98 protein-coding genes, 3 tRNA genes and 12 pseudogenes (1 of these 113 cut by a window edge) are annotated in these 112,151 nt (G+C 67.4%); 59 read left to right on the top strand and 54 right to left on the bottom strand.

Translation table 11 applies throughout. The features are described from left to right. Positions 1-1,049, bottom strand: the 5' portion of a protein-coding gene (locus MBELCI_RS00780; protein WP_021692218.1) for a polysaccharide biosynthesis/export family protein. Its footprint begins 85 nt before the window's first position; only the first 1,049 of its 1,134 coding nucleotides appear in the window; the start codon lies at positions 1,047-1,049; the stop codon falls past the left edge of the window. A 183-nt stretch (positions 1,050-1,232) separates the two neighbouring features. After that, positions 1,233-2,519 (bottom strand): capsule polysaccharide biogenesis protein, encoded by a 1,287-nt coding sequence (locus tag MBELCI_RS00775; RefSeq protein ID WP_045319535.1) that lies wholly within the window; start codon positions 2,517-2,519, stop codon positions 1,233-1,235. Positions 2,520-2,666: 147 nt separating this feature from the next. Here MBELCI_RS00775 and MBELCI_RS00770 point away from each other — a divergent pair, with 147 nt between their 5' ends. Further along, positions 2,667-3,272, top strand: coding sequence for a riboflavin synthase (locus tag MBELCI_RS00770; protein ID WP_021692215.1), 606 nt, complete (start codon positions 2,667-2,669; stop codon positions 3,270-3,272). A 78-nt stretch (positions 3,273-3,350) separates the two neighbouring features. Here the strand turns inward: MBELCI_RS00770 and MBELCI_RS00765 are convergent, their stop codons facing one another. Beyond that, positions 3,351-4,052, bottom strand: a complete 702-nt coding sequence (locus tag MBELCI_RS00765; protein ID WP_045319516.1) for a glutathione S-transferase family protein — start codon at positions 4,050-4,052, stop codon at positions 3,351-3,353. Positions 4,053-4,230: 178 nt separating this feature from the next. Between MBELCI_RS00765 and rpiA the strand changes: the two genes are divergently transcribed. The 6 genes and pseudogenes from rpiA to MBELCI_RS00735 all read left to right on the top strand — a co-directional run bounded on the left by rpiA (position 4,231) and on the right by MBELCI_RS00735 (position 10,787). After that, positions 4,231-5,016 (top strand): ribose-5-phosphate isomerase RpiA, encoded by a 786-nt coding sequence (rpiA, locus tag MBELCI_RS00760; RefSeq protein ID WP_021692213.1) that lies wholly within the window; start codon positions 4,231-4,233, stop codon positions 5,014-5,016. 13 nt (positions 5,017-5,029) lie between these two features. Continuing rightward, positions 5,030-6,471, top strand: a pseudogene (locus MBELCI_RS00755) (FAD-dependent oxidoreductase). Between the two features lie 80 nt (positions 6,472-6,551). Next, positions 6,552-7,747 (top strand): annotated as a pseudogene (gene hflK, locus MBELCI_RS00750) (FtsH protease activity modulator HflK). A gap of 1 nt (position 7,748) precedes the next feature. Beyond that, positions 7,749-8,903 (top strand): protease modulator HflC, encoded by a 1,155-nt coding sequence (hflC, locus tag MBELCI_RS00745; protein WP_021692210.1) that lies wholly within the window; start codon positions 7,749-7,751, stop codon positions 8,901-8,903. Next, entirely contained in the window at positions 8,900-9,094 is a 195-nt protein-coding gene (locus tag MBELCI_RS00740; protein ID WP_021692209.1) for a DUF2065 family protein, read from the top strand. The genes hflC and MBELCI_RS00740 overlap by 4 nt, the downstream gene beginning before the upstream one ends. A 187-nt stretch (positions 9,095-9,281) precedes the next feature. Next, entirely contained in the window at positions 9,282-10,787 is a 1,506-nt protein-coding gene (locus tag MBELCI_RS00735) for a Do family serine endopeptidase (protein WP_081698453.1), read from the top strand. A 63-nt stretch (positions 10,788-10,850) separates the two neighbouring features. On the opposite strand, the gene MBELCI_RS00730 is transcribed toward MBELCI_RS00735, so the two are convergent. Next, positions 10,851-11,336: a peptidoglycan-binding domain-containing protein gene (locus tag MBELCI_RS00730; RefSeq protein ID WP_021692206.1), complete on the bottom strand. Its 486-nt coding sequence runs from the start codon at positions 11,334-11,336 to the stop codon at positions 10,851-10,853. A gap of 187 nt (positions 11,337-11,523) precedes the next feature. Here MBELCI_RS00730 and MBELCI_RS00725 point away from each other — a divergent pair, with 187 nt between their 5' ends. Both MBELCI_RS00725 and MBELCI_RS00720 read left to right on the top strand, forming a co-directional pair. Further along, a complete protein-coding gene (locus MBELCI_RS00725) occupies positions 11,524-11,847 on the top strand; it encodes a 2Fe-2S iron-sulfur cluster-binding protein (RefSeq protein ID WP_021692205.1) in 324 nt (107 codons plus the stop codon). Then, on the top strand, positions 11,847-12,536 hold the full coding sequence (locus MBELCI_RS00720) for an FG-GAP repeat domain-containing protein (RefSeq protein ID WP_021692204.1): 690 nt from the start codon (positions 11,847-11,849) through the stop codon (positions 12,534-12,536). The genes MBELCI_RS00725 and MBELCI_RS00720 overlap by 1 nt, the downstream gene beginning before the upstream one ends. On the opposite strand, the gene MBELCI_RS00715 is transcribed toward MBELCI_RS00720, so the two are convergent. Further along, the gene (locus MBELCI_RS00715) at positions 12,533-13,243 is read right to left on the bottom strand and encodes an adenosylcobinamide-GDP ribazoletransferase (protein WP_021692203.1); all 711 of its coding nucleotides are present in this window, start codon (positions 13,241-13,243) and stop codon (positions 12,533-12,535) included. The genes MBELCI_RS00720 and MBELCI_RS00715 overlap by 4 nt on opposite strands. A 69-nt stretch (positions 13,244-13,312) precedes the next feature. Between MBELCI_RS00715 and cobT the strand changes: the two genes are divergently transcribed. Continuing rightward, entirely contained in the window at positions 13,313-14,326 is a 1,014-nt protein-coding gene (gene cobT, locus MBELCI_RS00710; RefSeq protein WP_021692202.1) for a nicotinate-nucleotide--dimethylbenzimidazole phosphoribosyltransferase, read from the top strand. A gap of 4 nt (positions 14,327-14,330) precedes the next feature. On the opposite strand, the pseudogene MBELCI_RS00705 reads toward cobT, so the two are convergent. From MBELCI_RS00705 to MBELCI_RS00695, 3 genes and pseudogenes are all read right to left on the bottom strand, one after another. Further along, a pseudogene (locus tag MBELCI_RS00705) lies at positions 14,331-16,270 on the bottom strand (monovalent cation:proton antiporter-2 (CPA2) family protein). Between the two features lie 75 nt (positions 16,271-16,345). Next, complete coding sequence (locus MBELCI_RS00700; RefSeq protein WP_021692200.1) at positions 16,346-16,963, bottom strand: hypothetical protein; 618 nt, start codon at positions 16,961-16,963, stop codon at positions 16,346-16,348. A 107-nt stretch (positions 16,964-17,070) separates the two neighbouring features. Then, complete coding sequence (locus MBELCI_RS00695; RefSeq protein ID WP_021692199.1) at positions 17,071-19,239, bottom strand: hypothetical protein; 2,169 nt, start codon at positions 19,237-19,239, stop codon at positions 17,071-17,073. Positions 19,240-19,409: 170 nt separating this feature from the next. Between MBELCI_RS00695 and MBELCI_RS00690 the strand changes: the two genes are divergently transcribed. Next, positions 19,410-20,114, top strand: coding sequence for an SIMPL domain-containing protein (locus tag MBELCI_RS00690; protein ID WP_021692198.1), 705 nt, complete (start codon positions 19,410-19,412; stop codon positions 20,112-20,114). Between the two features lie 5 nt (positions 20,115-20,119). Here the strand turns inward: MBELCI_RS00690 and MBELCI_RS00685 are convergent, their stop codons facing one another. From MBELCI_RS00685 to MBELCI_RS20890, 3 genes are all read right to left on the bottom strand, one after another. Continuing rightward, a complete protein-coding gene (locus MBELCI_RS00685; RefSeq protein ID WP_045319515.1) occupies positions 20,120-20,650 on the bottom strand; it encodes a DUF421 domain-containing protein in 531 nt (176 codons plus the stop codon). A gap of 25 nt (positions 20,651-20,675) precedes the next feature. Further along, entirely contained in the window at positions 20,676-21,653 is a 978-nt protein-coding gene (locus tag MBELCI_RS00680) for a GT-B fold glycosyltransferase domain-containing protein (RefSeq protein WP_021692196.1), read from the bottom strand. Positions 21,654-21,738: 85 nt separating this feature from the next. Then, a tRNA-Tyr gene (locus MBELCI_RS20890) sits at positions 21,739-21,821 on the bottom strand. Between the two features lie 165 nt (positions 21,822-21,986). Here MBELCI_RS20890 and rlmB point away from each other — a divergent pair. Then, the gene (rlmB, locus tag MBELCI_RS00675; RefSeq protein ID WP_021692195.1) at positions 21,987-22,787 is read left to right on the top strand and encodes a 23S rRNA (guanosine(2251)-2'-O)-methyltransferase RlmB; all 801 of its coding nucleotides are present in this window, start codon (positions 21,987-21,989) and stop codon (positions 22,785-22,787) included. 172 nt (positions 22,788-22,959) lie between these two features. Here the strand turns inward: rlmB and MBELCI_RS00670 are convergent, their stop codons facing one another. Beyond that, positions 22,960-23,550 (bottom strand): TetR/AcrR family transcriptional regulator, encoded by a 591-nt coding sequence (locus MBELCI_RS00670; protein WP_021692194.1) that lies wholly within the window; start codon positions 23,548-23,550, stop codon positions 22,960-22,962. Positions 23,551-23,744: 194 nt separating this feature from the next. Between MBELCI_RS00670 and MBELCI_RS00665 the strand changes: the two genes are divergently transcribed. Next, positions 23,745-24,308, top strand: a complete 564-nt coding sequence (locus tag MBELCI_RS00665; RefSeq protein WP_021692193.1) for a carboxymuconolactone decarboxylase family protein — start codon at positions 23,745-23,747, stop codon at positions 24,306-24,308. A gap of 55 nt (positions 24,309-24,363) precedes the next feature. Here MBELCI_RS00665 and MBELCI_RS00660 read toward each other — a convergent pair whose 3' ends face one another. Continuing rightward, positions 24,364-24,675 carry a phosphoribosyl-ATP diphosphatase gene (locus MBELCI_RS00660; protein WP_021692192.1) on the bottom strand — a complete coding sequence of 104 codons (312 nt, stop codon included), beginning with the start codon at positions 24,673-24,675 and terminating at the stop codon, positions 24,364-24,366. Then, positions 24,672-25,433: an imidazole glycerol phosphate synthase subunit HisF gene (gene hisF, locus MBELCI_RS00655; RefSeq protein ID WP_021692191.1), complete on the bottom strand. Its 762-nt coding sequence runs from the start codon at positions 25,431-25,433 to the stop codon at positions 24,672-24,674. The genes MBELCI_RS00660 and hisF overlap by 4 nt, the downstream gene beginning before the upstream one ends. 112 nt (positions 25,434-25,545) lie before the next feature. Here hisF and MBELCI_RS00650 point away from each other — a divergent pair, with 112 nt between their 5' ends. Continuing rightward, the gene (locus MBELCI_RS00650; protein WP_021692190.1) at positions 25,546-25,992 is read left to right on the top strand and encodes a DUF302 domain-containing protein; all 447 of its coding nucleotides are present in this window, start codon (positions 25,546-25,548) and stop codon (positions 25,990-25,992) included. A gap of 99 nt (positions 25,993-26,091) precedes the next feature. Here MBELCI_RS00650 and hisA read toward each other — a convergent pair. Beyond that, positions 26,092-26,813, bottom strand: a pseudogene (gene hisA / locus MBELCI_RS00645) (1-(5-phosphoribosyl)-5-[(5-phosphoribosylamino)methylideneamino]imidazole-4-carboxamide isomerase). A 131-nt stretch (positions 26,814-26,944) separates the two neighbouring features. On the opposite strand from hisA, the gene MBELCI_RS00640 reads away from it, so the two are divergent. Next, complete coding sequence (locus MBELCI_RS00640; protein WP_045319513.1) at positions 26,945-27,334, top strand: DUF2147 domain-containing protein; 390 nt, start codon at positions 26,945-26,947, stop codon at positions 27,332-27,334. Between the two features lie 59 nt (positions 27,335-27,393). Further along, positions 27,394-28,241 (top strand): annotated as a pseudogene (locus tag MBELCI_RS00635) (alpha/beta fold hydrolase). 48 nt (positions 28,242-28,289) lie between these two features. Here the strand turns inward: MBELCI_RS00635 and hisH are convergent. The 8 genes from hisH to MBELCI_RS00600 form a co-directional block, all read right to left on the bottom strand. Next, positions 28,290-28,931, bottom strand: a complete 642-nt coding sequence (gene hisH / locus MBELCI_RS00630) for an imidazole glycerol phosphate synthase subunit HisH (RefSeq protein ID WP_021692185.1) — start codon at positions 28,929-28,931, stop codon at positions 28,290-28,292. Continuing rightward, positions 28,928-29,515 (bottom strand): imidazoleglycerol-phosphate dehydratase HisB, encoded by a 588-nt coding sequence (gene hisB / locus MBELCI_RS00625; RefSeq protein ID WP_021692184.1) that lies wholly within the window; start codon positions 29,513-29,515, stop codon positions 28,928-28,930. The genes hisH and hisB overlap by 4 nt, the downstream gene beginning before the upstream one ends. Before the next feature lie 88 nt (positions 29,516-29,603). Beyond that, positions 29,604-29,678, bottom strand: a tRNA-Gly gene (locus MBELCI_RS00620). Between the two features lie 159 nt (positions 29,679-29,837). Further along, positions 29,838-29,912: transfer RNA gene (locus tag MBELCI_RS00615), tRNA-Gly, on the bottom strand. 111 nt (positions 29,913-30,023) lie between these two features. Beyond that, complete coding sequence (locus MBELCI_RS22215; protein WP_268744171.1) at positions 30,024-30,422, bottom strand: TerC family protein; 399 nt, start codon at positions 30,420-30,422, stop codon at positions 30,024-30,026. Continuing rightward, positions 30,419-30,811 carry a TerC family protein gene (locus tag MBELCI_RS22210; RefSeq protein WP_268744170.1) on the bottom strand — a complete coding sequence of 131 codons (393 nt, stop codon included), beginning with the start codon at positions 30,809-30,811 and terminating at the stop codon, positions 30,419-30,421. Before MBELCI_RS22210 ends, MBELCI_RS22215 begins: the two co-directional genes overlap by 4 nt. A gap of 89 nt (positions 30,812-30,900) precedes the next feature. Then, positions 30,901-34,344, bottom strand: coding sequence for a pyruvate carboxylase (locus MBELCI_RS00605; protein ID WP_045319512.1), 3,444 nt, complete (start codon positions 34,342-34,344; stop codon positions 30,901-30,903). Between the two features lie 112 nt (positions 34,345-34,456). After that, entirely contained in the window at positions 34,457-36,277 is a 1,821-nt protein-coding gene (locus MBELCI_RS00600; protein WP_021692181.1) for a sensor domain-containing diguanylate cyclase, read from the bottom strand. Positions 36,278-36,467: 190 nt separating this feature from the next. On the opposite strand from MBELCI_RS00600, the gene MBELCI_RS00595 reads away from it, so the two are divergent. The 3 genes from MBELCI_RS00595 (at position 36,468) to MBELCI_RS00585 (ending at position 40,591) form a co-directional block, all read left to right on the top strand. Then, complete coding sequence (locus tag MBELCI_RS00595) at positions 36,468-38,867, top strand: ATP-dependent helicase (RefSeq protein WP_021692180.1); 2,400 nt, start codon at positions 36,468-36,470, stop codon at positions 38,865-38,867. 38 nt (positions 38,868-38,905) lie between these two features. Continuing rightward, positions 38,906-39,523 carry a LysE/ArgO family amino acid transporter gene (locus MBELCI_RS00590; protein ID WP_021692179.1) on the top strand — a complete coding sequence of 206 codons (618 nt, stop codon included), beginning with the start codon at positions 38,906-38,908 and terminating at the stop codon, positions 39,521-39,523. Between the two features lie 105 nt (positions 39,524-39,628). Next, positions 39,629-40,591: a DMT family transporter gene (locus MBELCI_RS00585; protein ID WP_021692178.1), complete on the top strand. Its 963-nt coding sequence runs from the start codon at positions 39,629-39,631 to the stop codon at positions 40,589-40,591. Here the strand turns inward: MBELCI_RS00585 and choV are convergent. From choV to choX, 3 genes are read right to left on the bottom strand one after another with little or no spacing between them, the layout of a single operon-like run. Continuing rightward, entirely contained in the window at positions 40,542-41,588 is a 1,047-nt protein-coding gene (choV, locus tag MBELCI_RS00580) for a choline ABC transporter ATP-binding protein (protein ID WP_045319533.1), read from the bottom strand. The genes MBELCI_RS00585 and choV overlap by 50 nt on opposite strands. 2 nt (positions 41,589-41,590) lie before the next feature. Next, complete coding sequence (choW, locus tag MBELCI_RS00575) at positions 41,591-42,421, bottom strand: choline ABC transporter permease subunit (RefSeq protein WP_021692176.1); 831 nt, start codon at positions 42,419-42,421, stop codon at positions 41,591-41,593. Between the two features lie 22 nt (positions 42,422-42,443). Next, positions 42,444-43,523: a choline ABC transporter substrate-binding protein gene (choX, locus tag MBELCI_RS00570; protein WP_021692175.1), complete on the bottom strand. Its 1,080-nt coding sequence runs from the start codon at positions 43,521-43,523 to the stop codon at positions 42,444-42,446. Positions 43,524-43,635: 112 nt separating this feature from the next. On the opposite strand from choX, the gene betI reads away from it, so the two are divergent. The 5 genes and pseudogenes from betI to MBELCI_RS00545 all read left to right on the top strand — a co-directional run bounded on the left by betI (position 43,636) and on the right by MBELCI_RS00545 (position 49,712). Next, positions 43,636-44,211, top strand: a complete 576-nt coding sequence (gene betI / locus MBELCI_RS00565; protein WP_021692174.1) for a choline-binding transcriptional repressor BetI — start codon at positions 43,636-43,638, stop codon at positions 44,209-44,211. Then, entirely contained in the window at positions 44,208-45,725 is a 1,518-nt protein-coding gene (gene betC, locus MBELCI_RS00560) for a choline-sulfatase (protein ID WP_021692173.1), read from the top strand. The genes betI and betC overlap by 4 nt, the downstream gene beginning before the upstream one ends. Before the next feature lie 34 nt (positions 45,726-45,759). Further along, positions 45,760-47,222: pseudogene (gene betB, locus MBELCI_RS00555) on the top strand (betaine-aldehyde dehydrogenase). A gap of 79 nt (positions 47,223-47,301) precedes the next feature. After that, a pseudogene (betA, locus tag MBELCI_RS00550) lies at positions 47,302-48,956 on the top strand (choline dehydrogenase). Between the two features lie 81 nt (positions 48,957-49,037). After that, a complete protein-coding gene (locus MBELCI_RS00545) occupies positions 49,038-49,712 on the top strand; it encodes a thermonuclease family protein (RefSeq protein ID WP_021692170.1) in 675 nt (224 codons plus the stop codon). A gap of 4 nt (positions 49,713-49,716) precedes the next feature. On the opposite strand, the gene MBELCI_RS19090 is transcribed toward MBELCI_RS00545, so the two are convergent. After that, positions 49,717-50,136: an ion channel gene (locus tag MBELCI_RS19090; RefSeq protein ID WP_021692169.1), complete on the bottom strand. Its 420-nt coding sequence runs from the start codon at positions 50,134-50,136 to the stop codon at positions 49,717-49,719. Positions 50,137-50,273: 137 nt separating this feature from the next. Here MBELCI_RS19090 and MBELCI_RS00535 point away from each other — a divergent pair, with 137 nt between their 5' ends. The 4 genes and pseudogenes from MBELCI_RS00535 to MBELCI_RS00520 all read left to right on the top strand — a co-directional run bounded on the left by MBELCI_RS00535 (position 50,274) and on the right by MBELCI_RS00520 (position 54,843). Then, entirely contained in the window at positions 50,274-51,806 is a 1,533-nt protein-coding gene (locus MBELCI_RS00535; RefSeq protein ID WP_021692168.1) for an acyl-CoA carboxylase subunit beta, read from the top strand. A 137-nt stretch (positions 51,807-51,943) separates the two neighbouring features. After that, positions 51,944-52,333 carry a hypothetical protein gene (locus MBELCI_RS00530; RefSeq protein ID WP_021692167.1) on the top strand — a complete coding sequence of 130 codons (390 nt, stop codon included), beginning with the start codon at positions 51,944-51,946 and terminating at the stop codon, positions 52,331-52,333. Between the two features lie 181 nt (positions 52,334-52,514). Next, on the top strand, positions 52,515-52,733 hold the full coding sequence (locus MBELCI_RS00525) for a hypothetical protein (protein WP_021692166.1): 219 nt from the start codon (positions 52,515-52,517) through the stop codon (positions 52,731-52,733). Between the two features lie 110 nt (positions 52,734-52,843). Then, positions 52,844-54,843, top strand: a pseudogene (locus MBELCI_RS00520) (acetyl-CoA carboxylase biotin carboxylase subunit). Here the strand turns inward: MBELCI_RS00520 and MBELCI_RS00515 are convergent. Then, positions 54,840-55,343 (bottom strand): DUF4174 domain-containing protein, encoded by a 504-nt coding sequence (locus MBELCI_RS00515; RefSeq protein ID WP_021692164.1) that lies wholly within the window; start codon positions 55,341-55,343, stop codon positions 54,840-54,842. The pseudogene MBELCI_RS00520 and the gene MBELCI_RS00515 sit on opposite strands and share 4 nt — an antisense overlap. 116 nt (positions 55,344-55,459) lie before the next feature. On the opposite strand from MBELCI_RS00515, the pseudogene scpA reads away from it, so the two are divergent. From scpA to MBELCI_RS00485, 6 genes and pseudogenes are all read left to right on the top strand, one after another. Beyond that, positions 55,460-57,591, top strand: a pseudogene (gene scpA, locus MBELCI_RS00510) (methylmalonyl-CoA mutase). A 125-nt stretch (positions 57,592-57,716) separates the two neighbouring features. After that, the gene (locus MBELCI_RS00505; RefSeq protein WP_369385332.1) at positions 57,717-58,139 is read left to right on the top strand and encodes a GNAT family N-acetyltransferase; all 423 of its coding nucleotides are present in this window, start codon (positions 57,717-57,719) and stop codon (positions 58,137-58,139) included. Between the two features lie 31 nt (positions 58,140-58,170). Next, complete coding sequence (locus MBELCI_RS00500) at positions 58,171-58,902, top strand: molecular chaperone DjiA (protein ID WP_021692160.1); 732 nt, start codon at positions 58,171-58,173, stop codon at positions 58,900-58,902. Then, positions 58,902-59,921 (top strand): endonuclease/exonuclease/phosphatase family protein, encoded by a 1,020-nt coding sequence (locus tag MBELCI_RS00495; RefSeq protein WP_021692159.1) that lies wholly within the window; start codon positions 58,902-58,904, stop codon positions 59,919-59,921. The genes MBELCI_RS00500 and MBELCI_RS00495 overlap by 1 nt, the downstream gene beginning before the upstream one ends. Positions 59,922-59,930: 9 nt before the next feature. Continuing rightward, a complete protein-coding gene (locus MBELCI_RS00490; RefSeq protein WP_021692158.1) occupies positions 59,931-60,305 on the top strand; it encodes a hypothetical protein in 375 nt (124 codons plus the stop codon). 56 nt (positions 60,306-60,361) lie between these two features. Further along, entirely contained in the window at positions 60,362-61,012 is a 651-nt protein-coding gene (locus MBELCI_RS00485; protein WP_021692157.1) for an HAD-IA family hydrolase, read from the top strand. Here MBELCI_RS00485 and MBELCI_RS00480 read toward each other — a convergent pair. From MBELCI_RS00480 to MBELCI_RS00465, 4 genes are all read right to left on the bottom strand, one after another. Beyond that, positions 61,009-62,583 (bottom strand): Ppx/GppA family phosphatase, encoded by a 1,575-nt coding sequence (locus MBELCI_RS00480; protein WP_021692156.1) that lies wholly within the window; start codon positions 62,581-62,583, stop codon positions 61,009-61,011. The genes MBELCI_RS00485 and MBELCI_RS00480 overlap by 4 nt on opposite strands. A 121-nt stretch (positions 62,584-62,704) precedes the next feature. Beyond that, complete coding sequence (locus MBELCI_RS00475; protein ID WP_045319510.1) at positions 62,705-64,873, bottom strand: RNA degradosome polyphosphate kinase; 2,169 nt, start codon at positions 64,871-64,873, stop codon at positions 62,705-62,707. 99 nt (positions 64,874-64,972) lie between these two features. Next, positions 64,973-65,632 carry a P-loop NTPase family protein gene (locus tag MBELCI_RS00470; protein WP_021692154.1) on the bottom strand — a complete coding sequence of 220 codons (660 nt, stop codon included), beginning with the start codon at positions 65,630-65,632 and terminating at the stop codon, positions 64,973-64,975. Then, positions 65,617-66,750, bottom strand: coding sequence for an AI-2E family transporter (locus MBELCI_RS00465; protein WP_021692153.1), 1,134 nt, complete (start codon positions 66,748-66,750; stop codon positions 65,617-65,619). The genes MBELCI_RS00470 and MBELCI_RS00465 overlap by 16 nt, the downstream gene beginning before the upstream one ends. 212 nt (positions 66,751-66,962) lie before the next feature. On the opposite strand from MBELCI_RS00465, the pseudogene proS reads away from it, so the two are divergent. Beyond that, positions 66,963-68,299, top strand: a pseudogene (gene proS / locus MBELCI_RS00460) (proline--tRNA ligase). Between the two features lie 3 nt (positions 68,300-68,302). Here the strand turns inward: proS and MBELCI_RS20910 are convergent. Continuing rightward, positions 68,303-68,920, bottom strand: coding sequence for an NAD(P)-dependent alcohol dehydrogenase (locus tag MBELCI_RS20910; RefSeq protein WP_021692151.1), 618 nt, complete (start codon positions 68,918-68,920; stop codon positions 68,303-68,305). Continuing rightward, positions 68,899-69,279, bottom strand: coding sequence for an alcohol dehydrogenase catalytic domain-containing protein (locus tag MBELCI_RS20905; protein ID WP_021692150.1), 381 nt, complete (start codon positions 69,277-69,279; stop codon positions 68,899-68,901). Before MBELCI_RS20905 ends, MBELCI_RS20910 begins: the two co-directional genes overlap by 22 nt. Before the next feature lie 182 nt (positions 69,280-69,461). Between MBELCI_RS20905 and MBELCI_RS00450 the strand changes: the two genes are divergently transcribed. The 3 genes from MBELCI_RS00450 to MBELCI_RS20645 are packed head-to-tail and all read left to right on the top strand — an operon-like array spanning position 69,462 to position 72,162. Next, a complete protein-coding gene (locus tag MBELCI_RS00450) occupies positions 69,462-70,748 on the top strand; it encodes a lipoprotein-releasing ABC transporter permease subunit (protein ID WP_021692148.1) in 1,287 nt (428 codons plus the stop codon). Continuing rightward, positions 70,741-71,418, top strand: a complete 678-nt coding sequence (locus MBELCI_RS00445; protein ID WP_021692147.1) for an ABC transporter ATP-binding protein — start codon at positions 70,741-70,743, stop codon at positions 71,416-71,418. Before MBELCI_RS00450 ends, MBELCI_RS00445 begins: the two co-directional genes overlap by 8 nt. Before the next feature lie 15 nt (positions 71,419-71,433). Next, a complete protein-coding gene (locus MBELCI_RS20645; RefSeq protein WP_131505492.1) occupies positions 71,434-72,162 on the top strand; it encodes an AbiU2 domain-containing protein in 729 nt (242 codons plus the stop codon). Here MBELCI_RS20645 and parE read toward each other — a convergent pair. Further along, positions 72,159-74,112: pseudogene (parE, locus tag MBELCI_RS00440) on the bottom strand (DNA topoisomerase IV subunit B). The gene MBELCI_RS20645 and the pseudogene parE sit on opposite strands and share 4 nt — an antisense overlap. A 140-nt stretch (positions 74,113-74,252) precedes the next feature. After that, positions 74,253-75,539, bottom strand: a complete 1,287-nt coding sequence (locus MBELCI_RS00435) for an alpha/beta hydrolase family protein (protein WP_021692144.1) — start codon at positions 75,537-75,539, stop codon at positions 74,253-74,255. Positions 75,540-75,604: 65 nt separating this feature from the next. Between MBELCI_RS00435 and MBELCI_RS00430 the strand changes: the two genes are divergently transcribed. From MBELCI_RS00430 to MBELCI_RS00420, 3 genes are all read left to right on the top strand, one after another. Further along, positions 75,605-76,495 carry an NAD-dependent epimerase/dehydratase family protein gene (locus tag MBELCI_RS00430; protein WP_021692143.1) on the top strand — a complete coding sequence of 297 codons (891 nt, stop codon included), beginning with the start codon at positions 75,605-75,607 and terminating at the stop codon, positions 76,493-76,495. Between the two features lie 69 nt (positions 76,496-76,564). Then, positions 76,565-77,956, top strand: a complete 1,392-nt coding sequence (locus tag MBELCI_RS00425; protein WP_021692142.1) for an MATE family efflux transporter — start codon at positions 76,565-76,567, stop codon at positions 77,954-77,956. Between the two features lie 33 nt (positions 77,957-77,989). Next, positions 77,990-78,598, top strand: coding sequence for a DedA family protein (locus MBELCI_RS00420; protein WP_021692141.1), 609 nt, complete (start codon positions 77,990-77,992; stop codon positions 78,596-78,598). A gap of 3 nt (positions 78,599-78,601) precedes the next feature. On the opposite strand, the gene MBELCI_RS00415 is transcribed toward MBELCI_RS00420, so the two are convergent. Both MBELCI_RS00415 and MBELCI_RS00410 read right to left on the bottom strand, forming a co-directional pair. Continuing rightward, positions 78,602-79,012, bottom strand: coding sequence for a hypothetical protein (locus MBELCI_RS00415; protein ID WP_200861237.1), 411 nt, complete (start codon positions 79,010-79,012; stop codon positions 78,602-78,604). Positions 79,013-79,025: 13 nt separating this feature from the next. Further along, positions 79,026-80,228, bottom strand: coding sequence for a pyridoxal phosphate-dependent aminotransferase (locus MBELCI_RS00410; RefSeq protein ID WP_045319509.1), 1,203 nt, complete (start codon positions 80,226-80,228; stop codon positions 79,026-79,028). A 126-nt stretch (positions 80,229-80,354) separates the two neighbouring features. On the opposite strand from MBELCI_RS00410, the gene MBELCI_RS00405 reads away from it, so the two are divergent. From MBELCI_RS00405 to MBELCI_RS00395, 3 genes are all read left to right on the top strand, one after another. After that, positions 80,355-80,741 (top strand): helix-turn-helix domain-containing protein, encoded by a 387-nt coding sequence (locus tag MBELCI_RS00405; protein WP_021692138.1) that lies wholly within the window; start codon positions 80,355-80,357, stop codon positions 80,739-80,741. After that, on the top strand, positions 80,738-81,043 hold the full coding sequence (locus MBELCI_RS00400) for a succinate dehydrogenase assembly factor 2 (RefSeq protein ID WP_021692137.1): 306 nt from the start codon (positions 80,738-80,740) through the stop codon (positions 81,041-81,043). The genes MBELCI_RS00405 and MBELCI_RS00400 overlap by 4 nt, the downstream gene beginning before the upstream one ends. A gap of 81 nt (positions 81,044-81,124) precedes the next feature. Further along, a complete protein-coding gene (locus MBELCI_RS00395) occupies positions 81,125-81,634 on the top strand; it encodes a MarR family winged helix-turn-helix transcriptional regulator (protein WP_045319527.1) in 510 nt (169 codons plus the stop codon). Between the two features lie 48 nt (positions 81,635-81,682). Here the strand turns inward: MBELCI_RS00395 and MBELCI_RS00390 are convergent, their stop codons facing one another. The 3 genes from MBELCI_RS00390 to MBELCI_RS00380 all read right to left on the bottom strand — a co-directional run bounded on the left by MBELCI_RS00390 (position 81,683) and on the right by MBELCI_RS00380 (position 84,626). Beyond that, positions 81,683-82,111, bottom strand: a complete 429-nt coding sequence (locus MBELCI_RS00390; RefSeq protein WP_021692135.1) for a VOC family protein — start codon at positions 82,109-82,111, stop codon at positions 81,683-81,685. Positions 82,112-82,182: 71 nt separating this feature from the next. Then, positions 82,183-83,532: a hypothetical protein gene (locus tag MBELCI_RS00385; protein ID WP_021692134.1), complete on the bottom strand. Its 1,350-nt coding sequence runs from the start codon at positions 83,530-83,532 to the stop codon at positions 82,183-82,185. Between the two features lie 8 nt (positions 83,533-83,540). After that, entirely contained in the window at positions 83,541-84,626 is a 1,086-nt protein-coding gene (locus tag MBELCI_RS00380; protein WP_021692133.1) for a hypothetical protein, read from the bottom strand. Between the two features lie 157 nt (positions 84,627-84,783). On the opposite strand from MBELCI_RS00380, the gene thyX reads away from it, so the two are divergent. Together thyX and MBELCI_RS20640 are read left to right on the top strand one after the other, a co-directional pair. Beyond that, on the top strand, positions 84,784-85,707 hold the full coding sequence (gene thyX, locus MBELCI_RS00375; RefSeq protein WP_021692132.1) for an FAD-dependent thymidylate synthase: 924 nt from the start codon (positions 84,784-84,786) through the stop codon (positions 85,705-85,707). Continuing rightward, a complete protein-coding gene (locus MBELCI_RS20640) occupies positions 85,704-86,282 on the top strand; it encodes a hypothetical protein (protein ID WP_131505491.1) in 579 nt (192 codons plus the stop codon). Before thyX ends, MBELCI_RS20640 begins: the two co-directional genes overlap by 4 nt. Positions 86,283-86,298: 16 nt before the next feature. On the opposite strand, the gene MBELCI_RS00370 is transcribed toward MBELCI_RS20640, so the two are convergent. Further along, positions 86,299-86,505 (bottom strand): cold-shock protein, encoded by a 207-nt coding sequence (locus tag MBELCI_RS00370; protein WP_021692131.1) that lies wholly within the window; start codon positions 86,503-86,505, stop codon positions 86,299-86,301. Positions 86,506-86,603: 98 nt separating this feature from the next. Between MBELCI_RS00370 and MBELCI_RS00365 the strand changes: the two genes are divergently transcribed. Further along, the gene (locus MBELCI_RS00365; protein WP_045319507.1) at positions 86,604-86,900 is read left to right on the top strand and encodes an arsenate reductase family protein; all 297 of its coding nucleotides are present in this window, start codon (positions 86,604-86,606) and stop codon (positions 86,898-86,900) included. A 4-nt stretch (positions 86,901-86,904) separates the two neighbouring features. Here the strand turns inward: MBELCI_RS00365 and thrS are convergent, their stop codons facing one another. Next, positions 86,905-88,860, bottom strand: a complete 1,956-nt coding sequence (thrS, locus tag MBELCI_RS00360; protein ID WP_021692129.1) for a threonine--tRNA ligase — start codon at positions 88,858-88,860, stop codon at positions 86,905-86,907. Positions 88,861-89,018: 158 nt separating this feature from the next. Here thrS and MBELCI_RS00355 point away from each other — a divergent pair. Then, a pseudogene (locus MBELCI_RS00355) lies at positions 89,019-89,755 on the top strand (alpha/beta hydrolase). Here the strand turns inward: MBELCI_RS00355 and MBELCI_RS20900 are convergent. Together MBELCI_RS20900 and MBELCI_RS00350 are read right to left on the bottom strand one after the other, a co-directional pair. Then, on the bottom strand, positions 89,752-89,922 hold the full coding sequence (locus tag MBELCI_RS20900; RefSeq protein ID WP_021692127.1) for a hypothetical protein: 171 nt from the start codon (positions 89,920-89,922) through the stop codon (positions 89,752-89,754). The pseudogene MBELCI_RS00355 and the gene MBELCI_RS20900 overlap by 4 nt on opposite strands. Before the next feature lie 26 nt (positions 89,923-89,948). Next, positions 89,949-91,061 carry a pyridoxal phosphate-dependent aminotransferase gene (locus MBELCI_RS00350; RefSeq protein WP_021692126.1) on the bottom strand — a complete coding sequence of 371 codons (1,113 nt, stop codon included), beginning with the start codon at positions 91,059-91,061 and terminating at the stop codon, positions 89,949-89,951. 99 nt (positions 91,062-91,160) lie between these two features. On the opposite strand from MBELCI_RS00350, the gene MBELCI_RS20895 reads away from it, so the two are divergent. Then, positions 91,161-91,322, top strand: a complete 162-nt coding sequence (locus MBELCI_RS20895) for a hypothetical protein (protein WP_021692125.1) — start codon at positions 91,161-91,163, stop codon at positions 91,320-91,322. 64 nt (positions 91,323-91,386) lie between these two features. Here MBELCI_RS20895 and MBELCI_RS00345 read toward each other — a convergent pair whose 3' ends face one another. Together MBELCI_RS00345 and MBELCI_RS00340 are read right to left on the bottom strand one after the other, a co-directional pair. Beyond that, a complete protein-coding gene (locus MBELCI_RS00345; RefSeq protein ID WP_021692124.1) occupies positions 91,387-94,482 on the bottom strand; it encodes a valine--tRNA ligase in 3,096 nt (1,031 codons plus the stop codon). 63 nt (positions 94,483-94,545) lie between these two features. Continuing rightward, the gene (locus MBELCI_RS00340) at positions 94,546-94,980 is read right to left on the bottom strand and encodes an Lrp/AsnC family transcriptional regulator (protein WP_021692123.1); all 435 of its coding nucleotides are present in this window, start codon (positions 94,978-94,980) and stop codon (positions 94,546-94,548) included. Positions 94,981-95,088: 108 nt separating this feature from the next. Between MBELCI_RS00340 and MBELCI_RS00335 the strand changes: the two genes are divergently transcribed. Further along, positions 95,089-96,264 carry a type III PLP-dependent enzyme domain-containing protein gene (locus MBELCI_RS00335; protein ID WP_045319506.1) on the top strand — a complete coding sequence of 392 codons (1,176 nt, stop codon included), beginning with the start codon at positions 95,089-95,091 and terminating at the stop codon, positions 96,262-96,264. Between the two features lie 75 nt (positions 96,265-96,339). Beyond that, positions 96,340-97,437, top strand: coding sequence for a T6SS phospholipase effector Tle1-like catalytic domain-containing protein (locus MBELCI_RS00330; RefSeq protein ID WP_021692121.1), 1,098 nt, complete (start codon positions 96,340-96,342; stop codon positions 97,435-97,437). 1 nt (position 97,438) lies between these two features. Here MBELCI_RS00330 and MBELCI_RS00325 read toward each other — a convergent pair whose 3' ends face one another. Continuing rightward, positions 97,439-98,407: an alpha/beta fold hydrolase gene (locus tag MBELCI_RS00325; RefSeq protein ID WP_045319505.1), complete on the bottom strand. Its 969-nt coding sequence runs from the start codon at positions 98,405-98,407 to the stop codon at positions 97,439-97,441. Further along, positions 98,400-98,693 (bottom strand): SCP2 sterol-binding domain-containing protein, encoded by a 294-nt coding sequence (locus tag MBELCI_RS00320; protein WP_021692119.1) that lies wholly within the window; start codon positions 98,691-98,693, stop codon positions 98,400-98,402. The genes MBELCI_RS00325 and MBELCI_RS00320 overlap by 8 nt, the downstream gene beginning before the upstream one ends. Positions 98,694-98,797: 104 nt before the next feature. Here MBELCI_RS00320 and MBELCI_RS00315 point away from each other — a divergent pair, with 104 nt between their 5' ends. The 5 genes from MBELCI_RS00315 (at position 98,798) to MBELCI_RS00295 (ending at position 104,062) form a co-directional block, all read left to right on the top strand. Continuing rightward, positions 98,798-99,361, top strand: coding sequence for a tetratricopeptide repeat protein (locus tag MBELCI_RS00315; protein WP_021692118.1), 564 nt, complete (start codon positions 98,798-98,800; stop codon positions 99,359-99,361). A 37-nt stretch (positions 99,362-99,398) separates the two neighbouring features. Further along, positions 99,399-102,536 (top strand): helicase-related protein, encoded by a 3,138-nt coding sequence (locus MBELCI_RS00310; protein ID WP_021692117.1) that lies wholly within the window; start codon positions 99,399-99,401, stop codon positions 102,534-102,536. 55 nt (positions 102,537-102,591) lie between these two features. After that, positions 102,592-102,903: an RNA-binding S4 domain-containing protein gene (locus MBELCI_RS00305; RefSeq protein WP_021692116.1), complete on the top strand. Its 312-nt coding sequence runs from the start codon at positions 102,592-102,594 to the stop codon at positions 102,901-102,903. A 75-nt stretch (positions 102,904-102,978) separates the two neighbouring features. Beyond that, positions 102,979-103,314 carry a ferredoxin FdxA gene (gene fdxA, locus MBELCI_RS00300; RefSeq protein ID WP_021692115.1) on the top strand — a complete coding sequence of 112 codons (336 nt, stop codon included), beginning with the start codon at positions 102,979-102,981 and terminating at the stop codon, positions 103,312-103,314. Between the two features lie 235 nt (positions 103,315-103,549). After that, positions 103,550-104,062, top strand: a complete 513-nt coding sequence (locus MBELCI_RS00295) for a CarD family transcriptional regulator (protein WP_021692114.1) — start codon at positions 103,550-103,552, stop codon at positions 104,060-104,062. A 189-nt stretch (positions 104,063-104,251) separates the two neighbouring features. Here MBELCI_RS00295 and purD read toward each other — a convergent pair whose 3' ends face one another. Next, the gene (gene purD, locus MBELCI_RS00290; protein ID WP_045319504.1) at positions 104,252-105,526 is read right to left on the bottom strand and encodes a phosphoribosylamine--glycine ligase; all 1,275 of its coding nucleotides are present in this window, start codon (positions 105,524-105,526) and stop codon (positions 104,252-104,254) included. A 112-nt stretch (positions 105,527-105,638) separates the two neighbouring features. Here purD and xseA point away from each other — a divergent pair, with 112 nt between their 5' ends. Further along, on the top strand, positions 105,639-107,186 hold the full coding sequence (gene xseA / locus MBELCI_RS00285; protein ID WP_045319503.1) for an exodeoxyribonuclease VII large subunit: 1,548 nt from the start codon (positions 105,639-105,641) through the stop codon (positions 107,184-107,186). 8 nt (positions 107,187-107,194) lie between these two features. On the opposite strand, the gene MBELCI_RS00280 is transcribed toward xseA, so the two are convergent. Both MBELCI_RS00280 and MBELCI_RS00275 read right to left on the bottom strand, forming a co-directional pair. Beyond that, positions 107,195-107,617 (bottom strand): hypothetical protein, encoded by a 423-nt coding sequence (locus tag MBELCI_RS00280; protein WP_021692112.1) that lies wholly within the window; start codon positions 107,615-107,617, stop codon positions 107,195-107,197. Between the two features lie 11 nt (positions 107,618-107,628). Further along, a complete protein-coding gene (locus tag MBELCI_RS00275) occupies positions 107,629-108,729 on the bottom strand; it encodes an alkane 1-monooxygenase (RefSeq protein ID WP_021692111.1) in 1,101 nt (366 codons plus the stop codon). A 60-nt stretch (positions 108,730-108,789) separates the two neighbouring features. Here MBELCI_RS00275 and ftsY point away from each other — a divergent pair, with 60 nt between their 5' ends. Further along, positions 108,790-110,067, top strand: coding sequence for a signal recognition particle-docking protein FtsY (gene ftsY / locus MBELCI_RS00270; protein WP_021692110.1), 1,278 nt, complete (start codon positions 108,790-108,792; stop codon positions 110,065-110,067). On the opposite strand, the gene MBELCI_RS00265 is transcribed toward ftsY, so the two are convergent. Beyond that, positions 110,064-110,549: an MgtC/SapB family protein gene (locus MBELCI_RS00265; RefSeq protein WP_021692109.1), complete on the bottom strand. Its 486-nt coding sequence runs from the start codon at positions 110,547-110,549 to the stop codon at positions 110,064-110,066. The genes ftsY and MBELCI_RS00265 overlap by 4 nt on opposite strands. 156 nt (positions 110,550-110,705) lie before the next feature. Here MBELCI_RS00265 and MBELCI_RS00260 point away from each other — a divergent pair, with 156 nt between their 5' ends. Continuing rightward, complete coding sequence (locus tag MBELCI_RS00260) at positions 110,706-111,305, top strand: inner membrane-spanning protein YciB (RefSeq protein WP_021692108.1); 600 nt, start codon at positions 110,706-110,708, stop codon at positions 111,303-111,305. Between the two features lie 69 nt (positions 111,306-111,374). Here the strand turns inward: MBELCI_RS00260 and MBELCI_RS00255 are convergent, their stop codons facing one another. Beyond that, positions 111,375-112,076: a glutathione S-transferase N-terminal domain-containing protein gene (locus tag MBELCI_RS00255; protein ID WP_021692107.1), complete on the bottom strand. Its 702-nt coding sequence runs from the start codon at positions 112,074-112,076 to the stop codon at positions 111,375-111,377. Positions 112,077-112,151: the final 75 nt, after the last annotated feature.

Below are 112,151 nucleotides of genomic sequence, written 5' to 3'. Positions count from 1 at the left end.
GCCTCGGTGACATAGACCGTGTCGTCGTCGCGGATCGCGAAGTCGCGGGCCATGAACATGCCGTTGGGACGGGTAAGATCGAGTACGTAGACCAGACGCTGCGTACCGACCAGATCGGGAATGCCGGTGATCTGCCCGGCGATCACGGCCGGTTCGTTGCGGAACACGAAGACGCCGGTGGGATCGGCCAGCTGCGGGTTCAGGCCGCCCACGCGCGCGATCGCCTCGATGGCCGAGATGTTGCGGCTCTCGAAGGGCACGAGATCCTGCGTGCCGGTGGCCCCCAGCGCGGTGAAGTCGCGGGTGTCGGCCTCGACGAGGATGCGGTCGCCCGCGCGCAGCGCCACATCGGCGCGCGGCTGCTCGAACAGGTCCTGGAACCAGATCTCGCCCGAGGTGCCGCCACGCGTCAGCGTGACCTGCGCCAGTTCGGGACGCACGGTGACCCCGCCCGCCGCCGCCAGCATCGACGAGAGCGTGCGGGTGGGCCGCTCGATCGGATAGACGCCCTGCGCGCCGACATCGCCCACCACGGAGACGGTCGAGCCGTCACCCGCGAGGCGGCGCACCTGCACCTGTGGATCGGGGGTCTGTGCCTCGAGTTTCTCACTGATGATCCGGCGGATCGTCTCGGGCGAATTGCCCGCCGCCCGGATGCGGCCCGCATAGGGAACGAAAACGAAGCCCGACCCGTCGACCTGCACCTCTTCGAGCACGGTGGCGTTCTGACCCGTCGGCACCAGCAGGCCGTCGTCGACATTCTCCCAGATCGTCAGCCCCAGCACGTCGCCTGGCTGGATCGTGTCCGAGCCAAGCAGGCCCGCATTCTCGAAGGTGGTGGCAAAGCCCAGCGCCGGTGTGACGCCCGCGATGCGGTTCACCCGGTCATCCACCTCCACGACGAAAGCGTCGCCTTGCCGGAGCACCGAGCCTGCAAAGATCTCACGCTTGTTGGGGCCGGAGCGTGGGGTGAGCCCGCAGCCGGCGACGAGGGCGATCACGGCCATGAGGGCCGCACCGCGTGCGAGGCGGTGGGAGAGGTGTGTCACTGCGCGGTCTCCTCGACCTGTTCCTGTCTGCCTGCGGCCCGTGGGATCGGGCCGGCCTTTGTTGGTCTTGGACAGAGTCTGCCCGTTGCGGGCAAGGCTAGCGCGCGGGGGGGCGGCTGACCAGTTGCTGCGCGCCGGAGCGGAGACGGCGGAAGGCGCGGTGTGGCTTGCGGGCCGCGCCGGTCAGGGCAGGGCGCGCAGCGGTTGCCGCGGTGCGACCCGGCCCGCGCGCAGCGCGTCGTAAGGGTCCTCGGCGGCGAGCATCATGTCGGCCACCTGCCGGAGCAGCCGCCTGCGGCCCGCCGAGGAGTAGAACCCGCCCGAGACCTGGCTCGTCTCGAGCAGGAAGCGGCGATAGTCGCGGTAGGCGCGCCGGTCCGGGCGCACCGGCGCCGCGAAGAATTCGGGCAGCGGCTGTGTCGAGGTGAAGTCGGGTTTGGAATAGACCGCGCGGCCGAAGGCCTTGAGAGGGATGCCGCGCCACAGCACCTGCTGCGCGGCGGTGGAGTTGACCGTGACGGCGGTGCGCGCCGCGTCCAGAAGCCGCGCCAGCTTGCCGCCGCGCAGGTAATGGACCCGGCCCTCGACGCCATGCGCGCGGGCCAGATCGCGGATGATCCGCTTGAGCGGGGCCTGCCCGTTCTCCAGCGGATGCGCCTTGAACACGAGGTGATGATGACGCGGCGCGCCCTTGGCAAAGCCGTCGATCACCAGCTCGAGAAACTCGGACATCCGGGCGAAGGGCGAATGGGCCCGAAAGCTGGCATCGTGTTCGAGCTGCAGGAGCGCGAGGTGGTAGGGATAGCCGCCCTGCCGGATCCGCGCCGTCGCCACGATCCGGTCGAGCGCGAGGAAGGGCATCAGCAAAAGCCGCGTGGTGTAGAGCCGTGCCTCGGTCGTGAGCGGCAGCGCCCGATGCGCCCGAAAACCGCTATAGGCGCGGTTTCGAAACAGCACGAACCAGTGATAGAGCGCGCCGTAGAACACGTGCTGGCGCATGTCGCCCCAATGCGCGGGGGCCTCGGCGATCTCGGGATCGGATCGCTCCAGCGCCACGCGCATCTCGTCGATGCCGATCTCCATGAGCCGCGAATGGCCGTTGGTGCCGCCGCGCTCATAGGTGACCCACCACGGACGCAGATAGCCCTCTTCGAAGACATGCACGCAAAGCCCGCGTGCGCGCGCCGCCATGACCGCCGCGGCGTGCACCGGACGGGTGTCGCCATAGAGCACGATATCGGTGATGCCGTGTTCCTCGATCAGCCCCTCGAAGGTGCCGGCCCAGCCGTCGAGAGAGCCGCGATAGGGGATATAGCTCGACCGGTCATGCCAGAAGGCCGCATCGCCCGCGTTGAAGCCGACGCGCCAAGTGCGTGCCCCGGCGGCGCGGAGCATCTTTGCGAGCCGGTGAAAGAAGGGCCCGTGCGGGCCCTGCAGGAACAGGAAGCGACGTTGTGCGGGATCGGTCATGATGCGGGCCATTCTGACGGACGATCCCTTTCTTTTCGCAAAGACGTCGGACCCTTTTATGGCGGCCCGGTGGCATGGGGAAGGGCATGCTATTGTGTGGCGCGCCTCGCGTCTCTAGGTCTTGGCGGACTAGACAGGAGCGCGCCCATGTTCACAGGCATCATCACCGACGTCGGAGAGGTTCTCGCGGTGGAGCAGGAGGGCGACCTGCGCGCCCGCATCGCCACCGCCTTCGATCCCGACGGCATCGACATCGGCGCCTCGATCGCTTGCGACGGCGTCTGCCTCACCGTCGTGGCGCTGGGCCGCGAGCCCCGCAACTGGTTCGACGTGCAGATCTCGGCCGAGACGGTCGGTCTCACCAATATCGGTCGCAATGGCTGGCGCCCCGGCAAGCGTCTCAACCTCGAGCGCGCCCTCAAAGTTGGCGACGAGCTGGGCGGGCATATCGTTTCAGGGCATGTCGACGGCGTGGCCGAAGTGGTCTCGACCCGAGACGAGGGCGACAGCCTGCGGGTGCGCCTGCGCGCGCCGGACGCGCTGGCAAAGTTCATCGCGCCCAAGGGGTCGGTGGCGCTCAACGGCACCTCGCTCACCGTGAACGAGGTCGAGGGCGCGGAGTTCGGCGTGAACCTGATCCCGCACACCCGCGAGGTGACGAATTGGGGCGAGATCGCCCAAGGGCAGTTCATCAACCTCGAGATCGACACCATGGCGCGCTATGTCGCCCGGCTGCGCGACTGGGACGCCTGATCTCGAACCCGCCCACGATGTCGGTTCGGATCGCGTGCCCTGCGGGAGGCCGTATTTCCGCGCTTCGCAGGGGGCGCGTTACCTTGCGGAGCCTTCCGGAGGCTGCGGCGGGCGCGGGGCGGTGAAGGGGTGCGATCCCAGCCCCTCGGCCCGGATCGCCGCCTCGACCGAGGCTCGCGTTTCGAACCGATCCAGCGCTCCGCGCAGTTCGGGCCAGCGACCGAGGTCGAACCAGCCGGTGCCGCTTTCGGGGTAGAGAGCGCACCAGCGCAGCATCGGCGCGAGGTAGCAGTCGAGCGCGGAGGGCTGCGCGGCCCCGAGCCAGCCACCAAGGCCGGGGGCCGCCGCCTCCAACCGGTCGAGCATGGCAATCGTCCGCTGCGCCGTGCGTTCGTGCAGCGCGAAGACCATTTCGGGCGCGATATGCTCGCCGCCATAGAACAGCATCCGCAAGGCGGGATGCAGCGTGTTCGACAGCCAGAACAGCCAGGCCAACGTCATGCCACGCTCGGGCGCGCCGGGCGCGGGCATCAGCGCCGCGCGGTCGCGGTGCCGGTCCGAGAGCCACAGCAGGATCGCCGCCGTCTCGAAGATCGGCCCCTCGGGGGTTTCGAGCACCGGGATCATGCCATGCGGATTGAGCGCGAGATAGGCCGGGGCCTGCTGCGCCCTGACGCGCCGGTCCACCAGGACGGCGTCATAGCTGAGCCCAAGCTCCTCGAGCGCGAGCCGGACGCAGAGCGAGGCGTTGTCGGGGGCACAATGCAGCCGCAGGGTCATCGGGTCCTTCCTCGAAAAGCGGATCGCCGTTTTGGATGCCACCACCCCGGCGCGGGTCATGCAAGAGGGAACGCAGGGGCGCAGGGGTCGATTGCCCCTCGCGGCCCGTCGGCATCTTTCCTATAACCGGGCCCATAGCCGGGCCCACGAACGGGCAGGACCCGCGAGGAGGCGCAGCATGGCCAGAGCATTGTCACCTGTCGAAAAGGCGAAGTTCGTCGCCGCCAAGCAGGCGAGCCGCCTTGTCGAAAGCGGCATGCGCGTGGGTCTCGGCACCGGATCGACCGCCGAGTGGCTGGTGCGCTGTCTGGGCGAGATGGTCCGCGACGAGGGGCTGCGCATCCGCGCCGTGCCGACTTCGCACCGCACCGCTGAGCTGGCGCGCGAGCTCGGGATCGAGGTCGTCACGCTGGAGGAGGCGGGCTGGCTCGACCTGACCATCGACGGCGCCGACGAGGTCGACAATGATCTGAACCTGATCAAGGGCGGCGGTGCCGCGCTCTTGCACGAGAAGATCGTGGCGACCGCGTCCGACCGCATGGTCGTCATCGCCGATGCGACCAAGCGGGTCGAGACGCTGGGGGCCTTTCCCCTGCCGGTCGAGATCATTCCCTTTGGCTGGCAGGCGACCAAGGTGCTGGTCGAGGAGACGCTTGTGGGGCTCGACGTGCTGGGCCGCGAGGCGGCGCTTCGCATGAAGGACGGCGAGGCCGTGCGCACCGACGAGGGCAACCACATCCTCGATCTGCACCTCAACCGGATCGGCAACGCGCGCCAGCTCGGCCTCGCACTGAACCAGATCGCGGGCGTGGTCGAGAACGGTCTTTTCGTCGATATCTGCGACGCGCTGATCATCGGCCATGGCGACGGTCGGGTTGAAAACCTCGATCTGCATGGAGAGGTGGAGGAAACCCAGTTCGACTTCCTCGCCTCCGACAACATCTTCACAGACATTTCCGACTAGGACCGACCAACTTATGGCATTCGACTATGATCTCTTCGTGATCGGTGGCGGCTCTGGTGGAGTGCGCGCCGCGCGCACCGCCACCGCCACCGGAGCTTCCGTGGCGCTGGCCGAGGAGAGCCGCATGGGCGGCACCTGCGTGATCCGCGGCTGCGTGCCGAAGAAGCTCATGGTCTATGCTTCGGGCTATGGCGAGGTGCTCGACGAGGCGCGCGCCTATGGCTGGGAGATCGGCGAGGGCCGCTTCGACTGGCGCCCCTTCCGCCAGAAGCTGCATGCCGAGCTCGATCGGCTCGAGGGCGTCTATCGCCGCCTGCTCGACGGCTCGGGTGTGGAGATGTTCGACGCCCGCGCCCGGATCGCCGATCCGCATACGGTCGAGCTGTCCGACGGCACCCGCAAGACCGCCAAGCACATCCTCGTGGCGACGGGCGGGCGGCCGGTGCGGCCCGACATGACGAACGCGCATCTGGCATGGTCTCGGACGACATCTTCGATCTGGAGACGCTGCCGGAGTCGATCCTGATCGTCGGCGGCGGCTACATCGCTTGCGAGTTCGCCTGCATCCTGCACGGGCTCGGTGTGAAGGTGACGCAATTCTACCGCGGCGCGCAGATCCTGCGCGGCTTTGACGACGAGGCGCGCGGCTTGATCGCGGATTCGATGCGCGAGCGCGGCATCGACCTGCATCTGGGCACCAACGTGGTCGAGATGTGCCCCGAGAGCGAGGCGGGCGATCCCGCGCGCCACGGCGGCACCGGCTCGGATGCGGCGGGTATCGACGGTGCGCCCGAGGCGGCGCGAGGCACCAAGGGCCCGGTCTGGGTCAAGGCCACCAATGGCGACGAGCGGGTCTATGACGCGGTGCTTTTCGCCACCGGCCGCAGGCCCAACACCGACGGCCTCGGGCTGGAGGAGGCAGGCGTAACCCTCGCGCGGGGTGGCGCCATCGAGGTCGACGAATACAGCCAGACCGGCTGCCCCTCGATCTATGCGATCGGAGACGTGACCGACCGGGTGAACCTGACGCCGGTGGCGATCCGCGAAGGCATGCAGTTCGTTGAGACGGTGTTCAAGGGCAACCCGACGCCGGTGGATCACGCGCTGATCCCGTCGGCGGTGTTCACCCAGCCCGAGCTCGGCACCATCGGCCTGACCGAGGAGGCGGCGCGCGAGATCGAGCCGGTCGAGGTCTATTGCGCCTCGTTCAAGCCGATGCAGTCCTCCTTTGCCGGATCGGCGGACCGGGTGCTGATGAAGCTCGTGGTGTCGATCGAGACGCGCAAGGTTCTGGGCTGTCACATCGTCGCACCCGAGGCGGGCGAGCTGATCCAGCTTGCGGGGATCGCGGTCAAGATGGGCGCGACCAAAGAGGATTTCGATCGCACGGTGGCCGTGCATCCGACCATGGCCGAGGAACTCGTCACCATGCGCGAGCCGGTGCGTCGTTCTTGAATACGAGGGCGTAGCCCACACATGCAAAGCGTGTCGGGTGAAACCGGCGCGGGGGAAACCAACAAGGGAACAGTGGCTTCATGGCTGGAAACAACGGCGGCCCCTGGGGCGGCGGCGGCGGTGGGCGCGGCCCCACCGGCGGCGGGGATGACGACAGACGGCCCGGCGGCCCGCAGCGGCCACGCCGGCCCGGCGAGAGCCCGCAGATCGACGAGCTGATGAACAAGGGCCGCGAGCAGCTTCGCGTGCTGATGGGCGGCGGTGGCAATCGCGGCACCGGCTCCGGCGGCCCCGGTGGCCCGGGGTTCAAGATGTCGCGCGGCACCATCGGTCTCGTGGCGGTGGGCGCGCTGGTACTGTGGGGCGTGATGTCGTTCTATACAGTGCGACCCGAAGAGCAGTCGGTCGAGCTGTTCTTGGGCTCCTATTCCTCCACCGGCAGCCCCGGTCTGAACTTCGCGCCCTGGCCGCTGGTCACGCATGAGGTGGTCAACGTTACCTCCGAGCGGACCGAGAACATCGGCATCGGGCGCGACAATGACGGGCTCATGCTGACCACCGACGCAACATCGTCGATATCGGCTTTCAGGTGGTCTGGAACGTGTCGGACCCGGCCAAGTTCCTGTTCAACATCCGCGACCCGCAGCTCACCGTGCAAGCGGTGTCCGAATCCGTGATGCGCGAGATCATCGCCGCGTCGAACCTCGCGCCGATCCTCAACCGCGACCGGGGCCTCATCGCCGATACGGCGATGGAATCGATTCAGGCCACGCTCGACGCCTATGAGAGCGGCATCAGCGTCGTCCGGGTCAACCTCGACCGCGCCGACCCGCCCTCCGAGGTGATCGACGCGTTCCGCGACGTGCAGGCCGCCGAGCAGGAGCGCGACCGTCTGCAGCGTCAAGCCGACGCCTATGCCAACCGGGTGCTCGCCGAGGCCCGCGGTCAGGCCGCGCAGACCGTCGAGCAGGCCGAGGGCTACCGCGCCCAGACCATCAACGACGCGCTGGGTCAGGCGAGCCGCTTCTCGGCGGTGCAGGACGAATACGCGCAGGCGCCCGTGGTCACGCGTCGCCGCCTCTATCTCGAATCGATGGAGCGTGTGCTGGGCGACGTCGACAAGATGGTGCTCGATCCCTCCATCGCCAATGGCGGCCAGAACGGGGGCACGGGCATCGTGCCTTTCCTGCCGCTGAACGAGCTGGGCCGCCAGTCGGGCGGGCAGAACCAGCAGGGCGCGGCCGCCGCGCCCGCCACCGAAGGGCAGGGGAACTGAGATGAAGAAGACCGCATTCGTGCTTCCCGCCCTCGTCATCGCCGTGGCGGTGATCCTGTCCTCGATCTACGTCGTGGACGAACGTGAAAAGGCTTTGGTGCTGCAGTTCGGCCAGATCCGCCAAGTCAAGGAAGAGCCCGGTCTCGGGCTCAAGATCCCGCTGATTCAGGAGGTCGTGACCTATGACGACCGGATCCTGTCGCTCGACACCGATACAATCGAGGTGACGCCGTCCGATGACCGTCGTCTCGTGGTCGACGCCTTCGCACGCTACCGCATCTCGGACGTGGTGCAGTTCCGTCAGGCCGTCGGCGTGGGCGGCGTGCGCGCCGCTGAGGACCGGCTGTCGTCGATCCTCAACGCGCAGATCCGCGAAGTGCTCGGTGCCGATCAGGTGACCTCGGACACGATCCTGTCCTCGGACCGCCGGACCCTGATGAACCGGATCCGCGAGCAGGCGCAACGCTCGGCGCAGGGCCTCGGCATCGACGTGGTGGACGTCCGGCTCAAGCAGACCAACCTGCCGAGCCAGAACCTCGACGCGACTTTTGCCCGGATGCGGGCCGAGCGCGAGCGTGAGGCCGCCGACGAGATCGCCCGCGGTAACGAGGCGGCGCAGCGTGTGCGCGCGTTGGCCGACCGGACCGTGATCGAAACCATGTCGGAGGCCGAGCGCGAGGCGCAGGTGACCCGAGGCGAAGCCGACGCCGAGGCCAACTCGATCTTCGCGGGCGCCTACAGCGCCGACGCCGAGTTCTTCGATTTCTACCGTTCGCTGCAGGCCTATGAGCGCGCGCTCAAGGGGTCGAACTCGACCATGGTGCTGACCCCCGACAGCGCCTTCTTCGACTACCTCTACGACGACGACCTGCCGGAAGGCGTGACCCCGGCTCCGGCCCGCGAACGCGGTCCGCTCGATGGTGGTCTCGAAGAGGAACCCGCCTCCGGCGAGGCCGATGCCGGGGTGATCCGCCTCGACAGCCTGCAGGTCACCCAAGGCGAGGACGGTGCGGTCGTATTCTCGACCGAGGAAGGCGAGATCGACGCGCAGGCCGAGGCCGACGCCGCCGCGGCCGGTCAGGCCGAGGCGCTGACGCCGCGGGTGATCCTGCCCGGGGACGAAGCGGGCGCCGAAACCGGGGTCGCGACGCAGTGACGCCGATCCTGCTGGGCCTTGGCCTGGTGCTCGTTGTGGAGGGGCTGGCCTGGGCGCTGGCCCCTTCACTTCTTTTGAAGATGCTCGAAACCCTGCGGGGAATGACACCCGAACAGCGGCGTGTGGCAGGGCTCGTCACGCTTGCTCTGGGCATCGCGCTGCTGTGGATGGCGCGGCTGACCACACTCTAGGGCCATCACCGATACCGCCCGATTTCGTGTTACAGCCTGTCACACCGCTTTGACGGCCTGCGACGAGGGCTTGAGTTGCGGCTTGGGCTTCTTAGGTTGATGGTCTGCGCCGACCGGAGCCGCCTTTCGCCTCGCGCTCCGACGCCCAGGACGAAACAGGAGTGTGCCCGTGAACGCCAAGACCCCCATGAAGTCCCTCGTCACCCCCGTCCGCGCCGTTTCGGTGTTGGCTCTGGGCGCTGCGTTGGGATTCAGTCAGGTGGCCCCCCTTGCTGCCCAAGATACCGCCGTGACCCCGGATGCGGAGGCGCAGAGCACCGCAGACGCGCCGGAGGCCGCCCGCCCGCTCACCTTTGCCGATCTTGCCGAGCAGGTGAGCCCGGCGGTGGTCAACATCACCACCTCGACCATGGTTTCGGCCCCCGCCGGACCGCAGGGCATCGTGCCCGAGGGCTCGCCCTTCGAAGAATTCTTCCGCGATTTTCAGGATCGTGGCGACAGCGCGCCGCGCCGCTCCTCGGCGCTGGGCTCGGGCTTCGTGATTTCGGCCGATGGCTATGTCGTGACCAACAACCACGTGATCGAGGGTGCCGACGAGATCAACATCGAGTTCTTCTCGGGCAAGACCCTCGAAGCCGAGGTGGTGGGCACCGACGCCTCGACCGATATCGCGCTGCTGAAGGTCGAAGGCGACGAACTGCCCTATGTCGAGTTCGGTGACAGCACCGGCGAAGGCGCGCGCGTCGGCGATTGGGTGATGGCGATGGGCAACCCGCTGGGTCAGGGCTTCTCGGTTTCTGCGGGTATCGTTTCGGCCCGTGGCCGGGCGCTCTCGGGTACCTATGACGATTACATTCAGACCGACGCGGCGATCAACCGAGGCAACTCGGGCGGCCCGCTGTTCAACATGTCCGGTGAGGTGATCGGCGTGAACACCGCGATCCTGTCGCCCAATGGCGGCTCGATCGGCATCGGCTTTGCCATGTCCTCGGACGTGGTGACCGAGGTGGTCGACCAGCTTCAGGAATACGGCGAGACCCGCCGCGGCTGGCTCGGCGTGCGCATTCAGGACGTGACGCCCGACATGGTCGGCGCGATCGACGGGCTCGAGACGGCGGCGGGTGCGCTCGTCACCGACGTGCCCGAGGGTCCGGCGATGGAGGCCGGCATGGAAGCGGGTGACGTGATCACCAGCTTTGACGGCAACGAGGTGCCCGACACGCGCGACCTCGTGCGCATGGTCGGACGCGCCCCGGTGGGCGAGGCGGTGCCGGTGACGGTGCTGCGCGGCGGCGAGACCGTCGATCTCACCGTGACCCTTGGCCGCCGCGAAGAGGCCGACGCCGCCGTACCCGCCTCGGCCCAAGGCTCGGGCGACGCGGAGGAGACCGAAATGTTCGGCCTGACCCTGTCGGAGCTGACGCCGGAACTGCGCCAGCAGCTCGAACTGCCCGAGAACGCCGAAGGTCTCGTCGTGACCGATGTGGACCCGGCCTCCGATGCCGCCGAAAAGGGTGTCGTCGCGGGCGACGTCATCACCGAGGCCGGGCAACAGCAAGTCGCCTCCGTGGCCGATTTCGACGCGCGCATCGAAGAGGCCCGCGAAGCGGGGCGCAAGTCGCTGCTGCTCTTGGTGCGGCGGGGCGGCGATCCGCGCTTCGTGGCGCTGGGGCTGGAAGACGCGGCCGAGTGAGGCCTGCCTTCGATTGTCAGGAATGGGGCGCCTTCGGGCGCCCTTTTTCATGGGGCCCGCGCCTTAGCGGCGGTTCATGACCTCAAGCTGATCGGGGCTCAGTGCCCTGATGCCCAGACGTTGCGCCGAGGCGAGCGACAGCACGGGGCTGTCGGGCCCGCCGCTGCTGCGCTGGAACGCCTGCACCGCGTCGCGCGTGACCCGGTCGAGCTCTCCGGTCACCGGGCCAGGATGGAACCCGCGCGTGACCAAGGCGCGCTGCAGCGTTTCGACGAAGGCGGGGGTGAACTCAGGCGGGCAGAGCGTCTCGAACAGCACCTCGCGCCGCTCGTGCAGGATTCTCTGGCGCGCGATGGTGCGGTAGCGCGCCGGACCGTCGCCCGGCTCGCGGATCTGCTCGCGCACCGTCTCGATCACCGCCGGAGTGATGTCGCGGCCATGACACCGCCCTTCGGTGCCGGTCTCGATCTCGGCCTCCATGAAGGCGGGCAGCTCCGGCACCGCGACGGTGCAGGCCGCGAGCGGCAGGGCGAGCAGGAGGCGGAACATCGGTCACCGGCGGTGGTTGTCGCCCGAGACTAGACCGGCCGCCGCGACATCGAAAGCGCTCCCGCGCGGCGGTGCGCCGGCGTGACCCGCAAGACGCAACACATCTGCCGGAGCGTCCTGCCTTGGCTCTGGCACGCCGCGAACGCCTCGCCTAGACAGGGCGGAGCCGCGAATGAAGGAGTCCGACATGGCGAAGATCACCTATATCGAACACAATGGCACCGAGCATGTCGTCGACGTGGCCAACGGGCTGACCGTCATGGAGGGTGCGCGCGACAATGGCATTCCCGGCATCGAGGCCGATTGCGGCGGTGCCTGCGCCTGCTCGACCTGCCACGTCTATGTGGACGAGGCTTGGGTCGAGAAACTCCCCGCCAAGGATCCGATGGAAGAGGACATGCTCGAATTCGCCTATGAGCCCGACGAGGCGCGCTCGCGGCTGACCTGCCAGATCAAGGTCTCCGACGCGCTCGACGGTCTCAAGGTCAAGATGCCCGAGCGGCAGATCTGATGCGCGCTGCCCTGATCCTCGGGCTTCTGGCCGGACCCGCCGCAGCCGAAGGGCTGGCCGAGGCTCGCTTTGCCGAGCCGACATCGCGCTATGTGCATGGCGTTTTCGGCGAGACCGAGGAATGGGGCGCGCTGGAGATGGTGACGACGGGCGGCGAGACCCGTCTCATCCGCCTGCCGGACACCCGTGTCTTCGAGGACACCGCGCCGCGCCTTGCCGATGTGACCGGTGACGGAAATCTCGAAGCGGTGGTGGTCGAGACGGATGCGGCGCGGGGCGCGCGGCTGTCGGTCTATGGCGGCGGGGGCCTCGTCGCTGCCACCCCCTTCATCGGCACCGCGCATCGCTGGCTGGCCCCGTTGCCGCCCGCCGATCTCGACGGTGACGGCGCGGTCGAGCTGTCCTATGTCGACCGGCCGCACCTCGCCCGCGTGCTGCGGGTCTGGCGCATGCGGGACGGTGCGCTGGAACAGGTCGCGGCTCTGGAGGGGCTGACCAACCACCGGTTCGGCGAGGCGGAGATCTCGGGCGGCCTGCGCGATTGCGGTGCCGGTGCCGAGCTGGTGCTCGCGGATGCGGCGTGGCGGCGGGTGATGGCGGTCCGACTTGCGGATGGGACTCTCTCGGCGCGCGAGATCGGGGCGATCGGGGCCGAAGGTTTCGCGCCCGCTTTGGGCTGCGAGAACTAGACCAGCGCCGCCAGAACCAGAAGTGCGGCCATCTCGGACAGCTGCTGCGCCGCGCCGAGGACATCGCCGGTCTGTCCGCCGATCTTGGCGCGGGCCACGGCGGTGGCGCATTGCGCGGCCAAAGCCATCGCCGGGACGAGCCACAGCAGGCTCCACCCCGCCAGCGGCAACACCAAGAGAGCGGCCATGCCGCAGGCGAGGCCGAAGGCCCGCCCCGAAGGCCGTCCCGAAAGCCGCGCCAGCCCGTCCTGGCGTGCATGCGGCAGCCGCATCATTGGCCAGACCATCGCCGCCCGGCTCGCCACCGCCGCGATGATCAGCCCCCAAGGCCCGACCACGACCAGCGTCGACCAGCGAATCAGCAGCGACGTTCCGACCGCCAGCACCCCGTAGCTGCCGATCCGGCTGTCGCGCATGATCTCGAGCCGTCCCGCCCGTTCGAACCCGCCCCAGAGCCCGTCCGCGCAATCGGCCAGACCGTCCTCATGCAGCCCGCCGGTGAGCAGGATCGACGCCGTCAGGGCCAGCGCCGCCGCCGGACCGGGCGGCAGGCCCAGTGAGAGCGCCCCCCAATAGCCAAGGCCCGCGAGCGCTCCGACCGCGAGACCGGCGAGGGGAAAGGCCCAGACCCCTTCGGGACGCACCGGAGCAGGGCGGACCGGCAAGCGCGTCAGAAGCCCGAAGGCCGCGCGGACTGGCTCAAGCATGGGGGCCTCTTTCCAAAAGCAGTCCCCTAGGGTTAGGCAGGCGGGAGCCGCGATGCAACGAGGACACGCATGACTGCCCCTTTCTCCGACCTTGCCGGACTGCGCGCCCGGCTTTGCGATCTGCCACAGCCCGATGCGGTCGCCACCGGTGACGCGCAGTCGCGCAACGCCCAGTTGACCAAGCCCGCCGGGGCTTTGGGACGGCTCGAGGATCTGGCGATCTGGTATGCGGGCTGGCGCGGCGACGCGCGCCCGCGGCTGATTCGGCCGCAGGTGACCGTGTTTGCGGGCAATCACGGTGTCGTGACGCGCGGCGTCTCGGCCTTTCCGGCGGCGGTCACGGCGCAGATGGTCGGCAATTTCGATGCGGGCGGTGCGGCAGTGAATCAGCTCGCCGAGGCATTCGGCGCGACGATGACGGTGCATCCGATCGAACTCGACCGGCCAACGGCGGATTTCGTCGAAACGCCGGCGATGAGCGAGGCCGATCTCGTCGCGGCCATGGCGCTCGGCTGGGCGGCGGTGAATCCGGAGGCCGATCTGCTGGTGGCGGGCGAGATGGGCATTGGCAACACCTGCTCGGCCTCGGCCATCGCAATGGCGCTCGAAGGCGGCGCGGCGCTGGACTGGACCGGTCGCGGCACCGGGGTCGATAATCCCGGTCTGGCGCGCAAAGTCGACGCCGTGACCCGAGGCGTGGCCCGCATCGAAGGCGAGGCCGATCCGATCGAGGTGCTGCGTCAGCTTGGGGGGCGCGAAATCGCGGCGATGGCGGGCGCGATTCTTGCGGCGCGGCATCACCGCATTCCAGTGATCCTCGACGGCTTCATCTGCTGCGCCGCCGCTCTGGTGCTGCACCGTGCCGCCCCCGGCGTTCTCGATCACGCGGTGGCCGGTCACCAGAGCGCCGAGAGCGCCCATGCGCGGCTTCTGGAGGCGATGGGCAAGGCGCCATTGCTGTCGCTGGGACTGCGGCTCGGCGAAGGCTCCGGCGCGGTTCTGGCGATCGGCGTGCTGAAGGGGGCGCTGGCCTGCCATTCGGGGATGGCGAGCTTTGCTGAGGCGGGCGTCAGCGACGGCTGAGGGATCAGGCCCGGTCCTTGCTGCGATAGCCCACGGTCTCGTCGGTCTCGTCGGTCTCGACCGGCTCGTCCTGCTGGTCATCCCGCGGATGCAGCCGCTCGAGGATCGAGGTTTCGAGATCCTTGTTCAGTGCCTTCGCGCGCTTCACGTATTCGGCGTTCTGCGACACCGGAACGCCGGGTTTCCATAGCTGTGCCAGTTCGCGCACCCCCGCGCGGTCCTGCTGATAATAGGTCATCTCCAGTTCGGAAGCCTCGAACCGCGACAGGCCGATATTCTCGAGCACGTAGCGCCCGGCGCGCAGGCTTGAATCGAACAGCTCGCGCACGATGTCGTTCGCCCCGGCCTGATAGAGCTGGTAGACGTGCTCGCGGTCATAGGCGCGCGCCACGATGTGCAGGTCCGGCCGCATCGCGCGGGCATGGCGCACCAGCTTGAGGGCTGAATCGCGATCATCGAGCGCCACCACCAGCACCTTGGCGGTCTCCAGCCCGGCGGCATGCAGGATGTCCGGACGGGTCGGGTCGCCGAAGAAACCCGAAAAGCCGAATCGGCGCATCGTGTCGACCATCTCCATGTCGTGGTCGAGCACCACCGTGTCGAAGCCCGCCCCCTGCACCAACCGGCTTACCACTTGGCCGAAGCGGCCGATGCCGGCGATGATGATCGGCGCTTCGCGGTCGATCTCGTCGGGATCGGGATCAGGTGCCTTGGCAGTCCTTGCCGAGAGCTGCTCGTAGAGGATGAAAAGCAGCGGCGTCACCAGCATCGACAGCGCGATCACCAGCCGGATCACCTCGGCCTCGGCTTGTGCCAGCACGCCCTGTTGCAGCGAGAAGGACGACAGCACGAAGCCGAACTCGCCCGCCTGCGCTAGCGCCAGCGTGAACAGCCAGCGGTCGCGCGTGTGCATCCGGGCCATCCGCGCCAGAAGGTAGAGCACCCCGCCCTTGATGACGATCACGCCCATTGTCAGCGCCACGATGCGCACCGGGTTGCCCAGCAACACCCCGAAATCGATGCCCGCGCCCACGGTGATGAAGAACAAGCCCAACAGCAGACCCTTGAAGGGCTCCAGATCGCTTTCGAGCTCGTGCCGGAATTCGGAGTTGGCCAGCACCACGCCCGCAAGGAAGGTGCCCAGCGCCGGCGACAGGCCCACGAGTTCCATCAGCACGGCGATGGAGACCACCATCAAGAGGCCGAGCGCCGTATAGAGTTCGCGCAGGCGGGCCTGATGGATATAGCGGAACACCGGGCGGGTGAGGTAGATCCCCGCCAGCACCACCACCGCCACGGCCCCCAGCGTCACCAGCGTCACCGCCCAACCGGGCAGGTTCTCGATCAGCGTGCGGGCCGCCTCGACTTCCTTGGCGCCCGGCGCGTCGGGGTTGACCGGCGTCTCATGCGCGGCTTCGCCGCCGCCATGGCTCGAAAGCGCGAGAAGCGGCAAAAGCGCCAGCATCGGGATCACTGCGATGTCCTGCGTCAGCAGCACCGAGAACACCGAGCGCCCGCCTTGGGTGCGCATCAGCCCCTTTTCCGACAGGGTCTGCAGCACAATCGCGGTCGAAGATAGGGCGAAGATCAGCCCGGTGGCCAGCGCCACCCTCGGATCGAGCCCGAGCAGCGTGCCCGCCCCGAATAGCGCCCCGGTGGTCAGCACCACCTGCACGCCGCCCAACCCGATCAGCCTTTGGCGCATGTTCCAAAGCGCGCGTGGTTCCAGCTCCAACCCGATCAGGAACAGCATCATCACCACGCCGAATTCGGCGAAGTGCTGAAGATCCTCGGTCTCGGCGCCCACGAGCCCGGTGGCGGGGCCGATGATGATCCCGGCGGCAAGATAGCCCAGCACCGAGCCGAGCCCGAGACGGGCGGCGAGCGGCACGGCGAGCACGGCGGCGCGAGGTAGATCGTGGCTTGAAGAAGAAATCCTTGCATCCTGTTGCTATCGCCTCTGAACGCCGCAAAGGCAACGTGGCGTTCCGCAGGAAGGGTGCCGCGAACGCAGGGTCCTCAGTCGGGGATCTGCAGGACCAGCGTGCGACCGCGCTTGACGTAGTTCAGCACATCGTCGCCGATTGCCGAGACCTGACCGCCATCAAGCGTATCGCCGATGCCAACGCGCAGGTAGCGTCCGTTGTCGAGCCGGACCAGGGCGCGGCGCGCTCCTGGCTTGCCATAGACACCGATGAGGTTGATGTCGCGCAGATTGATGGCGCCGTCCAGTGTCGCGGCGCTGGCGACGCTGCCGGGCACGGGACCATCCGGCGCGACCGTGGCACCGGAGACGGCCTGCGGTGCGCTGGCGGGGGCCCGGGCCGCGGGGGCTGCCGTTGCCACACGGGAGCGGGTTTGCGCGACGACGCGGTCGAAGTTGCGCGGTCGCGAATCCGGGCGGCGCGCGGTCGGCACGGCCGAGGCTGTGGCATTGGCAAGCGGATCAGGCGCGCCCGCCATCAGCGACGCCAGCGCATCGGCCACGGTGGCGCGCACGGGCGGCGCTTCGGGGGCCTCTCCCACGGCCTGCGCCAGCGCACTGGCCTGCGCGTCGGCGGCCTCGTCGACCTGAATCTGGGCGTCGGGCGCAAGACCCTCGGGCCGCGGCGGCGGCCGGGGTCCGGCATAGGCCACGAGGGGCTCTTGGATGTCTGCAGTCTCGGCTTGTGCCTCGGGGACGAGGCCGTCCCGCGGGCGAGGTTCGGGGCGCAAGGCGTCGAGCGCGATGCCGCCCGGCGAGACTACCGAAGTGGCCTCTTCCGCCGTGTCGGAGTCGCCGTCGTCTTGGGCATCCTGTTGCGGCGCGACGGTACCGGGACGGGTCGGGGGCACGACCGGGGGCGGCTCGGTCCGGACATCCAGCCTTCGGCCACTTCCGCCTCCTGCGGACGCGCAGGGATCTCGGGGATCACGATCGTGACGTCCTCGCCCGCCGGGCTTTCGAGGGCGGCGGGCGTTTCCTCGGGAACGTCTACCGGGATCGGTGTGCCGGGACGCGCGGGTGGCACGATGGGGGGCGGGCCGGCATAGATGACGAGGCCTTGCGGCGTCAGAGTGCCTTCGGCAGTCGCGGCGATAAAGCCCCGCGCATCGCGGTCGAAGACGCTACCGGCAGGCGGCGGATCCAACTGCGCGGAGAGACCGCCATCGGGTGCTGCCACGGCCAGCCTCGGCGCGGCGGCCAGCGCGGCCACTCGGGTGGGTTCGGTCTCGGCGGGGATGGGATCGCCCAGCGCCTCGGCGCGCGGCGTCAGCGGTAGGCGAGGGGCGCGCAACCACACGCCTGTCGCGGCATAGATGCGCTCGGCCTCGGCCGGGCTGGCGGTCGTGCCGGGCGTCACGGTTGGAGCCGGGTAGTCGTCGTAGTCGGGCAGCGGCGCCGCGACGGCGGCAAGTTCGGTCGGGCCGTCCTCAGAGGCGCCTGCCGCCTCGGCTTCGGGCCCGGCTTCGGTCACGGTGTCGATCTCGGCGCCGGTATCGCGCAGCAATCCAGCTTGCGGGTCCTGCTCATCGCCGCGCATCCACAGCCCCGCTAGAGCCGCGAGCAGCGCCAGCGCGACGAAGGCGGCGATCAGGGCAAGACGGTTTGACCGGCCGGGCGGAGTGGCACGACGCGCGCCGAACACGGTCATGCGCTCGCGTTCGCTGGCGCGGTCGAACCGGTTGGCGGCGCGTGGGCTACCGGGAGGGGAGGCAGGGCGAACGGGCTCCACCGGCTCAGCCGGGGCCGCGAGTGCCGCCCCGGCGGCAAGTGCCGTGGCCTCCGCATCTTCGGACGCGTCGGCCTCTGCGGGAGGCAGGGCCGGCATCGCGGCGGGCGGCGCGCCCGGCCGCGGCATCGCAGGGGGCATGATCCGGCGCGTGGCCAGAGCCGGGTCGGTCTCGGCATCCGACGCCGCGGGCTCGGCGCCCTGCGGCGGCAGCGACGGAGTGGCGGGCGGCGGCGCGGGGCGCGGGGGCGTGTCGGTCTCCGCGACAGGCTCGGGTGCGTCATCGGTGTCGGGGGCGGGCATCGGCAGGTCCGGCATCACCGGTGCGCCAGCCTGCGGCAACGGCGTGGGGCGACGGGGCGCAGGCGTGTCGAACAACTCCTCATCCGCGTCTTCGGGCATTGCGGGCGCCGTTTGGGTCTCGTCATCCGAATGGGCCGGAATCGGGGCGGCGACGTGCGTATCGGGATCGAGCGGTGCCGCCGGTTCGAGGTCGTCGACAGGGGCGGGTTGTGGCAGTGGCGCGCCTTGCTCCGGCATGACTTCCGCGTCTTCAACCAAGGTCTCGTCGGGCAGCATGTCTTCCGAGGGAACCTGTTCGGGCAGGGCTGCACCGACCGGCTCCGCCTCCCGGTCAGACATCAACTGGTCCTCGGGAGCGGGAGGGGCGGTCTCGACCTCCGGTCGTACCGCGCTTTCGCGCACCGGTGCGTCGTCTCGTGCGATCGGCGCGTCGAGGCCCGAAACCGCGCCGAACACCGGCTCGCCGGGAAACCCGTCGGTCGAGGGAACGGCGGCAAAGCCGACGGGATCGAACGCGTGTTCCCGAGCGAAGCTTTCGGCCTCGTCCAGCGTTTCGCGCGCGACAGCCGCAACATGGGTGCGCCCGTCGCGGATCACATAGTCGATCACCAGTTCGTGCGCCGGATAGGGGGTCGCCCCTTCGAGTGCAGTCGCCACCTCGTCCGCCCCGCGTTCACCCTCGAGCGCGAGGTAGCGAATCTGGTCGTTGGGGATGAGCAGCTTGGTGCGCATTCCCTCGGGCGCCAGATCGCGGGCGCGTTCGCGCAGCCGCGACAGGTCGCCCGCCAGATCGGCGCTGTCGAGCGGCACCTCTCCGACGCGGCTCCAGCCATCCGGGCCGCGGTGCAGAAGTCTAAGGCCCTCGAGCGAGAGCGACAGGGCGAAGTTGGGTATCATGCGGCAGGCCTTAGCATCACGGGCGGGGTCCGGGAACAGACGCGCCAGTCAGGCGGCATTTTGCAGGCAGCTTTCCGCGCGCGCAAGCCGCTGCCCCATGGTTGTGATCGCCTCTCCCTTGCGTCCTGCCTCGGCGAGGCGTTCGATGCGCGCCAACGCAGGAGGATCTGATGAAACACGCCCGCCTCACCGTCCTTGCCCTCGCCATCGGCCTCGCCGCTCCGGCGCTGGCCCAATCGCCGCAATCGACCATTGCCGTGCCCCGCAGCATCGTCGTCACCGGCGAAGGACATGTGCGCGCCGCACCCGAGATGGCCCGCATCCGCCTCGGGGTGAGCGAGACCGCCGAAACCGCCCGGGCGGCGCTCGACGCGATGAACGCGGCGATGGCGCATGTGCTCGAACGCCTGACGCAGACGGGCATCGCGCCGCAAAACGTCCAGACTGGCCAGCTCAGCCTTGACAGGGACTATTCCCGGATGCGCGACGGGCAGTCCGAGCCCGTCGGTTTCGTGGCAACCACGATGGTCGAGTTGCGCGTGACCGATCTCGATGAGCTGGGCGCCGTGCTCGACGCGGCGGTGGGCGAGGGGGCGAACCGGCTCGAAGGGATCGAGTTCGCCCTTGCCGATCAGGCGGCCGCCCATGACGAGGCCCGCCGTGCCGCCGTGGCCGACGCCATGTCTCGCGCAGCACTCTATGCCGAAGCCGCCGGGGTGGAACTGGGCGAGATCCTGACGCTGTCGGAAACCGGAGTGAATCTCGGGCCGCAGCCGTTGATGCAGATGCGCATGGCCGCCGATTCGGGCGTGCCGATCGCACAGGGCGAGGTCGAGGTCTCCGCCGGGGTCAGCCTCGTCTACGCGATCGAGTGAGCCGCTCACCCCCGGCCCGGCAGGTCGGCGCTGGCGAAGTTCGCCGTGTCGCCGCCCTCGGGCTTGGGGATCACGCTGAAGGAGCCGTCGCTTTCGAGCACCACGGCTGCGATCTCATCGGGGGCCGCGCTGCCGTTGTTGCGGATCACTGAAAGCAGTTCCTCCTCGGTGACCCGCTCGCGGCGCAGGGCGTCGTGCAGGAACTCGCCCTTGTGCATCACCAGCCGCGGCTCGGACCGGACAGTACGGGCAAAGCGCGGCCACATCACCGATCCCGTCGTCACGAGATATTGCAGCCCGATCAGCAGGGCAAAAGCAGTGAAGCCTTCGGCCAGCGCCACGCTCTTCGATAGCAGGATCGTCGCCAGAGTCGAGCCGATCGCCACAGTGACCACGAGGTCGAAGGCGTTGAGCTTGGCCAGCGTCCGCTTGCCCGAGATCCTAAGAAAGGTGACAAGCCCGATATAGGCCAGCGTTCCGACGATCAGGGTCCGCAGCAGGCCACTCCAGCCTTGAAACAGCATGTCTTGGGTCATCACGGGCTCCCTCGATGTCGTGGTGTCACCTCATCCAGAACCCGCGGGCGCGCAGGATGGTTCGGATTTCCTTTTCCTTGGCAGGAAGGGCGGCGCGGTCGAACAGCGCGCGGACCTTGGCGCCGCGACCTTGATAGACCATCCGCCGGATCGGCTCGTAGCGTTTCAGCAGCTTCTTGAGCCGGTTCGGCGCGGCGACCTGTTCCAGTGCCTCGACTACCCGGTCCCCCTCGCGTGCATAGAGCAGCGGGAAGGTGCGGTAATGGCAGGTGATCGCACCGTCGAGCCCATCGAAAGCGGGGCCCGGACGGCCGCCGCCAAGACTGTGGATGACCAGCGGCAACGCCACCTGATCGAGCCATGGGTCTAAGGGCTGCAGCGCCACTTCGGACGGCGGGTCGTCGCGGATCGCCACGGCGTATTCCATGAAACGCGTGCCGAAGGCCTGCGCGTCCGGACCGCAGAACCAACCCGCATTGAAATAGAGATAGCGCTTCCAGAACTCGTCGGGCCATGACAGGTCGAGCGAGCTTTCGAACTCGAGCCCGAAGCGGTCGTAGAGCGCACGCCAACACGCGGTATAGCCGGGCCAGTACAGCTCCGCGACCGGCCATGTCCCCTCGCGCCGCATCGAAGCAGCGGGGGGCGAAGTATCGATCGGCAGCGCGCCGATCTCGCTGAGTACCAGCGTATCGCTGTCGAGAAACAGGAACGGCGCGGCGGGCAGGGCGATGAGCGCCTCGATCTTGTTGCCCTGCGGATAGGCGGCGCCGAAGTGGCGGCTTTCGAAGGGCAGGATTTCCGCGCCCATCTCCTTGAGCATGGCGCGTCCTTCGGCGCTCATCCTCGGATCCTCTGGCCAGAGCGGTCCGGGCTGTGGCTCGGCCACGAAGAGGCGTCCGGCGAATCCCGGGGCGTGGGCGCGCAGCGAGGCTGCGAGCAGGAGCGCCTCGGCCTCGATCCGGCCCGACTGGCCGATGATGACGATGTTGAATGGCCGCATCCATGCCCCCCGGGCCGCCCGATCCGAACGACCCTAGGCAGGCTCCCGGAGGCGGTCAAACCACCAACGCGGAAAAGGGGGGGAGTGGTGGGCGACTGCGAATCGAACCAGGCGTGGGTCTCCCCGGCGGAGTTACAGTCCGCTGCCGCACCTTGCAGCTCGTCGCCCGCAGCCGGGCCTCGACCCGGTGCGAGAGCGGGAATAGGCGCTGGGCTTGAGGGCGTCAACCTCAAAATCCGGCTTCCGCGACGGCGCGGCACGCGCGGCGCTTCGGCTGGACTTCGCAGACGCGAACGCGCAAGCAGGCGGGGCCTGAGCCAAGCGGAGAGCGTCATGAAAAAGCCGAAATGGGTGATCGAGAAGGAACAGTCCAAGCGCGCCTCGGCCGCCGAGACGGTCTGGCTCTTCGGCCTGCACGCGGTCCGCGACGCCCTTTTGAACCCGCGCCGCGAACGGCTGCGCCTCGTGGTGACGCTGAACGCGCAATCCAAGCTCGAGGACGCCATCGCGGCAAGCGGCATGGAGCCCGAGATCTCGGACCCGCGCAAGTTCGCCGCCCCCATCGACCCCGACTCGGTGCATCAGGGGGCGGCGCTGGAAGTGAAGCCGCTCGACTGGGGCTCGCTCGACGACGTGGCGCTGGGCGGCGACCGCGGCGACAAGGCCGGTCCGGCGCGGCTGCTGCTGCTTGATCGGGTGACTGATCCGCACAATGTCGGCGCGATCCTGCGCTCTTCGGAGGTGTTCGGCGCCCTTGCGGTGATCGGGGTGCAGAGGCATTCCGCGCCGGAAACCGGGGCGCTGGCCAAGACCGCGTCCGGCGCGCTGGAACGGCAACCCTACCTGCGGGTGCGCAACCTCGCCGACACCATGGGCCGTCTCAAGGAGATGGGTTATCTCGTGCTGGGTCTGGCAGGCGAGGCCGAAACCTCGATCGAGGACGCGCTCGAAGGCAAGCGCGACCGGCCCGTGGCGCTGGTGCTCGGAGCGGAAGGGCCGGGGCTGCGGGAACGGACGCGCGAGACCTGCGACGCGTTGGTGCGGATCGATGCCGCCGGCGGCTTCGGCTCGCTCAATGTCTCGAACGCCGCGGCCGTGGCGCTTTATGCGGCGCGGGGACAGTTGCGCAGCTGAGACACGACAGTTGACGCGTGCTTCACAACTCTGGGAGTGCAGCTTCTTCGGGAACCAAATCGAGGTAAGATCGTTTCATAGATGCGCGTATCTGGAACATATGCGTTTCATTTCACTGTCCCTCGTTCCACACCTTGAAGCCCGGGCCATGCCCGGGCTTTTTTTTATTGGTTTATGCCTTGGGCGGGGAGGCAAGGCGCCCAGAACCGAGCGCTTCGATTTCCTGCGCCATCTGTTCCGCCAGCCCGATCAGTGCCGCATCCCCGAGGCCGCGATGCGCCTCGATCCGCAAGGCGGTCATGTTTGACTGGTAGCGCTGGGCCAGCAAAGCGGTATCGGCTTGGTCGGGCAGTTCTCCATCAGCCCGCGCCTGCCGGAACGCCGCCTCGATCTCGTCGCGGATCGCGTCGAGATATGAGCGCGCCCGGGCACCAAGTTCGGCTTCGCCAGCCGTGGCGTCGAGCATCGTGCGCACCAGCATGCAGGCGCTGCGACCGGGATCATGCGCCTCGCGTCGCGCCACGCCTCGCAGATGCTCGGCCAAGCCTTTGAGCACAGGGCCGGAGCCGTCGCGCAGCGTCCTGAGTTCATCCCGGGTCCGCAGGAAATAACGTTCGAGCACCGACAGGTAGAGCGCGTGCTTGCTGTCGAAGGCGGCATAGATGCTGCCGGGCTTCATCCGCAGCGCCACTTCGAGATCCTTCAGCGAGGTCGCGTGATAGCCCTTGCGCCAGAACAGGCTCAGCGCGGCGTCCAACGCCACATTGCGGTCATAGGGTCGGGCTCGTGTCATACAGCGAAAGATAGGGGAGGGCGGGGCGAATGTCCCGTCCTTCCCGCAAAAGCGAATGCTCAAAATTGAGTGATCGCTCAAATCAAGCATTGAGTGATCACTCAAATCAGCTATCTGTTGCGGTATCCTGGGCCCAGACGCCCCCCGACCCTACGGAGTTTTCCATGACGACCTTCACCCTGCACGACGAAACCACCGCCCCCGAAGAGAGCAAGCCGCTGCTCGCCAAGTCGCGCGCCGCCTTCGGCATGGTTCCCGGCCTGCACGCCGTCATGGCCGAGGCCCCCGGTCTGCTCGACGCCTACCAGCGCGTGCACGAGCTTTTCATGAATTCGAGCTTCGACAAGGATGAGCTTACCGTCGTGTGGCAGACCGTGAACGTCGAGAATGCCTGCCATTACTGCGTCCCGGCCCATACCGGCATCGCCAAGAGCATGGGCGTGGACGACGCGATCACCGATGCCCTGCGCGATGGCACGCCGCTGCCCAACGCCCGACTCGAAGCGCTGCGTGACTTCACGCTGAAGCTGGTGCGAGGTCACGGCAACGTGGATGACGCCTCAGTGCAGGCCTTCCTCGACGCGGGCTTCACCAAACGCCAGATCCTCGAAGTGATCCTCGGCTACAGCCAGAAGATCATGTCGAATTACACCAACCACCTCGCCGACACGCCGGTGGACAAGCCGTTCCAGAAGTTCGCATGGAGCCCTGCCGACAAGGCCGCCTGAACCGACGACGCTTGATAGGCCCCGCCGTCGTGGCACGGCGGCGGGGCCATGACGATCAGCGCGGCCGTGCCGCCTTTTCGTCCAGTCCCGAGCGGCCCTCGCGCCGGGCCAGTTCGGCCTCGATGTCGTCGAGCGTCACGTCGCGCGCGGCGCACATCACCAGCAGGTGATAGAGCGCGTCGGCGGCCTCGGAAGCGAGCTTTTGACGGTCGCCCTTCACCGCCTCGATGATCGCCTCGACCGCCTCCTCGCCGAATTTCTCGGCGCATTTCTCGGGGCCTTTGGCCAAAAGCTTGGCGGTCCAGCTGGTCTCGGGGTCGGCGCCGCGGCGGGCGAGAATCGTGGCGGCGAGATCATGCAGGCTCATGCCATCCTCATCGGAATGCCGGCGGCCTGCATATGCGCCTTGGCCTCGGCGATGGTGTAGGTGCCGAAATGGAAGATCGAAGCCGCCAGCACCGCGCTGGCGCCGCCCTCGGTCACACCTTCGACGAGGTGGTCGAGCGTGCCGACGCCTCCACTCGCGATCACCGGGATGTCCACCGCGTCCGAGATGGCGCGGGTGAGCGGCAGGTTGAACCCCGCCCGCGTGCCATCGCGATCCATCGATGTGAGCAGGATCTCCCCCGCGCCGCGCCGCTCCATATCGGTGGCGAATTCGACCGCGTCGATGCCGGTGGGCTTGCGGCCGCCATGGGTGAAGATCTCCCAACGGCCCGGCTCCACGGTCTTGGCGTCGATCGCCACGACGATGCATTGCGCGCCGAAGCGTTGCGCGGCCTCGGTGACGACCGTGCGGTCGGCGACGGCCGCCGAGTTGAAGCTCACCTTGTCGGCCCCCGCGAGCAGGAGCGCGCGCACGTCGTGATGGCTGCGCACGCCGCCCCCCACGGTGAGCGGGATGTAGCAGCTTTCTGCGGTGCGCCGGACGAGGTCGAACATCGTACCGCGATTTTCATGCGTGGCGTGGATGTCGAGAAAGCACAGCTCGTCGGCACCGGCCGCGTCATAGGCGCGCGCGGCGTCCACCGGGTCGCCCGCGTCGCGCAGGTCCACGAAATTGACCCCCTTCACCACGCGGCCGTCGGCCACGTCGAGACAGGGAATGATGCGGGTCTTGAGCATATGCGGCCCTCCTGCGGTCGCGGCCCTTCTAGCGCCCTCGGCGCGGCGGGGCCAGTGCCGGAACGGAAGCCCGCGCTTCTCGTTGGTCGGCAGGACAATGGGAGCATTTCACATGAAACGCACGATTTTCGCCGGCCTCGCCGCCGCCACCCTCGCTGCCCCGGCCGTGGCCGAAACCGAAACCATGCAGGCCACTGGCAGCGTGGCCGAGGTAATGGACCGTCTCGAGGCGGCGGTGACGGAAGCGGGGGCCACCGTCTTCGCGCGCGTCGATCACGGTGCCGGGGCCGAACAGGCGGGCATGACGCTGGCCGATAGCCAGTTGTTGATCTTCGGCAACCCGCAACTCGGCACGCCGGTGATGCAGGAGGACCCGCTGGCGGGGCTCTACCTGCCGCTCAAGATCCTCGCCTATAATGACGGATCGGGGCAGGTTTTCGTGGCTTACGAGGAGCCGGAGGAGACCTTCGACGATCTGAAGGTCGATGACGATCTGGAGGCCATCGAGAAAATGGAGGACGCGCTGGAGAAGTTCGCCAAGGCCGCGGCCGGGGCATAGTTCCGGCGCGGCGCGCTCCCGGCCGCGCGGGCGCCATGAATATTTGAAGAGTGAAGCGGAGGGGGCGCCGCGCGCATGATCGCGTGGCGCTCCTTCGCATCAATCGTTCAGGAGCGTCAGCGCCTCGGCAAGGTCGATCGCGCCGTCATAGAGCGCGCGGCCCGAGATCGCGCCGGCGATCACGCCGGTCGCCTTCAGTGCCCTCAGGTCATCGAGCGACGACACGCCGCCCGAGGCGATCACCGGGATCGACACGGCGCGCGCCAGCGCCTCGGTCGCCGCGACGTTCGGGCCCGCCATCGCGCCGTCTCGGGCGATGTCGGTGTAGATGATCGCGGCCACGCCAGCATCCTCGAAGCTCTTGGCGAGGTCGGTGACCATCACGTCGGTCTCCTCGGCCCAGCCGCGCGTCGCCACGCGCCCCTCGCGCGCATCGAGGCCGACCGCGACCTTGCCCGGAAAGGCTTTTGCAGCCTCGCGCACGAGATCGGGGTTCTCCACCGCCACGGTGCCGAGAATCACGCGGGCGAGACCCTTGTCGATCCATGCCTCGATGGTCGCCATGTCGCGGATGCCACCGCCGAGCTGGGCTGGCACGCCGGGGCAGGCCGTAAGGATCGCCTCGACCGCGGCGCCATTGACCGGCGCGCCCGCGAAGGCGCCGTTCAGGTCGACGAGGTGCAGCCATTCGGTCCCGGCCTCGACGAAGGCGCGGGCTTGCGCCGCCGGATCGTCGTTGAACACGGTTGCTTGTCCATCTCACCGCGCAGCAGGCGCACGGCTTGGCCGTCCTTGAGGTCGATGGCGGGGTAGAGGATCATCGCGCTGTCTCCGGCAGGGTGTTGCGCGCGCCTCGTGGCACGCAAGCGCGCAGGATGCAACGCCACGTCAGCCTTGCCATCTCGGCTGACCTTCGCGTCAGCTTTGTCGCATGATTGAGGAGGAGACGATCATGAAGAGACTGGCGCTCGCGGTTTGCGCGCTGATCGGCATGGCGGGAGCGGCCGCGGCCGACCCGTTGGAAGGCATCTGGCGCACCGCGCCGGACGACAACGGCAATAGCGGCCTCGTGCAGGTTGTCCCGTGCGGCGCGCAGCTTTGCGGCCAACTGGTCAAGGCCTTCGGCCCGGGTGGTGCCGAGATCGCCTCGCCCAATTTGGGGCGCAACATCATCTCCGAAACCGTGGCCAAGGGCGGCGGCGAATATCGAGGCCGGCTCTTCGCCCCCGACAACGGCAAGACCTATAATTCCAAGCTGATGCTCGCGGGCGACCGCCTGTCGGTCTCGGGCTGTGTGCTGGGCTTCTGCCGCGAGGGCGGCGTCTGGCAGAAGGTGCAGTAGCGCCGGAACAGCGCGAGGGGCGTGCAGGTTCTGTCCGGAATGACCGGGGCCGAAAGATCATGACCCCAACGATCAGGAAAGGATATCTCATGCCCCTCGTGACCACCAAGGACCAGACCCAGCTTTACGTGAAGGACTGGGGCGAAGGCCGTCCCGTGGTGCTGATCCACGGCTGGCCGCTCAACTCCGACAGCTGGGAGTATCAGGCCGTGCGGCTGGCCGAGAGCGGCCACCGCGTCGTGGCCTATGACCGTCGCGGCTTTGGCCGGTCGGGCCAGCCTTTGCGGGTTACGACTACGACACGATGGCAGACGATCTCGACACGGTGATGCGCGAACTGGACCTAAAGGACGCCGCCATCATCGGCTTCTCGATGGGGGGCGGCGAGGTCGCCCGTTACATGTCGCGCCATGATGGGCGCAATGTCCGTGCCGCCGGACTGATCTCATCGGTGGCGCCGGGAATGCTCAAATCCGACAAGAACCCCAATGGCGTCACGGCGGACGTGTTCGAGGGCATCAAGGAGGGCCTGCGCAAGGACCGGCCCCAGTTCCTGAAGGACTTCTTCAAGACCTTCTACGGTCAGGGCATGGTGCATGGCGTGAGCGAGGGCGTGCTGCACTGGTCGCTGATGATGGCGATGCAGGCCAGCCCCAAGGCCACGCTCGATTGCGTCGATGCCTTCGGCAAGACCGACTTCACCGGCGACATGTCGGCTTTCAAGGTGCCGACGCTGGTGGTGCATGGCGCCAAGGACGAGACGGTGCCGATCGACCCCTCGGGCCGCCGCGCGGCGAAGCTCATGGGCTCGAACGCGACGCTCAAGGAATATGCCGACGCGCCGCACGGCCTCACCGTGACCCATGCCGACAAGCTCTACGAGGATCTCGCGGCATTCCTTAAATAAGCGTTTTCGTGAAACGAAAGGCCCGCGTCAGGCGCGGGCCTTTTGGCATCAGGGTGCCCAAGTCAGGAAATTGGCAATGAGCCGCAGCCCCGCGGCCTGGCTCTTCTCAGGGTGGAACTGCGCGCCGACCACGTTGCCGCGCCCAACCACCGCCGTCACCGCTCCGCCGTAATCGACATGCGCGAGCAGCGTGTCCGGGTCGCTGGGCCGGAACTGCCAGCTATGCACGAAATAGGCGTGATCGCCGGTCGAAAGACCCTCCAGCACCGGGTGGGAGCGGTCGATCACCAGATCGTTCCAACCCATATGCGGCACCTTCATCTTCGGATCGGCAGGGTCGATCTTCACGATCTCTCCCGGAATCCAGCCCAAGCCCTCGGTGCGCTCGTATTCATGGCCCACTTCGGCCAGAAGCTGCATGCCGACGCAGATCCCGAGGAAAGGCCGGCCCTTGACCTCGACCGCTTCGACCAGCGCCTCGCGCAGGCCGGGCTGCACCGAAAGCGCATTCCGGCAATGCGGAAAGGCGCCGTCGCCTGGCAGCACGATCCGGTCGGCACGGGCCACGTCCTCGGGGCGCGAGGTGACGATCACCTCGCCCGCATCGCCCTCGCGCGCCATGCGCTCGAAAGCCTTCTGCGCCGAGTGCAGGTTGCCGCTCTCGTAGTCGATCAGCGCTGTGAGGCTCATAGCGCCCCCTTGGTCGAGGGGATCGCGTCCGAGCGGCGCGGATCGGGCTCCACCGCCTCGCGCAGGGCGCGGGCAACGGATTTGAAGGCGGCCTCGGCGACGTGATGCGCATTGTGGCCGTGCAGGCAATCGACATGCAGCGTGATGCCCCCATGGGTGGCGAGCGCCTGAAAGAACTCCTGCACAAGGTCGGTATCGAAGCTGCCGATCTTGCCCGACCGGAAGCCGAGGTTGCAGATCAGGAAGGGTCGTGCCGAGAGGTCGAGCGCGCAGCGCACCTGCGCGTCATCCATTGCGAGGTGGCAAGAGCCGTAGCGGCGAATGCCGGTCTTGTCGCCCAGCGCCTGTTTCAGCGCTTGTCCCAGCGCGATGCCGGTGTCCTCGACGGTGTGGTGATCGTCGATATGCAGGTCGCCCTTGGCGCGCACCCGCATGTCGATCAGCGCGTGGCGCGACAGCTGGTCGAGCATGTGGTCGAAGAAGCCGATGCCGGTCTGGTTGTCATAGGCCCCGGTGCCGTCGAGATCGATCTCGACCTCGATCGACGTCTCGGCGGTGGTGCGGGTGATCTTGGCGGTCCGCATGGCATCCCTCAGCTGGTTTCGACGCACCTATAGGCGGCAAGCCAGCCGGGGCCAAGACCACGAACGACAATGTGGGGAAGGCCGAAACTGGAGCGGGTGAAGAGATTCGAACTCTCGACCCTTACCTTGGCAAGGTAATGCTCTACCCCTGAGCTACACCCGCATCCGTTTCGTGGGGCGGATTTAGCCAAGCCCATGGGCCGGTGCAAGGGGGCAAAGCGGAAAATTCTTCCGACCTCGCGGAAGCCCGGCACAGTCTGCCGAACGCGGAAAAGCCGCGCTTGCGGCGCGGCTGTCGGCTGATCCTGAAGGGGATCGAAACTGGAGCGGGTGAAGAGATTCGAACTCTCGACCCTTACCTTGGCAAGGTAATGCTCTACCCCTGAGCTACACCCGCTTCCGTTTCGTGTGGCGGATGTAGCCAAGGCAGCGGGGGGCCGCAAGCGGAAAATCGACGCCCCGCGCGGATTTCTCCGGCGGGGCGGGGTGGGGAGGTCCGGGGCTGGCGTCAGTGCTGGTGCATCACGCCCGCGCGTTCGCCTTGGGTGGCGAGAACCTTGTCCGCCGCCATGCGGATCCGCATGCGCCGCTTCTGCCGCCACAGGTTCAGGGCCTCGACCCCACCTGCGAAGACCATCGCCGCATAGATGAAGCCGCGTTCGATATGAAAGCCCAGACCTTCGGCCCCGAGCGACATGCCGACCATCACGAGGAAGGCGAGCGCCAGCATCTTGGTCGAGGGGTGATGCTCGACGAAATTGGCGATAGGGGTGGCCGCGACCATCATCAGCAGGATCGCGATGGTGATGGCGGCGATCATCACCTCGATATGGTCGGCGATGCCCACGGCGGTGATGACGCTGTCGAGCGAGAAGACCAGATCGAGAACGATAATCTGGGTGATCACGCCGAAGAAGGTGACCTTGGCGGAGGTGTCGCTGCGTGGTGACTGTCGCCCTCGACCTCGGCGAAGATCTCGGTCGCCGCCTTGTAGATCAGGAACGCTCCACCCACGAGCAGGATCACGTCGCGCCACGACAGCGGATGGCCGAGAATCGTGGTGAAGGGCTCGGAAAGCGAAACGATCCAGGCGATCGAGAACAGCAGCCCGATCCGCAGCACCAGCGCCCCGGCAAGACCGAGGACACGCGCGCGGCGGCGCTGCGCCTCGGGTAGGCGGGCGGCGGCGATCGAGATGAAGATGACGTTGTCCACGCCCAGCACAATCTCGAGGATGGTGAGCGTCAGGAACGACGCCCAGACGGCGGGGTCGGAGAAAAGCTCTAGGAAGGGCATGGAAAGGGTCCGTTGCGGCCAGTGCGACACGCCCGGTCGAAAGACCGGGCCGTGAGGGCAACGCAAGCGGCTTCGGCGGGTTCCCGCCGTCACTCGATCTCGACGAGCAGGTCCTTGGCGTCGATCTGGGCGCCGGGGGTGACGTGCACGGCCTTGATCGTGCCGTCGCGCTCGGCATGCAGGCCGGTCTCCATCTTCATCGCTTCGATGGTGAGCAGCATGTCGCCCTGCTTGACCTTCATCCCGGCCTGCGCCGCGACGGTCGAAACCACGCCGGGCATCGGTGCGCCGACATGGGCGGGGTTGCCGGTCTCGGCCTTGGGGCGCTTGGCGGTCTTGGCCGCGACCTTGCGGTTGGGCACCCGGATCGTGCGCGGCTGGCCGTTGAGTTCGAAGAACACCCGGACCTCGCCCTCGTCGGTGGTCTCGCCCACAGCCTGCAGCCGGATTTCCAGCGTCTTGCCCGGATCGATCTCGGCCGAGATCTCCTCGCCCGGCTCCATGCCGTAGAAGAAGGTCCGGGTCGGCAGGGTGCGCACCGGACCGTATTGCTGGTGCCGCTTGGCGTAGTCGGTGAAGACCTTCGGATACATCAGGTAGGCGTTGAGATCCTCGTCGTCGATCTCGGCCTCCCCGGTGGCCTCGGCCGCCTCGGCGCGCGCGGCTTCCATGTCCACGGGCTTGAGATGCTTGCCCGGACGATCCCCGAGCGGCTCCTCGCCCTTGAGCACCTTGGCCTGCAGCGCGGTGGGCCAACCGCCCGGCGGCTGACCGAGATTGCCCTTCATCATGTCGATGACGCTGTCGGGGAAGGACACGTCGTGGCTCGGGTCCTCGACCTGCGCGCGGGTGAGCCCCTGGCTCACCATCATCAGGGCCATGTCGCCCACGACCTTCGACGACGGCGTGACCTTCACGATGTCGCCGAACATCATGTTCACCTCGGCATATGTCTTGGCGACCTCGTGCCAGCGATCCTCGAGGCCGAGGCTGCGGGCCTGCGCCTTGAGGTTGGTGAACTGCCCGCCGGGCATCTCGTGCAGATAGACCTCTGAGGCCGGAGCCTGCAGGCCGCTTTCGAAGGCGGCGTAATGGGCGCGGACCTGCTCGAAATAGTTCGAGATCTCGCGGATCGCCTCGATGTCGAGCCCGGTGTCGCGATCGGTCTGACTCAGTGCCTCGACGATCGAGCCCAAGGTGGGCTGCGAGGTGTTGCCCGAGAAGCTGTCCATCGCCGCGTCGATCGCATCGACGCCCGCCGCCGAGGCCGCGAGCACGGTCGAAATCGCAGCACCCGAGGTGTCATGCGTGTGGAAATGGATCGGTAGGCCGACCTCTTCCTTGAGCGCGGTGAAGAGCTGCGTCGCCGCCGGGGCCTTGAGCAGGCCGGCCATGTCCTTGACGCCGAGCACATGCGCCCCGGCCTTCTCTAGTTCCTTGGCCATGGCGACGTAGTATTTCAGGTCGTATTTCGACCTTTTGGGATCGAGCATGTTGCCGGTGTAGCAGATCGTGCCCTCGCAGACCTTCTCGGCCTCGATCACCGCATCCATCGCGACGCGCATGTTCTCGACCCAGTTCAGGCTGTCGAAGACGCGGAACACGTCGACGCCCGATTTGGCGGCTCGGGCCACGAAGCCCTGCACCACGTTGTCTGGATAGTTGGTGTAGCCTACCCCGTTCGAAGCGCGCAGCAGCATCTGCGTCATGACGTTGGGCATGGTCTTGCGAATGTCGCGCAGCCGCTGCCACGGGCATTCCTGCAAGAAACGGTAGGCCACGTCGAAGGTCGCCCCGCCCCAGCACTCGACCGAGAACAGCTCGGGCAGGTTGGCGGCATAGGAGGGCGCGACGCGGATCATGTCGATCGAGCGCATCCGCGTGGCCAGAAGCGACTGGTGCCCGTCGCGCATCGTGGTGTCGGTGATCAGGAGCTGCTTTTGCGCCTTCATCCAGTCGGCCACGGCCTTGGGGCCCTGTTCGTCGAGGATCTGCCGCGTGCCGGGCTTGATCTCGTGACCGCGCGGGGCGGGCGCGCGGGGTGGCTTGGCGTCGGGGGAGGGCAGCGCCCGCCCTTCGGTCTCGGGATGACCGTTGACGGTGATGTCGGCCACATAGGTCAGCAGCCGCGTCGCCCGGTCGCGCCGCATGTCGAACTTGAACAGCTCGGGCGTCGTGTCGATGAACTTGGTGGTGTACTGGTTCGACAGGAAGGTCGGGTGCTTGAGGAGGTTGATCACGAAGTCGATGTTCGTGCTCACGCCGCGGATGCGGAATTCCCGCAGCGCCCGGTCCATCCGCTTGATCGCCATTTCGGGCGTCTGCGCGCGCGCCGTCACCTTGGTCAGAAGCGAATCGTAGAACCGGGTGATCACCGCACCCGAATAGGCGGTACCGCCATCGAGGCGGATGCCGGGGCCGGTCGCCGAGCGGTAGGTCTGGATCCGGCCGTAATCGGGGATGAAGCTGTTATGCGGGTCTTCGGTGGTGACCCGGCACTGCAGCGCATGGCCGTCGAGTTGCACGTCGTATTGCGAGGCGCAGCCGGTGGCCTCGACGATCGACTTGCCCTCGGCGATGAGGATCTGCGCGCGCACGATGTCGATGCCGGTGACCTCCTCGGTCACAGTGTGCTCGACCTGCACGCGGGGGTTCACCTCGATGAAGTAGAATTCGCCCGAATCCATGTCCATCAGGAATTCGACCGTGCCGGCGCATTCGTAATTCACATGGGCGCAGATCTGGCGACCGAGATTGCAGATCTTCTCGCGCTGGGTCTCGGAGAGATAGGGGGCGGGGGCGCGCTCGACGACCTTCTGGTTACGGCGCTGAACCGAACAATCGCGCTCCCAGAGATGGTAGATCTGGCCGTGCTGGTCGCCGAGGATCTGTACCTCGACATGGCGGGCGCGGATGATCATCTTCTCGAGGTAGCCCTCACCGTTGCCGAAGGCGGCCTCGGCCTCGCGGCGGCCCTCGCGGACCTTCTCCTCGAGTTCGCTCTCATCCATGATCGGCCGCATGCCGCGGCCGCCGCCGCCCCAGCTCGCCTTGAGCATGAGCGGGTAGCCGACCTCGGCGGCTTCCTTGCGGATCGCGGCCATGTCGTCGCCAAGCACCTCGGTCGCGGGGATCACCGGCACCCCCGCCTCGACCGCGACGCGCCGGGCGCTGGCCTTGTCGCCCAGTTCGCGCATGGTCTTGGCCTTGGGGCCGATGAAGGTGATGCCGGCGGCGGTGCAGGCGTCGACGAAATCGGGGTTTTCGGAGAGCAGGCCGTAACCGGGGTGGATCGCGTCGGCGCCCGACATCTTGGCAACGCGGATGATCTCTTCGATCGAAAGGTAAGCCTGTACCGGGCCCAGACCCTCGCCGATGCGGTACGCCTCGTCCGCCTTGAAGCGATGCAGGCTGAGCTTGTCCTCCTCGGCATAGACCGCGACGGTCTTCTTGCCCATCTCGTTTGCCGCCCGCATCACGCGGATCGCGATCTCGCCGCGGTTGGCGATAAGGATCTTTTCGAACTCGGCCATGTCCACCCTTCCGTTTGGTCGGGCGCAGTCTAGGACTTTCTGCGGTGCAGTATAGCCCCGAGATGCGGTGGCCACGGACCCGTTCCACGCTACTGATAGCGCTAACGGAAGTTCAGGCCACGGCCTCCTCCTGTGGTGTCGGAGACGGGCTCGCGTGTAGTGCGGCGACCTCTGCCTGCGTAGGATCGTCCTCGCCCGCGACCGCCACCCGATTGCGGCCGCGCCCCTTGGCATCATAAAGCGCGTCGTCGGCGGCCTTCATCAGCTGTTGCGGCATGGTGCCATCCTCGGGGTGGACCGCAACGCCGACCGAGATGGTGATGCGCGGCAGGCTCTTTTCGCCGTAGCGCACATTGATCCGTTCGACCGCGCCGCGCAGCGCCTCGGCGCGCAAGGCGGCCGTGGGCAGGCCGAGGTCGGGCAGAAGCAGCATGAATTCCTCGCCGCCCATGCGGCAGGCGGTCTCGTCGCCCTCGCAGACCTGTTCGAACACCGAAGCCACGGCGCGCAGCACCATGTCGCCCGCATCATGGCCATGGGTGTCGTTGAACCGCTTGAAGTGATCCACGTCGATCGACAGGATCGACAGCGGCCGCTCCTCGCGGTGCGCCTGTTCGAGTTGACGGCGCAGGGTCTCGGTCAGATGGCGACGATTGTAGAGCCCGGTGAGCGGGTCGCGGATCGAGCGGTCGTGCAATTGGTCGCGCATCTGCACGTTGGCGATGGCAAGGCTGATCTGCTCGGCGCACATCTGGGCAAGCCTCTGACTGGCGCGGAATTCTTCGAGCGGCACGCTGTCCTTGGCCTTGAGATGCAAAAGGCCGACCGTCTCGCCATGTGCGAGAACCGGAAAGCAGAAGGATGGGCGGTCATCCTGGCTTTCGGAGTGGCTGCAGGGGAAATCGACTTCCGCGCTGCCGAATGTATAGGTCCGGCCCCGCCGCAGGCCCCAGCAATCCTCGGCGCGGATGTGGTCGCAATGATGCCCGCCATTCCAGCTTGCCGAGCCGACGAGCACGTCCCTCGAACTCGAATAGACATAGACGCTGCCTTCACTGTTCGGAAGGATGTGGCTCATGAAACGGCCGACCATCTTGAAAAGCTCGTCCAATGAACGCGACGACTGGAGCCATTCGTTCAATTCCCCCAAAAGCCGCACGTTTCGCGCGAGCCGCATCTGTTCGGCCATCATCTGACGTTCCTGTTCGGCACGCTGGTTTATGACGCGCAGCTGCATGCGGCCCGATCTTCGGATCACGGTGCTCGTCACCACGAGCATCAGCAGAGAAACGACAGACAGCGCGATGAAAATCCTTTCCAATCGGTCCACGAAGATCGCGCGCAATTCGGTCAGATCGGTATAGAACGCGATTGCACCGACGACGCGACCATTCTGCAGGATCGGCTCGTGAATCTCGGCGATCCGCATCAGCTTTCCGGTTTCATCCTCGTAGAGTTCCGCGCGATTGCTCGAAGCGGAGCGAAGGAAATGATCATCGACCTCGGACACCGGTCTGTCCTCGGCCTGGTAATAAGGATTCCCGGCTGCGACGATCCTTCGAAAGAACGGCATCTCGTTGACAACGCCGATGTCCTCGGCTTGCGTCGACCAGAATATCTGGCCTTCCGCCGCGATGAGCTTGAAGCAGTAGATCTCGGAGAGGGTCGTAACTTGCGACAGCCAGAGTTCGTCACCGCGCGTAATGGTGGCGCGGGCAAAGGTTTCGCTACCACTTTCGAGGGCGTCGAGGACACGCAACCGCCATTCCTGCGCCTTGCGATGCACGTCGTCACGCAGCATCCGGTCGACGATAGGGGCGGGCAGGTAGATGACCGACAGGCACATGGCGACGGTAACCGCCCCCAGAAATGGCATCAGGAGCTTGTTGAAGAACGGTCTGGGGGGGGCGCGACGGTCGAGCATCTCGGTCATGACGGCATCCTGCTTGAGCGAGAGCAGACTTACAGAAAGGCGCTGTCGAAGAGTTAATCGGCTTTGATCCACGCCACCGTAACAGTGGAATTATAAAACGATTTCAAGGGATTTGGCCGGTTTCTGCCACATTGTGAACATTTACGGAACGCCGCTTTTCTTCGCGGGCGACGGAGGCTAGATTGGCGTCATGAGCAGCTTTTCCGACGACGAGGCCTTCGAGGCCGCCTCCCAGCCCCTGTCGCGCCGTGCCATGGCGCAGCCGGGCGGCGCCGCCCCCTATCTCGAGGGCCTGAACCCGGCCCAGAGGCTCGCGGTCGAGACGATGGACGGCCCTGTGCTGATGCTGGCGGGCGCAGGGACCGGCAAGACCCGCGCGCTGACCGCGCGGATCGTGCATTTGATGCGCACCGGACGCGCGCGCCCCAACGAGATCCTCGCCGTGACCTTCACCAACAAGGCCGCGCGCGAGATGAAGGAGCGGATCGGCAGGATGCTTGGCGAGGCGGTCGAGGGGCTGCCATGGCTCGGCACCTTTCATGCGATCTGTGTCAAGCTGTTGCGCCGTCACGCCGAGCTGGTCGGGCTGAAGTCGAACTTCACCATCCTCGATACCGACGACCAGATAAGGCTTCTCAAGCAACTGGTCGCGGCCGAGAACATCGACGACAAGCGCTGGCCCGCGCGGATGCTGGCGGGGATCATCGACGATTGGAAGAACCGCGCGCTGACGCCCGACAAGGTGCCCACCGCCGACGCCTCGGCTTATGACGGCAAGGGCGTCAAGCTCTACGCTGCCTATCAGCTGCGCTTGAGAGAGCTCAATGCCGTCGATTTCGGCGATCTTCTCCTGCATATGGTCACGATCTTCCAGACCCGCGACGACGTGCTCGACCAGTATCGGCGCTGGTTCCGCTACATCCTCGTGGACGAGTATCAGGACACCAACGCGGCACAGTATCTGTGGCTGCGGCTGCTGGCGGGCGGCCACAAGAACATCTGCTGTGTCGGCGACGACGATCAGTCGATCTATGGCTGGCGTGGAGCCGAGGTAGGCAACATCCTGCGCTTCGAAAAGGATTTCGAGGGTGCCGAGGTGATCCGGCTGGAGCAGAACTACCGCTCCACGCCGCACATCCTCGCTGCGGCTTCGGGGCTGATCACCGCCAACAAGGGCCGCTTGGGCAAGACGCTCTGGACCGAGGAGCAGGAGGGCGAGAGGGTCCGCCTGATCGGCCATTGGGACGGCGACGAGGAAGCCCGCTGGGTCGGCGAGGAGATCGAGGCGGCGCAGCGCGGCACGCGCGGCATGGCGCCCGTGGGTCTCGATTCCATGGCGATCCTCGTGCGGGCCAGCCACCAGATGCGCGCCTTCGAGGACCGCTTCCTGACCATCGGACTGCCATATCGCGTGATCGGCGGCCCGCGCTTCTATGAGCGGCTCGAGATTCGCGACGCGATGGCTTATTTCCGCCTTGCCGTCAGCCCCGACGACGACCTCGCCTTCGAGCGGATCGTCAACACGCCCAAACGCGGCCTTGGCAACAAGGCGGTGCAGACGATCCAGCGCGCCGCGCGCTCGAACGGCGTGAACCTCGTCGAGGGCGCACGCATCGTCGTGCAGACCAAGCTTCTGGGCGGCAAGGGCCTCAAGGAGCTGACGGTGCTCGTCGAGGCGCTCGACCGCTGGCACGGGCAGGTGGTGAGCGAGAGCGACACCCATGTCGAGCTGGCCGAGATGATCCTCGACGAGAGCGGCTACACCGGCATGTGGCAGAACGACAAGACGCCGGAGGCGCCGGGGCGGCTCGAGAACCTCAAGGAGTTGGTCAAGGCGCTCGAGGCCTTCGATAGCCTGCAGGGCTTTCTTGAACACGTGGCGCTGATCATGGATCACGCACAGGACGACGCGGGCGAGAAGGTGTCGATCATGACCCTGCACGCGGCCAAGGGTCTTGAGTTTCCGATGGTCTTCCTGCCGGGCTGGGAGGACGGTCTGTTCCCGTCGCAGCGCTCGATGGACGAAAGCGGGCTGCGCGGCCTCGAGGAGGAGCGCCGTCTTGCCTATGTCGGCATCACCCGCGCCGAGGCAGTCTGCACGATCTCCTTTGCAGCCAATCGCCGCGTCTATGGTCAGTGGCAGAGCCAGCTGCCCTCGCGCTTCATCGACGAATTGCCCGAGGCGCATGTCGAGGTGCTGACGCCGCCGGGTCTTTACGGTGGCACTTACGGCGCGGCGGGCATGTCGTCGCAGGCCTCACCCGCGATCGCCGAGGCGCAGGGTTCGCGGCTGCACGACAATGCCGCCAAGGCCGATGTCTACAACTCGCCCGGCTGGAAGCGACTGCAGGCGCGCGGGCAGGCGCGGCAGATGCGCCAGCCGGCGGAGGCCAAGAACATCACCATCGACATGACGGCGGTGTCCTCCTTCACCGCGGGCGACCGCGTGTTCCACCAGAAGTTCGGCTATGGCGAGGTGATGGGTGTCGAGGGCGACAAGCTCGACATCGCCTTCGACAAGGCCGGGCAGAAGAAGGTGGTGGCGCGGTTCATCGTCGCCGCCGATGCGGCGGACGACGTGCCGTTCTGAGGATTGCGGCGTCCGGGGGCTGCGGCTAAGGCGCTCGCATGGACGCCGGTTTTCTCTCCGCCTTCGCCGCCGGGCTCGCGCTCGGGCTGTCGCTGATCCTTGCCATAGGGGCACAGAACGCGTTCGTGCTGCGGCAGGGGCTCCGGGGCGATCACGTGCTCGCCGTGGTGCTGACCTGCGCGGTGTCGGACGCGGTGCTGATCGCGGCGGGCATCTTGGGCTTTGCCGCGCTGGCCGAGGCCGCACCGTGGATCGCGCCGCTGTTGCGCTGGGGCGGGGCGGCCTTCCTGATCGTTTACGGGGCACGCGCGCTGATCGCTGCGTGGCGTGGCGGCGAGGCGCTGCGCGCCGCCGATGACGGCGCGGCGGGGCTGCGCCGCGCGGTGCTGACCTGCCTCGCGCTCACCTGGCTCAACCCGCATGTCTATCTCGACACGCTGGTGCTTTTGGGTTCGGTCGCCTCGCGCTTCGAAGGCCGAAGCTGGGCTTTCGGCACCGGCGCAGTCACTGCCTCCTTCGTGTTTTTCTTCGCCTTGGGCTATGGTGCGCGCCTCTTGCGACCCATCTTCGCGCGCCCCGCCGCCTGGCGGGTGCTCGACGCACTCATCGCGCTGGTGATGTGGAGCATTGCCGCCGGATTGATCTGGGGCGGCTGACGGCAACTTCACTCTTCAGATACTCATACCCGGCCGGCCCCTTCGCAGCCGGCCCGGCCTTGCATCTCGCAGTGGTTTCCCCTCCTGTAGCTGCGGGAGAATTGCATGAGCATGGCATCCATTTCGCGTTCCGAAGGGTCGCCCGTCACCGGCATCGGCTGGATGGTGGCGGCCGGGCTATGCTTTGTCGGCATGACCGTCCTGATCAAGGCGGTGGGGTCTGCCCTGCCTACGGCGCAGACGGCATTGCTGCGCTTCGCGCTGGGCCTGCCGTTTCTCTTGCCCATGCTACCGGCGCTGCGTCGGGTGCGCCTTGCGCCGCGCCACTGGCAGCTTCTGGGGCTGCGCGCGGTGTTGCACAGCCTCGGGGTCGGCCTGTGGTTCTTTGCGATCACCCGCATTCCCTTGGGCGACGTGACGGCGATCAACTACCTCAACCCGATCTGGGTGACGTTGGGTGCTGCGCTCCTTATGGGGGAGCCGTTGCCGCCCCGCCGCCTTGCGGCGGTGGGCGTGGCGTTTCTCGGGGCGCTCATCGTGCTGCGTCCCGGCCTGCGCGAAATCGACCCCGGCCATGTCGCCATGCTTGGCACGGCGGTGCTGATCGCCTCGGGCTATCTCGTGGTCAAGCGGCTGTCGAACGAACTGCCGGCCGAGGTGATCGTGGCGATGCTGTCGCTGATGGTGCCGCTGGGGCTGCTGCCCTTCGCGCTGCCGGTGTGGCAGACGCCTGAACTCATGGTCCTCGTGCAACTGTGTCTCGCCGCCGGTCTGGGCACCTCGGGGCATTACGCGATGACCCGGGCCTTCGCCGCCGCGCCGCTCACCGTGACGCAGCCGGTGACCTTCCTGCAGCTTGTCTGGGCGGTGCTGATCGGCGCGATCCTGTTCGGCGAGCCGATCGATCCCTATACGGTTCTGGGCGGCGGGATCATCATGGGCGCGGTGATGTTCATCACCTGGCGCGAGGCGCGGGCGCGACGGGGCCTGACCGCCGCCACGCCCGACGCCATGGCCCTCAACCGGCAGGCATCTGGCCCAGACGCTCGAGGATCGAGCCGGGACTGACCTGACCGATGACGCGGCCCTTCTCGGTCACGTCGAGCGGGGCGGGCGTGGCATGGATCAGGGCCATCACCTCAAGGATCGGCGTATCCGCCGTCACCTGTCCTTCCGCCGCGAGATGGGCGTCCGGGTCCATCACGTCGCGCGCGCAGAGCACGCCGAGCGGGTTCATATGCGCCACGAAGTCCTTCACGTAGCCATTGGCGGGCTTGGTGAAGATCTGCCGCGGCGTGCCCGCCTGCACGATCCGGCCGCCTTCCATGATGGCGATGCGGTTGCCGAGCTTGAACGCCTCGTCGAGATCGTGACTGACGAAGATGATGGTGCGCTGCTTGCGCGCCTGCAGATCCAGAAGCTCGTCCTGAAGCCGCGAGCGGATCAGCGGGTCGAGCGCCGAGAAGGGCTCGTCCATCAGGAGGATCGGCGCGTCGGTGGCAAAGGCGCGGGCGAGGCCCACGCGCTGCTGCATGCCGCCCGACAGCTCGCCCACCAGCGCGTCGGCCCGGTCGGCGAGGCCCACCATCTCCAGCTCGGTCTCGACCCGGTCGCGGCGCTCGGATTTCGACATCCCGCCAAGCTCGAGCCCGAGGCCGACGTTATCGCGCACCGTGCGCCACGGCAGCAGGCCGAACTGCTGGAACACCATGGCGACATGGTGCAGACGGATTTCGCGCAGGGTCTTCTTGTTGGCCTGAGTGACCGAAGCCATCTCACCGTTCATGCGCACCCGAACGTCGCCGCGCACCACCGGGTTGAGGCCGTTCACGGCGCGCAGCAGCGTCGACTTGCCCGAGCCCGACAGACCCATCAGGACGAGGATCTCTGCCTCGGGAACGTCGAGCGTGCAGTCATGGACGCCGAGCACCTGATCGGTCTCCTCGGCGATCTCGGCGCGCTCCAACCCGTTGTCCATGAAGGGCAGGGCCGATTCGGGCTTGTCGCCGAAGACGATGTTGACGGCATCGAACTCGACGGCGTTGCGTTTGGTCGTATCAGTCATGGTCATCCCCGTTTCACCCGCAGCGCCCGGTCGAGCATGATCGCGACCACGACGATGACGAAACCGCTTTCGAAGCCGAGCGCGGTGTTGACCGAATTGAGCGCCCGGACGACCGGTACGCCGAGCCCGTCAGCCCCGACGAGAGCCGCGATGACAACCATCGACAGCGACAGCATGATGGTCTGGTTCAGGCCGGTCATGATCTGCGGAAAGGCCGAGGGCAGCTCGACCTTCCACAAAAGCTGGCGCGGCGTCGCGCCGAAGGCCTGCGCGGCCTCCACCAGCGAGGTCGGCGTGCTGGAGATGCCGAGCTGCGTCAGTCGGATCGGTGCGGGCAGCACGAAGATCACCGTGGCGATCAGTCCCGGCACCATGCCGATGCCAAAGAATACGATGGCCGGGATCAGGTAGACGAAGGTCGGCAGCGTCTGCATCAGGTCGAGCACGGGGGCGACCCAAGCGTAGAGCCGCGGCCGGTGCGCCACGGCGATGCCGATCGGCACACCGACGCCCATGCACACGACGCAGGCCGAAAGCACCAGCGTCAGGCTCTCGGTCGTCTCCTCCCAATAGCCTTGGTTGAGCACGAAGAGAAAGCCCAGCGTTACGAGAAGGGCGGGCTGCCAGCGGCGGTGCAGCGCCCAGGTGAGGCCGACGAAGACCGCGATGACCACGAGTTCGGGCGGCGTCTGAAGGATCCACAGGATGACCTCGATCATGCTTTCGAGCAGCCATGACAGCGTGTCGAAGACGATGGCGAGGTTGGTTTCGAGCCAGTCGAAGCCGTCGGCGGCCAACGAGCCCACGGGGATCTTGGGGATGCTCAGCTCCATGGGGCGCCTCGGATCGGTCTGGTCATCGGGGTCTCCGTGTCGGGGGATGCGGCGTCCTGTGCCGCGGATCGGATGGGCGGGGGCCGAAGATGGCCGAAAATCCAAAACCCGGCCCCGTGCGGGACCGGGGGAGGGGCGCGCGGTGGCGGCCCCGATAGCGGGGATCAGCCTCGATGACGCCCTTGACGGCAGGCAGCGCGTCCGAGCCGTCAAGCGTGGTCACGCCTTCGAGCCAAGGCTCCACGGCTTCGGGGTTGGCGGCGAGCCATTCCTTCGCGGCCTCTTCGGGGTCCATGCCCTCGTCGAGGATCGCACCCATGATCTCGTTCTCCATCTCGAGCGAGAATTCGAGGTTCTGCAGGAACGCGCCGAGATTGGGGCATTCTTCCACGAGACCCTGACGGGTGACGGTGTAGACCTCGGCGCCGCCCAGGTTCGGGCCGAACCAGTCATCGCCGCCTTCGAGATAGGTCATCTCGTAATTGGCGTTCATCGGATGCGGCTCCCAGCCGAGGAAGATCACCGGCTCGTCGCGCTTCGACGCGCGGTCGACCTGCGCCAGCATGCCCTGCTCGGAGCTTTCCTTGACCTCGAAATCGCTCAGGCCGAAGGCGTCGCTCTCGATCATCTCGAGGATCAGCTTGTTGCCGTCATTGCCCGGCTCGATGCCGTAGATCGTGGCGTCGAGCGCCTCGGCATGTTCGGCGATGTCCTCATAGCTGGCGATGCCGAGCGCGGCGCCGGCGGCATTGGTGGCCAGCGTGTACTTTGCCCCGGTGAGGTTCTTGTGCACGGTCTCGATGGTGCCAGCCTCGGAATAGGGCGCGATCTCCGAGGATTGTGTCGGCATCCAGTTGCCCAAGAAGACGTCGATGTCGCCATCGGCCATCGAGGTGAAGGTGACGGGCACCGAGAGCACCTTGACCTCCGGCTCGTAGCCCAAGCCCTCGAGCACGACGGCGGTGGTGGCGGTGGTGGCGGTGATGTCGGTCCAGCCGACATCCGACAGCGTGACCTCGCCGCACTGCGCGGCGTCCTGCGCGTGGGCGCCGGTGGCGGCAGCGGCGAGCGCCAGGGCACTGATCGTGGTGCGGAGCATCATGGGGTCGTCCTCTCTGTGGGTTCTGGTTCTTGATTGACGCGTCAATAAAAACCCTATTAGGGTCGCCGTTGCAACCCGGTCATTCGGCCCGGGCGCAGATCGGAGATCCTTCATGCCCAAGCTTGGGATGGAACCTATACGCCGGGCGGCATTGGTCAAAGCGACGATCGAGGAGATCGGCGAGCGGGGTTCGCTCGATGTGACGGTGGCCCAGATCGCGCGGCGTGCGGGTATGTCCTCGGCGCTGGCGCACCACTATTTCGGCAACAAGGACAACATTTTCCTAGCTGCGATGCGCCACCTCCTCACCGAGTATTCCGCCGAGGTGCGCGCGGCGCTCATCGCGGCAAAGGGCGATCCGCGCGGTCGGGTCGCAGCTCTTCTGCGGGCCAACTTCGGCCCTTCGAACTTCCGCTCCGAAGTGGTCGCCGCATGGCTCAATTTCTATGTACTGGCTCGCACCTCTCCTGCGGCGGCGCGGCTCTTGCGGATCTATCACCGCCGCCTGCGCTCGAATCTCGCGCATGACCTGCGGCCGCTGCTCGGGGCGGCCGCCATCGACGCGGCCGAACGTCTCGCGGCGCTGATCGACGGGATGTATCTCAAGCAAGGCCTCGCGGGCGGTCCCGCCGACGGCCCCGCCGCCACACGCCAATTGCTCGCCGCGCTCGAACTGGAGCTGAAATGACCCCGGACAAGTCTCCGAACATCCTTATCGTCATGGCCGACCAGCTCAACGGGACGCTGTTTCCCGACGGCCCGGCCGACTGGCTGCACGCGCCCCATCTCAAGGCGCTGGCCGCGCGCTCGACCCGATTTGCCAACGCCTATACCGGCAGCCCGCTCTGCGCGCCGGGGCGGGCGTCCTTCATGTCCGGCCAGCTGCCGTTCCGCACCGGGGTCTACGACAACGCGGCCGAGTTCCCGTCGGACATCCCCACCTTCGCGCATCACCTGCGCCGCGCCGGCTGGCAGACCTGCCTGTCGGGCAAGATGCATTTCGTCGGCCCCGACCAGCTTCACGGCTTCGAGGAGCGACTGACCACCGACATCTATCCGGCCGATTTCGGCTGGACCCCGGATTGGCGCAAGCCGGGCGAGCGGATCGACTGGTGGTATCACAACCTCGGTTCGGTCACCGGCGCGGGCGTGGCCGAGATCACCAACCAGCTCGAATATGACGATGACGTCGCGCATCAGGCCAAGATCAAGCTCTACGATCTGGCGCGCGGCCACGACGCGCGGCCGTGGTGCCTGACGGTGAGCTTTACCCATCCGCATGATCCATATGTGGCGCGCCGCAAGTACTGGGACCTCTACAACGACTGCGATCATCTCGACGCGCCGGGCGAGGCGATCCCCTATGAGAAGATGGATCCGCATTCGAAGCGGCTCTGGGACGCCTGCGACGCGGACGGTTTCGATATTTCGCCCGAGCAGGTCCGCCGGGCGCGGCAGGGCTATTTCGCCAATATCAGCTATGTCGACGACAAGCTGGGCGAGATTCTCGCCGTGCTCGGGGACACGCGGCAGGAAGCAATCGTGGTCTTTGTGTCGGACCATGGCGACATGCTCGGAGAGCGGGGGCTGTGGTTCAAGATGAGCTTCTTCGAAGGCTCGGCACGGGTGCCGCTGATGATCTGCGCCCCCGACATGGCGCCGGGCCTCGTGACCGATCCGGTTTCGGCGATCGACGTGACGCCGACGCTGTGCGACCTCGCCGGCGTCGACATGTCCGAGGTCACGCCTTGGACCGATGGCGAGAGCCTCGTGCCGCTGGGGCAGGGCGCGCGGCGCAACACGCCGGTGGCGATGGAATACGCCGCCGAAGGCTCGATCGCGCCGATGATCGCGCTGCGCGAGGGGCGGTTCAAATACACGGCCTGCCCGGTCGATCCTGAGCAGCTCTTCGACCTCAAGGCTGATCCGGGCGAGCGCGTGAACCTCGCCGCCGAGCCAGACCATGCCGAAACCATGGCACGGTTCCGCGCAATGACGTCCGAACGCTGGAACTTCGATCTCGTCGACGCACAGGTCCGCGCGAGCCAGGCCCGGCGCTGGGTGGTCTACGAGGCACTGCGGCAAGGCGGCTACTACCCGTGGGACTACCAGCCGCTGCGCGCCGCCTCCGAACGCTACATGCGCAACCACATGGACCTGAACATTCTCGAGGAGAGCCAGCGCTTTCCGCGCGGTGAGTGATTTCTTCCCTTCGCCAATTCGAAAGTACGCAGCCATGACCTATCCGACCCAACCCGAGGCCAGCCACTTCATCGACGGCCAGTATGTCGAGGACGAGACCGGCGCCGCGCTCCCTGTGATCTACCCGGCCAGCGGCGAGACCATTGCTGATCTGCATTCGGCCACGCCCGCATTGGTCGACCGCGCGCTTGCGGCGGCCAAGCGGGCGCAGCCGCATGGGCCGCGATGACCGGCACCGAGCGGGGCCGCATCCTGCGCCGCGCCGCCGACATCATGCGCGCGCGCAACCGCGAATTGTCCGAGCTCGAGACCAAGGACACCGGTAAACCATTGCAGGAAACGCTGGTTGCCGACGCCACCTCGGGTGCCGACGCGCTCGAATATTTCGGCGGTCTCGCCGCGACGCTGTCGGGCGAGCATATCCAGATGGGCGAGGATTTCATCTACACCCGCCGCGAGCCCTTGGGCGTGACGGTCGGGATCGGCGCGTGGAACTACCCCACGCAGATCGCCTGCTGGAAGGCCGCGCCCGCGCTCGCCTGCGGCAACACGATGGTGTTCAAACCCTCCGAGACGACGCCGCTCTGCGCGCTCAAAGTGGCCGAGATCCTGATCGAGGCGGGCGCGCCGCCGGGCGTGTTCAACGTAGTGCAGGGCTATGGCGATGTCGGCGCCGCGCTGGTCGAGGATGACCGCGTTGCCAAGGTCTCGCTCACCGGCTCCGTGCCCACGGGCCGCCGCGTCTATGCCGCCGCCGCCACCGGCATAAAATCGGTCACGATGGAATTGGGGGGCAAGTCGCCCCTCGTGGTCTTCGACGATGCCAGCCTCGAGGACGCCGTCTCGGCGGCGATCAACGCCAATTTCTATTCCTCGGGGCAGATCTGCTCGAACGGCACCCGCGTCTTCGTGCAGGACGGCATCCGCGAGGCCTTTCTCGATCGGCTATCGGAGCGTCTTCGCGGCGTGACGATCGGCGATCCGCTCGACGAGGCCACGAATTTCGGGCCGATGGTCAGCGAACGTCAGCGCGAGATCGTCGAGGGCTTTGTCGCCAAGGGACGGGCGGAGGGCGCACGCCTCGTGGCGGGCGGCGGCCGACCCGAGGGAAAGGGCGCGGGGTTCTGGATCGAGCCCACGGTCTTCGCCGATGTCACCGACGACATGACCATCGCGCGCGAGGAGATCTTCGGCCCGGTGATGTCGGTCTTCGGCTTTGCCACCGAGGACGAGGCGCTGGCGCGCGCCAACGCCACGATCTACGGGCTGTCGGCGGGCGTGTTCACCCGCGATCTGGCGCGGGCGCACCGCGTCGTGGCAGGGCTTCAGGCGGGCTCGTGCTGGATCAACACCTACAACCTGACGCCGGTCGAGGCGCCCTTCGGCGGCATGAAGATGTCCGGCGTGGGCCGCGAGAACGGGCAGGTGGCGATCGAGCACTGGAGCCAGATCAAGACCGTCTACGTCGCGATGGGGCCGGTCGAGGCGCCGTACTGATCGGCCCCGGAGCCGGTTCAACTCAACGATAACGGAGCGGCGCCACGAACGCCGGTCCGGCAAGACACGGGTGTCTGACATGCAAGCGGACTACGTCATCATCGGGGCCGGAAGCGCCGGCTGCACCATGGCTTACCGCCTCTCCGAGGCGGGCAAGAGCGTTATCGTCATCGAGCATGGCGGCACTGACGCGGGGCCGTTCATCCAGATGCCGGGCGCGCTCAGCTACCCGATGAACATGGCGCGCTACGACTGGGGCTATCGCTCCGAACCCGAGCCGCATCTGGGCGGCCGCCGTCTCGCCACGCCGCGCGGCAAGGTGATCGGCGGCTCTTCCTCGATCAACGGCATGGTCTATGTGCGTGGCCACGCGCGCGATTTCGACACGTGGTCCGAGATGGGGGCCGACGGCTGGGACTATGCTGGCGTCCTGCCCTATTTCCGGCGCATGGAGAACTGGCACGATAGCGGCCACGGCGGCGACCCCGCCCGCAGGGGCCATGACGGGCCGCTGCATGTGACGCGTGGTCCGCGCGACAATCCTCTCACCCGCGCCTTCGTCGAGGCGGGCGGGCAGGCGGGCTACCAACTCACCGATGATTACAACGGCGAAAAGCAGGAGGGCTTCGGCCCAATGGAGGCGACGATCTGGCAGGGCACCCGCTGGTCGGCGGCCAACGCCTATCTGCGCCCCGCGCTCAAGCGCGACAACTGCACCCTCGTGCGCGGGCTGGCGCGTCGCGTGGTGCTCAAGAATGGCCGCGCGATCGGCGTCGAGATCAATCGCGGCTCGAAGACCGAGGTGATCCGGGCGCGCGCGAGGTGATCGTCGCCGCTTCCTCGATCAACTCGCCCAAACTGCTGATGCTGTCCGGCATCGGTCCGGCGGCGCATCTGGCCGAGCACGGCATCGAGGTGGTGGCCGACCGCCCGGGCGTGGGACAGAATCTTCAGGACCATCTGGAGATGTACATCCAGATGGCTGCGACGCAGCCGGTCTCGCTGTTCAGCCACTGGAACCTGTGGGGCAAGGGCGTGGTCGGCACGCAGTGGATGCTGAACCGTACCGGCCTCGGGGCCTCGAACCAGTTCGAGAGCGCGGGTTTCATCCGGTCGCGCGCGGGCGTGGAGTATCCCGACATCCAGTATCACTTCCTGCCCATGGCCGTGCGCTATGACGGGCAGGCGGCGGCCGAGGGCCACGGCTTTCAGGCGCATGTCGGGCCGATGCGCTCGGGCTCGCGCGGGCATGTCACGCTGGCCTCGAACGATCCCGCCGAGGCGCCGAAGATCCTGTTCAACTACATGTCGACCGAACAGGACTGGGCCGATTTCCGGACCTGCATCCGGCTCACCCGCGAGATCTTCGGTCAGCGCGCCTTTGCGCCCTACAGGGGCCACGAGATCCTGCCGGGCGATGAATATCAAAGCGACGATCAGTTGAACGAGGCGATCAAGGAACATGTCGAAAGCGCCTATCACCCCTGCGGGACCTGCCGGATGGGGGCCGCGGACGACGCGGGGGCCGTTGTCGATCCCGAATGCCGGGTGATCGGCATCGACGGGCTTCGCGTGGCCGACAGCTCGATCTTTCCGCGCATCACCAATGGCAACCTCAACGCGCCCTCGATCATGGTGGGCGAGAAGGCCTCCGACCACATCCTCGGTCGCAGCCTGCCGCCTTCGGACGAAGAGCCGTGGATTCATCCCGCATGGCGGGTGGCGCAACGCTGAGAATCGCCCATCGCAGGAATTCCTTAACTTTATGTTAACGGCACTCTTGCCGAAGCGGGAAAATGCGCCGACATCTCTGTCATGCCCTGCTTTGCGATCCTCGCCTTTTTCGGCCTGTGCAGCCCTGAGCCCGCTCCCGCCGCCGGCCCTGCCGGAACGGTGGCGGTGATCGATGGTGACACTCTCGACGTCGGCGGCGCGCGGGTGCGCCTGCACGGGGTCGACGCGCCCGAAACCGCGCAGAGCTGCGGCACCGGATCGGGCGCGCAATGGGCTTGCGGCAACTGGGTCACCCAAGAGGCGTCGCTGCGCTTTGCGGGGCGCATCGCCGCCTGCGAGACGGTCGATATCGACCGCTACGAACGTATCGTGGCGCGCTGTGCGGTGGGCGGGGCCGATATCGGCGAAACGCTGGTCTCCGAGGGGCTGGCCTTCGCCTATGTCGAATACTCCAAGGACTATCTGCCCCAAGAGGCCGCCGCGCGCGACGCCGGGCGCGGCATCTGGCGCGGTGAGGTCGAGGCGCCATGGGACTGGCGGCGCGCCAGGCGGGCGGGAAACGCGCAGCCCGAACCCGAGCGCACCGGCGCGGGCGGCTGCGCAATCAAGGGGAACGTTTCGGGGGGCGGGCGGATCTATCACATGCCGGGCGATCCCTATTACGGGCGCACCAAGATCGACACCGCATCGGGCGAACGCTGGTTCTGCAACGAAGCCGAGGCGCGGCGCGCGGGATGGCGTCACGCCGGGAGCTGATCGCTCAGCGGTGTTTTTCGAGCTGCTTGGCCGAGACGTCGTAGATGAAGGTCGCCGACCAGGTGATGATCATGAATCCCGCCATGGACTGCGCGCCGACCACCAGCCGCATGGGCCCTGTCACGTCGAGATCGCCGAACCCCACGGTCGAGAAGGCGATGGCCGAAAGATAGGTGTAATCGACCCAGTCGGTGAAGCTGGTGCCCAACCCACCGGGAAAGACGTGCTCCTGCAAGATCTGGTAGAGCGCAGCGCCGATCGCGATGTGTATCATGTGCAGCAGCGCGGTCAGGATGAAGGCCCCGAGCGGTACCAGTGAATTTCGCCCCTCGGCCTGCGGCAGCACATGTCGGCAGAGCACAAGGCCGAAATGATGTACCGAGCCGAGAACGATCACGAGCAGGATGGCGATGCCGAGCAACATGCCCCTGACCTAGGCCATCCGCCGCCTCGCGCAAGCGGTAAATCCCGTGCCTCGACTGCCGGGGAAATCGCGTCGCGACGGGGACTTGCCTTGCTTCGCGTGATCGGCCAGCCTGCCCTGCACAGAGGGAGACGGCGATGCAGGACATTCTGGAGGCACTCGAGGCGCGGCGCGACACGGCCCGGCAGGGCGGGGGCGAGGCGCGCATCGCCGCGCAGCACGCCAAGGGCAAGCTGACCGCGCGCGAACGCATCGAGTTGCTGCTCGACGAGGGGTCCTTCGAAGAGTTCGACATGTTCGTCGCCCACCGCTGCACAGATTTCGGCATGGAAGAGAGCCGCCCCCCGGGCGACGGTGTCGTCACCGGCTGGGGCACGGTCAACGGCCGGATGATCTATGTGTTCAGCCAGGACTTCACTGTCTTCGGTGGATCGCTTTCGGAAACCCACGCCCAAAAGATCTGCAAGATCATGGATATGGCGATGCGCAACGGCGCGCCGGTCGTGGGCATCAACGATTCGGGCGGCGCGCGCATCCAAGAGGGGGTGGCGAGCCTCGGGGGCTATGCCGAGGTGTTCCAGCGCAACGTGCTGGCCTCGGGCGTGGTGCCGCAGATCTCGCTCATCATGGGGCCCTGCGCGGGAGGGGCCGTCTATTCCCCCGCCATGACCGACTTCATCTTCATGGTGAAGGACAGCTCCTACATGTTCGTAACCGGCCCCGACGTGGTCAAGACCGTGACCGGCGAGGTCGTGACCGCCGAGGAGCTTGGCGGGGCCACGACCCACAGTCGCAAGTCCTCGGTCGCCGACGCCGCCTTCGAGAACGACGTCGAGGCGATCGCCGAGACCCGCCGTTTGATCGACTTCCTACCGCTCAACAACCGCGAGAAGCCGCCGCGCCGGCCGTTCTTCGACGATGTCGCGCGCGAGGAGCCGAGCCTCGACAGCCTCGTGCCCGCCAACCCCAACCAGCCCTACGACATGCACGAACTGGTGCGAAAGCTCGCCGACGAGGGCGATTTCTTCGAGATCCAGGCCGAGTTCGCGCGCAACATCCTTACCGGTTTCATCCGGCTTGAAGGCTCTACCGTGGGCGTCGTGGCCAACCAGCCGATGGTGCTGGCGGGCTGTCTAGACATCGACAGCGCGCGCAAGGCCGCGCGCTTCGTGCGGTTCTGCGATGCCTTTGAAATCCCGATCCTGACCCTGGTCGACGTGCCGGGCTTTCTGCCCGGCACCGGGCAGGAACTGGGCGGCGTCATCAAGCACGGGGCCAAGCTGCTGTTCGCCTATGGCGAGGCGACGGTGCCCAAGGTGACGCTGATCACCCGCAAGGCCTATGGCGGCGCCTATGACGTGATGGCCTCCAAGCACCTGCGCGGCGATTTCAACTATGCCTGGCCCACCGCCGAGATCGCGGTGATGGGGGCGAGGGGCGCGACCGAGATCCTCTATCGCTCCGAGTTGGGCGAGCCCGAGAAGATCGCCGCGCGCACCAAGGATTACGAGGACCGCTTCGCCAACCCCTTCATCGCCGCCGAGCGGGGCTTCATCGACGAGGTGATCATGCCGCATTCGACCCGCCGCAGGGTGGCGCGGGCCTTTGCCTCGTTGCGCGGCAAATCGCTCCAGAACCCGTGGAAGAAGCATGACAACATCCCGCTCTGAACAGGGTAGGGCCTTGGACCCGGTCCCCTCGCCTCCGGCGGCCCCGAACTGGCGGCACGGGATGGTGCGGGCCGTCCTGCCGGGCTATCAGGCGGCCTGCCGCGGATCGCGCGGCGCAGCCCGAGGACACGATTGACATGGAAAAGCACCGCGGATTTCCCGGCCGGCTGCCCGGCACCGACTTTCAATTCACGATCAGGCGCGCGGCCAAGGACGGCCCGACCAAGATCATCCGGCGCGAACGCTTTCGCGACCGGCGCCCGCCCGACCGGCGCGCCGACGAAGGCTTCATGGCCGCTCTCTGGGCGCAGTTCGGCGAGGAGCCTTTCATGCGCGGCAATCTCGATGCAGCGCGGCTGAGCTGGCTCTTTGGCCGCGAGGTGGTGCCCGCCGAGGACCCTTTCGATCCACAGGATTACGACGCGCTGCTGCGCATCGACGTCGACGTGGCGCGGCGCAGCTTTCCCGACGTCTTCGGGGCCGACGAGGACGAGGATGACGCCGAGGACGAGGGCGAGGGCTGGTGAAGGCCGATCACGCCGGGGAGGGCGTCGAATATCCGGCGCGGGTAGTGGCGGGTTGCCGCCCATGCCTTGGCTGTGATGCCGACCGCGCCCGGCGGGGCATCGCTCTCACTTGCGCAGACCCCTGCGAAGTGGCACTGACAGCGTCATCTGGGGCACAACCATTCATTTTCGGAGACCAAGAATGGCATCCACGTTCAAACTCTTCGGCGCGCTCGGCGTCGCCGCTACTCTGGCCGCCTGTGGCGCCACCCCCGGTGAGCGCGCCGCGACCGGCGCCCTCACCGGCGCCGCTGTCGCGCAGGTCGCCGGCGAGAGCGCCGTCAACGGCGCGCTCATCGGTGGTGCGATCGGCGGCATCGCGCCCTGCGTCACCAACCCGAACGCGAACGGCTGCTACTGAGCCGAGCACGCGACCGGCCTCGGCCGGACGCGCATGACATGACGGGCCGCCGGAGAGATCCCGGCGGCCCTTTTTCGTGATCGGCCGGAAAGGCCAATGAGAGGGGCACGATGTTCGACAAGATCCTGATCGCCAATCGCGGTGAGATCGCCTGCCGGGTGATCCGCAGCGCCCGCGCCATGGGCATCCGCACCGTCGCGGTGCATTCCGAAGCCGACCGCGACGCGCTGCATGTGCGCATGGCCGACGAGGCGATCGAGATCGGACCCGCTGCGGCCGCGCAATCCTACATCTCCATCGACCGGGTCATGGAGGCGGTGCGCCGCAGCGGCGCTCAGGCGGTGCATCCGGGTTACGGGTTCCTGTCGGAGAACCCGCGCTTCGCCCATGCGCTGTCGGAAGAAGGCGTCGCCTTCATCGGCCCGCCCGCGACCGCGATCGAGGCGATGGGCGACAAGATCACCTCCAAGAAGCTCGCAGCCGAAGCGGGCGTTTCGACCGTGCCGGGCCATATGGGGCTGATCGCGGACGCCGAGGAGGCGGTGCGGATCGCGCGTGAGATCGGCTATCCGGTGATGATCAAGGCCAGCGCCGGAGGCGGCGGCAAGGGGATGCGCATCGCCCATGACGACGCGGGCGCGCGCGAGGGCTTTCGCGCCTCGAAATCCGAGGCCGCATCGAGTTTTGGCGACGACCGGATTTTCATCGAGAAATTCGTCACCTCGCCACGCCATATCGAGATCCAGGTGCTGTGCGACGGCCATGGCAACGCCGTCTGGCTGCACGAGCGCGAATGCTCGATCCAGCGCCGCAACCAGAAGGTCATCGAAGAGGCCCCGTCGCCCTTTCTCGACGACGCCACGCGCCGCGCCATGGGGCAGCAGGCGGTGTCTCTGGCGCAGGCCGTAGGCTACACTAGCGCCGGCACGGTCGAGTTCATCGTCGACGGCGACCGCAACTTCTATTTTCTCGAGATGAACACCCGGTTGCAGGTCGAGCATCCGGTGACCGAGTTGATCACCGGCATCGACCTCGTGGAGCAGATGATCCGCGTGGCGGCGGGCGAAAAGCTGCCCTTCGCGCAGGCCGACATCCCGCTCAACGGCTGGGCCATCGAAAGCCGACTTTACGCCGAAGACCCGTATCGCGGCTTCTTGCCCTCGATCGGTCGCCTGACGCGCTACCGCCCGCCCGAGGAGATCGCCACGCCCGAGCGTGCCGTGCGCAACGATACCGGCGTGTTCGAGGGCGGCGAAATCTCGATGCATTATGACCCGATGATCGCCAAGCTCTGCACATGGCGCCCGACCGGCTCCGCGCCATCGCCGCGATGCGCGAGGCGCTCGACGGCTTCGAGGTCGAGGGCATCGGACACAATCTGCCATTCCTCTCGGCCGTGATGGACCACCCGCGCTTCGTCTCGGGCGAGATCACGACCGGCTTCATCGAGGAGGAGTTCCCCCAAGGTTTCACCGGGGCCGAACTGCCCGAGGCCGAGCTGCGCCGCATCGCGGCGGCGGCAGCGGCGATGCACCGGGTCTCGGAAATCAGGCGCGCCCGGATTTCGGGACGCATGGATCATCACGAGCGCCGCGTCGGCACCGACTGGGTGGTGACGCTTGGTGCGGCGCGCTTCGAACTGTCGCTTACCACCGACCGCGACGGGGCGGAGGTGCGATTCGACGGCGGCGAGGCGCTGCGCGTTGAAAGCGACTGGATGCCAGGCCGGACGCTGGCGCGGCTCATGGTGGGCGAGGCGCCGCTGGTGCTCAAGGTCGATACGCTTCCCATGGGGTTTCGGCTGCGTGGACGCGGGGCCGATCTACGGGCACGGGTAATGACCCCGAGACAGGCCGAACTGGCCGCCCTGATGCTCGAAAAGCAGCCCCCCGACACCTCGAAGTTGCTGCTTTGCCCGATGCCGGGCGTGGTCACGGCACTGCATGTGGCCGAGGGCGATGAAGTGCAGGCGGGGCAGGCGCTCTGTACGGTCGAGGCGATGAAGATGGAGAACCTGCTGCGCGCGGAGCGTCAGGGTCGTGTCGCCCGCATCATGGCCGAGGCGGGCGACAACCTCGCCGTCGACGCCGTGATCATGGAGTTCGACTAGCGCGTCGGTAGCGCCTGCGCCCCGGCCCGGTCGATCGGCTGGTTGGCGTCGCGTATTTCCTGCTGGCGCAGCGGCAGCTTGTCGATGGCGCGGATCAGCTCGCGCCCGGTGAAGGGCGCGGGCTTGCGCTGGGCGATGCGGCCGTCCTTGCCGATCAGCACGACGGCAAAGCCGCGCGGCCGCAGCGATCGGCGGATCGGGCCGCGCGCCTCGGGGTCGGTGTCGATCAGCACGATCACGTCGCGCACCGCGAGATCGTCGATCCGCTCAGCCAGAAACGCCATCTGCCTCTGGAACTGCGGATCGCTTGGCCCGTCGGCAAAGACCACGATCGGCCGCGCCACGAATTCGAAATCGTCAAGCTCGGCCTCGCCCACCGGGTAGGCGGCGCGCGGCTCTTCGGCCCAGCGCGTCAGCAGGTCCGGGGCCTCCTGCGCGGCGACGAGGGGGGCGGCCCACAAAAGGGCCATGAGCGCGAAGAGGGGGCGAAGCTGTTTCATGTCTTCAACATAGGCGCGAATTGCCCCGACGCGAAGGGCGGCGCGACAATAGGTGCCGGGACTGGCGCAATGTCTCGTGGCGCGGCACACTCTCGACCGGGACCGGAGGAGAAAGCATGGCCGATCAAGACCGCCGCGACGACTGGGCCGCACGCGCCCGTGCCGAGCTGAAGGGGCGCGACCCCGAAAGCCTGCGCCGCGACACGCTGGAGGGGATCGAGGTGAAGCCCGTCTATGATGCGGGCGATCTCGAAGGGCTGTCGCACCTGCACGCCCTGCCGGGCGAGGCACCTTATATGCGCGGCGTGAAATCCACGATGTATGCCGGACGCCCCTGGACGATCCGACAATATGCCGGGTTTTCCACGGCCGAGGAGTCGAACGCCTTTTATCGCCGGGCGCTGGAGAGCGGTCAGCAGGGGGTGTCGGTCGCCTTCGATCTCGCCACTCATCGCGGCTATGACAGCGACCACCCCCGCGTCGAGGGCGACGTGGGCAAGGCCGGCGTGGCGATCGACAGCGTCGAGGACATGAAGATCCTGTTCGACGGCATCCCGCTGGGTGAGGTGTCGGTGTCGATGACGATGAACGGCGCGGTGATCCCGATCCTCGCCAGCTTCATCGTCGCGGGCGAGGAGCAGGGCGTGCCGGTGGGCAAGCTTTCGGGCACGATCCAGAACGACATCCTCAAGGAGTTCATGGTCCGCAACACCTATGTTTATCCGCCCGAGCCTTCGATGCGGATCGTGGCCGACATCATCGAACACACCGCCGACCACATGCCGAAATTCAACTCGGTCTCGATCTCGGGTTACCACATGCAGGAGGCGGGGGCCGACCTCGTGCAGGAGCTGGCCTTCACGCTGGCCGACGGGCGCGAATACGTCCGCGCCGCCATCGCGCGTGGCATGGATGTGGACCGCTTCGCCGGGCGTCTAAGCTTCTTCTTCGCCATCGGCATGAATTTCTTCATGGAAGCCGCGAAGCTGCGCGCCGCGCGGCTCTTGTGGCACAAGATCATGGAGGAGTTCGAACCGAAGGACCCTAAATCCCTGATGCTGCGCACCCATTGCCAGACGTCCGGCGTCAGCCTGCAGGCGCAGGACCCCTACAACAACGTGGTGCGCACCGCCTACGAGGCGCTGTCGGCGGTGCTCGGCGGCACCCAGTCGCTGCACACCAACGCGCTCGACGAGGCGATCGCCCTGCCGACCGACTTCTCGGCCCGCATCGCGCGCAATACCCAGCTGATCCTGCAGGAGGAGACCGGCATCACCGATGTCGTCGATCCGCTGGCGGGGTCCTATTACGTCGAGAGCCTGACCCAAGAGCTGGCCGAGAAAGCATGGGCGCTGATCGAGGAGGTCGAGGGCCTGGGCGGCATGACCCGCGCGGTGGCCTCCGGCATGCCCAAGCTTCGGATCGAGGAGACGGCGGCCAAACGGCAGGCGCTGATCGACCGGGGCGAGCAGGTCATCGTCGGCGTGAACAAATATCGCAAAGAGCGCGAGGATGCGATCGACATCCTCGACATCGACAACGTCAAGGTGCGCGACGGGCAGGTGGCGCGGCTGGAGAAGATCCGGTCGACGCGTGACGAGGCGGCCTGCGACGCGGCGCTGGCGGCCCTCGAAGCAGCGGCGCGCGAGGATGGCAACCTGCTGGCCGCGGCGGTCGAGGCGGCCCGCGCCCGCGCCACGGTGGGGGAGATCAGCATGGCGATGGAAAAGGTCTTCGGGCGGCACCGGGCCGAGGTGAAGACGCTCGCGGGCGTCTATGGCAAGGCTTGGGAGGGGGATGCGGGCTTCGAGCGCATCCAGCGCGAGATCGCCGCGTTCGCCGGAGAAGAAGGCCGCCGCCCGCGCATGCTCGTGGTCAAGATGGGGCAGGACGGCCACGACCGCGGCGCCAAGGTGATCGCCACCGCCTTTGCCGATCTGGGCTTTGACGTTGATATGGGGCCGCTGTTCCAGACGCCCGAGGAGGCCGCGCAGGACGCGCTCGACAACGACGTGCATGTCGTTGGCATCTCCAGCCAGGCGGCAGGGCACCGGACGCTGGCGCCCAAGCTGGTGCAGGCCCTGCGCGATCAGGCGCGGGCGAGATCCTCGTGGTCTGCGGCGGTGTGATCCCGGATCAGGATCACGCGATGCTCAAGGAGGCGGGGGTCGCGGCGATCTTCGGGCCGGGCACCAACATCCCAGAGGCCGCGTCCAAGATCCTGTCGATGATCCGCGCGCGCGGCTGAGAGGACGAGTCGGCTCTTGCGGCGCGGGGCAGGACGCGACATCACGGTCGCCGAAATCCCTTATGCCCGAGGCCCGCCATGATCCGCCCCGCCACCCCCGATGACGCCCCGGCCCTCGGCGCCATCTGGAATCGCGTGATCCGCGAGACGACCTCGATCTTCAACACGACCGAGCGGGGCGAGGCCGAGATTGCGAGATCATCGGCAATAGCGATCCGTTCCTTGTCTGGGACGAGTCCGGCGTCCAGGGTTTTGCCCGCTGGTTCCCGTTTCGCGGCAATGACGGCTATCGCCACACCGTCGAACACACGATCCTGCTCGCACCCGGCCTGCATGGGCGCGGTGCGGGGCGGCTGCTGATGGAGCGGCTCTTCGAAACCGCCCGCGCTGCCGACAAACACGTGATGGTCGCCTGTGTCACCGCCGAAAACGCGGCGGGCATCGCCTTTCACGAGCGCATGGGGTTCGAACGCACCGGCACCATGCCCGAAGTGGGGCGCAAGTTCGGCCGTTGGCTCGATCTCGCCATCCTGCAGAAACGACTCTGACAATGCCGCGACGCGGCGCTAAGGTGGACCCATGTCGATCTGGACACGCATAGCCGAAGCCATCGCGGCTCTGAGGCAGGGCGAAAGCCTCGCCTCGATCTTCGATCGGCTGCGCACGCCGCCCGAACGCTCGGTGGCCTTCGCCATCGCGGTGATCGCTTTGGGCGCGAAGATGGCCAAGGCCGACGGGCAGGTGACGCGCGGCGAGGTCGCCGCCTTTCGCGAGATCTTCACCATCCCGCCCGAGGAAGAGGCCAACGCCGCGCGGGTCTTCAACATGGCGCGCACCGATGTCGCGGGGTTCGACGACTACGCCCGCCGCATCGCACGGATGTTTCGCGGCGAAAGGGGCCCGCTGTTCGACCTGATGGAGGGGCTGTTCCACATCGCCCTCGCCGATGGCGATTACCACCCCGACGAGAACGCCTTTCTGCGGGAGGTGGCGGAGATCTTCGAGATCGACGAGCGCAGCTTCGCGCGGCTGCGCGCGCGCTTCGTCCCCGATTGCGAACCCGATCCCTATGACGTGCTCGGCGTGTCGCCCGACGATGATCTGACCGAGATCCGCAGCGCATGGCGCGCCATCGTGCGCGAGACTCATCCCGACCGGCTCGCCGCGCGCGGCCTGCCCGAGGAGGCGATGAAGATGGCCGAGAGTCGTCTCATCTCGGCCAACCGGGCGTGGGAGCGGATCTCCGAAGGGCAAGGCCGCACTGCGACGGCGACCGGCGGGACCCCGAACGAGGCCGAGGGCCGCGCCTGATGCGGTTGGCGACGTGGAACGTCGCCTGGTTCGACCGGCTGTTCGACGATGCGGGCCGGCCGCAGCACGACGACGCGCCCTCGGCCCGTCACGGAATTACCCGCGCGCAGCAGCTCGCCGGCATTGCGCATGTGATGCGTGCGCTCGATGCGGATGGGATCGTCGTGGTCGAAGCGCCGGATACGGGCGGATCGCGCGATGGGATGCGGGCGCTGGAGGAGTTTGCCGCCGAGGCGGGGCTGAGAACGCCCGAGGCGCTGATCGGTTTTCGCAGCCACACCCAGCAGGAGATCGCGTTTCTCTACGACCCCGAGCGCCTGCGCGCTCGGCATGACCCGCGCGCAAGCGCCAAAGCCCCGCGCTTCGATCTGCATGCGGGGCGGGGCGACACCCGGATCACGTGGTCCAAACCTCCCCTGGAGCTTGCCATCGAGGCCGAGGGCGCCGCGCTGCGCCTGATCGGGGTTCACGCCAAGTCCAAGACCCCGCATGGCGCGCAGGGGCCCGACGATCTGCGCCGTATCGCGGTGGAGAACCGGCGCAAGCAGCTCGCTCAATGCGGCTGGCTGCACGCGCGGGTCGAGGATCATCTCGACGCAGGCGACAGCCTGGTGGTGATGGGCGATTTCAACGACGGCCCCGGCCTCGACGCGCAGGAGCGGCTCTTTGGCCGGTCGGGGATCGAGATCGTGCTGGGCGAGGGCGAGGTACCCGAGCGGCGGCTCTACGACCCGCACGCGGCCCTCGCACTGTCGCACCCGATGGCGGCGCAGCCCGCCACCGCACGGTTCGCCGTGCCGCCCGACTGGCGCATCCTGTCGGCGCTGCTCGATTATGCGATGATCTCGCCCGATCTGCGCGCCGATGCTCCGCGCTGGCGCATCTGGCACCCCTTCGACGACCCCGGGATCTATGCCGACACCGCCTTGCGCGAGGCGCTGCTCGCGGCCTCGGATCACTTTCCCGTCACGCTCGACCTCGACCTCGACCTCACTGGAAAATCCGCTCCGATCCCCTAGGTCCGGGTCATGAAACAGATTGCTCCCTTCGTCTTCGCCGCCGCCATGTTGGCGGCCCCCGCCATCGCCCAGATCGAGGAGGCCCCCGAGGATGAGGGCTTTGGGCTGATGCAACGCGGGGCGGAGCTGTTCTTCGAGGGCATCATGGGCGAGATGGAGCCCGCCATCGAGGATTTCCGCGCCTTCGCCAAGACTGCCGAGCCGCATCTGCGAGCCTTGCTGTCCGAAATGGGACCGGCGCTGATGCAGGTGCTCGACCGGATCGACGACATCGCCAATTACGAAGCCCCCGAGATCCTCGAAAACGGCGACATCATCCTGCGCCGCAAGCGCGAAGCGCCTGACTTCACCCCCGACATCGACGCGCCCGAGATCGAAATCTGATTTTACTCCCGCATCGAGGTGCCTGACCTGCTCACGGATGGAACGGACATGCTCCCATGATCCAGACGCCTAGCGGCCCACGCGCCGCCGTCTTCGATCTCGACGGCACGCTGATCGACAGCGCACCTGACATTGCGGATGCGGTGAACCGGGCCTTCGTGGCGCATGGGCTGGAGGCGACGGACGAGGCGGTGGTGACGGAGCTGATCGGCAATGGCGCGCACCGGCTGGTGGCGGATCTGCTCGCCCGTCAGCGCACCCCGGCGACGCCATCCGATATCGACTCGCTCACCGCCGCCTATCTCGACAGCTATGCCGAGGCCCCCGTGGCGCGGACCACGATCTATGCACATGTGGCCGAAGATCTCGCCACGTTGAAAGGGGCGGGCTGGCGGCTCGGGCTGTGCACCAACAAGCCGCAGGCGCTGACGCTTGCTGTTTTAAAGGGGCTCGGCCTCGCGGTGCTGTTCGACGCGGTGCGCGGGGCGGATGCCGTGCCCGCGCGCAAGCCCGATCCGGGTCACCTTCGCGCGGTGATCGACGCGCTCGGCGTGACGACGGCGATCTATGTGGGCGATACCGAGGTCGACGAGGCGACGGCGCGGGCAGCAGGCGTGCCCTTCCGCGGTGTCGGCTGGGCCGCGCCGGGACGGCTCTCCGTGCCAAAAGCCGAACGGCTGAGCCGCCTGTCCGACCTTGCGGTCTAGTCGCGCAGCCGCACTTCCCCGGTGGCACCGAGCGCCGAGGCCAGCGACTTGAACCGTTGCTCGGCCACTTCGCTGAACAGCGATTTCGCGCGCGGATCGAGATCGAGCGTCAACGTCTTGTCCACGGCGTTCCAAGCGAGATTGCCGGGCACCGTCTCGGCCCCGAGCCAGAGCATCGCGCCCAGCCGCATCGCCCGGCCCAGCACCTCGGCCTCGCGCTGATCCTCCTCGGATACGAGCGTGAACATCTCCTGATAACGGGCGCCCTCGCGCTTGTTAGAATAGCGATGCATCAGCGCCAGCCCGAGGAACACGCGCTCGGAATGCTTGAGCCCACCGAGATTCGCCCGCGTCGCGTTGTCGAAGCAGACCTGCGGGCGGTAGTCGGGATGCGCGCGCCAGCTCACGTCGTGCAGCAGGCAGGCGGCCTTGATGATCCGCTTGCGCTGCCAGTCGGCATGCGGAAACAACGGGCGCACGAAATCGAACAGGACCGGGCCGAAGCCCGGCATCCGCGCATCCTTGGCCTCGGCGAAGCGGCAGGCCTCGATCAGCGGGTCGCGGTCGCGCAGGGCGGGGGGCATCTGCTCATAGAGCATGCCCTCGCGAATGCCATAGGAAGAAATGGTGATGTCCTTGGGCTGGAACACCTGCACCAACCGGTCGAGCACCCGGATCGCCAGCGGCACCAGCGCCATCCGGTCCGACGACACGCCGGCGCGGCCGCGCAGATCCTCGGGGTCTTCCTTTTCGATGTACTTGCGCGTCTCGGCCACGGCGTCGGTGGTCATGCGGTATTCGTGCAGCACGGTGAGAGGATAGTCGCGCCGCGTCATGTCGCAGCGCGCAATGGCCCGCCAAGATCCCCCGACAAGGAACAGCCGCATCCCGGTCTCGTTCTGCATCTCGTCGTGGATCTGCTCGATCGTGGTCTTGACATAGGCGTCGAGACCCTTCTCGCCGCCCTTGACCTCCTTGAGCTTCAAGGGCCCCAGCGCCGATGTCAGGCGGCGACCAACGCGGCCCTCGGCGATGTCCGCGAGTTCCATCGACGAGCCGCCGATGTCGCAGACCATGCCGTAGGAGCCGGGCCAGCCCAGAAGCACGCCCTGCGCCGAGAGCCGCGCTTCCTCGTCGCCCGCGATGACATGGATCTCGATCCCGGTCTCGCGCAGCACCTCGTCGCAGAACTCCGGCCCGTCCTCGGCCTCGCGCACCGCCGCCGTGGCCACCGCGGTCAGCGGCATGATCCCCATGCCCTCGGCCAGCGTGGCAAAACGCTTGAGCGCGGCCAGCGCCCGCTCGCGCCCTCTCGGCGACAGGCGGTTGGTTTCCGAAAGGCCCTCGCCCAAGGCGCACATGATCTTTTCATTGTAGAAATAGGCCGGCGACCGGGCCGCGCCGTCGAAGACGACCAGACGGACCGAGTTCGAGCCCACATCGACCACGCCGACGCGGCTCAGCGCACGGGTTTCGGGATCGTCGAAGAGCGGCCGGCCGAAAGGCCCCCAGTCGCCGCTGCGCGCGTCGCTGTGATCGTTCATGAAGCCCCCATGATCCTGCCGCAGCATGTGGCCCGGCCCCTCGCGGAGTCAACGCCCCGCATCGGGCGCGGTCTTAACGGCCTGCCCGGCGAGGGCAAAGGAAAAATGCCCTGAGTGTTGAATCCACTACGAAAGAGTAGGCTTTGCCTCATTCGTGGGTGTGTGTGAGTTGCGGCACGTCACCCGCACCCGCCTTTCCGCGCCCCGAAAGCGAGGGGTTTTCCATGAAGAAGCGGTGGCAGGAGAAGGCGCGCCCGTCCTCGGGCCAATCGGCCCGGCGAAACCGCCCGTCTGGCCCCATGACCCAGCTTTGAGCGACATCCGCGAGGTTCGCGGCCATGATCTGATCGGTGATCTGCGCCTTCACCGTGGGGTTGGTGATCTCGGCCAGCGTCTCGACCCGGCGGTTGAGATTGCGGCCCATCCAGTCTGCCGAGGAGATGAACACCCGCGCCTTCTTCGACGGAAGGCCCCGCCCGTTGCCAAAGCACACGATGCGGCTGTGTTCGAGAAACCGGCCCACGATGGATTTCACCCGGATGTTCTCGCTCAGCCCCGCGATGCCCGGACGCAGCCCGCAGATGCCCCGGATCACGAGGGAAATCTTCACGCCAGCGCGGCTCGCTTCGTAGAGCGCGTCGATCACCTCGGCCTCGACGAGAGAGTTCATCTTGGCCCAGATCTCGGCGGGGCGGCCCGCGCGCGCGTGCTCCGCCTCGGCGGCGATCATCTCGAGCAGGCGCGGCTTCAACGTCAGCGGCGAGATCGCGAGGTTCTCGAGACCCAGCGGCTCGGCCGAACCGCCGATATAGTTGAACACCTTGGTCGCATCGCGCCCCAAGGCCGCGTCGCAGGTGAAGAAGGACAGGTCGGTGTAGATCCGCGCGGTGATGGGGTGGTAGTTGCCGGTGCCGAAATGGGTGTAGGTGACGAGGCTGTCGCCTTCGCGCCGGACCACTGTGCTGATCTTGGCGTGGGTCTTGTACTGGGTGAAGCCGTAGACGACATGCGCGCCCGCCCGCTCCAGACGGCGTGACTGGCGGATGTTGGCGGCCTCGTCGAAGCGGGCCTTGAGCTCGACCAGCGCCGTCACCGACTTGCCGTCCTCGGCCGCCTCGCACAGCGCCTCGACAATGGGCGAGTTGCGCGAGGTGCGGTAGAGCGTCTGCTTGATCGCCACCACGTCCGGGTCGGTCGCCGCCTGCTGCAGGAAGCGGTTGACCATGTCGAAGGTCTCGTAGGGGTGGTGCAGCAGCATGTCCTTTTGCCGGATCGCCGCGAACATGTCGCCGTCATGATCCTGCACCCGCTCGGGCACCCTCGGCGTGAAGGGCGGCCAGAGCAGGTCGGGGCGGGCGTCGGTCACCAGCTCCTTGAGATTGCCGATGCCGATCAGCCCCTCGACCTCGACCACCTCGGCGTCGCGGATGTGCAGCTCCTCCATGATGGTGGCCTTGAGCGCGGGCGGCGCGTCGGCCGAAAGCTTCATGCGCACCACTTCGCCCCGGCGCCGCCGCTTGAGCGCCACCTCGAACTCGCGCACGAGGTCCTCGGCCTCCTCCTCGACCTCGAGATCGCTGTCGCGCAACACGCGAAAGGTGCAGTGGCCCTTGATCCTGTAGCCCGGAAACAGCTGGTCGAGATTGAGCAGCAGCAGTTCCTCGAGCGGCAGGAACCGCTGCCCGTTTTCGGTCGGAAGCTGGACGAAGCGATCGATCTGCGCGGGCACCGGCAGAAGCGCGCGCAAGGGCTTCTTGTCGGAGGCGCGTTCGAGCGACAGCGCCAGCGCGAGACCTTCGTTGGGGATGAAGGGGAAGGGGTGCGCAGGGTCGATGGCCAGCGGCGAAAGCACGGGAAAGACGCGGTTGAGAAACGCGTCCGACAGGTAGGCCATGTCCTTCTTCGACACGTCGGTGCGGTTCAGGATGGTGATGTTCTGCGCGGCCATCTCATCACAGAGCAGCTTGAAGATCTCCTGCTGGCGCGCCATCAGCGCGCGCGCCTCGCTGTCGATCTGGCGCAGCTGCTCGGCCGGGACCAGCCCGTCGATGGCCGGGGTGGCGTTGCCCGCCTGTGCCAGCTCGCGCAGGCCCGCGACGCGCACAGTATAGAATTCGTCGAGATTAGTGGCCGAGATCGACAGGAAACGCAGCCGCTCCAAGAGCGGCACACGCGGGTTTTCGGCCTCCTCCAGCACCCGGAAGTTGAATCCGAGCCAGCTCAGCTCGCGATTGACAAAACGCGCCGGCCCCGAGAGGTCGGCATCGAGCGCGACCGGCTCGGGAAAGCCTGCGACGAGGAAATCGGCCTGTGTCATGGGTGCTGTCTGGCGCATTTTTTCAACGGTGATGTGACGGGTCGCCCCACTATCGCGCTCGCTTGCCGGGATTGTCCAGCGGCCCGCCTCGAACCCGCCTCAGGCCCGGTACAGCGCCCGGTGGGCCAGCGGTCGGCTGACGGGGCGCGCTTCGGCCAGCGCCATCCGGTCCAGCCGCTCCACCACGGCGGCGGCGGCGGCAAAGCTGCGCTCGATCCGGACGGCGAGATAGGGGATCACGTCGGCCATCGGCACCAATTGCCGATCGGCGAAATGCTTGGCCAGCACCGCTCCCAGAAGCCGGTCGTCGGGGTCCTCGATGCGCGCCACCGCCGTCGCCTGAAGACGGCTGGCAAGATCGGGGAGCGCGATGTCGAGCCGCGCGGGCGCCCGGTCGGCGGTCAGCAGGAGCCGCCCGCCCGAGGCCGCGAGACGGTTGTGCAGGTGAAACAAGGTCGCTTCGGCGGCGGAAGCGAGGCGATGGATGTCCTCGACCACGATGGCCGCGCCGGGGGCGGGGGGCGGTAGACTCGGCCCGAGGTCCTGCGCCAGCAGGATCATCGCCTCGCTCTCGGCCTGCCAGACTCGGGCGAGGTGGCTCTTGCCCGATCCGGGTGGGCCGATCAGCGCCAGCTTGCCCTCGGGCCAGCGCCCGGCCGTGACCATCTCATGGGCGGCGCGGTTGGCCTGCGACAGGATGAAGTCCTCGGGTCCCAGCGCCACTGCGAGCGGCAAGTCGAGGCTCAGTTGCCACGCCATGCATCCTCCGGGCAGGTCGTGTCGGAGGAAGACGCGGAGGGTGGTGAAACCGGCGGCGGCATCGCCGTGGCCGTGCCCTGGTAGAGCGCGCTTTCCTGATAGCGGGAGATGCCGAAGCGGGCGAAGACGCCGAGCATCGCCGCGATCGGTACCGCGACCAGCATGCCCACGAAGCCGAACAGCGCCCCGAACACAGCCAGCGCGAACAAAAGCCACACCGGGTGCAGCCCGACCGAGGAGCCGACGAGCCGCGGCGTCAGGATGTTGCCCTCGATCATCTGGCCCGCCACGAAGATCCCTGCCACCGCACCGATCCAGACCCATTCGCCCCAGAACTGGAACAGCGCCAGACCGATGGCCAGAACGCCGCCGACCAGAGCTCCGACGTAAGGAATGAAGGTGACGAGACCCGCGACCGCGCCGACCACAAGGCCGAAGTTGAGCCCCACCAGCGCCAGCGCCACCGCGTAATAGGTGCCCAGGATCAGGCAGACGAGGCCCTGTCCGCGCACGAAGGAGGCCAGTGTCCGGTCGACCTCGCGCGCGAGCTGGCGGATGGTGGGGGCGTGTTCGCGCGGCAGAAGCTCGTCGATGCGCGCCACCATCCGGTCCCAGTCGACCAGCAGGTAGACCGCCACCACCGGCACCACGACGAAGAGCACCAGCAGGTTGATCACCCCCATCGCCGAGGTAAGCAGCCCGTTGAGGATCTCGCCGCCGCGGGCCTGCACGGCCGAGCCAATGGCGTCTAGTTGGCCACGGATGGTCGAGCTTTCGTCCATCACGTCGGGAAACCGCGCCGCGAGCCAGTCGCGCAGGCCCGAGAACAGCTCGGGCGCCGTCTGCACGAGCTGACTGGTCTGGCGGATCAGCGTCGGGATCAGCAGCAGCACGGCGGCGGCGAAGATCAGCACCACGCCCAGCGCGATCACCGCCACCGACATTGCCCGGCTGAGGCCCAGCCGCTCCAGCCGGTCGGCCACGGGATCGAGCAGATAGGCCAGCGCGCCACCCACGAGGAAGGGCAGGATCACATCGCCCAGGAGCCAAAGCAGAACGAAGGTCACCACGGCGATGATGGCCCAGATACGCGCCTGTTGCTGGATCGGAAGTGCCACGGAATTCGCTCCTTGCGCGGATGTCCCACCTATGTCGCCGCCGGGGCCCGGGCGCGCAAGCCTTTTGGGGCAGGCGCGACTTGGACTAGGCATGCCCCGCACAACCTGCGCGGGGGCGGAGCGGGACGGCGCTTGTCAGGTGGGCGGCTCTCCCCTACAGGGGGATTCGTCTGCCTCTTTGCCGATCCGCCTTTCTGACATAGGAATCCTCGATGCGCCTCACCCGCTATTTCCTGCCCGTGCTCAAGGAAACGCCCGCCGAGGCGCAGATCGTCAGCCACCGCTACATGCTGCGCGCGGGCCTGATCAAGCAGGCAGGCGCCGGCATCTACTCGTGGCTGCCGCTGGGGCTGCGGGTGCTGCGCAACATCGAGCGCATCGTCGACGAGGAGCAGCAGAAGGCCGGGCACATCCCGCTCCTGATGCCGACGCTGCAGCCCGCCGACCTGTGGCGCGAGAGCGGCCGCTACGAGGCGTATGGCGAGGAGATGCTGCGGATCAAGGACCGTCAGGGCCGCGACCTGCTTTATGGTCCCACCAACGAGGAGATGATCACCGACATCTTCCGCAGCTACATCTCGTCCTATCGCGACCTGCCCAAGACGCTGTACCATATCCAGTGGAAGTTCCGCGACGAGATGCGTCCGCGCTTTGGTGTGATGCGGGGCCGCGAATTCCTGATGAAGGACGGTTACAACTTCGACGTCGACCGCGAGAGCGCGCTCGAGGCCTATGACCGCCACATGGTGAGCTACCTGCGCACCTATGAGCGGATGGGCCTCAAGGCGATCCCGATGCGTGCCGATTCAGGTCCGATCGGCGGCGAGAACACGCATGAGTTCCTCGTGCTGGCCGAGACCGGCGAGAGCGAGGTGTTCTACGACAGTGCCATTCTCGACCTGCAGCTCGGCGAGCGGATGGTAAACTACGAGGATCCCGATCAGCTCAAGCAGATCGTGTCTGAATGGACCACGCCCTATGCGCGCACCGACGAGACGCATGACGCGGCGCTGTTCGCCGAGGTCCCAGAGGAGCGCCGCCGCACCTCGCGCGGGATCGAGGTCGGCCAGATCTTCTACTTCGGCACCAAGTATTCCGAGGCGATGGGCGCCACCGTGACCAACGCCGAAGGCGCGCGCGTGCCGGTCGAGATGGGCAGCCACGGCATCGGCGTCAGCGTCTGGTGGGGGCGATCATCGAGGCCAGCCACGACGACAAGGGCATCATCTGGCCCGAGGGCGTCACGCCATTCCATGTCGGCATCGTCAACCTGCGTCAGGGCGACGCCGAGACGGATGCCGCCTGCGCCGGCATCTATGCCGGCCTGCGTACACTGGGTCTCGACCCGCTTTATGACGACCGCGACGAGCGGGCGGGAGCGAAGTTCGCCACCATGGACCTGATCGGCCTGCCGTGGCGCATCACGGTGGGGCCCAAGGGGCTCAAGAACGGCGTGGTCGAACTGGTCTCGCGCCGCACCGGCGAGAGCGAGGAGCTGCCGCCCGAACAGGCGGTCGAGAAGATCGCCCGGATCTACGCCTATCTCTGAGGCCTAGACCTCGTCGGGGAGCAGCACCACGGCGCCGCGCTTGCGCCCGGTCGCGACCCGGTCATAGGCCTGCGCGATCTCCGACAGCCGGTAGCGGCTGTCGATCACCGCGCGCAGGTCGCCCGCCTCCACCAGCCGGGCGATCTCCTCCATGTCGGCGCGGGTCTCGGTGGCTACGCCGCTCTTGGCCCGCCTGCCGCCGCGCCGGGTGAAACGGGCGCCGATCTCGGTGCCGAGCCCGGCATAGACCAGCAGCAGCCGGCCCTTGGGCGCCAGAGCCCGCATCCGCAGGCCCAAGGGGGCCGTGCCCACGGCGTCGAGGATCACATCGTAATAGCCCTCGCGGGTGAACGGCGCTTCCTCGTCATGCGCGATCACCTCATGTGCGCCGAGATCGCGCACCAGATCGGCATTGGCGGCAGAGCACACCGCCGTCACCCGCGCCCGCATCGCCCGGCCGATCTGTACCGCCGCCACGCCCACCGCACCCGAGGCCCCGACCACGCAAAGCCGCTGGCCCTGCTTCAGCCGCCCCTTGTCGCGCAGGAACTGCAGCGCCGTGATCGCGCCGAAGGGCAGGGCGGCGGCCTGCCCGTGGCTCAGCACATGCGGCTTGTGCACCACGCACCCGCCTCGGGGAGCACCACCGCCTCGGCATGGGCGCCCATGGCGCTGCCGGTGCTGCCAAACACCTCGTCGCCCACGGCGAACCGGGTCACGTCTTCGCCCACCGCCTCGACCACCCCCGAAAAGGCGGTGCCCAGCACCGGGTTGCGCGGCCCCGACCAGCCGAAGGCCATCCGCACCACCAGCCCGTAGCCACGCGGCACGCTCAGCGAGCGGATGCGCCAGTCGCCCGCGCTCACCGTTCCGGCGCAAAGCCCGACGCGGATCTCTCCCTGGCCCGGCGCGGGCAGCGGCCGGTCGACGATCTCGAGATGTTCCGGGCCGCCATAGGCGCGGCAGATCACGGCGCGCATTCGCGCTCTCCTCCTGATACGGCCATGACGGCTTGCGCGCGCATGACATCCCCCTTCCAAGCTGACCCGGCCCCGGCACGTGCGTCAAGCCGCGCCGACACCGTGGCGTGAGGCGGCGCCGGGGCGGCTTGACCCCGCCCGCGACCGCCCCCAAGGTCCGCGCGCATTTCAAGGGACCCCGCATGGCCAACCGCACCGCCCCGTTTTCCGCCTTCGAGTGGATGATCGCCTGGCGCTACATCCGCGCCCGCCGCGCCGAAGGCGGGGTCAGCGTCATGACCTGGATCAGCCTCGTCGGCATCACGCTCGCGGTCTTCGCGCTGATCGCGACGCTGTCGGTGCGCGCGGGTTTCCGCGAGGAGTTCATCGACACGATCCTCGGCGCGAATGCCCATGTCACCGTCTATCAGGACAGCGTGATCGAAGGCACCGACATCACCCGGCAGGTGATCGAGGGTTACGCGGACCTGTCGCAGCGCCTCGGGCAGATCGAAGGAGTGAGCCGTGCGGCCCCGGTGGTGCGCGGGCAGGTGATGCTGAACGCGGGCAACGAGAACGCGGGCATCGAGATCTACGGCATCGCGGCCGGGGATCTCGCCTCCCTGCCGCGCATCGCCGATCCTGCAACCGGGATGGGCGACATCGCGCGGTTCGATGAGGGCATCGCTCTGGGCTCGGGGGCCGCGCGCGAACTGGGCGTGGCGATCGGCGACAAGGTCAGGGTGATCTCGCCCAACGGCGCGCGCACGCCGATGGGGCAGAGCCCGCGCGTCTCGGCCTATGAGGTGACCTATATCTTCACCGCCGGGCGCTATGACATCGACCGCACCCGCGCCTACCTGCCGCTGTCCGAGGCGCAGCTCTTCTTCAACCGCGACGGCGTGGTGGACGAGATCGAGGTGATGGTCGAGGACCCCGACAACGTGCAGGAACTTCTGCCCGAGATCCTCGATGTGGCCGGGCCGACCGCCTTCCTGTGGACGTGGCGCGACAGCGCGGGCGCATTCCTGCGCGCGCTTACGGTCGAGGACAACGTGATGTTCGTGATCCTGTCGATCCTCGTGCTGATCGCCTCGATGAACATCATCTCGGGCCTGATCATGCTGGTGAAGAACAAGGGCCGCGACATCGGCATCCTGCGCACCATGGGGCTCACCGAAGGCTCGGTGCTGCGGGTGTTCTTCATCTGCGGCGCGGGCATCGGCACGATCGGCACGCTCGCGGGCGTGATCTTGGGCTGCGCCTTCGCGATCTGGATCGACCCGATCTTCGCGGCGGTGAATTACGTCTCCGGCGGCGGGGTCTGGGACCCGTCGATCCGCGGCATCTACGCGCTGCCCGCCAAGCTGGAGCTGGGCGACGTGATCTCTGCCGTGGCCCTGTCGCTGACCCTGTCATGGGTCATCACGCTGTTTCCCGCCCGCCGCGCGGCGCGGATGAACCCAGTCGAGGCGCTGCGCTATGAGTGATCCGATCCTGAAGCTGTCCGGCCTCACCAAGACCTACAACAAGGGCAAGCCGTCCGAGGTGCAAGTGCTGCGCGGCGCGGATCTGGAGATCCAGCCGGGCGAAGTGGTTGCCTTGGTCGCCCCTTCGGGGGCAGGCAAGTCGACGCTTTTGCACATCGCGGGGCTTCTCGACACGCCCGACGAGGGCCATGTCGAGATCGCGGGGCAGGAGATGAGCAAGCTGTCGGACCGCAAGCGCACGCAGGTGCGCCGCGCCGATGTGGGCTTCATCTACCAGTTTCACCACCTGCTGCCCGAGTTCACCGCGATCGAGAACATCGTGCTGCCGCAGCTTGCCTCCGGCACGCCGCGCCGCGACGCCGAGGCACGGGCGCGCGAGTTGCTGGCGCAGGTTGGCGTCGAGCCGCGCGCCGATCACCGCCCGGCGGCGCTGTCCGGTGGCGAGCAGCAGCGCGTGGCCTTCTGCCGTGCGCTGGCCAATGCGCCGCGGCTCTTATTGGCCGACGAGCCCACGGGCAACCTCGACCCCGACACCTCGGACCGTGTGTTCGGCGCGCTGATGGAGCTGGTGCGCGGCACGGGGCTTTCGGCGCTGATCGCGACGCATAATCTGGAGCTGGCAGCGCGGATGGACCGGGTGGTTCGGATGGATCACGGGGTGGTGGCTTAGGGCGAGAAGTTCAGCATGGGTGGTGATGATATTCTGAGCAGAAGACAGGAGGCATTGGGGGTCGAAGACGGCGCGCTGATGAGGAATATCGAAAGTGACGTGTATTTCTTGCGCTCTCAGTGGGAGATCTACCAGTCTTTGTTCAGTACAAGTCGAGATCGCGTGGAGTTGTTCAACGAAGCTTCGGGTACAGTCGCATTCTTGACAGAAAAAGCCCTGTTCGAGAGTACTATTCTGGGAATTTGCAGATTAACTGATCCCTCAGCCATGCGAGGCGTACGCAACGTTTCAATTTTCCGCCTGAGAGATTTTTTGAAGGATGCGGGCGATCAGGAGAGATTTGATGCTCTCTGTCAAGATCTAAACGAAAAATCAGCATTCGCACGAAGCTGGCGCAACAAGTCGTTGGCTCATTCTGATGATGATATCCGAAATGGGCGAGCCAAGCTCGACGTTGCAAGTGTATCAAAAGTTTCCGACTGCTTGGATGCGATCGCTCGCTTGCTAAAGCTAGTGGCCGAAGTTCGGCTTGGAGTGCATTTAGTAACCCGACCTATCCTGGATGTTTCAAGCGACGAAATTTTCTTCCTTAAGGCTCTGTATGATGGTGTTCGTGCGCGCTCGGCTCGAAAAGAGAAGGCAATAGAGAGAATGAAGGAAAGAAAGTATGATGAGGCCCAAGAAGAATTAGATTATCCTTCTTGGGTTGTGCATCGCCCAGTAGAGAACTGGGAAGTGGACTAGACGTCCAATTCCTCAACGAACCGTGCATTCTCCTGAATGTACTGAAACCGCAGCTCAGGCTTCTTGCCCATCAGCCGCTCGACCAGATCCGCCGTTTCGCCCGGCTCGTCGTCGCTGATCGATACGCGGATCAGCTTGCGCGAGCCGGGGTCCATCGTCGTTTCCTTCAGATCCTTGGCGTCCATCTCGCCCAGACCCTTGAAGCGCTGCACGTCGATCTTGCCCTTGCCGCCAAGGCCCTTCGCCATCATCCGGTCCTTCTCCGCGTCGTCGGCGACGTAGAGGCGCTTGGCCCCTTGGGTCAGCCGGTAGAGCGGCGGGCAGGCCAGATACAGGTGTCCGTGGTCGATCATCGGCCGCATCTGGCTGAAGAAGAAGGTCATCAGCAGCGCCGCGATATGCGCGCCGTCGACGTCGGCGTCGGTCATGATGATGATCTTGTCGTAGCGCAGGTCGTCGACGTTGAACTTCGACCCTAAGCTGACGCCCAGCGCCTGTGTGAGGTCGTTGATCTCCTGGTTGCTCCCGAGCTTGGACGAGGCCGCGCCCAGCACGTTGAGGATCTTGCCCCTGAGCGGCAAGAGCGCCTGCGTCTTGCGATCGCGGGCCATCTTGGCCGATCCGCCCGCCGAATCGCCCTCCACGATGAAAAGCTCGGTCCCGGAGCGGTTCACGGCCGAGCAATCGACGAGCTTGCCGGGCAGCCGCAGCTTCTTGGTCGCGGTCTTGCGGGCGGTTTCCTTTTCCTGACGGCGGCGCAGCCGCTCCTCGGCGCGCAGGATCAGGAAATCGAGGATCGCGCCGGCGGATTTGGTGTCGGAGGCGAGCCAGTTGTCGAAGTGGTCGCGCACCGAGTTCTCGACGAGGCGCTGCGCCTCTGTGGTGGCGAGGCGGTCCTTGGTCTGGCCCACGAATTCGGGCTCGGCGATGAAGCACGACACCAGCGCGCAGCCGCCGGTCATCAGGTCCTCGCGGGTGATCTGGCCCGCCTTCTTGTTGTTGACGAGATCGCCATAGGCCCGGATGCCCTTGAGGATCGCGGCCCAGAACCCGGCCTCGTGGGTGCCGCCCTCGGGCGTCGGCACGGTGTTGCAGTAGGATTGGGTGAAACCGTCGCGCGAGGGGGTCCAGTTCACCGCCCATTCGACCTTGCCCGGCACGTTGAACTTCTCGCGGAACTCGACGGTGCCGGCAAAGGGCTTGTCGGCATAGGTTGATGATTTGCCCAAGGTTTCGGCGAGATAGTCGGCAAGACCGCCGGGAAAATGGAAGGTGGCCTCTTTGGGTGTTTCGCCGTCATCGATTTCCGTCTTCCAGCGGATTTCGACGCCCGAGAAGAGATAGGCCTTGGAGCGCACCATCTTGAGAAGCCGCGCGGGCTTGAAGCGGTGGTGGCCGAAGATCTCCTCATCGGCGTGGAACGTCACGGTGGTGCCGCGCCGGTTCGGAGCGGCGCCGATCTTGGCCACCGGGCCTTGGGGGATGCCGCGCGAGAACCGCTGCTCGTAAAGCTCGCGGTTGCGCGCGACCTGCACGACCATCAGATCCGACAGCGCGTTGACCACCGAGGCGCCGACGCCGTGCAGGCCGCCCGAGGTCTGGTAGCTTTGCCCGAAAACTTGCCGCCCGCATGCAGCGTGCAGAGGATCACCTCCAGCGCCGACTTGCCCGGAAACTTGGGATGCGGGTCGATCGGGATGCCGCGGCCATTGTCGCGGATCACCACCGAATAATCGGCCAGAAGCTCGACCTCGATCCGGTTGGCATGGCCGGCGACGGCCTCGTCCATGGAGTTGTCGAGCACCTCGGCCACGAGGTGGTGCAGCGCGCGCTCATCCGTGCCGCCGATATACATGCCGGGCCGCTTGCGCACCGGCTCCAGCCCCTCGAGGACTTCGATGGAGGAGGCATCGTAGGCGGCTCGGCGCCGGAGAGAAGATCGTCGGGCATGGGCACTGCTCTTGTTCTGGGGTGCCGGCCATATAACCCGGAGGCGGGGCCGGGGGCAACGCCGGGGGCGGCACGGCTTCGTTCTTATTTTGTGCCGGGGCTGGCCTGGCCGGGACCGCGCGGGCGGCCCCGGCGCGCGGTCACTGGCCCACGTTGCGGGTCTCGAAGCGCAGGCCCTTGGCGCTGCGGTTGGCAAAACCGGTCCAGTAGGTGTCGGTCTCGTGCGGGGTGCCGTCCTCTGCCCGGTCCCAGACCGCGTCGGCGCTGTCGGGCACGAGGTCGAGATATTCGGCCTTGGCGGTGTCCGACTTGAGATGCAGATCGAGGAACGCCGTCACGAAATGCTGGGTGATGTTGTTCATCCGCACCGTGTCCCAGACCGGGTCGGCGTAATGGTCGAAGGGCGCGTAGCCCAAGCTCTCGGAGACGGCCCAACTCTCCTCGGGGGCGGGCATCGGTGCCGCGGCGTTGTGGTTGGCGTTGTCGAAGGTCAGCAGGTGCCGCTCGGTCCGCGTCGTCTCCATGAAGATCGAGCGGATCGCCTCGTAGCCCGACACGTCGTCCACCCCGCCCGCGATCAGCATCAGGGGCGTGTCGATCGCCGAGAGCCCTTCGGCGTCCCAGGCCTCGCGATTGCGGCCCCACGGGCCGATCGCGACCACCGCCCGGACCCGTTCGTCGGGCAGCGCGGCCAGCGTCTCGCTCCCCATGGCGTTGATCTCCAGAAGCTGCTGCGGCGGCGCATAGGGCAGGGCACGGAACGTGTCGGTCAGGCCCGCGCCAGAGAGCACGAGCGCGCCGTAACCGCCCATCGAGTAGCCGATGACCGCCGCCGTGTCGCCATCGGTGATCGCGCCGATGGGGTCGTCCAGCCCGGCCATGCGATCGAGCACGAAGGCCTGATCGTGCGGACGGTTCACCAGCGTCGAGCCGAACGGCCCCATGTCGTCATAGGTCGAATCCGGATGGTCGATCGAGGCCACGACATAGCCTTTGGTGGCGATGTTCTCGGCCAGATGGCTCATCAGGAAGCGGTTGCCGGGATAGCCGTGCGAGACGAGGACCAGCGGGAATGCCCCTTGCGCCGCCGGCGCGGCGTCGCGTGCGGCGCGGCCCCGAAGCTGCACCTCGGTCACCCCGTCGCGCAGGAGCGCGGTATAGCTGCCACCGGCTTCGGTGCCCTCTGCCGCCGGGTACCAGACCTCGACAGTGATCTCGCGGTCGTACTCCTCGACCCCGTCCTCGGTGGCGCGGGCCACGTCCGGCACGGCTTCGCGGGTGAAGCTCATGGTGGTGACGCCGATCACGTGATCGCCCGGCGCCGCAAGCTCCGGCGCATCGGGGCGGATACGGTCGATGCGGTTCTCGGCCATCGCGGGTGCGCGATCAGCGTCGCGGCGGCCAACAGGAACTTGGTCATTCTTCATCCTCCGGGTTGCGGCGGGATGGGGGCACACTATGACCATTCGAGCAAGACGCGAGGGAGGAAACCATGCGCATTCTGTTCACCGGCGGCGCCGGCAAGGCCGGCCGTCACGCGATCCCGTATCTGCTCGAACGTGGCCACCGTGTCACCAACCTCGATCTGGTGCCACTCGATCATCCGGGCGTTTACAACCTGATCTGCGACCTTACCGATGCGGGGCAGGTGTTCAACGCGGCCCATGCCTATGCGGGCTTCGACGAACTGGAGCCGGGCACCGGCGTGCCGCGCTACGACGCCATCGTGCATTTCGCCGCCGTGCCCCGGATCCTGCTCAAGCCCGACAACGAGACCTACCGCGTCAACGTGATGAGCACCTACAACCTGCTCGACGCCGCGGCCAAGCTCGGCATCCGCAAGGTGATCTTCGCCTCCTCCGAGACGACCTACGGCGTATGCTTCCACGACGGCGAGGTGACGCCCGCCTACCTTCCCGTGGACGAAGAGCACCCGACCGTGCCGCAGGATAGCTACGCCATGTCCAAGGTGGTCAACGAGGCGACGGCAAAGAGCTTTCAGGCGCGCACCGGCTTCGACATCTACGGGCTTCGGATCAACAACGTGATCGAGCCGCATGAATACGCGCAGGCTTTCCCGGCCTATCTCGAGGATCCGAGCCTGCGGCGCCGCAATATCTTTGCCTATATCGACGCGCGCGATCTGGGCCAGATGGTTGATCGATGCCTTGCCACCGACGGGCTGGGCTACGAGGTGTTCAACGTCTCGAATGACGATCTCTCGGTCGGGCTGAGCAATGCCGAAGTGCGGGCGCGCTTCTACGAGGGCGTCGAGATCCGCCGCGAGATGGGCGAGCACGAGACCTTCTATGCCAATGACAAGGCCAAACGGATGCTGGGCTTTGCGCCCGCGCATTCTTGGCGCGACGCGCTGGACGGCTGAGACGGTTTCGGCGTCACCCGTACAATCGCGAACTGGACGGGGACGGCATGGGCGGTCTAGGGGATTTGCATGACGCAAGCAGACATCCCCGCCGCCCCCGAGAGACCCTTCGAGGCCGTCACCCGCCGTCAGCACGGGCGCAGGCTCCTTGTGCTGGCGCTGCCGCTGATCGGCTCCAACCTCGCGCAGATGGCGATGAACGTCACCGACACGGTGATGCTCGGCTGGTACGACGTCACCGCTTTGGCGGCGGCGACGCTGGCGACGTCGCTCTATTTCCTGATCTTCATCGTCGGCTCGGGCTTTGCCTGGGCGGTGATGCCGGTCGTGGCGACGGCGGCCGAGGCGAATGATGCGGTCATGGTGCGGCGCGTCACCCGCATGGGGATCTGGGTCGGCATGATCTATGCCGCGGTCTTCGTGCCGCCCCTGATGTGGACGGAAGAGATCTTTCTCGCGCTGGGGCAGGAGCCGCAGGTCGCGTCAGCGGGCGAGGCGTATCTGCGGATCGCGGCCTGGGCGATGGTGCCGGGGCTGGTGGCGATGGTGATGCGCTCGTTCCTCTCGGCGCTGGAGCACACCGGCGTGCTGCTGTGGAGCACGCTTGGCATGGCGCTGTGCAACGCGCTCCTGAACTACGCGCTGATCTTCGGGAACTGGGGCGCGCCCGAGCTGGGCATTCAAGGCGCGGCCATCGCCTCGCTGTCTATGGCGATCCTGCAGGCGGTTCTGCTCATGGCCTATGCGCTGCGCCGGCTGCCCGAATACGATCTCGTGCGCCGCATCTGGCGGCCGGATCTCGAGGTGCTGGGCCGGGTGCTGCGCTTGGGCGCGCCGATCGGCCTGACCAGCCTCGCCGAAGGGGGGTTGTTCGTGGCCACCGGCGTGATGATCGGCTGGATCGGCGCGGTGCCCTTGGCCGCGCATGGCATCGCGTTGCAGGTCACCTCGGTCGCCTTCATGGTACAGGTCGGGCTGAGCCAGGCCGCGACGGTGCGCGCGGGCCGGGCATTGGGCCGCCGCGACGAAACGGCGCTGCGGCTGATCGGTCAGTCCGGCGTCATGATGTCGGTAATCTCGGCGGGGCTGGTGGCGCTGATCTTCATCTCCATGCCCGAACCCTTCGTCACGGCCTTCGTCGATCCCGGCGACCCGGCGCGCGACCTTGTGGTCGCCACCGGCATCACGCTGTTGTCGCTCGCCGCGCTGTTCCAGATCGTCGACGCGCTCCAGGTCATGGCGCTGGGCTTGCTGCGCGGGGTGCAGGACACCGGCGTGCCGATGGTGCTCGCCGCAATCAGCTACTGGGTGATCGGCCTTCCTGCGGGCTATGTGCTGGGCTTTCCGCTGGGCCTCGGCGCGGCGGGGGTCTGGCTCGGCCTCGTGGTCGGGCTGGGGCTGGCGGCGGTAACGCTCCTGTGGCGGTTCTGGTCGCGTTCGGTCCGGATCGCCGCAGCTTAGGAACAACATGGCCCGCTGGCGGGTTGGCGGGCCATGTTCGATTTCATCACCAGCTGGATCGCCGCTGGCGGCGCCTTTGCCGTCGCGGCTCTCATGTTCCTCGAGAACGTCTTTCCCCCCATCCCCTCCGAACTGGTGATGCCGCTCGCGGGCTACAACGCCGCGACGGGAGAGGCACACCCGGCGCTGACCTTGATCGCGGGGCTGATCGGCTCGGTCGCGGGGGCGTGGATCTGGTACGAGGTCGGCCGCAGGCTCGGGCGCGAGCGGTTGATGGATTGGGTCGATCGGCACGGGCGCTGGCTGACGCTGTCACGTGAGGATGTGGAAAAGGCGCTGGGCTGGTTCGAGCGGCACGGCGCCGCGGCGATCTTCTTCGGGCGGATGATCCCCACGGTGCGCACGCTGATCTCGGTGCCTGCCGGAATTCAAGGTATGGGTATGGTCAAGTTCCTCGCCTACACCACCGCCGGATCGCTGATCTGGGTCGGCGCATTGTTCGGCGCGGGCTATCTGCTCGAGGCGCAATACGAACGGGTGCAGGGCTGGCTCAACCCGGTGACCAACGGCATCCTCGGGGTGATCGTGCTGCTCTACCTGTGGCGCGTCTTTCGCGGCAAGGGCCGCCGCAAGGAAAGCTGAGCCTCAGCCCTCCTTGCGCGCCGCCTCGACCCGGTCGGCCTTCTTGCGCACGAGGATTGTGCGCAGGTCGTGCATGGCGAGAAGCAAGGGCTCGGTGACCGCGTCGAGATCCTCGGCGCTGGCTTGGCTCTGTACCCATTGCGCGGTGAGGTTCATGTGATCGATGGCGCGGTGGATGTCGTCGATCTGCCGCGCGGCGAGAATCGCCTGCCGCCGCGTCAGCCAGGTTTCGGCGGCGGCTTGATCCTCGGGCGCGAGGGGGCGGTTGCCGGGACCGCGGATATCGCCGTTGCGGGTATTGATCACCGCGACCTGCTCGAGGTCGACCCGGCGATGCCGGGTCTCGTCGCCAATGCGATACATGGTGCCGCCCGTCTCCTTCACGCGAAAATAGTAGCCGGACAGGTCGGTCATCATCATCCCTCGCTCAGCGCAGCTCTTCGCAGAAGCGGCGGATGCGGGTGCAGGCGTCTTCGAGCGCCGCGTCCGATGTAGCGTAGCTGACGCGGAAATTCGGTGAAAGCCCGAAGGCCGCGCCGAACACGACGGCGACGCCCTCTTCCTCCAAAAGCGCCGTGGCGAATGCCTCGTCATCGCCGATCACCGTGCCGCCCGCACTGGTCTTGCCGATGCAGCCCGAGATGTCGGGATAGACGTAGAACGCCCCGTCGGGCACCGGGCAGGTGACGCCGGGCGCCGCGTTCAACCCCGCCACCACGAGGTCGCGGCGCCGCTCGAATACGGTGTTATTTGTGGCGATGAAATCTTGCGGGCCGTTGAGCGCCTCGACGGCGGCCCATTGGCTCACCGAACTGGGGTTCGAGGTCGATTGCGATTGTACCTTGGCCATGGCGCGGATCAACGCCTCGGGCCCGGCGGCATAGCCGATGCGCCAGCCGGTCATCGCATAGGCTTTGGAGACGCCGTTGACCGTCAGCGTGCGGCCCATGAGTTCCGGCTCAACCTGGGCGGGCGTGCAGAAGCGGAAATCGCCGAAGGTCAGGTGCTCGTACATGTCGTCGGTCATCACCCAGACATGGGGATGGCGCAGCAGCACTTCGCTTAGCGCCTTTAGCTCATCCCAGGAATAGCCCGCGCCGGTGGGGTTCGAGGGCGAATTGAACAGGAACCACTTGGTCGCAGGGGTGATCGCCGCCTCTAGCTGATCGGGTGTGATCTTGAAGCCGGCGGCGATGCCGCAGGCCACGGTGACCGGCGTGCCGCCCGCAAGCAGCACCATGTCGGGATAGCTTACCCAGTAGGGGGCCGGGATGATCACCTCGTCACCGGGGTTCAGCGTCGCCATCAGCGCATTGTAGAGCACCTGCTTGCCGCCGGTGCCGACGCTCACCTGCGAGGGCGTGTAGTCGAGATCATTGTCGCGTTTGAACTTGACGCAGATCGCGCGCTTCAACTCGGGGATGCCGTCGACGGCGGTGTAGCGGGTGCGGCCTTCCGCGATCGCGCGGCGCCCGGCTTCGGCGATGTTGGCGGGGGTGTCGAAATCGGGCTCGCCCGCCGAGAGGCCGATGATGTCGCGGCCTTCGGCCTTCAGCTCGGCCGCCTTGTTGGTCATTGCGATGGTGGGCGAGGGCTTCACCCGCGAGAGGGTGTCGGAGAGAAACGGCATGGCGGGCTCCGGGATGTCGCAAGGCGGGTGTGGCAGGTCGTCGCTGTTCTGGAAACGCGGCGTCGCGCATGTCATATGGCGAGGGCAGGCCGCCATCAAGCGGCGCTAGCCGGGAAGGGACGCGTGATGCAGGATGAGGGCTATTACAGCGAAACGGCCGCCACTTTCGGCGACAGGCTGGCCGGTGCGCGCGAGGGCGCGGGGCTGAGCCAGGAGGCGCTGGCGACACGGATCGGGGTAGAGGTGTCCACCCTGCAGGCTTGGGAAGACGACATGGACGAGCCCCGCGCCAACCGGCTGCAGATGCTCGCGGGTATGCTCAACGTATCGCTGAGCTGGCTCCTGACCGGGCGCGGCGATGGCCCCGAGGCCCCCACCTCCGAGACGCCGCCCATGGCCCTGTCAGAGATCCTCTCCGAAATGCGAGTGCTGCGCGCCGAAATGGTGCAGGCCGCCGAGCGCATGGCGACCTTGGAAAAGCGACTCAAGCGCAGCGTGGAGGGGGCCTCGTGAGCGGGCTGCCGATCGAGGCCGAAGCGCCCTCGGACGAACCTCGCGATACCCGCGAACGGCGCCTGCAGATGCGCTCGATGCGGCGCGGCATCAAGGAGATGGATCTGATCCTGCAGGACTTCGCCAGCCGGCGCGTTGCGGCGATGAGCGATGCGGAGCTCGGACTTTACGACCGGCTTTTGTCCGAGAACGACCACGACCTCTATGCTTGGGTGTCGGGCGCCCTTCCGGTCCCGGAGCGATATGCCGCCCTCGTGGCCGAGATCGCCGACGGCGCGCGCGGCGTGACCCGCCCGCGCTGACCCCAGCCCGAGGAAATTTAACCGTTTCTTTGTCATTCTGCCGCAATCCTGCCTTCGAGCGGGCAGAACGGAGATTTGATGATGAGTGTGCATTCCTCTTTGGAGCCGGCGCTGCGCGGAGCGCGGGATATGGCCTTCATGACGAGCTATCTCGACAGCCTCACCCTCGTGGAGCGGCTGCACCGGCTGCTGCTCGACGTGATCAAGGACGAGTTCGAGCGTGTCGGCGTGATCGAGATCAACGCCGTGCAGGCCTTGCTGCTGTTCAATGTGGGTGACAACGAGGTGACGGCGGGCGAGCTGAAGTCGCGCGGCTACTATCAGGGCAGCAATGTCAGCTACAATCTCAAGAAGCTGGTCGAGGCGGGCTATATGCACCACCAGCGCTGTCAGATCGATCGCCGGTCGGTGCGCGTGCGCCTGACCGAGAATGGGCGGCGCATCCGCGACATCGTCGATACGCTTTTCGAGAGCCATGCGGCGGGGATGCTGTCGCGCGGCGTGCTTGACCAGACCGGGATCGACGACATCACCATGTCGCTGCGCCGGATCGAACGCTACTGGACCGATCAGATCCGCTATATCTACTGACCCCGCCGCCGCCCCTGTCGTGACGGCTGCGGGGCTAGGGTCAGGGCCTTACCAGTGGCCGGAGTTTTCCATGCTGGCCCAAGGCTCTTGCGCCGGAAGGGCGTCGCCCTCCTGCAAAAGCTCGATCGAGACGTTGTCGGGCGAACGCACAAAGGCCATGTGCCCGTCGCGCGGCGGCCGGTTGATCGTGACGCCGTTCTCCTGAAGGTGACGGCAGGTCTCGTAGATGTCGTCCACCCGGTAGGCGAGGTGGCCGAAATGGCGGCTGTCGGAGGGTAGCCCCTCGTCGCCGTCCCAGTTCCAGGTCAACTCGACCGGGCATTCCTCCTGACCGGGAGGGGCCATGAAGACGAGGGTGAAGCGCCCGCCTTCGCTCTCCTTGCGGCTGGTCTCCCTGAGGCCGAGCAGTTCGTAAAAGGCCATGCTCTTCTCGAGGTCCTTCACTCGAACCATGGTGTGCAGATATTTCAATGCCATTGCGCGCGGCCTCCTCGTTGCGGTGCGGCACGGAGCCTAGCACGCCACGCGCCCGCCGCCAGTGCCGCACCTTAGAAGGCCGAACGCAGGCCGAGATCCAGGGTCAGGGTTTCCTCATCGAACAGATCGACCTGCGACCAGACCCGCTCGGCGCTCAGCCCCACTTCGGGATAGAATCCGTAGCGCCCGAGATCGGGCAATCCGATCCGCGCATCAAGCCGCAGCGATCGGTCGTCGCGCCCGCCCGTAGTATAGCGCGAGGCATCGTAATCGCGCCATTCGCCCTCGATTCCAAGGCCGAGCCGCGCCGGGCCAAAGCTCCGCCCGAATCTGTAGTCGGCTCCGAGTGCGACACTTTCGTGGCCGGTGTCGGGCCGGTCGCTGCGCAGGTCGCGCAGCCGGGCCGTGAGGTCGAGCCGGTCATCGCCGACCCGCTGCCGCAACACCGCGCCGACCGACGGCATCCACCAGTCCGCCGTTATGTCGCGTCGCTCCACCCGCTCCAGCCCGAGCGACAGCTCTAGCCTGCGCCCGGCATCGAGCGCCACGCCCCGCGAAGCCCCAAGCCGCAGCGTGTCCAGATAGGGTTCGCCCCCGTACCAGGTTCGCGCCAGCTCGGCCGAAAGGTCGATCGGCGGGGCACCGCTGCGCAACAGCCGGTGGTTCGCGCCAAAGCCCAGTACCGCCTGTGCGAAATCCCGGCCCCGCGCTTCCGGCGCCTGCGCCCGCGCGCTGTCGCTGAGCCGGTAGGTCCGCCCCATGGCGCGAAAATCGAGCCGCACGGGGCCGGTCGGGAGGGGCGGCAGGTCGTAGCCAAGCTCTACCGAGCCGGTGACCGCAAGACCCGACAAAGCCCGCGCGTCACCGGACAGCTCGAACTCGAAAGGCAGGCCGGGCAGCGTCAGGGTCCGCGCGCGGCTGCCGCCGTTGACGTTCGACGACGGCGCCACGTTCAGCCCCAGCCGGAAGGATAGCGGGTTTCGCGACGCGACCATGCGGTAGTCGCGTGCCAGCCCGGCGGCCGCACGTAGGTCGGGCGCGTCGGGTTCGGCCCGGCGCAACCAGAACTGCGCCCGGGTGAAGCGCCCCTGCTTGGCCAGGGCGAAAGCCACGATGCGCGCCATGCGAAACCGCGCCGGTCCCTCGATGCGGGCATGGGCGCGCCGGGCCAATTCCTGCGCCCTGGCCCAGTCGCCGCGCGCCACGGCCCCTTCGGCGGCCAGCGTCAGCGCCGTGGCGTCCCGGGGGTCATGCGCCAGCAACGCGCGCGCCATCGTCTCGGCCTGCGCGAGATTGCCCCGCGCCATCTCGGACACCGCGAGCGCGCGCAGCCCTGCGGCGTCGAGCGTGGTCTGCGCCGTGGCAGGGCCCGTCAGGCCGAGCGCCAGCACCGCCGTCGCGGCAAGGGTCCGCAGACGCATCGGCCGCATCAGCGGTTGGCGTCGCGGTACAGGATGAAGCCCCCGGTCTCCTGCGCCGTCACACCGTCGTATCGCGGATCGTTCGACGTCATCACCAGCACGCCGACCACCTCGCCGCCCGTGTCGAGATCGCCGCCGATGATGCCGTAATAGGTGCCGTCCTCATAATCCTGAACCCTGCCGTCAACCGCGACGCGGCTGCTGATGGAGCCGAGGATTTCGCCGTCGTCGGTGACCGAACCGGTGGCGAGGGTGAACCGGGCCACCGGCAGGTCGAGCACGGCGGTGCCCGTGGCATCCTCGCGCCGGGAGCCGCTGCGGTTGACCACGATGTCGGCGCCGTCACGCGTATAGGCGCGGCGGTCATAGAGCACCCCGTCGACACCTTCCGAGCTGTTGAAATCGGTGAAATCGACCGCGATGCTCATCTTGGCCTCGGTCAGCTCCTGACCACCGCGCCCGTCAAAGACGCGCAGGCCCGCGTAATCGCCCACGAAAACCGCCTGACCGTCGCGCCGGGTCGGCAGTTCCATGCCGCCGTTGCGCTCGTAGAGAAAGCCGCCGAAGCCATAGCCCGTAAAATCGCCGCTGCGCACGATCGCAAAGCGCGACACCGGCAGGCGCTCGCCATCCACGGTGGTGCGGTTGGTGCTCACCCCATAGATCGCGCGGTAGTCGAGCTGATCCACCTCCTCGCCGTTCACCCTGTCCGTGACGGTCCGGTCGCTCTCGAACACGGCATAGCCGCCGAGCGTGTCGGGGCTGTCGTTGGGTTGATAGGGGCCGACCCCGTCGAAGGCGAGGTTGTCGACGGTGAAACTCTGGGCAGCGGCATTGTAGGAGACCGTCCGCACGAAGCCGCCGCCCGCCTCGCCCTCGGGCTCGAACCGCACGATGGAATCGTCGGGCGTAGGGTTGGTGGTGCCGGGCGGCACCTCGATATCGCCGTCAAAGCCATCGTCGTCGTCCGGGGCGTCGGGCGTCGTGTCGTCGCCGGCGTCGGTCGTCTCCTCCCCCTCGAATTCGAAGGGCTGGCCATCGCCGCAGCCGGTCAGAAGCGCCAGCAGCGCGGCGGTGGAGAGAAGACGGATCATCGGGCGGCCCTCGGCTCTGCGTGTCGCGCCGACTGTCCGGGCGGGGCGGGGGGGTGTCAACGCGCGCCGCCCTGCGCGCCGGTCCCGGTGCGGGGTTGTTTCCCTCCTGCCACGCGGCGGCTATGGATGGGCAGACCCGGATTCAGGAGACTCCCCCATGCCGCTGACGCCCGAGCAGGACGCCGAGATCGCCGATCTGCGCGCCACCCCCCGATCCACCCTGCGCGCCGTCTCGGACGGGGCCGAAAAGCACCTCTACCGCGCGATGCCGGTGCTCGACCACGGCTTCGTGCGGATGATCGACTACATGGGCGACGACGCCGCGATCTGTCAGGCGGCGCGCGTCAGCTACGGGCGCGGCACCAAGTCGGTGCAGAACGACGAGGGGCTGATCCGCTACCTGATGCGGCACTGGCACTCGACGCCGTTCGAGATGTGCGAGCTGAAGCTGCACGTGAAGCTGCCCGTCTTCGTCGCGCGCCAGTGGATCCGCCACCGCACCGCTAACGTCAACGAATACTCCGCCCGCTACTCGATCCTCGACCGGGAGTTCTACATCCCGCGGCCTGAAGACCTCGCCGCGCAGTCGAGCCAGAACAATCAGGGCCGGGGCGATGTGCTGGGCGCGGAGGAATCGGCCCGCGTGCTCGACTGGCTGCGCGAAGACGCGCATCGCGCCTATGACCATTACGAGGCGATGATCTCGGACACGTCACCTGATGGGGGAGGCCAGCAGGGCCTCGCGCGCGAACTGGCGCGGATGAACCTGCCCGCCAACATCTACACGCAGTGGTATTGGAAGGTGGACCTGCACAACCTGTTTCACTTCCTGCGCCTGCGCGCCGATCCCCACGCGCAATACGAGATCCGGGTCTATGCCGACGCAATCTGCGAGATGGTCAGGGACTGGGTGCCCGCCGCCTACCGCGCCTTCGAGGAGTATCGCCTCGGGGGGGTGACGCTTTCAGCTTCCGGTGTAAAGTGCCTGCGTCGGATGCTCGCTGGGGAGGAGGTGACTCAGGAGACGTCCGGGATGAGTGCTCGGGAGTGGCGGGAGTTTGAGGCTATCGTTGGAAAATGAGCGAGATTTGGTCTTGGCTTACTATAAAGATGGGCCACCTATTTACGCCTGCCCGGATGATACTCATCGGGATCACAGTGCCCTACCTGTCGATCAAAGATCCTTTTGAATATCTTGCCAAAAACGAAATAGAGGCATCGTTCTCAAACGCAAAATATTTGCTTTTTATCGTCTTGTGTGTGGCGCTGGCCTTGTTTGCCTTTGAGGTGGTAAAAAGCCTGTGGGGAAGAATTATTGGTATATACAAATGCATGGTACGGCATTGGGGTGCGGCAAATTCCAACCTTTCGCTCCGACCTCAAGTAATTCTTAGTCTTGTCGAAAGTCAGGAGCCAGATGCAACCCAACTGCGGTCAAGTCATCCTGATGTGAGATTGTTAAGAAAGAACGGATACATAGAGCGGTACTATGTCGCCGCTTATATGTTGGGCGACCCCTATGACCTCTATAAAGTATCTGCATCAGGCAGGATTGCATTAAAGTATGTAAATATTGAGGGCTTTATGACGAAAAGTGACCGGGATAGGGAGGAGTTCCTATCTCAAGTCGCTCCATATCAGTTCCACGTTGAGTAAATCTGAAGAACGATTGTTAAACTTTCCGCAAATTCCCCGCCATCTCCCGACCATCCCGCCCTTCGATCAACTCGAACTCCACCGGCTCGTCATCGGCGAGGCCGGTGAGGCCGGAGCGTTCCACCGCCGAGATGTGGACGAAGATGTCCTTGCCGCCATCCTCCGGCGCGATGAAACCATAGCCCTTGGTGGTGTTGAACCATTTCACGGTGCCCTTCGGCATGGCACATACTCCCGTCACTGGAACTGCGACCGCACGCCTTGCGGTTGCCAAGGACAGTAGGCGCGGCACTGAAAGGCAAATCACATGTGGAGGGAAAGATGCGGGTTCTCGGGCTGAAGAACTGCGACAAGACGCGCGCCGCGATGAAGGCGCTGACCGCGCAAGGGCATGATCCAGTGCTGGTCGACGTGCGGGCGGAGCCTCTGGAGGCGGAGGAGCGCGCGGCGATCGTCGCGGCCTTTGGCGACCGTGCGATCAACCGCTCCTCGACCACGTGGCGGGGGCTGGGCGAGGACGAAAAAGCCCGGCCAGTGGCCGGGCTTCTGGAGGATCACCCGGCGCTTCTGAAGCGCCCGGTGATCGAAGAGGGCGGGGCCTACCGCCAAGGGGTCTAGGGCCTCAGCCCGCGCGGCGCAGGTCCGGCGGCGTCGCCTCGTCGCGGAGGCGCGTCAGAACGTCGTCGAGCGGCAGCACCTCGGAGCGGTTCTCGCCCAAGCGACGCAGGCTGACGGTGCGCTCCTCGACCTCGCGGCCGCCGATGGCGAGGATCACCGGCACCTTGCCGACCGAATGCTCGCGCACCTTGTAGTTGATCTTCTCGTTGCGGGTGTCGGCCTCGGCGCGGATGCCGGCGCGTCGCAGCGCCGCGACCACCTCGTGCACGTAGTCGTCGGCATCCGAGACGATCGAGGCCACGACGACCTGACGCGGTGCGAGCCAGAGCGGCAGGCGACCGGCGTGGTTCTCGATCAGGATGCCCAAGAACCGCTCGAACGAGCCAAGGATCGCGCGGTGCAGCATGACGGGCCGCGCCTTGTCGCCCTTTTCGTTGACGAACTCCGCATCCAGCCGGTCGGGCAGGTTGAAATCGGCCTGGAAGGTGCCGCACTGCCACTCGCGCCCGATCGCGTCGGTGAGCTTGAAGTCGAGCTTGGGGCCATAGAACGCGCCTTCGCCCGGATCGACGGTATACTCCGCCCCGGCCTTCTGGATCGCCTTTTCGAGCGCAGTCTCGGCTTTGTCCCAGATCTCGTCCGAACCCACGCGGGTCTCGGGCCGGGTCGAGAGCTTGATGTCGAACTTCTCGAAGCCGAGATCGTGATAGACCGAAGCCAGCAGGCCGATGAAGTCGGCGCATTCCTGCTCCAGCTGGTCTTCGGTGCAGAAGATATGCGCGTCGTCCTGCACGAAGCCGCGCACCCGCATCAGCCCGTGCATGGAGCCCGAGGATTCGTAGCGGTGGCAGGAGCCGAACTCCGCGAGCCTGAGCGGCAGGTCGCGGTAGGATTTGAGGCCCTGATTGTACACCTGCACGTGGCAGGGGCAGTTCATGGGTTTGAGCGCATTGGTGCGCTTTTCCTTCGCGCCTTCCTCGTCCACCTCGACGATGAACATGTTCTCGCGATACGCCTCCCAGTGGCCCGACCGCTCCCACAGCACCCGGTCGACGACCTGCGGCGTGCGGATTTCGCGGTAACCGGCGGCGTTCTGGCGGCGGCGCATGTAGTCTTCGAGCGCGCGGTAGACGGTCCAGCCGTTCGGGTGCCAGAACACCATGCCCGGCGCTTCCTCCTGCAGGTGATACAGGTCCATCTCGCGGCCGAGCTTGCGGTGGTCGCGCTTGGCGGCCTCCTCCAGCATGGTCAGATGCGCCTTGAGCTCGTCGCGGTTGCGGAAACCGACGCCCGAGATGCGCTGCAGCTGCGGCCGCGACACGTCGCCGAACCAGTAGGCACCCGAGACGCCCATCAGCTTGAACGCGTCGGCCGGCAGCTGGCCCAGATGCTGAAGATGCGGACCGCGGCAGAGATCCTGCCACTCGCCATGCCAGTACATGCGGATCGGTGCGTCCTCGGGGATGCGGTCGAGAAGCTCGATCTTGAAGGTCTCGCCGCGCTCCTGATAGTAGGCGCGCGCCTGCGCCCGGTCCCACACCTCGTTGCGGATCGGCTCGGACTTGGCGATGATTTCCTTCATCTTCTTCTCGATCGCGCCGAGGTCTTCGGGGGTGAAGGGCTCGGAGCGGTCGAAGTCGTAGAACCAGCCATTCTCGGTGACCGGGCCGATGGTGACCTTCACGTCGGGCCAGATCTCCTGCACCGCGCGGGCCATCACATGCGCGAAGGCATGGCGCATCAGTTCGAGCGAGGGCGCTTCGTCCTTGGTCGAGTGAATGGCGATCTGGCTGTCATGTTGGATCGGCCAGCTCAGGTCCCAGTGATTGCCGTTCACATCGGCGGAGATGGCCTTCTTGGCGAGGCTGGGCGAAATCGACTGCGCCACCTCGGCGGCGGTGACGCCTGCGGGGTAGTCGCGGCTGTTGCCGTCGGGAAAGGTGAGGGAGATCTGGGCCATGTCGGCCTCCTCGTCGGTTTGGCGCCCACGGAACGCCCGGTTGCGGGTTATATGCGTGAGGGGCTTGATGATCGGGCAGGGCCGAGCTGTCAAGCGCGGGGCTTGCCATCGGGCGCGCGCGCTTCGATGCTGCGGGCCGACCCCGAACGGAGAGAGCCATGCCCGAGTTCACCAGCCCACAGGGCCGCCGTATCGCCTATGACCATACGCCGGGCGAGGGGCCGGGCGTGGTGTTTCTGGGCGGTTTCCGCTCGGACAAGGAGGGCACCAAGGCGGTGTTTCTCGAAGACTGGGCCAAGCGGCAGGGCCGCGCCTTCCTGCGGTTCGACTATTCAGCCATGGCAGCAGCGGCGGCACGTTCGAGGAGGGGGCGATCGGCGATTGGGCCGAGGACGCGGCGGCGGCGCTGTCGCTGACGAGAGGACCCCAGATCCTTGTCGGCTCCTCGATGGGGGGCTGGATCTCGCTGCTGCTGGCCCGTGCGGTGCCCGAGAAGGTGGCGGGCCTCGTCACCATCGCCGCGGCGCCCGACTTTACCGAGGATGGGTTCTGGGCCGGGATGACCGGCGAGATGCGGACCCGCTTCGAGGTCGAGGGCTATCTCGACCACCCTTCCGATTACGGCGACCCGCTGCGCATCACCCGGCGGCTGATCGAGGAGGGGCGCGGCAACCTCGTGCTGCGCAGTCCGCTGCTGCTGCCGTTTCCGGTACGCTTTTTGCAAGGCACGGCGGACGAGGATGTCTCGGTCGCCACGGCGCTGCGGCTGTTCGAACATGCCGAAGGGCCGGACATGCGGCTGACGCTGGTCGACGGGGCCGATCACCGCTTTTCCACGCCCGACTGTCTCGATCTGATCGCATCGAGCGTGGCCGAGATTTCGGCGCGGGCCTAGCGCCGAGCGCGGCGGGCGATGGGGCGGGAGAGGCCGTCAAAGCCCAGCGCGCCGAAGATCACCCCGGCCCAGCCCCAGATCGCCCCCGCGGTCAGCAGCCCCATGAACAGCATCACGCCGAGCGTGGCGAGAAAAGCGTTGGTGAAGTTCGGGGCGGGCTGGCGCATGGCGGCCTCCTTAGGCCTCATATCACCTAGGGCGCGGCGCGGGCGGTTTCCAGCGCACGCGGTAACGCCTGCGCGAAGACGTCGAGATCGGCCTCGCGCCCTGCGGTGACGCGGATGCAGCGATTGAGCGGCGCCACGCCGGGCATCCGCACGAAGACGCCGAGATCGCCGAGAGCGGCCACCACCCGTTTCGCGAATGCCCCGTCGGCCCCACAGTCGATGGCGACGAAATTGGTGGCCGAAGGCAGGGGCGCGAGGCCGTTGTCATGTGCGATGGCGGCAATTCGCGCGCGGGCGCGGGCCACTTCGGTCACCACATGCGAGAGGTGCGCGCGGTCGGCGAGCGCCGCCAGCGCCCCGGCTTGCGCCATCCGGGTCAGGCCGAAATGATTGCGCACCCTGTCGAAGGCCGCGATGAGCGGCTTGGGCCCGATGGCATAGCCGACCCGTGCGCCTGCGAGGCCATGCGCCTTGGAAAAGGTGCGAAAGCGGATCACCCTGTCGTCGGCCGGGTCGATCCGGGGCAGTTCGGCCTCGGGGGCGAACTCCACATAGGCCTCGTCGAGCACGAGCAGCGCGCCATCGGGCAGCGTCTCGATCATCTCTTGGATCGTGGTGGCGTCGTGCATTCCGCCCATCGGGTTGTCGGGATTCGCGAGGTAGACCAGCTTGGCCCCCGACCAAGCGGCGCGCTCCATCAGCCCCTTGGCATCGACACGGTCGGCCTCGTAGGGGACCTGCTCGATACGCCCGCCAAATCCGGTCACGTGGAAGTCGAAGGTCGGATAGCCGCCCTTCGAGGTCACCACCCAGTCGCCGGGGCCGATAGTAAGCCGCACCAGAAGGCCCAAAAGCCCGTCGATGCCTTCGCCGACGCGGACATGGCCGGGATCGACCCCGTGATGCGCCGCGATGGCATGGCGTAGTTCATGCGCCTCGGGGTCGCCATACATCCACGCGTCCCGGGCCGCCTCCTGCATCGCCGCGATGGCGCCGGGGGCGGGGCCGAACACGCTTTCGTTTGCACCAATTCGCGCGGTGAAGGCGCGGTCCATGCGGCGTTCGAGCGTTTCGGGTCCCACGAAGGGCACGAGGTCGGGCAGCGAAGCGGCGAGCGGGGTGAGGCGTGGATCGGTCATCGGCCGAGGATGCCGCGCGGCCGTGACAGGGACAAGCGACAAACGCTTGCGCCAGCGGAAATGGGCGGCTAGCGTGCCCGTGTCAACCTGAGGATGAAAATGGTTCGATATCTGCGACGTGGCGTCCGCGTACTTCGCATCGCCTTTTCCCCCTCCGAGTTCGAGGAGCGTTCCGGATTCGACTATATCTGGGCGATCCTGCTGCTATCCGGCCTGGGCGTCGTCATGACTTTCGCCTACAAGCTGATCTTTCCGAGCTAGATCCAGACCCTCTCCGAGGGCGCCCCGCCCACGCTCCGTTTCCAAAAGCGCGGGCGGGATCGCTTCACATGATCTCGGCCAGCCGATCGAGAGCGGCGGCGAGTTGCGCCTTTTCGGCCTCGCGCGCGGCGAGATTCTGCTGGGTCTCCTCGACCACCTCCTCGGGGGCACTCTGCGCGAATTTGGGGTTGTTGAGCCGTCCGCGCAGGCCGCCCAGTTCCTTTTCGAGCTTGCCCAGCACCTTTTCGAGCCGGGCCTTCTCGGCCGAGACGTCGATGATGTCGGCAAGCGGCAGCGCCAGCGTCGCACCGGGCAGGGGCACGGTGATCGCGCCCTTGGGGGCGGCCTCGGCCTCGACCATTGCCTCGATCCGCGCCAGCCGCGAGATCATCGCGGCGTTGCGGTCCCACGCGGTGCGCACGGCCTCGTCCGCACCGACGAGGACGACCGGCACCTGAAGGCCTGCGGGCACGTTCATCTGCGCCCGGGCCGAGCGCACGCCTTCGACCATCGCAATGGCGAGCGACATCTCGGCCTCGGCTTCGGGGTCGGCCAGATCGGCGGTGGTGTATTCGGGCCATTCGGCATGAACGAGCATGGTGTCGCGCTGGGCGGTGTTGCCCCACAGCTCTTCGGTGATGAAGGGCATGATCGGGTGCAGCAGGATCATGCACTGGTCCAGCACCCAAGCCATGACCGCTTGCGTCTCGGCCTTTGCGGCGTCATCCTCTCCCTGCAGCAGCGGCTTGGAGAACTCGACATACCAGTCGCAGACCTTGCCCCAGACGAAGGCGTAGAGCCCGTTCGCGGCATCATTGAAGCGGTAGGCGGCGAGCGCCGCATCGGTCTCCTCGCGGATCTTCGCGGTCTCCGACACGATCCAGCGGTTGACCGTGGCGGTGGCCTTGGGCGGGACCGAAGGGGCGGCGTGACGCTCGGGCGCCAGCGCGCCGTTCATCTCGGCAAAGCGGCAGGCATTCCACAGCTTGGTGGTGAAGTTTCGGTAGCCCGCGATCCGCTGGGTCGAGAGCTTCAGGTCGCGCCCCATCGCCGCCATGGCGGTGAGGGTGAAGCGCACGGCGTCGGCGCCGTACTCGTCGATGAGATCGAGCGGGTCCATGACGTTGCCTAGGGACTTCGACATCTTCTTGCCCTTCTCGTCGCGGACGAGGGCGTGGACATAGACGGTGTCGAAGGGCTTCTGACCGACCACGGCGTATTGCATCATCATCATCCGTGCGACCCAGAAGAAGATGATGTCGAAGCCGGTGACCAGCGTGTTGGTCGGAAAGTACTTCTCCAACTCCGGGGTCTGTTCGGGCCAACCCAGCGTGCCGATGGGCCAGAGCCCCGAGGAGAACCACGTGTCGAGCACGTCGGGATCGCGCCAGACGGGAATGGCGGTCGGGGCCTGAGGGCTGCGGATCGCGCCCTCGTCGGTGGTGTTGCCGATCACGGCTTCGAACAGCGCCAGCGCCTCCTGACAGTCCTCGACGAAGCGGATCTCGTCATGGCCGTAATAGGCGGCCATCTTGGCGAACGCCTCCTCGCGGGTGGCGGCGCAGAACGGGGTCCAGTCGGCTTCGAGGTCGACATGGCCATCGGTGAGCGTCGGCCCGTACCACACCGGGATCTGGTGGCCCCACCAGAGCTGGCGCGAGATGCACCACGGCTCGATGTTCTCGAGCCAGTGGAAATAGACCTTGGCGTCGCGCTCGGGCAGGATCTTCGTCTCGCCGTTGCGCACGGCATCGAGCGCGGGGCCGACGATCTTCGAGGTGTCGACGAACCACTGGTCGGTCAGCATCGGCTCGATCACCACCTTGGAGCGATCGCCGAAGGGCTGCATGATCGGCTTGTGTTCCACGAGCGGCACCAGCCGGGTCTCGGGCGCGCTGCCGCCTTCCTCGGCGGCCTCGCGCTTGGCGGCCTTGGGCCCGAGGCGCGGGTCGTATTCGGGCACCATGACGGCGAGGCCCTGTTCGGTGATGTCGGCGATCACCGCTTCGCGCGCCTCGAACCGATCGAGCCCGCGATACTCGTCCGGCACGAGGTTGAGCGCGTCGGCCTCCATGACCGAAATCTCGGCACCCTTCGCCACGTCCTGCGCGCGCGCAGCGGCCTCGGCATAGGGGGCGCCGTCGGCGCGCATCGCGCCCTTGGTGTCCATGAGGCGATACATCGGGATGCCGCCGCGCTTGGCGACCTCGTAGTCGTTGAAGTCGTGCGCCCCGGTAATCTTCACGGCGCCTGAGCCGAAGTCCATCTCCGGGTACTTGTCGGTGATGATCGGGATCAGGCGGCGATGCTCCTTGGGGCCGACCGGGATTTCGCACAGCTTGCCGATGATCGGCGCATAGCGCGCGTCGTCGGGATGCACCGCCACCGCGCCGTCGCCGAGCATCGTCTCGGGCCGCGTCGTGGCGATGGCGATGTAGTCGCGCTCTTCCTCGAAGACGACATTGCCGTCCTCGTCACGCTCCACATAGGAATAGGTCTCGCCGCCGGCCAGAGGGTACTTGAAGTGCCACATGTTGCCGGGCTGCTCGATGTTCTCGACCTCGAGATCCGAGATCGCGGTCTCGAAATGCGGGTCCCAGTTCACCAGCCGCTTGCCGCGATAGATCAGGCCCTTGTCGTACATGTCGACGAAGACCTTGATCACGGCGTCATGGAAATTGCCCTGCTCGCCCTCGGGCGCGCCGGGCGCGCCGGACATGGTGAAGGCGTTGCGATCCCAGTCGCAGGACGCGCCGAGGCGCTTCAACTGATCGATGATGGTGCCGCCCGACTGCGCCTTCCACTCCCAGACCTTCTCGAGAAATTTCTCTCGGCCCATCTCGCGGCGGGTCTCGTTACCCGCCTTGGCCATCTCGCGCTCGACCACCATCTGCGTGGCGATGCCCGCATGGTCCTGCCCGGGCTGCCACAGCGTGTCGAAGCCGCGCATCCGGTGCCAGCGCGCAAGGATGTCCTGCAACGTGTTGTTGAAGGCATGGCCCATATGCAGCGAGCCCGTGACGTTGGGCGGCGGGATCATCATCGAGAAGGTCTCGGACCGGCGCGCGCCAGCGCCTGCGCGGAATGCCCCCGCCTGTTCCCATGCTTCGTAGAGCCGGGCTTCGGCCTCGGCCGCATCGAACGTCTTTTCCATCGCCATGTCCGGGGCTCCTCGGTGAGATCGGCCTTGTCTCTAGCGCGGCGGGCAGGGGAGGAAAAGGGATCAGCCCCGGTCGATGCGCGTGCTCAGGTGAATGAGCGCCTCGGTCGCCTTCACCCCGTCGAACGCGCCGATCCGATCGAGGGTGGCATCCAGCGCCTCGGTGGTGTCCGCGCGCAGCCGACAGGCGAGGTCGAAGCGCCCCGATGTGGTGTGCACCGTCTCGACCTCGGGCAGTCGCTTCAGCCCCGCCAGAACGGCAGCCTGTCGCGCAGGCGTCATCTGCACCAGCACCGTGGCGCAGATGCCGCCGCGCGCCTGCGGCGACAATCGCAGCGTATAGCCCGCGATCACCCCCGACCGTTCCAGCCGGTCGAGCCGGGCCTGCACGGTGGAGCGCGCGAGACCGAGCCGCTGCGCCAGATGCGCGACAGGCGCGCGGGCGTTCTCGCTCAAAAGTGCGATCAGCCGGGCATCTGTCGGGTCTCGTTCGGTCATATCGGCGATCCTGCCGTCGATCTGCCGACAGGTCGAGACATATCGCGCGCATCGCCGCTAGGGTCCGGCGGGGCGGGGGCGCAGCATGGAAGGAGAGGAGGCCCCTTGATGCTGCAAACCCCGATCCCCCTTCCCGAAACCGCCGACACGCGCCTTGCCGAGACGCCGCGGGACTGGCTCGCCCGGTATGGCGGCGACTCCCCGGTGCTGCTCGTCTGCCCCGAGGCGCTCTCGGCGCGGCATGACCGGTTCCGCCACGGTTTTCCGGGCGAGGTGACCTATGCGGTCAAGGCCAACCCCGATCCGGGCGTGATCGGCCAGCTCGCGGCCGGGGGAATGCGCGGCTTCGACGTAGCGTCGCCCGCCGAGATGACACTGCTGCGCGGGCTGTGCCCCAAAGCCGTGCTGCACTACCACAACCCGGTGCGGTCGCGCGCCGAGATCCGCGCGGGAATCGCGGCCGGGGTGGCTTCGTGGTCGGTGGACGACATGGGCGAACTCGACAAGCTCTCGGCTTGCGGTGTGGCACCGGGCACGGAGGTCGCGGTGCGGGTGAAGCTTCCGGTGGCGGGTGCTGCCTATGATTTCGGCACCAAGTTCGGCGCGGCCCCCGATCTGGCGCTGGCGCTTCTGACGCGCGCGACCGCGCTGGGCCTGCGCGTCTCGATGACCTTTCACGTCGGCACGCAATGCGCCGATCCCGACGCCTGGACCGCCTACATGGCAGCCTGCGACGGACTGGCCCGCGCCGCCGCTGTGCGTCTGGCGCGGCTCAATGTGGGCGGCGGGTTTCCCTCGGGGCGCGACGGGGCGGAGCCGGAACTGGCCCCTATCTTCGCGGCGATCGGCCGCGCGCATGCCGCGTTCGACGGCGCGCCCGCTCTGGTCTGCGAGCCGGGGCGCGCGTTGGTGGCCGACGCCATGGTCTATGCCGTGCCGATCAAGGCACGGCGCGGGGCGGCGCTCTATCTGGCCGACGGCACCTATGGCGGACTGTCGGAATGCCCCTCGATCGGCGTGCCACGCGTGGACCTGATCGCGCATGACCACCGCGCGCCCGAGGCGACCATGCCCTTCACCCTGTTCGGCCCGACCTGCGACAGCCTCGATCGGCTGCCGGGCCAGACGTGCCTGCCAGGCTGCGCGCAGGAGGGTGACTGGCTGCTGTTTCGTTCGGCGGGCGCCTATCTCGTGGGGGTAACCACCTGTTTCAACGGATATGGCACATATGAAAAGGGACTGGTGTCACGGCTCTGGACAGACCCGGCTCGTCCCTTAGGGTAAAGGTTAACGGCGGAAGGATCGGGATGCGGCGGGCGGACAGGGCAGGCACGGTCGGGGCAGACGGGAGAGGCCGGGATGGGCGTTCGTGACTGGCTGCTCGGACTGGTCGGACGCAGGCCCCGGCAGGCCGAGGGCCAGCCCCGCGCCCGTGGCGCCGCCACCCATGTCATCATCCTCGACGGCACCATGTCGACGCTCAGGGCGGGGTTCGAGACCAATGCCGGGCTGACCTACAAGCTGTTGCGCGAAAGCGGGCGGCACGCCAACCTGACCGTGCATTACGAGGCGGGGATCCAGTGGGGCAGCTGGGCCGAGACGCTCGACGTGATGATGGGACGCGGCATCAACCGGCTGATCCGGCGCGCCTATGGCGTGCTCGCCTCACGGTTTCGCCCCGGCGACACGATCATCCTCGTGGGCTACTCGCGCGGGGCCTATGCGGTGCGCTCGCTTGCGGGGGTGATCAGCCGGGTCGGTCTTCTGCGCGCCGAGGAGGCGACCGAGCGTAACGTGCGCGACGCCTATCGCTATTACCGCCATCGCGGTCCCGAGCCCAGCGAGGCCGCCCGCGCCTTCGCGCGGCTGCACTGCCACGACCACGTGGAGATCGAGGCCGTGGGCGTATGGGACACGGTGGCCTCTCTGGGGCTGCGGCTGCCGGGGGCGTGGCGCCATTCCCGGTCCAATCACATGTTCCACGACCACCGGCTCGGCAGCCATGTGCTGCATGGGTTTCACGCGCTGGCGCTCGATGAGACGCGCCACGCTTACGAGCCGGTGCTGTGGGTAACGCCCGAAGGGTTCTCGGGGCATCTCGAACAGGTCTGGTTTCGTGGCACGCATGGCGACATCGGCGGTCAGCTAGGCGACGCGCTCGAAAGTCGGCCGCTCGCCAATATTCCGCTGGTCTGGATGCTGGAGCGGTTGGAAAGTTGCGGCCTGAGCCTGCCCGAAGGCTGGCGCGACCGCTTTCCCGTCGATGCCGGGGCGCCCTCGGTCAGCACATGGCGCGGCTGGAACAAGCTGTTCCTGTCGCGCGGGCGGCGCATTGTCGGGCGCGATCCGTCGGAGCGGCTGCACGACACGGTGGCGGGCGGGCACCCGGCCCATTCCCGCCTTCCGGTGTCGGGAGAGGATCTGCCATCGGTCGGGCACCTCGGGGCGGCCGAATAGCCTAAGATCCTGCCTGCCGCGCGAAATGCGCCGTGATCCGGTCGATCCGTGCGCCGCGCGTCGCCGCATCCTCAATCAAAAGCTCGTGCCGTCCGCCCGCGATCACCTCGAACTCCGATCCGGGCCAGCGGGCCATCCGGTCGCCGATGCGCTTCGAATCGACCACCCATTCCTCGTCGCCAAGCAAGGTCAGGCAGGGCAGGTCGGGCGAGGCCAGCCGCGACAGCGCCCGCGTCTCATGCAGCGCCTCGTGCAGCCAGTGCAGCGACGGGGCGGCGAGGCCGAGCTCGGGATGGGCCTCGACCTGCCGGCGCACCCAGTCGAAGCTCTCGACGTCGCGGGTCAGCATGTTGGCCTCGGCGGCCTCGGCCGCGTCCTCGAGCGTGGCCGAGCGGCCGGGCGAGGGCAGGTGCGACAGACCGACCAGCCGCGAGGCGCTGCTCAGCCCCCATGCGGCGACCCGCAAGGTCGGGCGCATCAGCACGCCCCACATCGGCGCGGTAAAGCAGGCGGTGGCAAAAGGCGCGCCGCGCAACAGCGCGCGCAGCCCGATGCAGCCGCCCATGGAATGCGCCAGCATGTGGTAGGGCCCCGGCAGGCCCAGCGCATCGACATGCGCGATCAGCGCGTCGAGATCGTCCTGATATTCGGCAAAGCTATCGACATGGCCGCGCATCGCGTCGTCATGCGCACGGTCCGACAGCCCCTGTCCGCGCCAGTCGAGCGTCGCGCAGCCAAAGCCGCGCGCCACCAGATCGGCGGCGATGCGACCGTATTTTTCGGCGTATTCGGTGCGCCCGGTGAGGATCAGCACCGTGCCTTTCACCGGCTCCTTCGGCGTCTGAGGGCCGTGCCAGTGCACGGCCCTCAGACGCACCCCGTCGGCAGCGGCGATCCAGTGCGCCGCCGCCGGGCCGCAGGCCACCTCCGCAAAGAACGGTGCGGCAGGGCGGCCCGCGCCGTCAGCCAAGGACCGCCGCCAGCTTCATCGCGAGGCCCATGTCGCCATCGACCGAAAGCTTGCCCTGCATGAAGGCCGCCGTGGCGTCGAGATCGCCCTCGAGGATCGACTGGAACGTCTCGGCCTCGGCGGTGAGGGTCACCTCGGCAGGCTCGTCTCCCTCGCGCGCGCCGTTCTCGTCGATCATGATCGCACCCTCGTCCGCGATCACGAACTTGGCGGGGCCACCATCGAGGCCTTGCCCGTCCATCTTTGCGTTGAGCGCCGTCACGGCTTGGCTCACCAACTCACTCATAGCGTCGTCCTTCGCGTTCGCGGCGACCGGGATGGCCGCCGATCTGGTCCTTGTGATGGGGCAACCTCTGGTCTCGGCGCAGGCGCGCCCCTACACTATGGACTATGGGTGCAAGAATTCTTCCCTTCAAACCTGTCCTCGCGGCACTGGCCTTCGGCCTGTCCTTCGTGACCTTCGCGCATGCGCAGGCCGATCCGGAGGTCGAGCGCCTGTTCGACGAGCTTCAGGGCGCCGGCCCCGAGCAAACGCCCGAACTGGCGGCCGGGATCCGCGAGGCCTGGTCGCGCAGCGGCTCCGCCGCGATCGACCTGCTGGTGGAGCGGGGCCGCACCGCGCTGGGCGAGGGCGACATGCAGGCCGCGATCGAGCATCTGACCGCCGCCATCGACCACGCCCCCGATCTGGCCGAGGCGCATGTGCTGCGCGCCAATGCCTATTACGTCGCCGGTCTCACCGGCCCCGCGATCGAGGATCTGCGCGCGGCGCTGGAGCGCGAGCCGCGTCATTTCGGGGCGCTGCAGGGCTTTGCCGCGCTGCTCGAGGAAATGGGCCGCCCCGAGGCCGCGCGCGAGGTCTGGGGGCGGGTGCTCGCCCTGACGCCGCATGACAGCGAGGCCCTCGCCGCCGCGCAGCGCCTCGACATCATGCTTGGCGGCCGCACGCTCTGAACTTACACGCCCCAAGGGCGATACAGGACCTCCCCCCATGACCCCCTCGCGCATCGGTGCCGTGCTCGGCCCCACAAATACCGGCAAGACGCATTACGCGATCGAGAGGATGCTAGCCTATCGCTCAGGCATCATCGGCCTGCCGCTGCGGCTTCTGGCGCGGGAGGTCTATGACCGAATCGTCAAGGCCCGCGGCCCTTCGGTGGTGGCGCTGGTGACGGGCGAGGAGCGGATCGTGCCGCCGCGCGCCGCCTATTGGGTCTGCACCGTCGAGGCGATGCCCGAGATGGACGCCGATTTTCTCGCCGTGGACGAGATCCAGCTTTGCGCCGATCCCGAGCGCGGCCATGTCTTCACTGACCGGCTCTTGCGCGCGCGCGGGCGTCACGAGACGCTGTTTCTCGGCTCCGAGACGATGGGTCCGGCGATCCGCTCGCTGGTGCCGGAAGCCGAGACGATCCGCCGCGACCGGCTCTCGACGCTGAGCTATTCGGGCTCGAAGAAGCTCAGCCGCATGCCCGAACGTTCGGCCATCGTCGGCTTCTCGGTCGACAGCGTTTATGCCATCGCCGAACTGATCCGCCGCCAGAAGGGCGGGGCTGCGGTGGTGATGGGCGCGCTCTCGCCCCGGACCCGCAACGCGCAGGTCGAGATGTACCAGAACGGCGATGTCGACTACCTCGTCGCCACCGACGCCATCGGCATGGGGCTGAACCTCGACATCGGCCACGTGGCCTTTTCTTCACTGGTGAAGTTCGACGGCCACAAGATGCGCCATCTCGCTCCCGACGAGCTGGCACAGATCGCGGGCCGGGCGGGGCGGCACCGCACCAATGGCAGTTTCGGCGTCACCGGCGAGGCCCAGCCGCTCGATGACGAGGTGATCGAGGCGATCGAGAACCACCAGTTCCGGCCCGTCACCCGGCTGTTCTGGCGCAACTCCGAGCTGCAGTTCGGCTCACTCAAGCGGTTGATCCAGACGCTGGAGCAACGCACCAACAACCCGTGGCTCGGCCGGGTGCGCGAAAGCGACGATCTCGCGGCGCTCAAATCGCTCGCCGCCGATCCGGTGATCGCCGCGCGCGCGCATGACGGCTCTTCGGTGCGGCTCTTGTGGGATGTCTGCCGTCTGCCCGATTTTCGCGGCATCGGCCGGGGCGAGCATGCCGACATGGTCGGGCAGATCTTCGCGCATCTTCAGGATCGCGGTCGCATCCCCGACGACTGGTTCGCCAAGCGCATCGAGCGCATCGACCGCACCGACGGCGATATCGATGCGTTGTCGAAACGATTGGCCTATATCCGCACATGGACCTACGTCGCGCAGCGCAAGGGCTGGGTCGGGGACGAAAGCCATTGGCGCGACGTGACGCGCGGAGTAGAAGATCGCCTGTCGGATGCGCTGCACGGCGCGCTGACGCAAAGATTCGTGGATCGGCGGACCAGCGTTCTGGCCCGGCGACTCAAGCAGAAGGAGGTCATGGTGGCCGAAGTGACAGACAACGGCGACGTGACGGTCGAGGGCGAGTACGTCGGGCGGCTCGAAGGTTTCCGCTTCCGCGCCGACAAGGCCGGAAGCCCGGACGAGGCGAAGACGCTGCGGCAGGCGGCGGACAAGGCGCTCGCGCCGCAATTCCACCTGCGCGCGGACCGCTTCTACAACGCACCCGATACCGAGATCGACGTGACCGAGCAGGGCGGCCTGATGTGGGGCTCCTCTGCGGTGGGCAAGCTCGTCTCCGGCGCCGATCCGTTCAAGCCGCAGGTCGCGGCCTATGTGGACGAGGAGGCCGGTCCCGAGATCACCGACAAGGTGAAGCGCCGCCTGCAGCATTTCATCGACCGCAAGGTCGCCGCCACGCAGGAGCCGCTGCTGGCGCTGGGCAATGACGAGACGCTGACCGGGCAGGCCAAGGGCTTTGCCTACCGGATGGTCGAGAATTTCGGCGTCATCCCGCGCGGCGACATCGCCGACGAGGTGCGCGCGCTCGATCAGGAAGCACGCGGCGCGTTGCGCAAGCATGGCATCCGTTTCGGCCAGTTTACCGTCTTCATGCCGGCGCTGCTGAAGCCCGCGCCGACGCGCATCCGCCTCGTGCTCTGGGCGCTGTCGAAGAACCTGCAGGAGTTTCCCGAGACGCCGCCGCCGGGCCTCGTCACTGTGCCCGCGACGCGCGGCGCGGCGCCGGGCTACTACGCGATGGCGGGCTACCGCGCAGCGGGTGAGCGCGCGATCCGCATCGACATGCTGGAGCGTCTGGCCGACATGCTGCGCGACCGCGACAGCAAGGGCGGCTTCGAAGCGGTGCCCGACATGCTGTCGATCACCGGTCTCACGCTCGAGCAGTTCGCCGAGCTGATGTCGGGTCTGGGCTACAAGGCCGAGAAGGGCGAGCGGCCCAAGGCCAAGCCCGCCAAGGCCGCCGCGCCCGAGGAGGTGCCGGGCGAGACCCCCGACACCACGCCGCCCGCGCCCGAGGGTCCCGACGTGCCCGGCAACACGCCGCCCGAAACTCCGGCCCAGCCCGATACGCCCGGCATCACGCCCCCCGACGCGCCCGAGCAGCCGGATCTTCCCGACGAGACGCCGGAGATGCCCGAGCGGCCCGACAACGCGCCGGCGAGCCCGACGGACGTGCCGGGCACCGAGCCCGACAGCGCGCCCGCCGAGGTACCGGGCGGCACGCCCGATCGCGGCCCCGCGCCCGCACCCGACGAAATGCCCGACAGCGATCCGCCCGTGGGCATCCCGGCCGGCACCCCGACCGAGATCCCGCCCGGCACCATCGCCGTGGGCGAGACCGCGCCCGAGGTCGCGCATGATGTGACCGCGACTACCGAGCCCGCCGAGATGGAAACCTTCTACACCTTTACTTGGGCCGGGCGCGGGCAGCGCCGGGGCGGTGAGGGTCAGAAGGGCCGCCGGCAGGGCGGTCAGGGCCAAAGGCCCGAAGGCAACCGGGGCGACGCCCCGCGCGGCGTCAAGGGCAAGCCCGGCGGCAAGCCCAACGGAAAAGGCGAAGGCCGTGGCGAAGGTCGGGGCGACAAGCGCCGTGGCCCCAAGCCCGAGCGAGACGAGCGCCCGCGCAACTTCTCATCGCAGCCGTCGCGCGAGAAGAAGATCGATCCCGACAACCCCTTCGCCGCCGCGCTCGCAGGCTTCAAGCGCGATTGAGAAAGGGCGACACGACCCCCGCAGAGGCGCCGCGCCAGACGCTGCGCCTCGACAAATGGCTCTGGCAGGCCCGGTTCTTCAGACCCGCGGTCTCGCCGCGGCGTTGGTGGCCAAGGGCCGGGTGCGCGTCAACGGCCAGCCCGCCGCGCGCGCCTCGCGCGGGGTGGGGCCGGGGGATGTGCTGACCTTTCCGCAGGCGGGGCTGATCAGGGTCGTGCGGGTTCTCGCCTTGGGCGAACGGCGCGGCCCGGCCTCCGAGGCGCGCGGTCTCTACGACGATCTCGATCCGCCTGCCGCGCCGGCCGATGATCGGCAGCCCGATTGCGGGGCCGATCATCGACCCGATGGGGGACCCGGTGAGAGGTAGGCGAGGGGCCGGGGGTGCTTGAATGACCCTGCGGACTGCTCTAGCTAGGCCGCAACAAGCATCGAGGGCCCGCCAATGACCTATGTCGTCAAGGACAACTGCATCGCCTGCAAGTATACGGATTGCGTCGAGGTCTGCCCCGTCGACTGCTTCTACGAGGGCGAGAACATGCTCGTCATCCATCCCGACGAATGCATCGACTGCGGTGTCTGCGAACCCGAATGCCCGGCCGACGCGATCCGCCCCGACACCGAACCGGATGTCGAGAAATGGGTCGAGTTCAACCGCAAGTATTCCGAGATCTGGCCGGTCATCGTGACCAAGAAGGATCCGCTGCCGAGCGCGGAAGAGATGGACGGCAAGGAGGGCAAGATGGAAATGTTCTCCGAGGCCCCCGGTGAAGGCGGCTGATTCGCCCCACGCGGCCGGATGACGACGCGACCCTGACCAAAACGTCCTGTCCTCAAGGCGTTTCGCCGCGATGCGCGCGGGACGCTTCCTTGGGGGGCATTTTTGTGATATATTGATCTGGTAATGCTGCTGCAAACCTAGATCCCATCTGGCCGTCCGCGCCCCCGACGAACCCTTCGGTTTGCCGGGCCTTTCGCGCGCCGCTCACCTGCTGGGGTCGTTCAGGAAGGACGTCATGAGCAAGAAGAAGAACGAATTCCGCCCCGATGATTTCGTCGTCTATCCGGCGCATGGCGTCGGCAAGATCGTCTCGATCGAGGAGCAGGAAGTGGCGGGCATGTCGCTCGAGCTTTTCGTGATCTCGTTCGAGAAGGACAAGATGACCTTGCGCGTGCCGACGCACAAGGCGACCGAGGCCGGCCTGCGGTCGCTGTCTTCGCCCGACGTCGTGGCCCACGCCATGAAGACCCTCAAGGGCAAGGCCAAGGTCAAGAAGGCCATGTGGTCGCGCCGCGCCCAGGAATACGAGCAGAAGATCAACTCGGGCGATCTCATCGCCATCGCCGAGGTGGTCCGCGACCTGCACCGCGCCGACGACCAGCGCGAGCAGTCCTATTCCGAGCGTCAGCTCTACGAGGCCGCGCTCGAGCGGCTGATCCGCGAGATCGCCGCCGTTTCCGGTGGTGATGAAGCCGCCGCCGCCCGCGAGATCGACGGCGTGCTGGTGAGCCGCGCCGCCGCCGCCTGATCGAGACGCCAAAGCGACGAGAAGGGCCGCGCCGATGGTGCGGCCCTTTTGCGTGGCGCCAGGCCGATGCGCCGGATCTCGAGTATTTTCAGAGCGAAGTTGCCAAGGGCACCGCGTAGAGACGACGCGGTGCCTGGTGGCTTTGTCGTTCGAATGCGTACGGCGCGGACTGGCCGGTTTCCGGCGGGGTCAGATCGTCCCGGGCAGCGCCCGCCAGCCGATATCACGGCGGCAGAACCCTTCGGGCCAGTCGATCGCCTCGACCATGGCATAGGCCGCCTCGCGCGCCTGCGCGAGCGTCTCGCCCCGCGCGGTGACGTTGAGCACCCGCCCGCCAGCGGCGACAATGCCGCCCTCCTTCGCCGCCGTGCCCGCGTGGAACACCATGGCCGAAGAGCTTTCCTCAAGCGCGTCGAGACCCTGGATGCGCGAGCCTTTCTCGTAGCTGTTCGGATAGCCTTTGGCCGCCATCACGACGGTCAGCGCGTGATCCTCGGCCCATTGCGCCTCGACGCCGTCCAGTCGGCCCTCGGCGCAGGCCTGGATCAGGTCGAGCGCCTGCCCCCCGAGCCGCATCATCAGCACCTGGCATTCGGGATCGCCGAAGCGGACGTTGTATTCCACGAGCCGCGGCTGGCCGTGCCGGATCATCAGCCCGGCATAGAGCACGCCGGAATAGGGCGTGCCGCGGCGGGCCATCTCGTGCATCGTCGGGCGGATGATCTCGTCGAGCGCCTTGCGCGCGACCGTCTCATCGAGGATCGGCGCGGGCGAATAGGCGCCCATTCCGCCGGTGTTGGGGCCGGTGTCGCCGTCGCCTACGCGCTTGTGGTCCTGCGCGGTGCCGATCGGCAGCACCGTCTCGCCGTCCACCAGCACGAAGAAGCTCGCCTCCTCGCCCTCCATGAACTCCTCGATCACCACCTCCGAGCCGGCCGCGCCGAACTCGCCGCCGAACATGTGCTCGAGCGCCGCGACCGCTTCGTCGCGCTCCATCGCCACGACCACGCCCTTGCCAGCGGCAAGGCCGTCGGCCTTGATCACGATCGGCATCGATCGCGTTTCGAGATAGGCGCGCGCGGCGTCGAGATCGGTGAAATGCGCATAGCCGGCGGTCGGGGCCTTGGCTGCGTCGCAGATCGCCTTGGTGAAGCTCTTGGAGCTTTCGAGCCGCGCCGCCTCGGCCGAGGGGCCGAACACCCGCAGCCCCGCCGTCCGGCAGGCATCGGCCACGCCGAGCGCCAGCGGCGCCTCGGGGCCGATGATGACCAGATCCACCGCGTTCTCGGCGGCAAAGCCCGCCACCGCGTCGCCGTCGAGGATGTCGAGGTCGGCGCATTCGGCGATCTGCGCGATCCCGGCATTGCCCGGCGCCACGATCAGCCGGTCGCATTTCGGGTTCTGCAGCACCGCCCAGGCGATGGAGTGTTCGCGCCCGCCGGACCCGAGGATGAGGATGTTCATGGTCGCGTCTCCCGCCAAAGCCTGCCGTCGGGGCGCTTCTATGCGCGCCGGGGCCGGGGGGCAATCACCGCCGCCCGTTGAACCGCCCCGCGCGCTGGTGCACACAGTGCGCATGGACCTCTTCGAAGATGACGGCCCCGAGGCGGGCGACAACGCGCATGAGTTCACCGTGTCCGAAATCTCGGGTGCGGTGAAGAAGACCATCGAAGGCGAATTCGGCCATGTCCGGGTGCGCGGCGAGGTGGGCCGCGTCACCGTCGCGCGCACCGGCCACATGTATTTCGACCTCAAGGACGACCGCTCGGTCCTGGCCAGCGTCAGCTGGAAGGGACAGGTCTCCAAGCTGTCGCATCGCCCCGAGGAGGGGATGGAGGTCATCGCCACCGGGCGCATGACCACCTTCGGATCGCAGTCGCGCTACCAGCTCAATGTCGAGGAGGTGGTGCCCGCAGGCGCGGGCGCGCTGATGGCGATGCTGGAGAAGCGGCGGCAGGCGCTTGCTGCCGAGGGGCTGTTCGACGAGGGGCGCAAGCGGCCCATCCCGTATCTGCCGGAGGTGATCGGCGTCGTGACCTCGCCCACGGGCGCGGTGATCCGCGACATCCTGCACCGGCTGCGCGACCGCTTTCCGCGCAAGGTGCTGGTCTGGCCCGTCGCCGTGCAGGGCAAATCCTCCGCCGCCGAGGTGGCCGCCGCGATCCGCGGCTTCAATGCGATGAGCGCGGGCGGCGCGCTGCCGCGTCCCGACCTGCTGATCGTCGCGCGCGGTGGCGGCTCGATCGAGGATCTGTGGGGCTTCAACGAGGAGATCGTCGTGCGCGCCGCCGCCGAGAGCGCGATCCCGCTGATCTCGGCGGTGGGCCACGAGACCGACACCACGCTGATCGACCATGCGAGCGACCGGCGCGCGCCCACGCCCACCGCTGCCGCCGAGATGGCGGTGCCGGTCCGGGCCGAGCTTCGGGCCACGCTGGCGCAGTTCGGCGCGCGGCTGGAGCAATGCTCGCGCGCGGGTCTCGACAGGCGGGCCGAGCGGCTGCGCGACCTGTCGCGCGCCCTGCCGCGTGCCGAAGCGTTGCTGATGGGGCCCGCGCAGCGGCTCGACGCGCTCGATACCCGGCTGCCGGGCGCGCTGCGCGCCGCCATTGCGCGCAAGCGGATCGAGCTGTCGAACCATCCGCTGCGTCCCGGCCTCGTCACCCGCGCCGTCGAACGCGGGCGCGACCGGTTGAACGCCGCCTCGGCGCGGCTGCCGGGGGCGCATCGCGCGGGGCTGGCGCAAAAGCGGCTCTTGCTTCAGGGGCTGCGCCTCGGGCCGTCGGCGCTGCGGCGCGCGGTCGAACAGGAGCGTCGGACGCTTGGCCAGATCGCGGCACGGCTGCGCCCCGATCTGGTGCAGCGACCCCTCGACAAGAGGCGCGACCGCCTCGTGGCGCTGGCGCGCCTCCTCGATACGCTGAGCTACAAGTCGACGCTGGCGCGCGGCTATGCCGTGGTGCGCGGCGACGGCGCGGTGGTCACCGACGTCGCGGCGGCCCAAGCGGCCGCGTCGCTGGAGATCGAGTTCCGCGACGGGCGCATGCAGGTCGGGCAGGGGGGCAAGCCCAAGCGCGCGGCCAAGCCCGCGCCGCCGCCGCCCGAACAAGGGACGCTTCTTTAGACGCCCATTTAGACGCCGACCTCGGGCTGGCACGACAGCGGCGCCGTGCTCTCGTCGGTCTGGTAGAGCTGCGGCGTCGCGGGGTCGTTGATGAACTCGGCGCTGAGCCGCCCGCCCTCGTCGTAAAAGCGCCAGCATTCCGGGCCGGTACCGTCCTCATAGGCAAAGCAGATCGCGCCCGCGTTGGGATACCACGTTCCGTCGAGACAGCGCCCGTCGAGGAACGACCACGTCACCTGCCGGTCGGGGCCGTAACGCTCCTTGCCATAGGGCTGGCCCTGGCTCTCATAGGTCAGGGTGCGGCCTTCGACCCGGTTCTGGAATTCCTCGGCCCCGAGCGGCCTGCGCTCCTGCGCGACCAAGGGCGCGGCCAAGGTCAGTGAGAGCAGAAGGGCGAGGGCCAATGGCGCGCTGAGAAGGGAATGGGTCATGCCCCACGCTCTCACTCCGCCACCTCCGCCGCCAGCCCCTTCCGCTCCGCTGCGCGCCATTTCGCCACGCGCGGGTCCATCACCCGTCGCCATGCGCGGGGCCACAGCGCGAGGCAGGCCATCACCGGCAGGCTGCGCGGCAGCATCGGTGCCGCCTGCGGCAGATCGAGCGCGGGGTAGGGCCGGGAGGGGCGTGCGTGGTGGTCCGAATGGCGCGGCGCGTTCAGCATCATCCACGAGGAGACCGGGTGCGGACTGTTCCAGCTGTGCCGCGCGTCCACCGGTTCGGGGCGGCCATCGCCGCGCCGCGCCCGCTCCAGACCGTAGTGCTGCACGTAGTCCGACAGCAGCAGCTGCATCTGCGCGAATCCGGCGAGAGCCAGATGCGCGGCGACCCCGCCCCAACCGGCCAGCAGCAGCGAAGCCCCGAGCGCCAGCGCCGCACCGCTCGCATAGATCCGGTAAGGGTGCGTTCCGCGCGCGCCCGCGCGCCGTCGCGCCGTCTCGGCGCGCCACCCCTCGCGGAACCCGCCGCGCCAGGCGCGGGGCGCATAGCGCCAGAAGCCTTCGCCGCGCCGCGCGGTGGCCGGGTCGTCGCGGGTCGCCACCCGGACATGATGCACCAGCGGATGCGCCGAGGCATGATGCCCGAACAACAACGAGACATAGACCGCGACCCCGAGCCTGCGCGCCCCTCGCGCGGAGCGGTGGATCAACTCATGCGCGTTGGCGTTGCCCACCTGACCGAGCCAGAGCCCGGCGGCGGCGAAGACCGCGGCCTTTTCCAATGCTCCGAGCCAGCCGCCCGCCAGCGCCCAGACAGCCCCCGCCAGCACCGCGAAATGCGCCCACCCGATCGCCGTCGAGAGCGCGCCCGAAACCGGGAACTCCGCCCCCGGGCGCGGCGGCGCGAGCCGCGCGCCGATCTCGTCGAGCGTGGCCGCCAGAAGCGTCAGCGCCAGCGGCGCGACCAGCGCCCAGATCCCGCCCCATACCATCGCCGCCGCGATCAGCGGCAGCGGCAGCAGCGTGGCGGTGGCGAAGGCGAACGGCATGACGACCTCGAAGGCGGTGGGCAGGGCATCCTTGCGCGGACGCCCCTCCCTTTCCAAGATCCCTCGCAAGGGTTAGGTGAAGGAGGTAACATCAAAGACAGCAGGACCGGGCGGCGCATGTCCTTTTTCGGAAAACTCAAAGACCGACTCTTCACCTCGTCGTCCAAGCTCGACCGCGGGCTCGAGGAGATCGTCGAGGAGGGGGCCGACAGCGCCGCGCCGCAGGAGACCGCCGCGCCCGAACCGACTGCCGAGCCGATCCCCGAACCAAATCCTGCGCCCTCCGCTCCGGAGCCGCAGCCCGCCCCCGAATCCAAACCCGAACCCGAGCGGCGCCCCGAGCCCAGCGCCCCCGCAGGCCCGCGTCCCGCCACGCCTGACGCCGTGCCGCCTGTCTCGCCCCCGGTGACCCCCGGCATGCCCGCCGCACCGGTGACGCCCACCGCGCCACCGGTGCGCGAGGAGCGCGATCCCGAACCGGCACCCGAACCCGCCGCGCAGAAGCCCGGCCTGATCGGCCGCCTGTTCGGCAGAGGCGGCGATACCGCACCGCGCCGCGAGCTTGACGACGCCATGCTCGAGCGGCTCGAAGAGCTGTTGATCCAGTCCGACATGGGCGTCGAGACGGCGCTGCGCGTCACTGCCAACATCGCCGAGGGGCGCATGGGCCGCAAACTCTCGGTGCCCGAGATCAAGGACCTGCTCGCAGGCGAGATTTCCCGCATCATGGAGCCGGTCGCCCGGCCCATGCCGATCTATGCCAAGACGCCGCAGGTGGTGCTGGTCGTCGGCGTCAACGGCTCGGGCAAGACCACCACCATCGGCAAGCTCGCCTCCCAGTTCCGCGAGGCCGGCAAGTCGGTGGTGATCGCCGCGGGCGACACCTTCCGCGCGGCGGCCGTCGAACAGCTGCAGATCTGGGGCGACCGCGCCGGCGTGCCGGTGATGACCGCACCGCAGGGCACCGACCCCGCGAGCCTCGCCTATGACGCCATGACGAAGGCGCAGGCCGATGGCGCGGATCTGCTGCTCATCGACACCGCCGGACGGTTGCAGAACCGGCAGGATCTCATGGAGGAGCTGTCGAAGATCGTCCGGGTGATCCGCAAGAAGGACCCGGATGCGCCGCACAACACGCTTCTCGTGCTCGATGCCACCACGGGGCAGAACGCGCTGAGCCAGGTCGAGATCTTCCGCAACATCGCCGACGTGTCGGGCCTCGTGATGACCAAGCTCGACGGCACCGCGCGCGGCGGCGTGCTGGTGGCGCTGGCGGACCGCTTCGGCCTGCCGATCCATGCCATCGGCGTGGGCGAACAGATCGACGATCTCGCGCCCTTCGACCCCGAGGAGTTCGCCCGCGCGCTGACGGGCGCGGAAGGAGAGCTGGCCTAGTCGTGCCAGCCGAGCAGACGCTCGACCTCGCGCAGCAGCATCAACACCACGACCACCATCACGCTGGCCATTGCGGCAAGCGGGATCTGCCCCGCGCCGCAGCCCAGACCCACGGCCCCCGCGAGCCAGAGCGACGCGCCGGTGGTGATGTTGCGCACCTCGCCCTTGGAGGTGAAGATGATGCCCGCCGCGAGGAAGGCCACGCCCGAGGTCACCGCCTCGATCAGGCGCAAGGGGTCGATCCGCTTGTCGTCGGTGCCGCCGAAATCGAGCTGCGTGACCTCCTGGCCCAGCATCACGAAGAGCGCGGCGGCGAGCCCCACGAGGATATGGGTACGCAGTCCCGCGGGCTTGCCTCGCCATTCGCGCTCGATCCCGATGATCCCGGTCAGCACGATCGCCGCCATGAGCCGCATCGCCGCGACCCACGGGCCGGTGGAGCGAAACCCGGTGGCGAGATCGGCTTGCAGCGCTTCGAGCATGGATCGGGGTCTCCCTTGGTCGTTTGCGTGACAACGGCGCATCACCGCGCCGTGTTCCCGGCCCGGTGCCAAGCCGCCGGGGACTGGTCCAAAGGGGGTGTAACGCGTATGTCAGGCCCGACAGCGGGCGCGGTGCGCCCATAGGGGAGACCGGAAATGGCGCAACGCAACATCAGCCCTTGGCTCAAGCAGGCTTTGGAACTGGGACCGACGCTGGCCTTCTTCCTTGTCTATCTCAGGATCAAGGACGACAGCTTCGTGATCGCGGGAACGGAATATTCGGGCTTCATCCTCGCCACGCTGATCTTCATCCCGATCCTGCTCGCCGCCATGGGTGCGCTCTGGGTGCTCACCGGGGCGCTGAGCCGGATGCAGATCTTCACCGCCTTCATGGTGATCTTCTTCGGCGGCCTCACCGCGTGGTTCAACGACGAGCGGTTCTTCATGATGAAGACCACCATCGTCTATGGCCTCTTCGCCGTGATCCTCGCGACCGGGCTCTTGCTGCGAAAGAGCTGGCTCGAATGGGTGATGGGCGAGGCGCTGCCGATGCGCCATGAGGGCTGGCTGCTGCTCACCCGTCGACTCGCGATGATGTTCGCAGCCCTCGCCGTGGCCAACGAGATCATCTGGCGCACCCAGTCCGAGGAGCTTTGGGTCAAGCTCGAGACCTTCGCCTTTCCGGCGGCGCTCTTTGTGTTCCTGTGGCTGCAGATCGCGGCCTTGCAGTGCTACATGATCGAGCCCGAGAAATAGCCCCTCGGATTTCGAGTCTCTGAGGCACAAGGTGGCCCGGCGCATGCGCGGGGCCGCCGGGGTCGTTTCCTAACGCTGGCCGAACATGTGCCTTTGCTGGTCGCGGTCCGCCGTGCCCTGCCTCCTGTCGAGATGCAGCGCGACGCCGCGCGCGGTGGCCGGGCGGCCCTCCAGCGTGTCGAGCCACCGCGCCATATGCGGGAAATCCTCGATCTTCTGCTCCTGTCGCGCCCAGAGCCGGGCCCACGGAAACACCGCCATGTCGGCGATAGTATAGTCGTCGCCCGCCACGAACTCGGCGCGGGTGAGCTGCCGGTCGAGCACGCCGTAAAGCCGCGCGGCCTCGCCCCTGTAGCGGTCCTTGGCATAGGCGATGTCCTGCGGCGGGGTCAGGTTCGGCGCGTAGTGCAGGAAATGATGCGCCTGTCCGGCCATCGGCCCCAGCCCGCCCATCTGCCACATCAGCCACTGGTCAACCGCGATGCGCGCCCTTTCGGTCGCGCCGCAGAAACGGCCGGTCTTGCGCGCGAGATATTGCAGGATCGCACCGCTTTCGAAGATCGAGACCGGCGCGCCGTCGGGGCCGTCAGGATCGGTGATCGCGGGCATCCGGCCGTTGGGCGACAGCGCAAGGAATTCGGGGCGGCGCTGATCGCCCGCGCCGATGTCCACCAGATGCACCGCGTAGGGCAGGCCCATCTCCTCGAGCGCGATCGACACCTTCCAGCCGTTCGGGGTGGGCCAGTAATGCAGATCGATGGGGTCGGGCATGGCGAGGATCCTCCTGCGGTGATCCGGCAAGACTGGCAGGCCACGCGGCGGATGCAAGCGGGCAGGGCAGGCGGG

Source organism: Limimaricola cinnabarinus LL-001 (assembly GCF_000466965.1).
GTDB classification, from domain to species: domain Bacteria; phylum Pseudomonadota; class Alphaproteobacteria; order Rhodobacterales; family Rhodobacteraceae; genus Limimaricola; species Limimaricola cinnabarinus.
This window is presented reverse-complemented; position numbering and strand designations above follow the sequence as displayed.

Bases quoted from the DNA above. Each gene is read 5' to 3' on its own strand.
- MBELCI_RS00775 (WP_045319535.1), bottom strand. From the start codon at position 2,519: ATGACCGATCCCGCACAACGTCGCTTCCTGTTCCTGCAGGGCCCGCAC.
- MBELCI_RS00770 (WP_021692215.1), top strand. From the start codon at position 2,667: ATGTTCACAGGCATCATCACCGACGTCGGAGAGGTTCTCGCGGTGGAG.
- MBELCI_RS00765 (WP_045319516.1), bottom strand. From the start codon at position 4,052: ATGACCCTGCGGCTGCATTGTGCCCCCGACAACGCCTCGCTCTGCGTC.
- rpiA (WP_021692213.1), top strand. From the start codon at position 4,231: ATGGCCAGAGCATTGTCACCTGTCGAAAAGGCGAAGTTCGTCGCCGCC.
- hflC (WP_021692210.1), top strand. From the start codon at position 7,749: ATGAAGAAGACCGCATTCGTGCTTCCCGCCCTCGTCATCGCCGTGGCG.
- MBELCI_RS00735 (WP_081698453.1), top strand. From the start codon at position 9,282: ATGAAGTCCCTCGTCACCCCCGTCCGCGCCGTTTCGGTGTTGGCTCTG.
- MBELCI_RS00730 (WP_021692206.1), bottom strand. From the start codon at position 11,336: ATGTTCCGCCTCCTGCTCGCCCTGCCGCTCGCGGCCTGCACCGTCGCG.
- MBELCI_RS00725 (WP_021692205.1), top strand. From the start codon at position 11,524: ATGGCGAAGATCACCTATATCGAACACAATGGCACCGAGCATGTCGTC.
- MBELCI_RS00720 (WP_021692204.1), top strand. From the start codon at position 11,847: ATGCGCGCTGCCCTGATCCTCGGGCTTCTGGCCGGACCCGCCGCAGCC.
- MBELCI_RS00715 (WP_021692203.1), bottom strand. From the start codon at position 13,243: ATGCTTGAGCCAGTCCGCGCGGCCTTCGGGCTTCTGACGCGCTTGCCG.
- cobT (WP_021692202.1), top strand. From the start codon at position 13,313: ATGACTGCCCCTTTCTCCGACCTTGCCGGACTGCGCGCCCGGCTTTGC.
- MBELCI_RS00695 (WP_021692199.1), bottom strand. From the start codon at position 19,239: ATGATACCCAACTTCGCCCTGTCGCTCTCGCTCGAGGGCCTTAGACTT.
- MBELCI_RS00690 (WP_021692198.1), top strand. From the start codon at position 19,410: ATGAAACACGCCCGCCTCACCGTCCTTGCCCTCGCCATCGGCCTCGCC.
- MBELCI_RS00685 (WP_045319515.1), bottom strand. From the start codon at position 20,650: ATGACCCAAGACATGCTGTTTCAAGGCTGGAGTGGCCTGCTGCGGACC.
- MBELCI_RS00680 (WP_021692196.1), bottom strand. From the start codon at position 21,653: ATGCGGCCATTCAACATCGTCATCATCGGCCAGTCGGGCCGGATCGAG.
- rlmB (WP_021692195.1), top strand. From the start codon at position 21,987: ATGAAAAAGCCGAAATGGGTGATCGAGAAGGAACAGTCCAAGCGCGCC.
- MBELCI_RS00665 (WP_021692193.1), top strand. From the start codon at position 23,745: ATGACGACCTTCACCCTGCACGACGAAACCACCGCCCCCGAAGAGAGC.
- MBELCI_RS00660 (WP_021692192.1), bottom strand. From the start codon at position 24,675: ATGAGCCTGCATGATCTCGCCGCCACGATTCTCGCCCGCCGCGGCGCC.
- hisF (WP_021692191.1), bottom strand. From the start codon at position 25,433: ATGCTCAAGACCCGCATCATTCCCTGTCTCGACGTGGCCGACGGCCGC.
- MBELCI_RS00650 (WP_021692190.1), top strand. From the start codon at position 25,546: ATGAAACGCACGATTTTCGCCGGCCTCGCCGCCGCCACCCTCGCTGCC.
- MBELCI_RS00640 (WP_045319513.1), top strand. From the start codon at position 26,945: ATGAAGAGACTGGCGCTCGCGGTTTGCGCGCTGATCGGCATGGCGGGA.
- hisH (WP_021692185.1), bottom strand. From the start codon at position 28,931: ATGAGCCTCACAGCGCTGATCGACTACGAGAGCGGCAACCTGCACTCG.
- hisB (WP_021692184.1), bottom strand. From the start codon at position 29,515: ATGCGGACCGCCAAGATCACCCGCACCACCGCCGAGACGTCGATCGAG.
- MBELCI_RS22210 (WP_268744170.1), bottom strand. From the start codon at position 30,811: ATGCCCTTCCTAGAGCTTTTCTCCGACCCCGCCGTCTGGGCGTCGTTC.
- MBELCI_RS00605 (WP_045319512.1), bottom strand. From the start codon at position 34,344: ATGGCCGAGTTCGAAAAGATCCTTATCGCCAACCGCGGCGAGATCGCG.
- MBELCI_RS00600 (WP_021692181.1), bottom strand. From the start codon at position 36,277: ATGACCGAGATGCTCGACCGTCGCGCCCCCCCCAGACCGTTCTTCAAC.
- MBELCI_RS00595 (WP_021692180.1), top strand. From the start codon at position 36,468: ATGAGCAGCTTTTCCGACGACGAGGCCTTCGAGGCCGCCTCCCAGCCC.
- MBELCI_RS00590 (WP_021692179.1), top strand. From the start codon at position 38,906: ATGGACGCCGGTTTTCTCTCCGCCTTCGCCGCCGGGCTCGCGCTCGGG.
- MBELCI_RS00585 (WP_021692178.1), top strand. From the start codon at position 39,629: ATGAGCATGGCATCCATTTCGCGTTCCGAAGGGTCGCCCGTCACCGGC.
- choV (WP_045319533.1), bottom strand. From the start codon at position 41,588: ATGACTGATACGACCAAACGCAACGCCGTCGAGTTCGATGCCGTCAAC.
- choW (WP_021692176.1), bottom strand. From the start codon at position 42,421: ATGGAGCTGAGCATCCCCAAGATCCCCGTGGGCTCGTTGGCCGCCGAC.
- choX (WP_021692175.1), bottom strand. From the start codon at position 43,523: ATGATGCTCCGCACCACGATCAGTGCCCTGGCGCTCGCCGCTGCCGCC.
- betI (WP_021692174.1), top strand. From the start codon at position 43,636: ATGCCCAAGCTTGGGATGGAACCTATACGCCGGGCGGCATTGGTCAAA.
- betC (WP_021692173.1), top strand. From the start codon at position 44,208: ATGACCCCGGACAAGTCTCCGAACATCCTTATCGTCATGGCCGACCAG.
- MBELCI_RS00545 (WP_021692170.1), top strand. From the start codon at position 49,038: ATGCCCTGCTTTGCGATCCTCGCCTTTTTCGGCCTGTGCAGCCCTGAG.
- MBELCI_RS19090 (WP_021692169.1), bottom strand. From the start codon at position 50,136: ATGTTGCTCGGCATCGCCATCCTGCTCGTGATCGTTCTCGGCTCGGTA.
- MBELCI_RS00535 (WP_021692168.1), top strand. From the start codon at position 50,274: ATGCAGGACATTCTGGAGGCACTCGAGGCGCGGCGCGACACGGCCCGG.
- MBELCI_RS00530 (WP_021692167.1), top strand. From the start codon at position 51,944: ATGGAAAAGCACCGCGGATTTCCCGGCCGGCTGCCCGGCACCGACTTT.
- MBELCI_RS00525 (WP_021692166.1), top strand. From the start codon at position 52,515: ATGGCATCCACGTTCAAACTCTTCGGCGCGCTCGGCGTCGCCGCTACT.
- MBELCI_RS00515 (WP_021692164.1), bottom strand. From the start codon at position 55,343: ATGAAACAGCTTCGCCCCCTCTTCGCGCTCATGGCCCTTTTGTGGGCC.
- MBELCI_RS00500 (WP_021692160.1), top strand. From the start codon at position 58,171: ATGTCGATCTGGACACGCATAGCCGAAGCCATCGCGGCTCTGAGGCAG.
- MBELCI_RS00495 (WP_021692159.1), top strand. From the start codon at position 58,902: ATGCGGTTGGCGACGTGGAACGTCGCCTGGTTCGACCGGCTGTTCGAC.
- MBELCI_RS00490 (WP_021692158.1), top strand. From the start codon at position 59,931: ATGAAACAGATTGCTCCCTTCGTCTTCGCCGCCGCCATGTTGGCGGCC.
- MBELCI_RS00485 (WP_021692157.1), top strand. From the start codon at position 60,362: ATGATCCAGACGCCTAGCGGCCCACGCGCCGCCGTCTTCGATCTCGAC.
- MBELCI_RS00480 (WP_021692156.1), bottom strand. From the start codon at position 62,583: ATGCTGCGGCAGGATCATGGGGGCTTCATGAACGATCACAGCGACGCG.
- MBELCI_RS00475 (WP_045319510.1), bottom strand. From the start codon at position 64,873: ATGACACAGGCCGATTTCCTCGTCGCAGGCTTTCCCGAGCCGGTCGCG.
- MBELCI_RS00470 (WP_021692154.1), bottom strand. From the start codon at position 65,632: ATGGCGTGGCAACTGAGCCTCGACTTGCCGCTCGCAGTGGCGCTGGGA.
- MBELCI_RS20905 (WP_021692150.1), bottom strand. From the start codon at position 69,279: ATGCGCGCCGTGATCTGCCGCGCCTATGGCGGCCCGGAACATCTCGAG.
- MBELCI_RS00450 (WP_021692148.1), top strand. From the start codon at position 69,462: ATGGCCAACCGCACCGCCCCGTTTTCCGCCTTCGAGTGGATGATCGCC.
- MBELCI_RS00445 (WP_021692147.1), top strand. From the start codon at position 70,741: ATGAGTGATCCGATCCTGAAGCTGTCCGGCCTCACCAAGACCTACAAC.
- MBELCI_RS20645 (WP_131505492.1), top strand. From the start codon at position 71,434: ATGGGTGGTGATGATATTCTGAGCAGAAGACAGGAGGCATTGGGGGTC.
- MBELCI_RS00435 (WP_021692144.1), bottom strand. From the start codon at position 75,539: ATGAAGAATGACCAAGTTCCTGTTGGCCGCCGCGACGCTGATCGCGCA.
- MBELCI_RS00430 (WP_021692143.1), top strand. From the start codon at position 75,605: ATGCGCATTCTGTTCACCGGCGGCGCCGGCAAGGCCGGCCGTCACGCG.
- MBELCI_RS00425 (WP_021692142.1), top strand. From the start codon at position 76,565: ATGACGCAAGCAGACATCCCCGCCGCCCCCGAGAGACCCTTCGAGGCC.
- MBELCI_RS00420 (WP_021692141.1), top strand. From the start codon at position 77,990: ATGTTCGATTTCATCACCAGCTGGATCGCCGCTGGCGGCGCCTTTGCC.
- MBELCI_RS00415 (WP_200861237.1), bottom strand. From the start codon at position 79,012: ATGACCGACCTGTCCGGCTACTATTTTCGCGTGAAGGAGACGGGCGGC.
- MBELCI_RS00410 (WP_045319509.1), bottom strand. From the start codon at position 80,228: ATGCCGTTTCTCTCCGACACCCTCTCGCGGGTGAAGCCCTCGCCCACC.
- MBELCI_RS00405 (WP_021692138.1), top strand. From the start codon at position 80,355: ATGCAGGATGAGGGCTATTACAGCGAAACGGCCGCCACTTTCGGCGAC.
- MBELCI_RS00395 (WP_045319527.1), top strand. From the start codon at position 81,125: ATGAGTGTGCATTCCTCTTTGGAGCCGGCGCTGCGCGGAGCGCGGGAT.
- MBELCI_RS00390 (WP_021692135.1), bottom strand. From the start codon at position 82,111: ATGGCATTGAAATATCTGCACACCATGGTTCGAGTGAAGGACCTCGAG.
- MBELCI_RS00385 (WP_021692134.1), bottom strand. From the start codon at position 83,532: ATGCGTCTGCGGACCCTTGCCGCGACGGCGGTGCTGGCGCTCGGCCTG.
- MBELCI_RS00380 (WP_021692133.1), bottom strand. From the start codon at position 84,626: ATGATCCGTCTTCTCTCCACCGCCGCGCTGCTGGCGCTTCTGACCGGC.
- thyX (WP_021692132.1), top strand. From the start codon at position 84,784: ATGCCGCTGACGCCCGAGCAGGACGCCGAGATCGCCGATCTGCGCGCC.
- MBELCI_RS20640 (WP_131505491.1), top strand. From the start codon at position 85,704: ATGAGCGAGATTTGGTCTTGGCTTACTATAAAGATGGGCCACCTATTT.
- MBELCI_RS00370 (WP_021692131.1), bottom strand. From the start codon at position 86,505: ATGCCGAAGGGCACCGTGAAATGGTTCAACACCACCAAGGGCTATGGT.
- MBELCI_RS00365 (WP_045319507.1), top strand. From the start codon at position 86,604: ATGCGGGTTCTCGGGCTGAAGAACTGCGACAAGACGCGCGCCGCGATG.
- thrS (WP_021692129.1), bottom strand. From the start codon at position 88,860: ATGGCCCAGATCTCCCTCACCTTTCCCGACGGCAACAGCCGCGACTAC.
- MBELCI_RS20900 (WP_021692127.1), bottom strand. From the start codon at position 89,922: ATGCGCCAGCCCGCCCCGAACTTCACCAACGCTTTTCTCGCCACGCTC.
- MBELCI_RS00350 (WP_021692126.1), bottom strand. From the start codon at position 91,061: ATGACCGATCCACGCCTCACCCCGCTCGCCGCTTCGCTGCCCGACCTC.
- MBELCI_RS20895 (WP_021692125.1), top strand. From the start codon at position 91,161: ATGGTTCGATATCTGCGACGTGGCGTCCGCGTACTTCGCATCGCCTTT.
- MBELCI_RS00345 (WP_021692124.1), bottom strand. From the start codon at position 94,482: ATGGCGATGGAAAAGACGTTCGATGCGGCCGAGGCCGAAGCCCGGCTC.
- MBELCI_RS00340 (WP_021692123.1), bottom strand. From the start codon at position 94,980: ATGACCGAACGAGACCCGACAGATGCCCGGCTGATCGCACTTTTGAGC.
- MBELCI_RS00335 (WP_045319506.1), top strand. From the start codon at position 95,089: ATGCTGCAAACCCCGATCCCCCTTCCCGAAACCGCCGACACGCGCCTT.
- MBELCI_RS00330 (WP_021692121.1), top strand. From the start codon at position 96,340: ATGGGCGTTCGTGACTGGCTGCTCGGACTGGTCGGACGCAGGCCCCGG.
- MBELCI_RS00320 (WP_021692119.1), bottom strand. From the start codon at position 98,693: ATGAGTGAGTTGGTGAGCCAAGCCGTGACGGCGCTCAACGCAAAGATG.
- MBELCI_RS00315 (WP_021692118.1), top strand. From the start codon at position 98,798: ATGGGTGCAAGAATTCTTCCCTTCAAACCTGTCCTCGCGGCACTGGCC.
- MBELCI_RS00310 (WP_021692117.1), top strand. From the start codon at position 99,399: ATGACCCCCTCGCGCATCGGTGCCGTGCTCGGCCCCACAAATACCGGC.
- MBELCI_RS00305 (WP_021692116.1), top strand. From the start codon at position 102,592: ATGGCTCTGGCAGGCCCGGTTCTTCAGACCCGCGGTCTCGCCGCGGCG.
- fdxA (WP_021692115.1), top strand. From the start codon at position 102,979: ATGACCTATGTCGTCAAGGACAACTGCATCGCCTGCAAGTATACGGAT.
- MBELCI_RS00295 (WP_021692114.1), top strand. From the start codon at position 103,550: ATGAGCAAGAAGAAGAACGAATTCCGCCCCGATGATTTCGTCGTCTAT.
- purD (WP_045319504.1), bottom strand. From the start codon at position 105,526: ATGAACATCCTCATCCTCGGGTCCGGCGGGCGCGAACACTCCATCGCC.
- xseA (WP_045319503.1), top strand. From the start codon at position 105,639: ATGGACCTCTTCGAAGATGACGGCCCCGAGGCGGGCGACAACGCGCAT.
- MBELCI_RS00280 (WP_021692112.1), bottom strand. From the start codon at position 107,617: ATGACCCATTCCCTTCTCAGCGCGCCATTGGCCCTCGCCCTTCTGCTC.
- ftsY (WP_021692110.1), top strand. From the start codon at position 108,790: ATGTCCTTTTTCGGAAAACTCAAAGACCGACTCTTCACCTCGTCGTCC.
- MBELCI_RS00265 (WP_021692109.1), bottom strand. From the start codon at position 110,549: ATGCTCGAAGCGCTGCAAGCCGATCTCGCCACCGGGTTTCGCTCCACC.
- MBELCI_RS00260 (WP_021692108.1), top strand. From the start codon at position 110,706: ATGGCGCAACGCAACATCAGCCCTTGGCTCAAGCAGGCTTTGGAACTG.
- MBELCI_RS00255 (WP_021692107.1), bottom strand. From the start codon at position 112,076: ATGCCCGACCCCATCGATCTGCATTACTGGCCCACCCCGAACGGCTGG.